At 75.5% G+C, this 115343-nt stretch carries 102 protein-coding genes, 1 pseudogene and 1 riboswitch (1 of these 104 running past the window's edge); of the genes and pseudogenes, 53 read left to right on the top strand and 50 right to left on the bottom strand.

The window, feature by feature from the left end; genetic code table 11:
* From Q0848_RS13830 to Q0848_RS13820, 3 genes are all read right to left on the bottom strand, one after another.
* Positions 1–860, bottom strand: the 5' portion of a protein-coding gene (locus Q0848_RS13830; RefSeq protein WP_299038520.1) for a hypothetical protein. It extends 856 nt beyond the left edge of the window; only the first 860 of its 1716 coding nucleotides appear in the window; it begins with the start codon at positions 858–860; its stop codon lies beyond the left edge, outside the window.
* Positions 861–1169: 309 nt separating this feature from the next.
* A complete protein-coding gene (locus Q0848_RS13825) occupies positions 1170–1934 on the bottom strand; it encodes a hypothetical protein (protein WP_299038518.1) in 765 nt (254 codons plus the stop codon).
* Positions 1921–2811 (bottom strand): HipA domain-containing protein, encoded by an 891-nt coding sequence (locus Q0848_RS13820; protein ID WP_299038516.1) that lies wholly within the window; start codon positions 2809–2811, stop codon positions 1921–1923. Before Q0848_RS13820 ends, Q0848_RS13825 begins: the two co-directional genes overlap by 14 nt.
* A 386-nt stretch (positions 2812–3197) precedes the next feature.
* Between Q0848_RS13820 and Q0848_RS13815 the strand changes: the two genes are divergently transcribed.
* On the top strand, positions 3198–4187 hold the full coding sequence (locus Q0848_RS13815; protein ID WP_299038514.1) for a hypothetical protein: 990 nt from the start codon (positions 3198–3200) through the stop codon (positions 4185–4187).
* 57 nt (positions 4188–4244) lie between these two features.
* Here Q0848_RS13815 and Q0848_RS13810 read toward each other — a convergent pair whose 3' ends face one another.
* From Q0848_RS13810 to Q0848_RS13790, 5 genes are all read right to left on the bottom strand, one after another.
* Positions 4245–4889, bottom strand: coding sequence for a hypothetical protein (locus Q0848_RS13810; RefSeq protein ID WP_299038512.1), 645 nt, complete (start codon positions 4887–4889; stop codon positions 4245–4247).
* Between the two features lie 244 nt (positions 4890–5133).
* The gene (locus tag Q0848_RS13805) at positions 5134–6147 is read right to left on the bottom strand and encodes a hypothetical protein (RefSeq protein ID WP_299038510.1); all 1014 of its coding nucleotides are present in this window, start codon (positions 6145–6147) and stop codon (positions 5134–5136) included.
* Positions 6148–6334: 187 nt separating this feature from the next.
* Positions 6335–6691, bottom strand: a complete 357-nt coding sequence (locus tag Q0848_RS13800; protein ID WP_299038509.1) for a DUF7002 family protein — start codon at positions 6689–6691, stop codon at positions 6335–6337.
* Between the two features lie 249 nt (positions 6692–6940).
* A complete protein-coding gene (locus tag Q0848_RS13795) occupies positions 6941–8182 on the bottom strand; it encodes a hypothetical protein (protein ID WP_299038507.1) in 1242 nt (413 codons plus the stop codon).
* Between the two features lie 189 nt (positions 8183–8371).
* Positions 8372–10114, bottom strand: coding sequence for a helix-turn-helix domain-containing protein (locus Q0848_RS13790; protein WP_299038505.1), 1743 nt, complete (start codon positions 10112–10114; stop codon positions 8372–8374).
* Positions 10115–10321: 207 nt separating this feature from the next.
* Between Q0848_RS13790 and Q0848_RS13785 the strand changes: the two genes are divergently transcribed.
* Genes Q0848_RS13785 through Q0848_RS13770 form a run of 4 tightly spaced genes read left to right on the top strand, consistent with a single transcriptional unit; the run spans position 10322 to position 14208 of the window.
* Positions 10322–11095, top strand: a complete 774-nt coding sequence (locus Q0848_RS13785; RefSeq protein ID WP_366146614.1) for an N-acyl homoserine lactonase family protein — start codon at positions 10322–10324, stop codon at positions 11093–11095.
* On the top strand, positions 11095–11514 hold the full coding sequence (locus tag Q0848_RS13780; protein ID WP_299038501.1) for a zinc ribbon domain-containing protein: 420 nt from the start codon (positions 11095–11097) through the stop codon (positions 11512–11514). The genes Q0848_RS13785 and Q0848_RS13780 overlap by 1 nt, the downstream gene beginning before the upstream one ends.
* Positions 11511–12707, top strand: coding sequence for an alcohol dehydrogenase catalytic domain-containing protein (locus Q0848_RS13775; protein ID WP_299038499.1), 1197 nt, complete (start codon positions 11511–11513; stop codon positions 12705–12707). Before Q0848_RS13780 ends, Q0848_RS13775 begins: the two co-directional genes overlap by 4 nt.
* Entirely contained in the window at positions 12694–14208 is a 1515-nt protein-coding gene (locus Q0848_RS13770; protein ID WP_366146606.1) for an NAD-dependent succinate-semialdehyde dehydrogenase, read from the top strand. The genes Q0848_RS13775 and Q0848_RS13770 overlap by 14 nt, the downstream gene beginning before the upstream one ends.
* Positions 14209–14556: 348 nt before the next feature.
* Here the strand turns inward: Q0848_RS13770 and Q0848_RS13765 are convergent, their stop codons facing one another.
* A complete protein-coding gene (locus tag Q0848_RS13765) occupies positions 14557–16338 on the bottom strand; it encodes a cytosine permease (RefSeq protein ID WP_299038496.1) in 1782 nt (593 codons plus the stop codon).
* 330 nt (positions 16339–16668) lie between these two features.
* On the opposite strand from Q0848_RS13765, the gene Q0848_RS13760 reads away from it, so the two are divergent.
* A complete protein-coding gene (locus Q0848_RS13760) occupies positions 16669–17211 on the top strand; it encodes a DUF4262 domain-containing protein (protein WP_299038495.1) in 543 nt (180 codons plus the stop codon).
* Positions 17186–17722, top strand: coding sequence for a Uma2 family endonuclease (locus Q0848_RS13755; protein WP_299038494.1), 537 nt, complete (start codon positions 17186–17188; stop codon positions 17720–17722). Before Q0848_RS13760 ends, Q0848_RS13755 begins: the two co-directional genes overlap by 26 nt.
* A 40-nt stretch (positions 17723–17762) precedes the next feature.
* Here the strand turns inward: Q0848_RS13755 and Q0848_RS13750 are convergent, their stop codons facing one another.
* On the bottom strand, positions 17763–18569 hold the full coding sequence (locus Q0848_RS13750; protein WP_299038492.1) for an SDR family oxidoreductase: 807 nt from the start codon (positions 18567–18569) through the stop codon (positions 17763–17765).
* Positions 18570–19359: 790 nt separating this feature from the next.
* On the opposite strand from Q0848_RS13750, the gene Q0848_RS13745 reads away from it, so the two are divergent.
* On the top strand, positions 19360–20280 hold the full coding sequence (locus Q0848_RS13745; RefSeq protein WP_299038490.1) for a hypothetical protein: 921 nt from the start codon (positions 19360–19362) through the stop codon (positions 20278–20280).
* Positions 20281–20359: 79 nt separating this feature from the next.
* Here Q0848_RS13745 and Q0848_RS13740 read toward each other — a convergent pair whose 3' ends face one another.
* The 5 genes from Q0848_RS13740 to Q0848_RS13720 form a co-directional block, all read right to left on the bottom strand.
* Positions 20360–21352 (bottom strand): ArsA family ATPase, encoded by a 993-nt coding sequence (locus Q0848_RS13740; protein ID WP_299038488.1) that lies wholly within the window; start codon positions 21350–21352, stop codon positions 20360–20362.
* 42 nt (positions 21353–21394) lie between these two features.
* The gene (locus Q0848_RS13735; RefSeq protein WP_299038486.1) at positions 21395–21673 is read right to left on the bottom strand and encodes a cory-CC-star protein; all 279 of its coding nucleotides are present in this window, start codon (positions 21671–21673) and stop codon (positions 21395–21397) included.
* Positions 21670–23379, bottom strand: a complete 1710-nt coding sequence (locus Q0848_RS13730; RefSeq protein ID WP_299038484.1) for a carbon starvation protein A — start codon at positions 23377–23379, stop codon at positions 21670–21672. Before Q0848_RS13730 ends, Q0848_RS13735 begins: the two co-directional genes overlap by 4 nt.
* 154 nt (positions 23380–23533) lie before the next feature.
* On the bottom strand, positions 23534–24541 hold the full coding sequence (locus tag Q0848_RS13725) for a hypothetical protein (RefSeq protein ID WP_299038482.1): 1008 nt from the start codon (positions 24539–24541) through the stop codon (positions 23534–23536).
* A gap of 306 nt (positions 24542–24847) precedes the next feature.
* Positions 24848–25714: a LuxR C-terminal-related transcriptional regulator gene (locus Q0848_RS13720; RefSeq protein WP_299038480.1), complete on the bottom strand. Its 867-nt coding sequence runs from the start codon at positions 25712–25714 to the stop codon at positions 24848–24850.
* Between the two features lie 483 nt (positions 25715–26197).
* Here Q0848_RS13720 and Q0848_RS13715 point away from each other — a divergent pair, with 483 nt between their 5' ends.
* Positions 26198–28258 carry a hypothetical protein gene (locus Q0848_RS13715; RefSeq protein ID WP_299038478.1) on the top strand — a complete coding sequence of 687 codons (2061 nt, stop codon included), beginning with the start codon at positions 26198–26200 and terminating at the stop codon, positions 28256–28258.
* A gap of 10 nt (positions 28259–28268) precedes the next feature.
* A complete protein-coding gene (locus tag Q0848_RS13710; protein WP_299038476.1) occupies positions 28269–28916 on the top strand; it encodes a hypothetical protein in 648 nt (215 codons plus the stop codon).
* A gap of 168 nt (positions 28917–29084) precedes the next feature.
* Here the strand turns inward: Q0848_RS13710 and Q0848_RS13705 are convergent, their stop codons facing one another.
* Entirely contained in the window at positions 29085–30008 is a 924-nt protein-coding gene (locus Q0848_RS13705) for a peptidoglycan-binding protein (protein WP_299038474.1), read from the bottom strand.
* Positions 30009–30459: 451 nt separating this feature from the next.
* Between Q0848_RS13705 and Q0848_RS13700 the strand changes: the two genes are divergently transcribed.
* The 5 genes from Q0848_RS13700 to Q0848_RS13680 all read left to right on the top strand — a co-directional run bounded on the left by Q0848_RS13700 (position 30460) and on the right by Q0848_RS13680 (position 33177).
* A complete protein-coding gene (locus Q0848_RS13700; RefSeq protein ID WP_299038471.1) occupies positions 30460–30822 on the top strand; it encodes a hypothetical protein in 363 nt (120 codons plus the stop codon).
* A gap of 504 nt (positions 30823–31326) precedes the next feature.
* The gene (locus Q0848_RS13695) at positions 31327–31515 is read left to right on the top strand and encodes a hypothetical protein (protein WP_299038470.1); all 189 of its coding nucleotides are present in this window, start codon (positions 31327–31329) and stop codon (positions 31513–31515) included.
* A gap of 140 nt (positions 31516–31655) precedes the next feature.
* Positions 31656–31985 carry a response regulator transcription factor gene (locus tag Q0848_RS13690; protein ID WP_299038469.1) on the top strand — a complete coding sequence of 110 codons (330 nt, stop codon included), beginning with the start codon at positions 31656–31658 and terminating at the stop codon, positions 31983–31985.
* A gap of 135 nt (positions 31986–32120) precedes the next feature.
* On the top strand, positions 32121–32474 hold the full coding sequence (locus Q0848_RS13685) for an L-rhamnose mutarotase (protein ID WP_299038468.1): 354 nt from the start codon (positions 32121–32123) through the stop codon (positions 32472–32474).
* A gap of 1 nt (position 32475) precedes the next feature.
* Positions 32476–33177 (top strand): FadR/GntR family transcriptional regulator, encoded by a 702-nt coding sequence (locus Q0848_RS13680; protein ID WP_299038467.1) that lies wholly within the window; start codon positions 32476–32478, stop codon positions 33175–33177.
* 60 nt (positions 33178–33237) lie between these two features.
* On the opposite strand, the gene Q0848_RS13675 is transcribed toward Q0848_RS13680, so the two are convergent.
* The 5 genes from Q0848_RS13675 to Q0848_RS13655 form a co-directional block, all read right to left on the bottom strand.
* Positions 33238–34587 (bottom strand): alpha-L-fucosidase, encoded by a 1350-nt coding sequence (locus tag Q0848_RS13675; protein WP_299038464.1) that lies wholly within the window; start codon positions 34585–34587, stop codon positions 33238–33240.
* A 13-nt stretch (positions 34588–34600) separates the two neighbouring features.
* On the bottom strand, positions 34601–35500 hold the full coding sequence (locus Q0848_RS13670) for an amidohydrolase (RefSeq protein WP_299038462.1): 900 nt from the start codon (positions 35498–35500) through the stop codon (positions 34601–34603).
* Positions 35497–36510 carry an aldo/keto reductase gene (locus Q0848_RS13665; RefSeq protein WP_299038460.1) on the bottom strand — a complete coding sequence of 338 codons (1014 nt, stop codon included), beginning with the start codon at positions 36508–36510 and terminating at the stop codon, positions 35497–35499. Before Q0848_RS13665 ends, Q0848_RS13670 begins: the two co-directional genes overlap by 4 nt.
* Before the next feature lies 1 nt (position 36511).
* Positions 36512–37315 carry a carbohydrate ABC transporter permease gene (locus Q0848_RS13660; RefSeq protein WP_299038458.1) on the bottom strand — a complete coding sequence of 268 codons (804 nt, stop codon included), beginning with the start codon at positions 37313–37315 and terminating at the stop codon, positions 36512–36514.
* A 94-nt stretch (positions 37316–37409) separates the two neighbouring features.
* Positions 37410–38231: a carbohydrate ABC transporter permease gene (locus tag Q0848_RS13655; RefSeq protein WP_299038456.1), complete on the bottom strand. Its 822-nt coding sequence runs from the start codon at positions 38229–38231 to the stop codon at positions 37410–37412.
* A gap of 10 nt (positions 38232–38241) precedes the next feature.
* On the opposite strand from Q0848_RS13655, the gene Q0848_RS13650 reads away from it, so the two are divergent.
* Positions 38242–38403 carry a hypothetical protein gene (locus tag Q0848_RS13650; protein WP_299038454.1) on the top strand — a complete coding sequence of 54 codons (162 nt, stop codon included), beginning with the start codon at positions 38242–38244 and terminating at the stop codon, positions 38401–38403.
* Positions 38404–38440: 37 nt separating this feature from the next.
* On the opposite strand, the gene Q0848_RS13645 is transcribed toward Q0848_RS13650, so the two are convergent.
* The 5 genes from Q0848_RS13645 to Q0848_RS13625 form a co-directional block, all read right to left on the bottom strand.
* Positions 38441–39709: a sugar ABC transporter substrate-binding protein gene (locus tag Q0848_RS13645; protein WP_299038452.1), complete on the bottom strand. Its 1269-nt coding sequence runs from the start codon at positions 39707–39709 to the stop codon at positions 38441–38443.
* Positions 39710–39785: 76 nt separating this feature from the next.
* Positions 39786–40556 (bottom strand): SDR family NAD(P)-dependent oxidoreductase, encoded by a 771-nt coding sequence (locus tag Q0848_RS13640; protein WP_299038450.1) that lies wholly within the window; start codon positions 40554–40556, stop codon positions 39786–39788.
* On the bottom strand, positions 40553–41893 hold the full coding sequence (locus Q0848_RS13635) for an enolase C-terminal domain-like protein (protein ID WP_299038449.1): 1341 nt from the start codon (positions 41891–41893) through the stop codon (positions 40553–40555). Before Q0848_RS13635 ends, Q0848_RS13640 begins: the two co-directional genes overlap by 4 nt.
* A complete protein-coding gene (locus Q0848_RS13630; RefSeq protein WP_366146605.1) occupies positions 41893–42741 on the bottom strand; it encodes a fumarylacetoacetate hydrolase family protein in 849 nt (282 codons plus the stop codon). The genes Q0848_RS13635 and Q0848_RS13630 overlap by 1 nt, the downstream gene beginning before the upstream one ends.
* A gap of 260 nt (positions 42742–43001) precedes the next feature.
* A complete protein-coding gene (locus tag Q0848_RS13625; RefSeq protein ID WP_299038445.1) occupies positions 43002–43622 on the bottom strand; it encodes a TetR/AcrR family transcriptional regulator in 621 nt (206 codons plus the stop codon).
* A gap of 554 nt (positions 43623–44176) precedes the next feature.
* On the opposite strand from Q0848_RS13625, the gene Q0848_RS13620 reads away from it, so the two are divergent.
* From Q0848_RS13620 to Q0848_RS13580, 9 genes are all read left to right on the top strand, one after another.
* Positions 44177–45808, top strand: a complete 1632-nt coding sequence (locus tag Q0848_RS13620) for a methyl-accepting chemotaxis protein (protein WP_299038443.1) — start codon at positions 44177–44179, stop codon at positions 45806–45808.
* Positions 45809–46024: 216 nt separating this feature from the next.
* The gene (locus tag Q0848_RS13615; protein WP_299038441.1) at positions 46025–46801 is read left to right on the top strand and encodes an SIS domain-containing protein; all 777 of its coding nucleotides are present in this window, start codon (positions 46025–46027) and stop codon (positions 46799–46801) included.
* Between the two features lie 93 nt (positions 46802–46894).
* Complete coding sequence (ngcE, locus tag Q0848_RS13610; RefSeq protein WP_299038439.1) at positions 46895–48331, top strand: N-acetylglucosamine/diacetylchitobiose ABC transporter substrate-binding protein; 1437 nt, start codon at positions 46895–46897, stop codon at positions 48329–48331.
* Positions 48331–49344, top strand: coding sequence for a carbohydrate ABC transporter permease (locus Q0848_RS13605; RefSeq protein WP_299038437.1), 1014 nt, complete (start codon positions 48331–48333; stop codon positions 49342–49344). Before ngcE ends, Q0848_RS13605 begins: the two co-directional genes overlap by 1 nt.
* Positions 49341–50246: a carbohydrate ABC transporter permease gene (locus Q0848_RS13600; protein WP_299038435.1), complete on the top strand. Its 906-nt coding sequence runs from the start codon at positions 49341–49343 to the stop codon at positions 50244–50246. The genes Q0848_RS13605 and Q0848_RS13600 overlap by 4 nt, the downstream gene beginning before the upstream one ends.
* Positions 50243–51007: a glucosamine-6-phosphate deaminase gene (locus tag Q0848_RS13595; protein ID WP_299038433.1), complete on the top strand. Its 765-nt coding sequence runs from the start codon at positions 50243–50245 to the stop codon at positions 51005–51007. Before Q0848_RS13600 ends, Q0848_RS13595 begins: the two co-directional genes overlap by 4 nt.
* Entirely contained in the window at positions 51004–52254 is a 1251-nt protein-coding gene (locus Q0848_RS13590; protein WP_299038431.1) for an N-acetylglucosamine-6-phosphate deacetylase, read from the top strand. Before Q0848_RS13595 ends, Q0848_RS13590 begins: the two co-directional genes overlap by 4 nt.
* Positions 52251–53303 carry an N-acetylglucosamine kinase gene (locus tag Q0848_RS13585; RefSeq protein ID WP_299038430.1) on the top strand — a complete coding sequence of 351 codons (1053 nt, stop codon included), beginning with the start codon at positions 52251–52253 and terminating at the stop codon, positions 53301–53303. Before Q0848_RS13590 ends, Q0848_RS13585 begins: the two co-directional genes overlap by 4 nt.
* A complete protein-coding gene (locus tag Q0848_RS13580) occupies positions 53300–54100 on the top strand; it encodes a DeoR/GlpR family DNA-binding transcription regulator (protein ID WP_299038428.1) in 801 nt (266 codons plus the stop codon). Before Q0848_RS13585 ends, Q0848_RS13580 begins: the two co-directional genes overlap by 4 nt.
* A 60-nt stretch (positions 54101–54160) precedes the next feature.
* On the opposite strand, the gene Q0848_RS13575 is transcribed toward Q0848_RS13580, so the two are convergent.
* From Q0848_RS13575 to Q0848_RS13555, 5 genes are all read right to left on the bottom strand, one after another.
* On the bottom strand, positions 54161–55327 hold the full coding sequence (locus tag Q0848_RS13575) for a MalY/PatB family protein (protein WP_299038426.1): 1167 nt from the start codon (positions 55325–55327) through the stop codon (positions 54161–54163).
* Between the two features lie 208 nt (positions 55328–55535).
* Positions 55536–56372, bottom strand: coding sequence for a bacteriorhodopsin (locus Q0848_RS13570; RefSeq protein ID WP_299038424.1), 837 nt, complete (start codon positions 56370–56372; stop codon positions 55536–55538).
* 207 nt (positions 56373–56579) lie between these two features.
* Complete coding sequence (locus Q0848_RS13565) at positions 56580–57773, bottom strand: hypothetical protein (RefSeq protein WP_299038422.1); 1194 nt, start codon at positions 57771–57773, stop codon at positions 56580–56582.
* Positions 57774–58353: 580 nt separating this feature from the next.
* Complete coding sequence (locus tag Q0848_RS13560; RefSeq protein ID WP_299038420.1) at positions 58354–60159, bottom strand: glycoside hydrolase family 15 protein; 1806 nt, start codon at positions 60157–60159, stop codon at positions 58354–58356.
* 133 nt (positions 60160–60292) lie between these two features.
* Entirely contained in the window at positions 60293–63019 is a 2727-nt protein-coding gene (locus Q0848_RS13555) for an endo-1,4-beta-xylanase (RefSeq protein WP_299038419.1), read from the bottom strand.
* 242 nt (positions 63020–63261) lie between these two features.
* Here Q0848_RS13555 and Q0848_RS13550 point away from each other — a divergent pair, with 242 nt between their 5' ends.
* From Q0848_RS13550 to Q0848_RS13530, 5 genes are all read left to right on the top strand, one after another.
* Positions 63262–64770, top strand: a complete 1509-nt coding sequence (locus tag Q0848_RS13550; protein ID WP_366146613.1) for an NAD(P)/FAD-dependent oxidoreductase — start codon at positions 63262–63264, stop codon at positions 64768–64770.
* Between the two features lie 63 nt (positions 64771–64833).
* Positions 64834–65691 (top strand): SDR family oxidoreductase, encoded by an 858-nt coding sequence (locus tag Q0848_RS13545; protein WP_299038415.1) that lies wholly within the window; start codon positions 64834–64836, stop codon positions 65689–65691.
* A 211-nt stretch (positions 65692–65902) separates the two neighbouring features.
* Complete coding sequence (locus Q0848_RS13540; RefSeq protein ID WP_299038413.1) at positions 65903–66469, top strand: M23 family metallopeptidase; 567 nt, start codon at positions 65903–65905, stop codon at positions 66467–66469.
* A 164-nt stretch (positions 66470–66633) separates the two neighbouring features.
* Positions 66634–67239, top strand: coding sequence for a DJ-1/PfpI family protein (locus Q0848_RS13535; protein WP_299038411.1), 606 nt, complete (start codon positions 66634–66636; stop codon positions 67237–67239).
* Positions 67240–67354: 115 nt separating this feature from the next.
* Positions 67355–67975 carry a LysE/ArgO family amino acid transporter gene (locus tag Q0848_RS13530; RefSeq protein WP_299038409.1) on the top strand — a complete coding sequence of 207 codons (621 nt, stop codon included), beginning with the start codon at positions 67355–67357 and terminating at the stop codon, positions 67973–67975.
* A 93-nt stretch (positions 67976–68068) separates the two neighbouring features.
* Here the strand turns inward: Q0848_RS13530 and Q0848_RS13525 are convergent, their stop codons facing one another.
* Positions 68069–68545: a hypothetical protein gene (locus Q0848_RS13525; protein WP_299038407.1), complete on the bottom strand. Its 477-nt coding sequence runs from the start codon at positions 68543–68545 to the stop codon at positions 68069–68071.
* Positions 68546–68621: 76 nt separating this feature from the next.
* On the opposite strand from Q0848_RS13525, the gene Q0848_RS13520 reads away from it, so the two are divergent.
* The 4 genes from Q0848_RS13520 to Q0848_RS13505 all read left to right on the top strand — a co-directional run bounded on the left by Q0848_RS13520 (position 68622) and on the right by Q0848_RS13505 (position 73798).
* Positions 68622–69017, top strand: a complete 396-nt coding sequence (locus Q0848_RS13520) for a VOC family protein (RefSeq protein WP_299038405.1) — start codon at positions 68622–68624, stop codon at positions 69015–69017.
* Between the two features lie 256 nt (positions 69018–69273).
* On the top strand, positions 69274–70326 hold the full coding sequence (locus Q0848_RS13515) for a spore photoproduct lyase family protein (RefSeq protein ID WP_366146612.1): 1053 nt from the start codon (positions 69274–69276) through the stop codon (positions 70324–70326).
* A 79-nt stretch (positions 70327–70405) separates the two neighbouring features.
* On the top strand, positions 70406–71989 hold the full coding sequence (locus tag Q0848_RS13510; RefSeq protein WP_299038401.1) for an LLM class flavin-dependent oxidoreductase: 1584 nt from the start codon (positions 70406–70408) through the stop codon (positions 71987–71989).
* Positions 71990–72406: 417 nt separating this feature from the next.
* Entirely contained in the window at positions 72407–73798 is a 1392-nt protein-coding gene (locus Q0848_RS13505; protein ID WP_299038400.1) for an MFS transporter, read from the top strand.
* 14 nt (positions 73799–73812) lie between these two features.
* On the opposite strand, the gene Q0848_RS13500 is transcribed toward Q0848_RS13505, so the two are convergent.
* The gene (locus Q0848_RS13500; RefSeq protein ID WP_299038398.1) at positions 73813–74406 is read right to left on the bottom strand and encodes a helix-turn-helix domain-containing protein; all 594 of its coding nucleotides are present in this window, start codon (positions 74404–74406) and stop codon (positions 73813–73815) included.
* Between the two features lie 109 nt (positions 74407–74515).
* Here Q0848_RS13500 and Q0848_RS13495 point away from each other — a divergent pair, with 109 nt between their 5' ends.
* The 4 genes from Q0848_RS13495 to Q0848_RS13480 are packed head-to-tail and all read left to right on the top strand — an operon-like array spanning position 74516 to position 78153.
* The gene (locus tag Q0848_RS13495; protein WP_299038396.1) at positions 74516–75544 is read left to right on the top strand and encodes an NAD(P)/FAD-dependent oxidoreductase; all 1029 of its coding nucleotides are present in this window, start codon (positions 74516–74518) and stop codon (positions 75542–75544) included.
* A complete protein-coding gene (locus Q0848_RS13490) occupies positions 75541–76239 on the top strand; it encodes a bifunctional 2-polyprenyl-6-hydroxyphenol methylase/3-demethylubiquinol 3-O-methyltransferase UbiG (protein WP_299038394.1) in 699 nt (232 codons plus the stop codon). Before Q0848_RS13495 ends, Q0848_RS13490 begins: the two co-directional genes overlap by 4 nt.
* Before the next feature lie 43 nt (positions 76240–76282).
* Positions 76283–77344, top strand: coding sequence for an ABC transporter ATP-binding protein (locus tag Q0848_RS13485; RefSeq protein WP_299038392.1), 1062 nt, complete (start codon positions 76283–76285; stop codon positions 77342–77344).
* Entirely contained in the window at positions 77341–78153 is an 813-nt protein-coding gene (locus Q0848_RS13480; protein ID WP_299038390.1) for an ABC transporter permease, read from the top strand. Before Q0848_RS13485 ends, Q0848_RS13480 begins: the two co-directional genes overlap by 4 nt.
* A gap of 31 nt (positions 78154–78184) precedes the next feature.
* Here the strand turns inward: Q0848_RS13480 and Q0848_RS13475 are convergent, their stop codons facing one another.
* Positions 78185–78439 carry a hypothetical protein gene (locus tag Q0848_RS13475; protein ID WP_299038388.1) on the bottom strand — a complete coding sequence of 85 codons (255 nt, stop codon included), beginning with the start codon at positions 78437–78439 and terminating at the stop codon, positions 78185–78187.
* A gap of 219 nt (positions 78440–78658) precedes the next feature.
* Between Q0848_RS13475 and Q0848_RS13470 the strand changes: the two genes are divergently transcribed.
* Together Q0848_RS13470 and Q0848_RS13465 are read left to right on the top strand one after the other, a co-directional pair.
* Positions 78659–79516: a PhzF family phenazine biosynthesis protein gene (locus Q0848_RS13470; protein WP_299038385.1), complete on the top strand. Its 858-nt coding sequence runs from the start codon at positions 78659–78661 to the stop codon at positions 79514–79516.
* A 63-nt stretch (positions 79517–79579) separates the two neighbouring features.
* Positions 79580–82018, top strand: coding sequence for a bifunctional diguanylate cyclase/phosphodiesterase (locus Q0848_RS13465; RefSeq protein WP_299038383.1), 2439 nt, complete (start codon positions 79580–79582; stop codon positions 82016–82018).
* On the opposite strand, the gene Q0848_RS13460 is transcribed toward Q0848_RS13465, so the two are convergent.
* From Q0848_RS13460 to Q0848_RS13430, 7 genes are all read right to left on the bottom strand, one after another.
* The gene (locus Q0848_RS13460) at positions 82000–82674 is read right to left on the bottom strand and encodes a response regulator (protein ID WP_299038382.1); all 675 of its coding nucleotides are present in this window, start codon (positions 82672–82674) and stop codon (positions 82000–82002) included. The genes Q0848_RS13465 and Q0848_RS13460 overlap by 19 nt on opposite strands.
* Positions 82671–85244, bottom strand: a complete 2574-nt coding sequence (locus Q0848_RS13455) for an ATP-binding protein (protein WP_299038381.1) — start codon at positions 85242–85244, stop codon at positions 82671–82673. Before Q0848_RS13455 ends, Q0848_RS13460 begins: the two co-directional genes overlap by 4 nt.
* 109 nt (positions 85245–85353) lie before the next feature.
* The gene (gene kdpC / locus Q0848_RS13450; protein ID WP_299038378.1) at positions 85354–85971 is read right to left on the bottom strand and encodes a potassium-transporting ATPase subunit KdpC; all 618 of its coding nucleotides are present in this window, start codon (positions 85969–85971) and stop codon (positions 85354–85356) included.
* A gap of 2 nt (positions 85972–85973) precedes the next feature.
* On the bottom strand, positions 85974–88112 hold the full coding sequence (kdpB, locus tag Q0848_RS13445) for a potassium-transporting ATPase subunit KdpB (RefSeq protein ID WP_299038376.1): 2139 nt from the start codon (positions 88110–88112) through the stop codon (positions 85974–85976).
* The gene (gene kdpA / locus Q0848_RS13440; protein ID WP_299038375.1) at positions 88109–89773 is read right to left on the bottom strand and encodes a potassium-transporting ATPase subunit KdpA; all 1665 of its coding nucleotides are present in this window, start codon (positions 89771–89773) and stop codon (positions 88109–88111) included. Before kdpA ends, kdpB begins: the two co-directional genes overlap by 4 nt.
* Positions 89770–89859 carry a K(+)-transporting ATPase subunit F gene (gene kdpF / locus Q0848_RS13435; RefSeq protein ID WP_299038373.1) on the bottom strand — a complete coding sequence of 30 codons (90 nt, stop codon included), beginning with the start codon at positions 89857–89859 and terminating at the stop codon, positions 89770–89772. Before kdpF ends, kdpA begins: the two co-directional genes overlap by 4 nt.
* A gap of 337 nt (positions 89860–90196) precedes the next feature.
* A complete protein-coding gene (locus Q0848_RS13430) occupies positions 90197–91978 on the bottom strand; it encodes an ABC transporter ATP-binding protein (protein WP_366146611.1) in 1782 nt (593 codons plus the stop codon).
* Positions 91979–92208: 230 nt separating this feature from the next.
* On the opposite strand from Q0848_RS13430, the gene Q0848_RS13425 reads away from it, so the two are divergent.
* The gene (locus Q0848_RS13425; RefSeq protein ID WP_299038369.1) at positions 92209–92679 is read left to right on the top strand and encodes a MarR family winged helix-turn-helix transcriptional regulator; all 471 of its coding nucleotides are present in this window, start codon (positions 92209–92211) and stop codon (positions 92677–92679) included.
* Here the strand turns inward: Q0848_RS13425 and Q0848_RS13420 are convergent.
* The gene (locus tag Q0848_RS13420) at positions 92643–93212 is read right to left on the bottom strand and encodes a dihydrofolate reductase family protein (protein ID WP_299038367.1); all 570 of its coding nucleotides are present in this window, start codon (positions 93210–93212) and stop codon (positions 92643–92645) included. The two genes, Q0848_RS13425 and Q0848_RS13420, sit on opposite strands and share 37 nt — an antisense overlap.
* A 186-nt stretch (positions 93213–93398) precedes the next feature.
* Here Q0848_RS13420 and Q0848_RS13415 point away from each other — a divergent pair, with 186 nt between their 5' ends.
* Positions 93399–95045 carry a family 20 glycosylhydrolase gene (locus tag Q0848_RS13415; protein WP_299038365.1) on the top strand — a complete coding sequence of 549 codons (1647 nt, stop codon included), beginning with the start codon at positions 93399–93401 and terminating at the stop codon, positions 95043–95045.
* Positions 95046–95167: 122 nt separating this feature from the next.
* Positions 95168–95560, top strand: a complete 393-nt coding sequence (locus Q0848_RS13410) for a PPOX class F420-dependent oxidoreductase (protein WP_299038364.1) — start codon at positions 95168–95170, stop codon at positions 95558–95560.
* Positions 95561–95601: 41 nt separating this feature from the next.
* Here Q0848_RS13410 and Q0848_RS13405 read toward each other — a convergent pair whose 3' ends face one another.
* The gene (locus Q0848_RS13405) at positions 95602–96639 is read right to left on the bottom strand and encodes a D-2-hydroxyacid dehydrogenase (RefSeq protein ID WP_366146610.1); all 1038 of its coding nucleotides are present in this window, start codon (positions 96637–96639) and stop codon (positions 95602–95604) included.
* A 121-nt stretch (positions 96640–96760) separates the two neighbouring features.
* Between Q0848_RS13405 and Q0848_RS13400 the strand changes: the two genes are divergently transcribed.
* From Q0848_RS13400 to Q0848_RS13390, 3 genes are all read left to right on the top strand, one after another.
* Positions 96761–99031, top strand: coding sequence for a bifunctional diguanylate cyclase/phosphodiesterase (locus Q0848_RS13400; protein ID WP_299038362.1), 2271 nt, complete (start codon positions 96761–96763; stop codon positions 99029–99031).
* A gap of 163 nt (positions 99032–99194) precedes the next feature.
* A complete protein-coding gene (locus Q0848_RS13395) occupies positions 99195–100214 on the top strand; it encodes an NAD(P)-dependent alcohol dehydrogenase (protein WP_366146609.1) in 1020 nt (339 codons plus the stop codon).
* On the top strand, positions 100211–101035 hold the full coding sequence (locus Q0848_RS13390) for an SDR family NAD(P)-dependent oxidoreductase (protein ID WP_299038358.1): 825 nt from the start codon (positions 100211–100213) through the stop codon (positions 101033–101035). The genes Q0848_RS13395 and Q0848_RS13390 overlap by 4 nt, the downstream gene beginning before the upstream one ends.
* 253 nt (positions 101036–101288) lie before the next feature.
* Here the strand turns inward: Q0848_RS13390 and Q0848_RS13385 are convergent, their stop codons facing one another.
* Positions 101289–102059: an SDR family NAD(P)-dependent oxidoreductase gene (locus Q0848_RS13385; protein ID WP_299038356.1), complete on the bottom strand. Its 771-nt coding sequence runs from the start codon at positions 102057–102059 to the stop codon at positions 101289–101291.
* Between the two features lie 112 nt (positions 102060–102171).
* Here Q0848_RS13385 and Q0848_RS13380 point away from each other — a divergent pair, with 112 nt between their 5' ends.
* Positions 102172–102813 carry a nucleoside/nucleotide kinase family protein gene (locus Q0848_RS13380; protein WP_299038355.1) on the top strand — a complete coding sequence of 214 codons (642 nt, stop codon included), beginning with the start codon at positions 102172–102174 and terminating at the stop codon, positions 102811–102813.
* A gap of 55 nt (positions 102814–102868) precedes the next feature.
* Here Q0848_RS13380 and Q0848_RS13375 read toward each other — a convergent pair whose 3' ends face one another.
* On the bottom strand, positions 102869–103387 hold the full coding sequence (locus Q0848_RS13375; RefSeq protein ID WP_299038353.1) for a MarR family winged helix-turn-helix transcriptional regulator: 519 nt from the start codon (positions 103385–103387) through the stop codon (positions 102869–102871).
* An 81-nt stretch (positions 103388–103468) separates the two neighbouring features.
* Between Q0848_RS13375 and Q0848_RS13370 the strand changes: the two genes are divergently transcribed.
* A complete protein-coding gene (locus tag Q0848_RS13370) occupies positions 103469–104515 on the top strand; it encodes an EamA family transporter (RefSeq protein ID WP_366146608.1) in 1047 nt (348 codons plus the stop codon).
* 558 nt (positions 104516–105073) lie between these two features.
* Here Q0848_RS13370 and Q0848_RS13365 read toward each other — a convergent pair.
* Entirely contained in the window at positions 105074–105748 is a 675-nt protein-coding gene (locus Q0848_RS13365; RefSeq protein WP_299038350.1) for a sigma-70 family RNA polymerase sigma factor, read from the bottom strand.
* Positions 105749–106036: 288 nt separating this feature from the next.
* Between Q0848_RS13365 and Q0848_RS13360 the strand changes: the two genes are divergently transcribed.
* Positions 106037–106756, top strand: a complete 720-nt coding sequence (locus Q0848_RS13360) for a CHRD domain-containing protein (protein ID WP_299038348.1) — start codon at positions 106037–106039, stop codon at positions 106754–106756.
* A gap of 144 nt (positions 106757–106900) precedes the next feature.
* Positions 106901–107015: riboswitch (SAM riboswitch) on the top strand.
* Between the two features lie 93 nt (positions 107016–107108).
* Positions 107109–108449, top strand: coding sequence for a bifunctional o-acetylhomoserine/o-acetylserine sulfhydrylase (locus Q0848_RS13355; protein WP_366146607.1), 1341 nt, complete (start codon positions 107109–107111; stop codon positions 108447–108449).
* 95 nt (positions 108450–108544) lie between these two features.
* Here the strand turns inward: Q0848_RS13355 and Q0848_RS13350 are convergent, their stop codons facing one another.
* Together Q0848_RS13350 and Q0848_RS13345 are read right to left on the bottom strand one after the other, a co-directional pair.
* Complete coding sequence (locus tag Q0848_RS13350; RefSeq protein ID WP_299038345.1) at positions 108545–109267, bottom strand: transglycosylase family protein; 723 nt, start codon at positions 109265–109267, stop codon at positions 108545–108547.
* Positions 109268–109839: 572 nt separating this feature from the next.
* The gene (locus Q0848_RS13345; protein ID WP_299038343.1) at positions 109840–110997 is read right to left on the bottom strand and encodes a ScyD/ScyE family protein; all 1158 of its coding nucleotides are present in this window, start codon (positions 110995–110997) and stop codon (positions 109840–109842) included.
* A 265-nt stretch (positions 110998–111262) separates the two neighbouring features.
* Here Q0848_RS13345 and Q0848_RS13340 point away from each other — a divergent pair, with 265 nt between their 5' ends.
* Positions 111263–112225: a hypothetical protein gene (locus Q0848_RS13340; protein WP_299038341.1), complete on the top strand. Its 963-nt coding sequence runs from the start codon at positions 111263–111265 to the stop codon at positions 112223–112225.
* Positions 112226–112450: 225 nt separating this feature from the next.
* Here the strand turns inward: Q0848_RS13340 and Q0848_RS13335 are convergent, their stop codons facing one another.
* Positions 112451–113329 (bottom strand): F510_1955 family glycosylhydrolase, encoded by an 879-nt coding sequence (locus Q0848_RS13335; protein ID WP_299038339.1) that lies wholly within the window; start codon positions 113327–113329, stop codon positions 112451–112453.
* Between the two features lie 94 nt (positions 113330–113423).
* On the bottom strand, positions 113424–113807 hold the full coding sequence (locus Q0848_RS13330) for a helix-turn-helix transcriptional regulator (RefSeq protein WP_299038338.1): 384 nt from the start codon (positions 113805–113807) through the stop codon (positions 113424–113426).
* Positions 113808–114307: 500 nt separating this feature from the next.
* On the opposite strand from Q0848_RS13330, the gene Q0848_RS13325 reads away from it, so the two are divergent.
* Together Q0848_RS13325 and Q0848_RS13320 are read left to right on the top strand one after the other, a co-directional pair.
* A complete protein-coding gene (locus tag Q0848_RS13325; RefSeq protein WP_299038337.1) occupies positions 114308–114682 on the top strand; it encodes an NADH-quinone oxidoreductase subunit A in 375 nt (124 codons plus the stop codon).
* Positions 114673–115343 (top strand): annotated as a pseudogene (locus Q0848_RS13320) (hypothetical protein); the annotation flags it as partial. The gene Q0848_RS13325 and the pseudogene Q0848_RS13320, both read left to right, overlap by 10 nt.

Here is a 115343-nt window from a genome sequence, read left to right as displayed (position 1 = left end):
CCCTTGAGGGACGACAGCAGGGCGTTGGCGTCGAAGACGATCGCCTCGGCGTTCGTCTCGAGGTACTGGCGACGGTCCTGCGCGTCCCGCCGGTCGAGCTGCCGGACGTGCTCGACGACGTTCTCGCGGTAGAGGCCGAGCTGCTTGCGCAGCGGCGCCTCGCTGCCCGCGATGCTGTCCCAGAGCGACTCTGGAACGGCGCCGACCTCCCTCGCCTGGGCGACGACGCCGTCGATGGACGCGACAAGGCCCAGTAGCTCGGCCCACTGCTCGCGGCGGATGGTGGTGAGCACCTGTGTCGCCAGGGCGATGTTGGTGCTGACGAGGCTGCTGATCTCGCTCAGCTTCATCTGAAGAGCGGCCATGGCCAACGCTGGACCAATGGCGGCTGCCGCCATTGCTGGGCTCGCCACCGCAGCGGGCACGAAGCGTGCCTGCTTGAGGCCCCCACGGGTGATCAGCGTTCCGAGTTTCGCGCCGTCCTTAGTGGCGAGTTTTGCGCCGGCGTCGATGGCGGCTCGCGTGGCGTCGTCGAGTCTGTACAGGCCCTGCGCGTTGGCTATCGCCGTCCCGACGTTGCCGCCCGCTGTCGCCGCGATGCCGGTGGAAGCAAGGGCCGTGGAGATCCTCGCCCGGTCGTCGGTCGGCACGAGCCCGAAGTCGACCAGGTCCAGGCCCGCCGGCACGTCACCGAAGACGACCGCGATGCCGGGGAGGATCTCCGCGAGGACCGTCGACGGCTCCGCCGCGTCGCCCTCGGCTGAAGGAGTCGGAGGGACGAACACCGTCGAGTCGTCGCCGCCGTCCGGACCGTGGCCCGCGGCATCGTCTCCGCTCGTCGGCGCTGAAGGCTCTTGCATGTGCTTCCTCCCCCGTGGAGAGGCGATCGCAGTCCGCCTCTGTCGCTGGACCTTAGAGCGCGGTGCTCGCGGGCGCCGCAATCTCGCCGCACATCGTCCGCGGCCACCCGTGCGCCGACAGTCTCGGAGAGGTCTTACCGCCTCCAGTCCATAGATTTATGACACTCGCCATAGATCCATGGACAGGAGGCATAGAGGCGCCGCCACGCGCGTGCTTCTCAGCGCGGCGCCCGCACGCGTCGGCAGACGGACGACCTCAGGTCGAGGGCTCCGCGGCGGGGCTGCTGCCTCGCGCTCGTCACGTAGTGCTCAGCCGTCGACGACGTCCCAGTCCGGTCCTGAGAACGGCGCCCATCCGGCCACCGCGCCACCGTCGACGCGGACGAGCAGTCGCAGACGTGACCCGACGTCGGGTCCGTTGACACGGACTACGCGCACCACCGGCTGAGCAAGACCGTGCACGTAGTCGAGCAGGACGTCGGGCACCCACCCCACCGGAGCGCTGTCTCGCGCGCTCACCAGCAGGGCCCTGGCGTTGTGCCTGTTCTCCGGCTGCGGCATCAGCGCCAGCTCGTCGCCCTCCTCCAGGGAGTCGAGGGCGGCGTCGCTGCCCGGCATGTGACGGATGCCATGAACGAGGAAGACGCACGACGAGCGTCCGTCGGCATCAGCTGACGGAACCGGGCTGAGCTCCACCGCATCACCCGCGCGGTGACCTCCCGAGCGGCTGAGCACAAGGAGCGGAGAGGCGTCCGGCCCCAGGTCGAGGGCGGCGAGGTAGTCCGCGCGGTCGGGGCGCCTCGGGTCCATCAGCCGCTCGGCGAAGAGAGGGAACAGCCCGCGGGAGACGTACCGGCGCACCTGCGGCATACCGACGAGAGGGCGGAAGCCCGGTGCTGCAACAGCTCGCCGGAGGTAGGCGAACGTGTACTCGACCCCATCGACGTCGGCGTGCGCCTCCAGGAAGCCGAGCGGCCGGTACATGCTGGTCGGGTCCTGTCGCGTCACGAGCAGACGTGTGACGTCGTGGGTGCTACCGCGGTTGGCCGTGGTGACGTGCTCAACCGTGCGCATCGAGCAACCTCCTCCGGTTCGCGGTCAACAGTGCATGGCTGAACGTACGAGCAGGGTCCGACATCGCCGGCGTGCCGTCGACCGCTGCGGCGAGATCATCCTCCGAGATGTCGCCCAGTCGGCCGACCCACTGCTCCGAGGCAGCAGCGCCGCACCGCTCCAGCGCCTGCCTCACCACGTCGAGAAGACGCGCCTTGCCGTCTCCCATCTTCGATGCCCTCGCGCGACGCACGTAGGACTCGACGCCCCGTCCGGTCAGGATCTCCAGGCGTTTGCCGTCGGTGAGCTGGAAGCCCATGGACGCACCATGGTCGTACGTCGGCGCCAGGACGAGCTCGCCGGACGGGCGGGCGAGGACGGCCCAGTTCTCCTCGTGCCTGTCCTGGTTGCTGATGAGGGCGTCGAGCAGCAGGTAGCCCGCGAAGACGTCTCCGGCGCTCGTGCCGCTCACCTCGTCGGGAGGCGCGACATCGTGCAGGACGGCCAGCACGGCGTCGAGGGTGTGTGCGGCATGACGGACTTCCTTCGGCGCTTCACGGTCCACGGACCCGCCCAGCAGCACGAGCCCCGCGTGCAACTCCCAGCCCTCGCGACGCCGCATCGCCGTGACGATGTCTCGCGAGACGGCGCCGCGCCGACCGTCGCGCGACGCCACCTCGGCATGAGCGGCAGGCACACCCAGCAGCCGGGCGACCGAGCAGGCGAGCGCCTCGGCCCAGTCCTCGCCCTCCTCGTGGCCGTTCTCGTGCACGCGGTTCGGCTTGAACAACCAGCGCTCGTCGGCCGCGTCTCTCAGCCAGGTGTTGCCGCTGCTGCCCATGGCTTCGAAGCCGGCCACCTCCCACGCCGAGACGTCCCGGACCGACGCGTGCGCCACGTAGCCGACGCTACGGGGTGCTGCCGACGCGGGTGGCTGTCGACCTCCGCGCGATCCTCTGGAGCGCGGGGGCGTGCAGCGTGGTGAGCCGCTTCTCGATGAGCCAGAAGGAGACGCGGCTGCTGAGCGTCCGGTACGGACTCCCCCGTCCATGCCGACGAGCGCGCGACGCGGCACGCTCTCGTGGATCGGCTTGGTGTCTCGGATCCCCGCCGTCCCATGCCCGGGATGGGTGGTCCCCGCCGCATCGGTGGTCGCCGGAGCCCCGTTGTCGGACGGCGCTGCTCCGCTGGATCTGTGCGCGAGGTGAACGGGTGGCGCGGCGGGGAGGACCACACGCAAGTGCCGGTAGGCGTCGGCCACCTCCTGCCACCCGCTCCGGTGACGTGCGTCGGCTCGGTGCGCTCGCCGCCCTCGTCGAGACGGACACCGGGCCGCTGGTGACTGCGTGCCAGCTCCCCGCCCCGACGCCGACCGTCAGCGTGCACCGCGACGACCAGCTGACCGGCGTGTGGCAGGCAGGCCTGGTCGTCGCGGCGGCGAACGGGACGACGACCGTGCTGACCTCGTCGATGCTCGTGGCCCCCGACGAGCGACGGCTGGACCGGGTCGCCACCGCAACACCTGGAACGCAGGCCCATGTGCTCCTGCGCTCTCGATACCTCGCGCTCGGGTCGGCGCCGCCGTCCTGGCGCGTCGTCATGTGGGAGGACCTGCTGGCTCTCCACGCCGGCAGCGCTCACGAGTGGGTCTCGGCCACGGCCCGCGCCTGGCTCGAGCACGCCAGGCGCGTCCCGCGGCTGAGCGCGGCGACGCGGTGGGGTGGCGTGCGGGACGGCGAGGACGTGGCGGCAGCGGCGACGGCCCGGATGTCCTGGGTCGCATCGGGCATCTGGACAGCAACCGGGCTGGATGTGGTGGTGCAGCCGTTCTACGGGCTCCGCGACGTCCTCTGCTTGGAGGCGCCGACAGCGCGCAACGGGTCGTCGGTCGTCCTGCAGGCCGGGGCCCGCTCGTCGGCGGGCCGCACGGGGGCAAGGGCCGCCGGGCCCGCCTCACCGGACGGTCTGCTCGTGCTCGTCGGCCTTCGCCAGGACGACGTCGCGGACGGAGAGACCTACGACTGGGCTCACCTCTGGGACCTGTGGCCGCTGCTGGCCGCCGCGCGGGACGACTGGGACGTCGAACCGGCCCGGCCCCGCGAGGACCGTCAGCGGCGGCGGGGGTGGGAACGGATGGTCACCGGGGGCGGGCCACCGCACCTCGGCAAGGGGCCCGGTGCCACGGAGGCTTCGGCTACTGCCTCTTTGGAGCGACCTTCGTCCTGGGCGTCGACCTGTCGCTCGACGACGTCGTCCGAGAACTCGCCGCGCTGATGCCCTACCTCGTGGACGCGGCCCAGCGCGTGTGAGCGCCCGAGGGCACTGTCTGGCTCAGGTGTCCTCCTCGCGCGAGGCGACTCGCGTCGCGCTCCAGATGGCGTGGTCGAGGTCGGTGGGCGGGACGACCAGTCGCTCGGCGACGGCGTGGACCAGGCGGTTGGCCTCGTCGGGGGTCGGGGTGCGGTCGAGCGCCTGCTCGACGAAGCGGACGACCATGCGGTCGGCCTTGACCTGCGGGCGGCCGAGCAGCATGCAGAAGTAGTTCCACGTCTGCTTCCCGAGGCCGTGCACGCTCGTGTACGCCTGGCGGTGCTGCTCGGCGTCGACGGTCTCGCTCGACGTGCCGCCCGCCGCGACGAGCTTGCGGGCGGCCTCGACGACGGCCTCGGCCTTCAGCCGGCCCGAGACCTGCTGCCTGTTCTGCAAGAGGTCGACCAGCGCCTGCGGGTCGAAACCGGCGAGCGTCCTGAGGTCGTCGACTCCTGGCGCGCCGTCGCGGTCGCGGTAGGCCTTCACGACGCTACGAACACCTGTGTCCTCGGCGCCGTACCGGGCGCTGATGCTGAAAACGGCGTCGAGGAGGGCCAGCTCCGACTGGCCCTTCCACCCGCCGGGCCACTCGGTCCACCCCTCCCGCGGCAGCGTCGCCTCGACGTGGGCGAGGAGGCGGTCGACGTCGGCGGTCTCGGTGGCCATGCCCGTGGGTCTACCACCCAGGACGCCGGCTCGTAGGGCTGTTGACGACGCCACGTCTTCACCGGGAGCACGGGCACGGGGTGCCTACCAGCTGGAGGACCCGGTGCCCGGGCGCGACAGTCGAGGTACGACCTGGACGCTTCTGGCAGCGCGGGTCGAACGAGATGGCTCGGCACGCCGACATCACCTCGGCCACGGAACGACCGCCCCGTGCCCACGTTGATGCGAGATGCACGCCCCAGAGTCAAAGACCCTCGCTGGCCTCGCTGCTCAAGTGCTCCTCTGCAATGCCGTAGAGGTTGTTGTCCCCATACATCCATGCGTCCGGGCCAGACAGTGGTCGAGAAGCAGTCTCGGTGGCTTGCTCGATGATGTGCTGCGCCAACTTGGTGGCGGACCAGCCGGGCACATCGGGCTCCGCGGCCCAGTGGAGGGGGCGCGTGGCGTCCTGACGCCACGTCACCACCGAACGGGCGGGGTCTTCGCCCATCCATGCGTTGACCTTCGCGACAACGTCTGGTCTGAGGAGTGTCTCCAACGAGAGCGAGAGGCGCGCTGCTGTCGGTACGAGCTTGTGCTCGACGATCACTTGCACCGAGCGCTGACGGCGCTTCCTCTTTGCAATCTCCACGCTGACCACGTCGCTGGTAACGGCGCTCGTCGGGCTCAAGATGCGATCCGTGAGGTCGTCGATGGGGAAGATGGTTTGAAAGGTTGCGCAGAGAGGGGCGCTCTCGCCCGGTGCGGAGAAGAGGGTCAGCTCGATGCACTCGATCGAAAGGCTGGGGCTCAGTTCGGCGAGCCACCTGACGGTTGTCATGACTTGGAGCGGGAATCGCTCGGCGATGAGCACCACCTTGGGCCTGGTGAGCAAGTCGTCGTCCCAGCCGCCTTCGACGTGGTCCTCGAGGTAGCCGAGGGCAAGTTCGGTGCTCACGGCCGCGCCGGACGTCTTCGACAGGTGGAGAGCGTGGGCTTCGGCCAGTGTCCCCTTGGTGAAGCCTGCCACGAGCGCCGCGTAAGTAAGCGCCTGGAGGTGCACCCGTTTATCCCCATCGCGCTTGAGCTCGACGACGACGAGTTGTCCCGACGCGTCGAGGGCGAGTATGTCAAGCCGTTCCGCGGCCATCTTCCCCGTCGAGGTGGCCCATGTTGAGTACTGCTGGCTCACGACTTTGACGTTTGCGCCGAGGATCTCTGGGTGGTCGACGACCCATCGCTCCAGATGCTGGACTTCGAACAAGCCCTGTTCAGCCATCGTCGTCCTCGTGTAAGGCGTGGATGCCGTGCTGTCGACCTGGGAGACCTGTGCTGCTGGAGTCATGCTCATCCCTTCGCGCATTCCGATGCGAGCATCATGCCGCTGGCGCCGCTTTCGCGTCTTGAGAACGCGCTCAACGGGCGTCACCCTGGTTGACCCGGCGCGAAACTACAGCCGTCTTAGGTCAGAGCGCCTGGACGTCCTCGACGAGATCGGCGATGTCCCGGACGGCGTAGGGGACGGTCAGCTCGACGACCGGCTCGCGCCGCGCGATGCGTCGGCGCTCCTGCCACGGGTAGTCGGCGAGCCGCCGGAAGGTGCCGGCGCCGCGTGTGACCACTGCGCCGGCGTGGACGGCGCCGCTGTTGAGCGGGCAGAGCTCGACCTCGCCGCCGTGGGCGGCGAGCAACCTCGCCGTGTCGATGACGAGCAGGTCGTGCTGGCGCCCGCGGTAGGCGGCGTGCAGCTTGTCGAGCCGCTCCTCGGTGAGCCAGAAGAAGACGCGGCTGTTGAGCGTCCGGTACCACTCGTCCTCGCCCATCCCGACGAGCGTGCGCCGCAGCACGGTCTCGTTGATCGGCTTGTTATCCCGGATCCACGCCGTCCCGTGCTCGGGGTGGGCTATCTGGACCGACTGCGGTCGCTTGCGGGCGAGCAGCTCGTCGCGCTGCGGCTGCCTGACGCCGTAGAGGTCGCACAGCGCCTGCGTCGACAGCAGGCCGTACTGCTGGATCGACGGCCACGAGTTCGCTCGGCCATGTGGAAGAGGCGGGGCCAGCGGTCGGCGATCTCATCGGCGAGCACGGACACACCGCTCCTGGAGCTCGGAGAGCACGGCCCGCTCCCGTGCGTTGACGGCTCCGTCGATCTCGGCCACCTGGGTCGCCGCATCGACGATGTCCTGCAGATTCCCGGGCTCGGCTTCGACGCGCGCCCACACCTCGGCGGCATCGACGTCGACGAGACGCGCGAGCGCCTCGTCCACTACTTGGTGCCTGGCCTCGACAATCTGCACCAGGTGCCGCATGAGCAGGGCCTCGTCGTCCGAGATCTTGCTGTCCGCCTTGACGACGAGCCACGCGATCCACAGCAGGAGCTGCGGGTGCCGGCTCTTCTCGGTCAAGCGCTCGGCGACCTCGATGACCCGCGCCTCGTTGCGGAAGACGCCTTGGGCGTGCCGTCCGGCGACGAGCGTCGTGTAGCGGTTAAGCACCGCCGCGAGAGGGACGCCGACGAGCGGAATGCCGATCTTGATGGCGTTCCGCTGGAGGAGGTACTTGCCGACGACAGGGAGCCCCTTGGCGGCTTGCAGGGTGGTCCCCGAGTAGAAGCGCTTGATGAGGGGCCGCACGACGGCAGGGACCGCCTTCGCCGCGCCGTCGCTGATCGCTCCACCGCCCTTGATGGTGAAGGCCACCCGGATGAGCTTCCACATGTCCTCGGGGTCGGACGTGTCGATCGGGACGCGGTAGAGGACCGCGACGTCGTGCGCCAGCCGGAGCTGCAGCTGGGTGGTGAACGTGACGTCGACCAACATGGTCGTGACGGCGGCCGGGACCGTCAGCGGCGAGGCCCCTCCCAGACTCCCGATGGTCGCGACGACCGCTGCCGAGTACGCCCCGGCAGAGAGTCCGCCCTCGAGCGCGGCGTACCGGGCCGCCATCTTGATCCGCTGGTCGACGACGGCGTCTGCAGGGACGCCCTTGTACCGCTCCTGGAAGTACTCCCAGTCGACCTTGTCGGTGTAGGAGCCCAGAGCCTGCGCGACGAGCTTGGTGAACCAGCCGCCGGACTTGATGTCGTCCGTGTCGAGGTTGGTGACGAACTGCCGGAGTCGGTCGCGCTCGCGCTCGACCTGCTCCCGGGCGAGCTCGTCATCGTCGACGTCGGACTCGAGCAGGTCCTCGGCGATGGGCGCCGCCGTCGGGCCGCCGTCGGTCGGTGAGCCCGGGCCCCCTGCAGTTGACGGGGGGCTGGTCGGGTTCCGACCAGTCGTCGTGGCGTCGTCGGCTGCTGTCGAACCTGACGGCATCTGCATCGCGTCCCCCCGGAGCACGGATCGACGGACGTCGCCCGCCTCTGCCCGGGACCTTACGGTCTGGTCAGTTCGGTGACGGCGCGTTGTCGCCAGTCGATGCGCACGTAGCTCGAGTGGCTGCTGGACGGCCTCGCCCCTTTAAGCGCGTCGACGCCTGGATCGCGCGTTGGCGGTGACGGGCGGCTACCGCTGCGGCCGCGCACCTCTCGACGACCTCAGCGCCTGCAGCCTCATCGCGGCGTGCACGTCGAGGCTCCGCGGGGGGACGTCCCAGCCCGTCCCGAGGAGGTCCCCGAGACGCTCGGCCCGCTGCCGCACCGTGTTGACGTGCACGAACAGCCGGGCCGCCGCGGCGGCCCGCGAGCCCTCCTCGAGGACGGCGGTGGCGGTCTCGACCAGCTGCGTTCCGTGCGCGGCGTCGTAGGCGAGCGCCGGCCCCAGCTCCTGCTCCACGAGCGCGTCCACCACCTGCTCGTTGTGGCCCCCGAGCAGGAGCCCGGCGATCCCCAGGCGTGCGCGGTCGACATGGCCTCGGCGCCAGCCCAGCACCTGGGCGGCGCGGGCGGCCTGCGCGGCTTCGGCGTGCGCGCGAGCCAGGGGCCCGGCGCCGCGTCCTTCAGCGGTGGCGCTGCCCACGAGGCCGCAGACGCCGGCTGCCTCCAGCGCCCCCGCGGCGCGCTCGCCCAGCGCGTCTGCGGGGGCTCGGTGGTGGGCGGCCTCCAGCAGGCACACGTGGCCGGCGTGGACGGTGACGAGCCCGCCGCCGGCGACCAGCGGTCGTAGGGCGGCCACGCTGCGCAGGCGCTCGGCGGCCGGCACGAGGACCACGAGCGAGGACGCCGGCGCGCGCAGGTCGACCCCGTGGGTGAGCGCCCGGGCCTCGGCCACCTCGCGGCGGGCCGCTCGGTCACCGGAGGGTCCGCCGTCGAGCGAGTCGTCCAGCAGGTCGTCGAGCAGGGTCGAGGCGGAGCGGTCCGCGGCCTCGGCCAGCTCGTGCTCGACCTGCAGCGCCAGTCCGACGGCCAGGGCGCCGCGCGCGAGCACGGCGTCCGCCCGTGCGCCGGTCGCCGGGGTGACCAGACAGCCCCGTCCTCCCTCGACGGCGTGCTCGCTGCCGACGTGCCGCTCGCTCTCCTGCTGCGGTGCCGCGCCCGACTCCGACCGCACCGCGCCCTCGGCGTCCAGCAGCGCCACCGGGACAGCCAGCTCGGCGGCCAGCTCCTCGAGGACGGCGCGGCAGCCTCCTCCGTCCTCGATCGCGGCCAGCAGGCGAGCATCCAGGGCCAGCAGCGCTGCGGCGTCGGCGGCCTCCCGCGCCCCGCGGGCAGCCGCGTCGCAGAACTCGTGGGCGGCGGTGCGCAGGTCGGCGATCTCGCCGGCGCGCCGCGTCTGCTCCAGGGCGACGGCAGCCTGCAGGGCCAGCAGCCGCAGCGCCGCCACGCCGGCGGGCGGCATGACCACCGGTGCGCGGTGCGCCACGAGGAGCGCCCCCACCAGGTGCCCGTCGACGCGCAGCGGCTCCCCGCTGATGGCGCGCACCCCCTCGTCGGCCACGACGGCGTCGATGTCGGTGAGGTGGTTGAGGTCGGCGTCGGCGAGGTAGTCGTCGGTGTGCACCGACGTGCCGCCGGCGGCCACCGCCCCGAGGATGCCGGTGCCCAGCGGCATCCGGATCTCGGCGTAGGCGCGGGTGCGCACGCCGTCGGTGACGTGGATCCAGGTCTCGCCCGCCTCGAGGTCGTTGAGGGACAGGTAGGCCATGTCCGCGCCGAGCAGGGCGCGGGTGCGGCGCACGAGGGCCTGCAGGATCAGGCCGCGGTCGCGCACGCTGGCGAGGTCGGTCGCCGAGTCGTGGACGGCGCGCAGCAGCGCCTCCGACGTCGGCACCCCGAAGCTGCCGGGCGGCGTCGTGGCGTCGTCCAGCACTCCTCCACCTCCGCCGGCGGGGTGTGCGCCGCCCACACCCGGGGCACCGCAGTGTGTCAGCGATCTCCATGGCCACGGCTGCTTCGTCGCCCGAAGGTGGGCGGGCGCCGCACCGCCGCGGCGTGCTCCGCGACGACGCGAGAGAAGAGGTCCGACGTGACCGGCAACGCCCCCGACATCAAGCTCCACGTGCTGTCCACCGGTGTGATGGAGACCGACCTGACCTGGCTGCTGCTCAAGGGCGGGCGCACCATCCGGGACCGCCACCACAAGGACGACCCCGTGGTCTGGGGCGACTGCCCCACCCACGCGGTGCTCATCGAGCACCCCGAGGGCCGGGTGCTGTGGGACACCGGGGTGCCGCGCGACTGGGAGCAGCGGTGGGCGCCCACGGGCTTCCACGACTTCTTCCCCGTCAAGGAGCCCGTGGACGGCCCCGGCTACCTCGACACCTCGCTGGCGTCGCTCGAGCTCGCCCCCGAGGACATCGACATCCTCGTGCTCAGCCACCTGCACTTCGACCACGCGGCCAACGCCCGCGACTTCGCCGGCGGCAAGACCCGGATCGTCGTCAACGACAAGGAGCTCGAGGGCGCCCGGAAGATCGACGGGTACAGCGCGGGCGCGCACATCGTCGGCGACTACGACGGCCTGCCCTTCGAGACCGTCAGCGGCGACGTCGACATCCTCCCCGGCATCTCCGTGATCGAGACCCCCGGCCACACCTGGGGGACGATGTCGCTGAAGGTCGACCTGCCCGAGGAGGGCACGAAGATCTTCACCTCCGACGCGGTCTACCTCAGCGACTCCTGGGGACCGCCCGCGGTCGGCGCCGCCATCGTCTGGGACAACCTGCAGTGGCTGGAGAGCGTCGAGAAGCTGCGCGACATCGCCGAGAAGACGGGCGCCGACGTCATCTTCGGCCACGACGCCGAGCAGGCGAAGACGCTCCGGTACGCCCCCGACGGGATGTACCGCTGATGGTGCTGCACGACTTCCTCTGCGGCACCGGCCACCGCTTCGAGGCCGGTGTTGCCTCCATGACCGCGCCGGACCCGGCGTGCCCCGCCTGCGGGTCGGCGGCGCGCCGCCGCCCGAGCCGGCTCAACATGGGCGGCCGGGCGTCCACCGGGGTGGCGCGCGAGCAGATGCCGCGCAGCTGGGAGGGCGTCGGGCGCGGCGACCGCGAGACGGTCGCGCACTGGCGCAAGCTCGCCGGCGACCGGGACCGCCTGGAGGAGAAGCACCCCGAGCTCGCGGGGGACCGGCGGCCGGTGCTGGCCCACGAGGGGGTCTTCGCGAGCCGGCCGCTGCGCGCCGGAGACGACCCCGCTGCGGTCGTCGCGTCGGTGAAGGCCGCCGAGGCCGCGTCGGCGTCGCCCGAGCGGGCGGCGTCGTGAAGATCCGCGGCGCGGTCCTCGGGCGCATCGGCGACGAGCGCCCCTACGCCACCTCGCGGCCGATCTCCGTCGTCGAGCTGGAGCTGGACGAGCCGGGGCCCACCGAGGTGCTCGTCCGGATCGAGGCGGCGGGCGTCTGCCACTCCGACCTGTCCGTCGTCGACGGCAACCGGGTGCGGCCGGTGCCGATGCTGCTCGGCCACGAGGCGGCGGGACGGGTGGAGCGCGTCGGCGCCGAGGTCGACGACCTCGCCGTCGGCCAGCGGGTCGTCATGGCCTTCCTGCCGCGTTGCGGGGAGTGCGCCGGCTGCCGGACCGACGGCCGCCTGCCCTGCACGCGGGGGTCGGCGTCCAACAACGCGGGCGAGCTGCTCGGCGGCGGACGCCGGCTGCACGCCGTCACCCCGCTCGGCGACGGCGATGACGCCGTCGGGGCCGGCGACGACGTCCACCACCACCTCGGCGTCTCCGGGTTCGCGACGCACGCCGTCGTCGACCGCCGCTCGCTGGTGCCCGTCGACGACGACGTCCCGCCGGAGGTCGCCGCCGTGCTCGGGTGCGCGGTGCTGACCGGCGGCGGGGCGGTGCTCAACGCCGGCAAGCCGGCGGACGGGGACACCGTCGTGGTCGTGGGGCTGGGCGGCGTGGGGATGGCGGCCCTCCTGACCGCCGTCTCCCTCGGCAAGGGGCCGGTCATCGGGGTGGACGCCGTCCCGGAGAAGCTGGCGCGCGCGCTCGAGCTCGGGGCCTCCCAGGCCTTCTCGCCGGCCGACGCGCTCGAGGCCGGGCTCAAGGCGCCGGTCGTCGTCGAGGCGGCCGGCAACGTGCGCGCCTTCGAGACGGCGGTCGCGCTGACCGGCGTCGGGGGCGTGACCGTGACGGTGGGCCTGCCGGCGCCGACCGCCGAGGCGACGATCCGACCGCTGGGCATCACCGCCGAGGCGCGCACGATCGTCGGCAGCTACCTCGGGTCGGCCGTCCCCGCGCGGGACATCCCGACGTACGCGCAGATGTGGCGCGAGGGGCGCCTTCCGGTCGAGGCGCTGATCTCGTCGCGGACGCGCCTGGAGGACATCAACCAGGCGATGGACGCCCTCGCCGACGGGCAGGCCATCCGGCAGGTGATCATCTTCGACGCGGACGGCAGCGAGCCGTCCGACCAGGCAGACGGGACGGACCATGACCACAGGTGAGACGGCGAGGGCCGAGCCGGTCCGGCCGGAACAGGCGACCCGGGAGGCCAGCCTGGTCGCGAGCGTGCCCACCGACCTCCTCATCGGTGGCCGGTGGGTGCCGGCATCCGCGGGAGAGCGCTTCGCCGTCGAGGACCCGGCCACGGGCGCCGTCCTCACCACCGTGGCCGACGCGAGCGTCGAGGACGGCGCCGCCGCGCTCGACGCGGCGGTCGCGGCCCAGGGGGCCTGGGGGAGGACGGCCCCTCGGGAGCGGGCCGAGCTGCTGCGGGCGGCGTTCGACGCCGTCGTCGCGCGCACCGAGGACCTCGCGCTGCTGATGACCCTGGAGATGGGCAAGCCGCTCGCCGAGGCGCGCGGGGAGGTGGCCTACGGGGCGGAGTTCCTGCGCTGGAGCTCCGAGCAGGCCGCCCACGTCGCCGGCCGCTACCTGCCGGCCCCGGACGGCAAGCAGCGCCTGCTCGTGGTGAAGAAGCCCGTCGGCCCGTGCCTGCTCATCACGCCCTGGAACTTCCCGCTGGCCATGGCCACCCGCAAGATCGCCCCGGCACTGGCGGCCGGGTGCACCGTGGTGCTCAAGCCTGCGGCGGAGACGCCGCTGACGGCCCTGCTCTTCGCCCAGATCCTGCTCGAGGCCGGCGTGCCCGAGGGGGTGGTCAACGTGGTGCCCTGCACCCGCGCGAGCGAGGTGACCGCCCCGCTCATCGCCGACCCCCGGCTGCGCAAGCTCTCCTTCACCGGCTCCACGCCGGTGGGCAAGCAGCTGCTCAAGCAGGCCGCGGACGGCGTGCTGCGCACCTCGATGGAGCTGGGCGGCAACGCGCCGTTCCTGGTCTTCGAGGACGCCGACCTCGACGCCGCCGTCGAGGGCGCCCTGCTGGCCAAGCTGCGCAACAGCGGCGAGGCGTGCACCTCGGCCAACCGCTTCTACGTGCACTCCTCGGTCGCGCAGGCGTTCACCGCGAGGCTGGCCGAGCGCGTGGGGGCCGTGACGGTCTCCCGCGGCACCGAGGACGGCGCGCAGGTCGGGCCGGTCATCAACGAGAAGGGCCGGACGAAGGTCGCCGACCTGGTCGACGACGCCGTGGCCCGCGGCGCCCGGGTCCTCACCGGGGGATCTCGGGTCGAGGGCCCGGGGTACTTCTTCGCCCCGACCGTGCTGGCCGACGTGCCCCTCGGCGCGCGTCTGCTCCAGGAGGAGATCTTCGGTCCCGTGGCACCGGTGGTCACCTTCGAGACCGAGGACGAGGCCGTGGCGCTGGCCAACGACACGCAGTTCGGGCTCGTGGCCTACGCCTACACGACCTCGACCCCGCGGGCGCTGCGCCTCACTGAGCGCCTGGAGACCGGGATGCTCGGGATCAACGCCGGCGTCATCTCGAACCCCGCGGCGCCCTTCGGTGGCGTCAAGCAGTCCGGGCTGGGCCGCGAGGGCGGTGAGGAGGGCATCGAGGAGTACCTCGAGACGCTGTACGCGGGCATCGCCGATCCCTGGGGCTGACCGCTCGCTGACGGGAGCGACGCCGCGGTGGCGCACGGCGGCGGCCGACCCCGCGGCTGAGCTCTGCGACGCGCAGGGCCTGCCGCGGTGGTCGTCGACACCTCCGCGGTCGTCGCCGTCCTGCGGGACGAGCCGGAGTCGGAGCGGTACCTGCAGGCGCTGGTCGACGCCGCGGTGGTCCCGGTGCCCGCTGCCCTTCCCGACGTCGCGGTACGCCTGGCGCGCGGCCGCGGAGTGCTGGGCGGTGAAGGGCTCGACGACGGCACCGGCGGCCGGTCGGCGCTCGCCGGCCCCTCCTCCGTGACGACGGGCGGTCGCTCGCGCCTGTGGCGCGGGCGCATCACGGCGTCACGTGGTCTGGGCGGCCCGACCCTCCGGGTCGTCGACGCCGCGCTCGGCGAGCACGCGCGTCGCGTGCGCCTTGTGGCGCCGCAGCGCCCAGTACGCCGTGACGAAGTAGACGACCGTGCCCACGGCGGCGACCCACCAGAAGGCCGTGCGGTTGGCCTCGTACGCGGCGGTGTCGGGGCTGGCGAAGAGCACGACGAGCCCCATGACGAAGATGACGGCCAGGTCCACCAGCCACACGACGCGCAGCACGCGGGTCAGCGGGCGCCGGTCGGTCGTGTCGACGTCGGTGGGCGACTCCTCGGCCTGCTCGGCGTGGAGCACCTCCACCCGCTCGGCGAAGAGGGCGTCGGCCGCCTCGCCGTCGGGGTAGCGCTGCGCCGCGCCCATCTTCTTGGCGAGCAGGACGTACAGCCCCATGCTGATCAGGAACGCGGGCACGAAGGCGAAGTACACGGGCATGAGGCCGGTCGCGACCGCCGTCGCCGCCAGCGCCAGGGTGACGCCCCACGCCAGCAGCGCGGCCTTGTTGTTCACGCCCTTGTAGCGGGCCCAGAACGGCGTCATCCCGAAGCGCTTGAGGAGGAAGTGCTCGGCGAAGAGGATGCCGCCGACCGGGACGATCGTGATGCCCGCGTACGTCACCAGGTTGAGGTAGCCGCGGTAGACGAAGGGGAAGACGCTCGCCACCAGGACGATCACGCCGATGGCCAGGGTCATCTTCTTGCGGGAGAAGCGGGGGAAGGCGCCCTGCCCGGCGAGGCCCGCCCGGTAGAGGTTCGCGTTCGCCGTCGTCCAGCCGCCGACGACGACGACCGCGAGACCGGCGTAGCCGAGCGCCTGGAAGGCGACCTGGCCGGGCTCGATGACGGTGATGCTGGTGCCGACGATCGCCGCGGCGGCCGCGCCCATGAAGCCGGCGGCGACCCAGGCCATGTAGTGGCCGAGGAACATGCCGGTCGCCGAGGTGTAGCCGTACGAGCTCTTCTTGGCGTAGCGCAGGAGCGACATGTCGACGAGGCCGGTGTGCGCGAAGGAGTTCGCCGCCCAGCTGTAGCCGATGATCCCGAGCAGGCTGATGCCTGCGGTGCCCTCGGGGGTCTGGCCGGTGAAGATCGAGCTCTCGCCGAGGGCGATGAAGTCGCCCCAGCTGCCGAGGACGGTCGAGCCGGTCACGTCCTGGGAGACGGCGGGGATGAGCGCCATGCCGCCCGTCGCGAACATGACGATCAGCCAGGGTCCGCAGGTGCTCGCGAACTCGGCGAGGGCGTTGAAGCCGAAGGCCGCGACGACAACCGCGACCGACCCGAGGACCACGGCGAGCACGATGAAGCTCAGGCTCGTCGGGTACGCCTCCTGCTGCGCCGGGAAGTCCAGGACGATGTTGAAGGCGGTGGCCGACACGGTGATCATCGCCGCCGAGATGATGGCGAAGACCAGCGCGTTGACGCCGTTGAAGAGCTTGGTCGTCAGGCCGCCGGCGACCCGGTCCAGGTAGGTGTAGACGCTCATCCGCGTCTGCACCGCGATCGGCGCCGTGAGGAATCGGAAGCTCAGGACCGCGAGCAGGTTGCCGATCGCCAGGCCGATGAGGACGTCGGTGAAGCTGGCGCCGAGGATGACGAACGTCGCCCCGAAGACGAACTCCGTCCCCGCGATGTTCTCCGCGGAGTAGAGGCCGGCGAAGTGCCCGGGGCCGTGCAGCTCGTGCTTCCCGGCCGGGAGCTGCTCGGCGTCCATGCCGCGCAGCCGCCGGTCGAGCTCGGTCGTCGTCTCGGTCATCGAGGGTCCTGCCCGCCGTCGGTCCTGGTCGCCGGGTGCTCGACGAAGCGGACGCACCGACGCGTCCCCCGGGCAACGACAGTCGTCCGCCGAAGTGGACCTGTCAACAGCAGTCGTCGGCGTGGCGCCCGGCGTCGTCCCCGACGTCGTGCGTCGGCACCGCCACCTCGCTACCCGGCACGGGTGGACCGTGTCCCCGCCGCGCCCACAGGCCGCCCGCAGCGGTGGGCGTCCACAGGTCCCGGCGGGAGCCGGTTCCGCCGCAGCGTCCGTCCCTAGCGTCTCGCCACCGGGACGACGAGCGGGTGGAGAGGGGCCAGGAGCGTGTGCGTGATCTGCGACGGCAGGACCCACGAGGAGGTCAGGGCGCAGCACCTGGCGCAGATCGAGGAGCACGGGTGGTCGCACCAGATGGTCGAGGGCGACATCACCGGGCCGCCCTTCGCGTACACGCTGGGCCTCACGCGCCAGGAGGGGCATCCGGAAGTGGTCGTCAGCGGTCTCCCGCCGGACGTGGCCTGCGGGGTGCTGCACGCGGTAGTCGAGCACGTGCAGGCCGGTCACCGGCTGACCGCCGGCACGGAGGTCGACCTCGGCCACGCCGTCGTGTGGCGAGTCGTGCGCGTACGGCACCCGCAGCGGCTCGTCGTCGCGCAGGAGATCTACGCCACGCCCGGCCACGCCGGGCTCGTGCCCGCCCTGCAGGTCGTCTGGCCCGACGACGTCGGCCGCTGGCCCTGGGAGGTGCCGTGGCGCGAGGCGCGGCGGGTGCAGGAGGTCTTCGGCACGCCCCGATGGCGGACGTGGAGACGGCGCCCGCTGGGCACGGCGTGCGTAGCCTCGGGCCATGACGCTGCCGGTGGTCCGGCGTGACCTCGCGCCCGAGCGGCCGATGGGCTGGGACGAGTACGTCTGCCTGGGAGACGACGTCCACGGCGAGTACATCGACGGCTGCTTGGTCGGGACGCCCCCCAGCCGCCAGCACCAGAACGCCGCACGGCGGCTGGCCAGGCTGCTCGAGCAGCACCTGCTCACCGGGCACGACGTCGTCACGGCGTGGGGGTGGAAGCCGGGAGCCGACGAGTACGGCCCGGACGTCATGGTCCACCCCCGCACCGACGAGCAGGTCCGCTTCACGGGCACGCCGCTGCTGTGCGTCGAGGTGCTCTCGACGAACCGCGGTGACGACCTGGTCCGCAAGGCCTCGAAGTACGCCAGGGCGGGCCTGCCGCAGTACTGGGTCCTCGACCCGCTCGAGCCGAGCCTGCGGATGTACGCGCTCGAGGACGGCGCGTACCGGCAGGTGGGCGTCGTCACGGGTCGTGGCGACACTCCCGGGTGGCCCGGCCTCGTCGTCGACCTGGACGTGCTGCTGGGGGACTGACGCACGGTCGCGCCAGGGGCCGTCCGACGCGGCGGGCTCGTCAGTCGCGCGGCTTGGTGAGCGCTCCCTGCATCGCCGCGTTCGCCGTCTCGGGCAGCACGGCCGCCGAAGCCGCCTGGGACTTGGCCGCCATCGACGCGGTCACCTCGTCCTTGCCGTCGAAGAGCGCGTCGAGGCCGGCCGCGGCGACCTTCGCCGGGTCGTCCTTCGGGCCCTTCCCCGCCCCCGTGCCCTCCATGCCGGCGCGCTCGAAGAACTCCGTGTCGGTCGGGCCGGGCATGAGGGCGGTGACCGTCACGCCCGTGCCCTTCAGCTCGTGGCGGATGGCCTCGGCGAAGGACAGGTCGAACGCCTTGGACGCCGCGTACGTGGCGTACCAGGGGCCGGGCTGCGTCGCCGCGCTGGAGGAGGTGATCAGCACGCGGCCCTCGCCGCGCGCGACCATCGCCGGCAGCAGGGCCTTCGCCAGGCGCACCACGGCCGTGATGTTGAGGTCGATGAGGGCGACGTCCCCCTCGATCGGCGTCTCGAGGAAGGGGCCGCCGTTCGCGACTCCGGCGTTGAGGGCCAGGACATCCACCGGACGACCGGTCGCCGCCACCGCGGCGACGAGGGCCCCGACGCCGGTGGCGGTGGTGAGGTCGGCGTGGAAGGACTCGACGACCACCGGGGCTGCGCCCTGCTCGGCGCGCAGCTGGTCCCGCGCGGCGTCGAGCTCGGCGTCCTCGGCGCACACCAGCACGTCGTGCCCGCGCTGGAGCAGCTGGCGGGCGAGCTCGAGGCCGATGCCGCTCGAGCCCCCGGTCACGACGGCGAAGGGGCGGCTGCTGGGCGTCTGCTCGGTCATCGACTGCTCCCGGTGTGCTCGCGTGTGCGCGTGGTCGCGCTGGCCTGGTCCTGACCGGTCTCGGTGGTCGAGGCTAGGTCGCGCCTCCCGGGACGGCACCCTGGCCGGGCTGACCTCCCCTGCGTGCGATGCCGGCCGTGTCGGCGCCTGCGCTGCGACGGGCTGACCTCGCCCGACCCGAGCGGGGGACGAGAACGTCTGGGGGCGGGAAGCGCGTGCCCACGGACGTCCAGCGGGTCGACGCCGCCCTCCGGCTGACTATCCGCTGTGGCCGCCGATCACCGCTCGTCTCGCCGGGCGAGCTGCTCGCAGGCAGGCTGCGCGTGCCGCTCCGATGACGGGCCGCGCAGGAGGGCCGCCCGACGCGCGGCTGCTGCGGCGTGGCGATGGACCTCGCCGAGGGGTCCGGACGACCTGCTCCTGACGACCGGGTGGCTGACCACCGCGCCACCGCGCCACCGCGCCACCGCACCATCACACCCAGTGCCGCTGCACGGCCCATCCCTCCGTCAGGTCCTGGACGGCGACTCGGACCGATCATCCAGTCGCCCGGCGCGGCCGCTGCCCTCTCGGGAGAGACCGCGCATGAGCTCGCTCCAGACCAGCCTGCGCACCGCCACCACCCGTCTCGCGGAGGCCGGCGCCGAGCCGACCTGCCGCAACACGACCTGACGCGCACACCGCCGCCTCGCCCTCTCGGCCCAGCCCGGCCACCCGCTCGCCGTACCCGGCGTGACCTGGCCGCAGCAGCCGTGATCAACCCCACCGGTCTCCACCCGATGGGCTGGGCATGGACACCGCCGTGATGCACCCCACCTACCTGCCCTTCAGCGAGGAGCAGGTGCTCGCCCGCTTCGCCGCGGTCGGTGGTGCCGGCGACCCCGCCGCCCGCCTCGACCACTACCGGGAGCAGCTGGCGGCTCAGGCCGCCGCGGAGGCCCTCAGCCGCATCCCCCGCCAGCAGTCGCTCGCGGCGGACTCGCCGATCGACCGCGACGAGCGCTTCTGGACGGCGACCGCGCTGATGACCCTCTTCGCGGGGACCGACCCGCTGCAGGACCTCTGCGCCGTGCTCGCCCGCGCCTACGGCGACGTCCCGCCGTTCCCCGGCTTCGCCTCGTGGGCCGACGCGCTCGGCCCGGACCCGCAGCTCTTCCTCGAGGCGTCCCTGCCGTCGCCCGCCAGCTACCAGCACCACCTGCGCCACGAGCTGCGTCGCCACGTGCTCACCTACCAGCAGTACCAGCAGGGCCGCGACACGACGAGGCTCGAGGGCGCGACCCCGGCCGCCGCCGTCATCGTCAGCCCGACCACCGGTGCCGCCGTCGTCGTCGAGGCGAAGGTGCTCTCCGACGTCGCCACGCACGTGACCTTCGACGTGGTCCGCAACCACCTGGCCCGCGTCATCGACGCCACCCTCGACGCGAACCCCGGCCTCGCCGAGCAGGCGCTGCGCGAGCGCCGCCCGGACCGCACGTGCGTGCTGCTGCTGACGCCGGAGGTCTTCCGCGACGACCCCACCTCCCGCCTCTACGGCCACCTCCACACCGCGTACACGACGCGCCCCGAGGTGCTGGCCCGGCACCTGGCCCACCGCCCCGGCCCCGTGGCGCGCGCGGCCGCCGGCCGTCTCGGCTGGCTCACCTGGGAGGACGTCGAGCGCGTGCGCCCCGGCAGCCTGCCCTGGCGCGCGGTGCCCGGAGGGCGGTGACCCCGAGCGCGGTGACCGAGGCCGCGGTGACGGCGGGCGCTCGTCGGCCCCGGCCTCGCTGAGGTCGGCCGCTCCGACCTCAGGGCGCGGTGCGCGCCACGAGGTCGGCGAACGCCACGAGCGCGTGCTCTCCCACGACGTCCTCCGCCAGCAGCGGCAGCTCGACGAGCGGCACGTCGGGCAGCGCCCTCCGCACGGTGGCCAGGTGCTCCTCCTCCTGGGCGTGCCGCCGGGCCAGGAGGTCTCCGGCGTCGGCGGGGGAGCGCTTGTTCACCACGAGCGCGCCGACGGAGACGCCGGTGCGCGCGAGCTGCTCGTGCAGCTCGACCGTCTCCAGCACGGGCAGCCGCTCGGCGGCGAGCACGATGGCGAAGGCGGTGCGCGCCTCGTCGGTGAGCAGGTCGCGCAGGTGCGCGAAGCGGGTGCGCCGGCGCAGCAGCACGCGGCGGATCTCGCTGTCGCGCTCGGCTCGCTGCTCGCGCCGGCCGCCCCCGCCGATCACGCTCGCGGCGGCGCCGTCGTCGTCGAGACCCCGGAGCGCGGCGCCGAAGCGGTCCGAGCGGCCCTGGCGGCGCAGCAGCCCCTCGGTCCAGGCGGACATCGTCTCGGGCAGGGACATGAGCCGGCTCGTGTGGCCCGACGGCGCGGTGTCGAGCACGACGAGGTCGTGCGCGGCGTCCTCGAGCACCTCGGCGAGGCGCTCGAGCACCGCCGCCTCGTGCGTGCCGGGGGCGTCGCGGGCGAGCGCGAGGTGCTTGTCCACCTCGCCGGACAGGTGCTCGGGCATGAGCCGGCGCATCGTGCGGCCCACCGCCCGCAGGTGCTCGTCGGTCGTGCGGCGCGGGTCGATCTCCAGCCCGTCGAGCCCGTCGGCCAGCCGCACGACGCCGTCCCCGACCGGGCGCTGCCACAGGTGGCCCAGGTTGTGGGCGGGGTCGGTGGAGACCACGAGCACGCGCCGGCCCGCGCGCGCCTGGGCGAGCGCCACGGCGGAGGCGACCGTCGTCTTGCCGACCCCGCCCTTGCCCCCGACGACGAGCACCTGCCGCGACGCGGCCAGCTCGATCAGCACGGTGCCCCCTGGACCCTCACGGCGACCCCGGGACGACCGGGCTCAGCAGCACGAGATCGAGTCCAGCGGCGAGCGCTCCATGTCCATGCGCCGGTGCCAGTCGTGGAAGCGGTCGTACATCACCGGCAGGAGCTCGACGGTGTAGTAGCTGACCGGGTTCGGCACGCCGAGGGCGTCGGCGAGGACGACCATCATGAACAGGTCGTCCTCGTCGCGCCGGGCCCGCGCGAACGTCCGGCGGTAGGGCGCCACGTAGAGCTCGCGCAGGCCCGCCGACAGCCGGGCCAGCGCGCCGGGGCGCTCGGGGAGGGGGCCGCTCACCGGTCGACGACGTCCTCCTCCACCGGCACCCGGCGGTCGTCGTCGTCGGTCTCCGGCGGGCCCGAGCGGGCCCTCGCCATCGCGATCGCGGCCTCGACCACCACCCACAGCGCGGCCACGATGATGACCGCGTCGAGGCCCAGCAGCAGCCAGCTGCCGCTGGCGTAGAAGGTCCCCAGCTGCACGACGGCCGCGAAGACCGACATCACCAGCACGAAGACCAGCGGCACGAGCACCGGCAGCACCGGGCGCCGCTTGCGCATGAGCATCACCGCGACGATCGAGAGCGTCAGCCCGGCGAGCAGCTGGTTCGTCGTGCCGAACAGCGGCCAGATGAGCATGCCGCCCGAGCCGTCGGCCCCGGCGCCGAAGGCCAGGCCCATGCCGACGACCAGCACGACGGCCGTGGCCAGGCCCTTGCCGACGCGCGCCCCGGCGAGCTGGGCGACCTCCTGCACGACGAAGCGCTGCAGGCGGACGCCGGTGTCCATCGTGGTCGCGGCGAACAGGACCGCCATCGTCGCGAGGATCGTCGCGGACAGCGACGGCGAGATGCCGAGGCCGGCGTTGACGATGCTGCTGCCGCCCTCGACGAAGGCCGTGACACCGCCCTGGCCGAACGCCGAGTAGACCGCCTCCCAGTTCGCGAGCATCTGGTAGCCGGCCGTGGTGGCGATGATCGCGCCGAGCGCGAGCAGGCCCTCGCCGACCGCGCCGAAGTAGCCGACGAAGCGGGCGTCGGTCTCCCGGTCCAGCTGCTTGGCGCTGGTGCCGGACGCCACGATGCCGTGGAAGCCGGAGATGGCGCCGCAGGCGATGGTGACGAACAGCAGCGGCACGAGGCTCGGCGTGCCCTCGGGGACGGCGGTGTTCACGGCGGGCGCGACGATCGTCGGCGAGGACAGGAGCACCGCGCCGTAGAGGATGCCGAGGCCGATGAACAGCTGCAGGCCGTTGATGTAGTCGCGCGGCTGCAGCAGCATCCACACCGGCAGCAGCGAGGCGACGCCGGCGTAGAGGAAGAGCACCAGCACCCAGAAGGCCGCGGCCGAGAGCCCGAGGATCGTCTCGGGGAGGACGACCGGCACCTGGTCGCCCACGAGGATGAGCGCGTACAGCGCCACCACGCCGACGACGGAGACGACCGCCAGGTTCATCTTCGCGCGGTAGATCAGCTGGCCGATGACCAGGGCGACGGCGATGGCGCCCCACACCGGGATGACCGAGGTGGGCGTGCTCACCAGCAGCCCGGAGATCACGACGGCGAAGGCCGCGTTGACCATGAGCAGCAGCAGGAAGATGACGACGAGGAAGAGGTTGCGCCCCCGGGCGCCGACGTAGCGGCCCGAGAGCGTCCCGATGGACTGGCCCTTGTTGCGGACCGAGGCCCACAGCGCCCCGAGGTCGTGCATCCCGGCGAAGAAGATCGTGCCGATCGTCACCCACAGGAACGCCGGCAGCCATCCCCAGATCACGGCGATGGCGGGCCCGACGATCGGTGCGGCGCCGGCCACCGAGGTGAAGTGGTGGCCCCACAGGACGTACTTGTTCGTCGGCACGTAGTCGACGCCGTCGGCGAGCTCGTGCGCCGGCGTGGGGATGCGGTCGTCCAGCCGGTAGATGCGGCTCGCCAGGTGCTTGGAGTAGAGGGCGTAGCCCGCGAGCACCATGACGATGCCGATGGCGGCGAGGAGCACTGAGTTCACGACTCTCCGATCTCGGGCGTCGTCGTCGACGACCGGTCCCCGCGGCGTGGGCGCCGGGCACGGTGGTGCGGGCACGGTAGCCCCGCGAGAGCCCCGGTCAGCGGTGTCGCTCCGTCCCGATCTGGTCACGACAGGCGCCATGGCGCCCGGGCGGTCAGGACGTCGGCCGCGCCTTGCCGGTCTCGGCGGTGCGCAGCCGGCGCGTGCAGTAGGCCTCGACGTCGGCGGTGGCCTTGGCGACGCGCTCGAGGCTGAAGACGGGCGGCTGGAGACCGCGGTCCAGGTGCTGGTGCAGGGAGGGCGGCACCTGCACCGAGGAGTCGGCGCGGCGGGCGACGAGGTAGGCCACGGACTCGGCCTCCCACTCCTCGACGTCGTGCGCGACGCGGCTGCGGTCGGGCCACCACAGCGGGTCCGGCGTCCCGAGGTGGCCGCACAGGACGTGCGCGACCTCGTGCACCAGCGCGACCAGGCGCGCCCGGGGGTCGAGGCCCTCGCGGAGGACGACGTCGTAGCGCAGGGGCACCTGCTCGGTGATCGTCTGCTGCCGGCCGCCGCGGGCGCGGCGCTCGCGGCGCAGGCTGCGGCCGGAGGCCGCGCGCGCCGAGCCCGCCTGCTGGGAGCCGAGCCGTCCGGTGGAGACCCGGACGCCGAGCCCGATGAGGTTGTCCTCGAGCCGGTCCAGGCGCGCCCGCACGTCGGCGTCGCTGCCGAAGGTGACGGCGAGCGGCTCGGTGATCTCGCGCGGCAGCGGCGGTGCGCCGTCCAGCGGCTCGGTGTCGGAGACGTCGTGGACGACCACCACCGGGCCGCGCGGCTGGAGGACCAGCAGCGGCTGGGCGTCGGCGCGCACGACCCGGCCGTGGGCCTCGCGCCAGCGGGCGGCCGTGAGGACGTGGGTCGACCCCGGCCTCTGGACGTGGACCAGGACGAGGTTGTACGGCCCGTACCGGCGGGAGGTGCCGACGAACCGCAGGAGGTCCAGGTACTGCGCGGAGGTCCGGTAGCGCTGCGCGCCGCGGACCAGGTCGTCGATCGACTGGCGCGCCTGCTCGGCGCCGGACGCCTCGGGGGCGTCGTCCTCGAGGTCCGGCTCCCGCGGGCCCTCGAGGTCGAGGTCGAAGGCCCCCTGGCCGACAAGGTCCGCCGCCCCGCTGCTCACCTCCGGATGCTGGCACGACTGCGCGTCCTCGGCGCGACGTCAGGCCGCGGCGGCGCATCCGGGCGCCCCGCGCCCCGGACGTGGCTGGGGACGAGGTCGGCGGCGCACGGGCCCGGGCGGCTGTGCGTCCGACCCGGTCGGACGGCCGGGCCGGAGCGGGAAGCGGGTGGTCGACGTGCGTGCGCAAGCCGTGGGCGGGTTTCGGCTGGCTCGATGAGGAGGTCGAGGGCCGGACCTGGCCGCAGCGCACCGCGCACCGGCGGGTGAGGTCGTCCAGCGGTCCACGGGCTCCCGCGGCGCGCCAGATCACCGGGCCGCCGGTCGTCGCGGTCCTGGGCCACCGAGGCGGAGGGCGCCGTCCTCGACCGGCCGGCTGAGGGCCTGGGTCCTCAGCCCGGGCAGGCAGAGCTCGTGCGCGCGGTTGACGGCCGTCAGACGGTCGTGGGCGTCCAGCTTGCGGTACAGGTGCTCGAGGTGCTTCCGGACGGTCGCCGTGCTGATCCCGAGCCGGCGCGCCATGACGTGGGCCGTGACGCCCGAGCTCAGGAGCACCAGGACCTCGCGCTCGCGCTCCGTCAGCAGGTGCGCCAGCGGGCTGCCGGCCACGAGCGATCGACGTTCGCGGTCCTCGACGACCGTCGCCACGTGCCGGTGGAGCGCCACCAGGGCCACCTGCAGCGCCTGGGCGATGCCCAGCTCGCGGTCGGTGAAGTCACTGCCGCTGCGTGCGACGGCGCAGCTGGGTCCGCCCTGCGCGGCCCGCACCAGCGGGACGCCGAGCATGTGCGGTGTGCCCATGGGCCCCAGCACCTCGCCGTAGGTGGCGGTCGCCCGCCACGCCTGCTGCGACAGGTGGTCGCTGACGCGCGAGGGACCGGGCCTGGAGTCGGCCGCCCAGTAGCTGGTGATCGGGTTGTCGTCGAGGGTGCGTCCCGCCTGCTGAGCCGGTTCGAGGTAGCGCGGCACCGCCGGGAGCAGCACCACGACGGCGCGGTGGGCACGGACGTCGATCTCGGTGAAGGCGCACACCTCGGCGGCGAGCAGGACCTGCAGCTGCTGCGCACCCCGCCGGGCCAGCTGCTCCAGGTCGTCGCTCTCGGACAGCCACGACGAGGCCTCGAGCACCGCGCGGCGGTCGCGGTCGGACAGGCAGGCGGCAGGTCCCCAAGCCATGACGCAGAGTGACAGTCGCTCGCTGGGGAGCACAAGAGCCGGGGGAGGAACCGCGCAGACCGATGCTCGCGGAGCCTCGTCCCGACGAGGCGACCCCGGTGCGCGTACGACAGGGCGTCCGTGACGTCGTCGTCGCAGCCGTCGTGCCCGGACAGGCCGCCCGTGCACGCCTGTGTTTCGTCGTCCCGCCGTCCGAGACCGTCTCCGCAGCGCGTCGACGTGATGCGACGTCGCGAGCTCTTCTGCTGGCCGGGCTCCACGACGATTCGATCATCGTGTCCTGGGAACCTCGCGGTCACCGGCCCACAGGTCCTCTGGGCGGGCGCTCGCCGCTGGAGGGCTGCGCGTCCATGACGCCCAGACGCCGTCCAGGCCTGTCATGGCGGAGCCGTCGTACGCACATGGGCGTATGTGCGACCGGCCCACCACCTCCTAGCGTCCTTGCCCAGTCGAGATGCGTTGACCGTTTCCCGAGGAGACGAGATGCCCCAGGTGCCGGTAGGCAGCCAGATGTACGTCGGTCGGGGTGTCAACACCGACACGGGCGCCGTCTTCGGCACCGCGGTCGCGTTCGACCCACCACAGCCCGTTGATGCCGGCGTCGGCCAGCAGGTCGTCTTCACGCTCGAGTCGGTCGCCAGCAGCCGCGAGCTGACCACCAAGCTGAGCGTCGCCACGTCCGCCAGCTTCAAGTCCTCCTGGGGCGTCTCGGCGGAGTTCAACCTCACCAGCTCGGTGACGGTCAACGACTACTTCACGTACGCCCTCATGCGCTGCCGGGTCGTCAACGCTCCTCAGGTCCTGCGCAACCCCGTACTCAAGCCCGAAGCACGTGAGCTGCTCATCCAGCGCGGCTGGGAGGAGTTCGCCGCCGCGTACGGGTGGGAGTACGTCGAGGGCTTCGTCCGAGGAGGCTCGTACTACGGACTCATCGAGGTGCAGACGAGCAGCAGGACCCAGCAGCAGGACGTCAAGGCGAAGCTGACGGGCTACTACGGGGTGTTCACCGCCTCGGCCGCTTTCGAGAGCGAGCTCAAGAGCATCGCGAGGACGAGCTCGGTGAACGTGTCGGTGACGCGCAGCGGTGGGTCCGGTGAGGTCGTGCGGTCCGACGTCGAGAGCATGTTGACGGAGGCGCAGCGCTTCCCTGAGACGGTCCTCGAGCACCCGGTGCCGGTCATGGCCCTGACGTCCGACTACCGGAGCACGGTGCCGCTGCCCCCGTTACCGGCGCCGAACTCCTTGGTCCGTCAGAACCAGCGCGACGTCCTCAACGACCTCGGACGTCACTACCTCAGGCTCCGTGACGCGAAGGCGAACCTCGAGTTCGTCCTCGCCCGTCCACTCAGCGACTTCGACGAGTACCGGTCGCTGGAGGGCGCTGACCGCGAGGCGACGCGACGCGACCTGACGAACGCTCTCCGGGACGTCGCGGTCGCCATCGACGAGGTGGTCGACCGCGGCACGAGGTGCGCCGTCGACCAGGGGCACTGCCAGGTGTTCTCCCCCGTCGTCGCCATGCCGGAGCTCCCGACCATCCAAGGAGAACTCGTGAACCTCAGGCAGCTGGAGGAGAAGGTGGCGTCCATGGAGGGGGCCCTGCGCGAGCAGGGCTTGCTCGGTGGCGCGCCGACAGTGCTGGACGGGCCACTGTCTGTCAGCGGTGACATCACCGCCGGTGCGGGCGCCGACGCGCGGCTCGTCAGCAGGCACGTCGCCGGCAAGGCGGCGGGCGCTGATGCCTCAGGCCCCCTCCACCTCAACTGGGACGGCGGGGACCCGGTGCACGTGGGAGGCGGCCAGCCGGCCGAGCTCGCCGTCCACGGTGACGTGAGGATGGACGCTGGCCGCTCCCTGACCTCGCCCGGCCGCCTGCACATCACCGGTGACGAGCACCTCTACCTCCTCAACCGGTCCGGCGTGAGCGTCAGCGCCGCCTGGGGCGGCAACGGAGAGCTCACTGTCGACGGACGGCTGGGGACCGCCGGGCGACACCCCACCCAGGGCATGCCCTCGGGGATCCACGGTGGGGTCCACACCTTCGACGTCGTCGCTGAGGGGGTCGTCGGCGTGGGCCCGCCGGGTGAGTTCAAGGCCTCGATGTGGTCGGACGGCGCGATCCGCGGTCGCGTCAAGCAGTTCGTGATCGACCATCCGTTGCGGCCGGCTGATGCCTCACTCGTGCACGCCGCGGTCGAGGGGCCCGAGAACGCGGTCTTCTACCGCGGCAGTGCTCGGACGGGCCCTGACGGGTGTGTCACGGTCCTCCTGCCGGACTACTTCGAGGCGCTCGTGCGGCGAGAGCGGCGCTCCGTCGTCGTCACCCCCGTCTTCACCGGGCCGGATGCCGCGGCGCCTCTCGCCGTCTCCCCGGTGGTGGACGGGCGCTTCGACGTCCGGACGGCCGACTGCTCGGCCCGTGCGCAGGGCTTCTACTGGGAGGTGCTGGCCGTCCGCGCCGACGTGGACCTCCTCGAGGTCGAACCGCCGAGGGAGCGTCCGGCCGGAGATGTCGGCGCGCCGTCCGCCCCCCCAGACCGGTGATGGCCGCACGGTGCCCACGACACGCGCGACCAAGGGGGAGCAGATGTCCTCGTCCATCCGGAAGGCGGCTTGGTGGAGCGTCGCCCCGGCCGCCGCCGCCGCGGTGCTCGGCGCTGCCGCCGTGCTTCTCTTCTCCCTGTGGATGACCGAGAGCGGCTGGTGGAGACCCGCTTCGCTGCTCCTGCTCGTCGGCGGGGCGGCCAGCCTGGTCGGGGCCTTCCTCGGGTTCCTCTTCGGCATCCCGCGGACCGTCATCGCCGCCCAGTCGGGCGCAGATGACGGCCGCGCGGTGGTGGGCATGTCCTACGCGTCGCTCGACAGGCTCTACGAGCGAGACGATGCCAGCAGGAACGGGCTCTCCGAGCGGGTCGGTCCCAACACCAACCTCGAGCAGGTCTCGGACTGGCTCACCAAGATCCTCTTGGGGGCCTCGCTCACCCAGCTCGGGCAGGCCCCCGCCTCCTTGGAGCGCCTCGCCAACGCCCTCGCGCCCGCGGTGGCGGCCTTCGCGCAGGCCGAGACCCGAGACGACGTGCGCACCTCGGTCACGGTGTTCATCGGCGCGCTGGTGGTGGCCGCCGCCATCCTGGGCTTCATCGCCGGCTGGTTGGTGGCTCGCGCATGGCTGCCGCTCCTCTTGCGCGCCGTGCGCACCTAGGACACGAGGACGAGTGGCCGGAGACCGGCCGCCAGGTCGGCCTGGCCCGCCAACCCCCGCCGGGCACGTCACGCGCCCGTCGTCGACGACGGGCGCGCCTTTCGGAGGAGCCAGTGCGTCAAGGGGCGGGGACACCCATTCTCACCGAGACGCCTTCGCCGGGAGACGTCATCTGTGCTGCAGTGCCGCCCACGTCAACTCACCGATCCGTCCGTCGACCTCCAGACCTCGCGCCGCCTGGAACGCGCGGACCGCGACCTCGGTGCGGAGCCCGAACCGCCCGTCCACCGCACCCGCGTAGAAGCCCAGCACTGCGAGATTCGTCTGGGCCTTCAGGACGCCGCCGTGGGCGTGGCCGCCGTCGAGTCCACGCGACAGCCCACTGGCTCGTCCCGAGTACGGGCCGAGCGGCACCAGATCCCCAAGCGCGGTCTCCGGCCTCGGCGGCTTGCGCAGCCGGTCTGCGACCCGGGCGACCGCTGACGCGGACCCGACGATCTCGAAGTGCATGCCGTCCGCCCGCCTGCGGTAGTCCTCCCCCCAGCGGACGACCCCGTCGAGCTGCTCCAGCATCGCCCGGATGCCCGCCACCTCCGTCGTCGACCAGGTGCCCCGACGCCCCAGCGGGTGCCGCGGCGCCGAGAGGTCGATCGCCGTGCCGGACGCGTGGTTGGAGAGCGAGCTCCCGAGCTTGATGGTGCGCTCGGCGTAGCCCCAGCACCCCGGCCACAGGAGGGGTTCGACGCTGTGGACGACCTCCGCGACGTGCACCAGGACCAGCGCCACGTCGCCCTTGCGGACCGTGATCTTCCCGCCCGGGATCGAGTACCGCCCGATCGCCGAGGGTTCCAAGGCCGGCCAGCCGTTCTGCGAGAGCGCCTTCCGACGGTCGGTGAGTACGCCGTGGCCTGAGCCGTCCCCGTCCTCCCGCTGGTCGTCCGCGTCCCGCTCGGCGTCGAGCTCGCGGACGAGGGCGTCCGTCGGCCCGGGCGGGGCGCCGTCGTCGGCCTGCGGGTCGTGGAGGAGAGGGTCGCCGTCGTCGACGACCATCGCGTCGTCGGCGTCCGTCGTGGGGTGCTCGAGCATGCTCATGGCGGCGCCTCTCTGGCAGTCGGTCGCACGGCCGCGGAGCCACGACGGCGCTTCTACGGCAGCGCCTGCCGCGCCGAAGTGCGCCTCCCGACCGTAGGCAGCGGTCAGCGCCCGCGGACATACGTCGATCCGCGTAGGCATCGGACAGCGCGTGGCGGCGGCTGGTCCCCAGCACGCCCGTCCTCGCGGTGCCGTGACCCCACCCGCCCGCCTGCCGCGGGTCCTCGCTCTCGGCGACGACGCCGGGCCCCGGGTGCCCGAGCGCGAAGACGCCCGCGCGACCGACGTCGTGGCTCTCGCCCCAGGCGCCGACGAAGTCCTCGCCCACGCCCACGCGCACGCGCGCGCCGCGGCGGCCCCGCACCTGTGGACGACCCCGGCGCGGCCCGGGCCGGCGCTCCTAGCGTCCAGTCGTGCCGGAGGGGCCGGCCACCATGCGGAGGAGGCGCTCATGGGCGGACGGGCGCGCGAGAGCTGGACCGACGTCGGCTGGGACGAGGAGGAGGTCGAGGGGCAGACCTGGCAGCAGCGGGCCGCGCACCAGAGCGCCATGAGCGTCGTCTGGCTGGGCGCCTCGTCCATCGCGGTCGGCCTGGTCGCCGGTCTCGGCTGGGTGCTCTCGCCCTGGTCGTGGGGCGTGGTGCTCGCCGTCGCGGGGCTCTCGGCGCTCCTGGGCGCGGCCTCGCTCGTGCACCTGGTGCGCCGGAGGGTGCGGCACGTCGTCGCCCTGGTCGTCGCGGCCCTCGCGGCCAGCTGGGGCGTCGGGACGCTCCTCCTCGTCGGCGAGCAGGTGGTCTACCTCCTGGCCGGGTGAGGCCGCGCGGCGACCAGGACGAGGCGACGTCGTCTGACGGCGGCCGTGCGCAGAACTGCGTATGTCCCCCGGAACCGGCGCGCCGCTTGACTGCTGGTGTCCGCCGACGCGGGACGCCCCGTCCGGCCCCGGCGGACCCGAGCGGGAGGGTCCATGGGCGACTGCGACTCGACGACGAGGGCGCCGGCCGGCGCGGGCCGAGCCACCCCGCCCGCGAGGACGCGAGGAGCCCCCGCGGGCACCGGGACGTCGTGCGCGCCGACCTCCCGTCCACCGGGGTCGTGCGCGCTCCGGGGTCCTGAGGTCCTCCTGGTCGGCGGTTGGGACGGCGCGCGGTTCGTCCACCGGCACCCGGACCTGCCCGGGCTGGCCGTCGAGAGCCCCCCGAGGGCCGCGCGGGGCGGTCTCGGACTCGCGGTGGAGTGGCCCGCTCGCCTACCCGGCCGCGTCGTCGTGGACGTCGGCGCTCTGCCGGGGGGGTGGACCCGGCTCAAGGTGGGCGGGGTGGTGGTCCCCGCCGAGGTGCGCCGCTGGGACCACCGCGGGGTCGTGCTGCGCTGGCTCGACGCGGAGGGCTCGTCCACGGCGGCGCCGCTCGCCGGCCGGGCAGGGCTCGCCGCGGCCGTCCTCGACGCCGTGGCCGGTGCGGCCTGGAGGACCTGGCTGCGCCGGCCCGCGGAGGGCGCGCGCTGAGGAGGGGGCTCGCCCCCGCCGTCAGCCGGCGCCCGGGCGGGAGGTGGCGGCTGACACCCGGGCGTTCTCGGGCGTAGCGTCCCGCGACCGACCTGCGGCGGGCGGGGGCTCGTGATGCTGACCAGCGAGGACCTGCGCGGGTGCTCGTGCGTCCGCACCTCACCGCGGCGGTCCGCGCCGCCCTCACCAGCGCGACGCCCTACGAGGTGATCCGCGTGGGTCGCGAGCCGGCGGTGCTCACCGTGACCGGTGAGGTGCTCCCCCCGCCCCGCGCCGGCCTGACGGTCCGCGAGTGGGAGGTGCTGGCCCTGCTCGCGACCGGGCTGACGAGCGCCCAGGCGGCTCGCCGGCTCGGCGTCAGCGCCCGCACCGTGGAGAAGCACATGCAGCACGTGCACGTGAAGCTCGGCGCCACCGGCCGCGTCGACGCGGTCGCGCGCGGGCGGGCGCTGAGGCAGCCGAGGTGGTGAGGGGCGTCCGGACGTCGACAGCGCTGGGCCCCTGCCGACCGCGTGCGCCTGAGGGTCGCGGGCGGAGAACGGGTGTCGAGACATCCGATGTATCATCGACGCCGCTGATGCCCGCGTCGACGAGAAGGAGCGCGCATGGTCCAGCGAGCCCTCCACACCCGCCTGCGGCCCGAGGCGCTCGAGGCCTACGACCGCCTCCACGCCGCCGTCCCGGAGGACCTGCTCGCAGCGCTCGCCGACGCCGGTGTCCGCGACTGGCGCATCTGGCGCAGCGGACGTGACGTCTTCCACCTCGTGGACGTCGAGGACTACCAGGCCATGCGCGAGCACCTGCGCGACCACCCGGCGAACGTCGCCTGGCAGGCCCTGGTGACGCCGCTGCAGTCCCTCGTCGACGACTACTCGGGCGACGACGACGGACTGCCTCCCGTCTGGAGCTTCGCCGAGCAGCAGCGGGCCGGCGGCGACGGCGCTGGGGGCGTGCGCTGAGATGGCCCTCACCGACGAGGCCATCGACAAGATCAAGCAGATGATCATCACAGGCCAGGTGCAGCCGGGGGAGCGTCTGCCTCGTGAGGCCGAGCTCGGGACGATGCTCGGGCTCTCGCGCAACTCGCTGCGCGAGGCGGTGCGGGCGCTGAGCCTCATCAACGTCCTGGACGTGCGCCAGGGCGACGGCACGTACGTCACGAGCCTGGCGCCCGGGCTGCTCTTCGAGGCCATGGCGTTCGTGGTCGACGTCCAGCACGACGCCTCGGTCGTCGACTTCCTGGAGGTGCGTCGGATCCTCGAGCCGGTGGCCACCGCCATGGCCACCCGTCGGATGTCCGACGAGGACCTCGAGGGGCTCGGCCGGCTCGTCGACGACCTGGGGGAGGCGCCCAGCGTCGAGGAGCTCGTCGAGGCCGACCGCGAGTTCCACCGGCGCATCGCTGCGGCCTCGGGCAACGACGTCCTCGCCGCCGTCATCGAGAGCCTCTCCGGCCGCACGCACCGGGCGCGGGTGTGGCGCGGGCTCACGCAGGAGTCGGCCGTCGCGAGGACGCTGGACGAGCACCGCGCCATCTGGCAGGCCATGCGCGCGCGGCAGGCCGACGTGGCCCAGGCGTGGGCGAGCGTCCACGTCGCGGGCGTCGAGCAGTGGGTGCGCCAGGTCCTCGTCGAGGGCGACTCGTCCTCGCCCGCACCCTGAGGTCCGGCGCGGGACGGCCGGGGCGCCCTCTCGGGCGCCCCGGCCGTCCCGCGCAAGGGGTCAGCGCAGCGGCAGCTCGACCACGGACGGGCCGGCGACCCGCGCCGGCGGGAGGGTGAGGTGCACCCCGCCGTCGTCCACCCGCGCGTCGAGCGGCGTCCCGTCGAGCGACCGGGCGTCCTCGGGTCGCACACGCTCGGCTGCGACGTCGAGGTGCACGGCGCCCTCCCCCTGCACCACGGCGCGCAGGGCGTCGCCGGCGTGCAGCCAGCGCACCCAGGGGTCGTCGCCGGGGCGGGCGAGGTCCGCCCCGACGCGGTCGGCCGCGTCGAGGACGCCGGGGTGGGCCTCCATCCAGTCCCCGAGCTGCTCCAGGGTCCGGCGCTGCAGCTCGGGGATGCGTCCCGCGGCGTCCGGGCCCACGTTGAGCAGGAAGTTGCCGCCACGGGAGACCACGTCGAGGAGGTGGCGGGTCGCCGCCGGCCCGTCCATGTAGTGGTCGGCGGTCTCCACCTGGTTGTAGCCGAAGGAGAAGCCGACGCCGCGGCAGTTCTCCCACATCTCGCTGCTCTCGTTGTCGCGGCCCTGCTGGTACTCGCTGGTGCGGAAGTCCCAGTGGGTCAGACCCCACCGGTCGTTGACGACGCCGTCGGGCACGGCGGCGTAGTACTCGTCCAGGACGTGGGCGAAGCTCAGCGGTCCGTCGGGCTTGCCGGCATCGGGCCACTCGATGTCGCCCCACAGGACGTCGGGCCGGTAGCGGGCGACCAGGTCGCGCACGTGCGCGTTGGCGTAGGCGGTGTACTCCTCGTCGACCGGGCGGAAGGCCGCCGAGAAGTCCTCGTCCTCGATCGGCGGGTGCGGGCTCGCATGCCAGTCCAGCCCACCGGAGTAGTAGACGCCGAAGCGCATCCCGGCGTCGCGCACCGCTCGCCCGATGTCGCCGACGAGGTCGCGACGAGGGCCACGGCGCACGGTGTTGCGATCGCCCGTGCCGGGCGCGTCCCACAGCGCGATGCCGTCGTGGTGCTTGGTCGTCGGGACGACGTAGCGCGCGCCCGCGCGGGCGAAGAGCGCCGCCCAGTCGGCGGGGTCGAACTCCTCGGCGCCCCAGCGGTCGAGGAAGTCGTCGTAGGGCGCGCCGCCCCAGACCTCGTCCTGGTGCCGGCGGGCCGGGCTGCCCTCGATGCGGATGGTGTTGAAGTACCACTCGGCGTAGGGGTTGTGCGCGAACCACGTGCGCCGCTCGATGGTGCCGAGCTCGCCGATGGGCTCGGCCCACGCCGGGACGGAGTAGGCACCCCAGTGGATGAAGACGCCGAAACGGGCCGTGCGGTACCAGTCCGGCGTCGCGCGCTCGAAGCGCTGGTAGAGCTCGGGACGCTGCGGTGCGTCGTGGAACATGGCCATGGGGTGGTCCTCCCTAGCGGTGGTCGTGCGGGTCCGTGCGCGCGCCGTCGGGGCGGGCGAGGGCGTAGGTGCGGCAGGCGCTCCCGCCGAGGACGGCCCGCTGCTCGTCACCGGTCAACCCGGCTACCCAGCCGCGCGTGCGCGCGACCACCTCGGCGTACGGGGCGGCGAGCGCGCTGACGGGCCAGTCCGTGCCGGCGACGAGCCGCTCTGGCCCGAAGGCGGCGAGCAGGTGGTCCACCGAGGGCTGCAGCGACCCCGGCTCGGCGTCCGCCGGCACCTGGGTGAGCAGGCCCGAGAGCTTGCCGACCACCTGCGGGCGGCGGGCGAGCTCGGCGACGTCCTCGGCCCAGCACGCCCAGGTCGGCGAGCCGACCGGTGGCTTGGCGCCGTGGTCGAGGAGCAGGCGCGCGTCGGGCACGGCGTCGGCGAGGGCGGCCGCGGAGGGCAGCTGGTCGGGGCGGACCAGCAGGTCGTAGGCGAGACCGGCGCGGGCCACCGCCGTCACCCCCCGGGCGACCGCTGGCCGCCGCAGCCACTCCCGCTCCTCCTCCTCGACCTGGTGGCGCACCCCGACCAGCAGCTCGCCGCCGGGCCCGGCGCGCAGCGCGTCGAGCCGTGCGCCCACGTCCTGCGAGAGCAGGTCGACCCAGCCGACGACGCCGGCCACCAGGCCACCCGACGACGAGGCCGCACCGAGCAGCGCGCGCGTCTCCTCCTCGGTGCCGACGGCCTGGACGACGACGGTCCGGCTCACGCCGGTGCCGGCCGTCGCGGAGCGCAGGTCGTCGACGTCGAAGCGCCGGTGCAGGAGCTCCAGGCCGTCGCCCTCCAGGAAGGGGTAGGTGCGCTCCCGTGGATCCCACAGGTGGTGGTGCGCGTCGAGCAGCTCGACGTCCTCGACCGCTGTCACCGGGAACCGGCGCCCGAAGGAGCGGGGACGGCGACGTCCTCGCGCAGGAGGCCCCGGGCGCGCAGGTCCCCCCACAGGTCGGCGGGCACGTCGACGTCGAGCAGGTCCGCGTCGGCGTGCACCTCCTGCGGGCTGCGCATGCCCAGGAGCGCCCCGCAGACCCCCTGCTGCGCGAGCGCGAACTGCAGGGCCGCAGCCGGGAGCGGGACGCCGTGCTCGGTGCAGGCGCTCGCCGTGCGGCGGGCGCGCTCCAGCACGGGCGCCGGGGCGGGCGCGTACTCGTACGTGGCGTCGTCGGCCGGCCAGTCGCGCGCCAGCAGTCCCGAGGCGAAGACGCCGCCGAGGAGCACCGAGGTGCCCGCCCGCGCCGCGGCCGGCAGCAGGTCGTCCGCCGCCGGCTGCTCCAGCAGCGTGCACCGCCCCGCGCACAGGACGACGTCGAGGTCGAAGCGCTCGACGAAGCGGGTCAGCATCGCCGACTGGTTCATGCCGGCCCCGACGGCCCGCACCACGCCCTGCTCGCGCAGCTCCAGGAGAGCGGGCAGCGCGCCCTCGACCGCCTCGCGCTCGAAGTCGTCGGGGTCGTGGACGAGCAGGACGTCGAGGCGGTCGGCGCCGAGGCGGACCAGGGTGTCCTCCACCGAGCGCAGGACGCCGTCGCGCGAGTAGTCGCGCCGGCGCCGGTGGTCGGCCGGGACGTCGAAGCCGTTGTCGAGGTCGCGCGCGTCGCCGGGGTCCTCCACTGGCTCTAGGACCCTCCCGACCTTGGAGGAGAGCAGGTGCTCCGCGCGCGGGCGACCCACCAGGGCCGCGCCGAGGCGCCGCTCGGCGAGGCCGAGCCCGTAGTGCGGCGCGACGTCGAAGGTGCGGACCCCGCGGTCCCACGCCGCGTCGACGGCCGCGGCCGCCTGCTCGTCGCTGACGGCCGCGTAGAGGTTGCCGAGGGCGGCGGCGCCGAAGCCGAGGACGGTGGTGCGCAGTCCGGTGCGGCCGACGGGTCGGGTGCGCACGTCACCGCCCCCCGAGCCCGGCCGTCGCGATGCCGCTCACCAGGTGCCGCCGCAGCACCAGGAGCAGGAGCACGGTCGGGACCATCGAGACGACCGAGGCCGCCATGACCAGGTTCCACTGGCTGCCCTGCTGGCTGAAGAACAGGCTCAGCCCCAGCGGCACGGTGCCCTTGTCCTCGATCGTGTTGGTGATGACGAGGGGCCACAGGAAGCTGTTCCAGTACTGGATGAAGGTGAAGACGGCCAGCACCGCGAGCGAGGGACGGGCCAGCGGCAGCATCACCGACCAGAAGGTGCGGAACTTCCCCGCGCCGTCGATGACGGCGGCGTCGGACAGCTCCTGCGGCACGGTCAGGAAGAACTGCCGCAGGAGGAACACCCCGAACGCGGTGAAGGCCCACGGGAAGATCAGCGCCCGGTAGGTGTCGACCCATCCGAACGTCTGCATCAGGGAGAACATCGGCACGACGAGGATCTCCTGCGGGATCATCAGCGTGACGAGGAAGACGCCGAACAGCGCGTCCCGCCCGCGCCAGCGCAACCGGGAGAAGGCGTACGCCGACAGGCTGGCGGTCACCAGCGTGATCAGCGTCCCGGCCGTGGCGACGAAGACGCCGTTGAGGATGAACCGCTGGAACGGCAGGTAGGTGAGGGCGTCGACGTAGTTGCTCCACCGCAGCTCGCTGCCCACGAGCGTCGGGGGCACGGAGAAGACCTCGCTCGCCGGCTTCAGCGACGTCGCCACGGTGTAGACGAGCGGGAGGAGGAAGAGGCCGGCCACCAGCCACAGCAGCACGGCGGACACCGCGTGACGGACGGTGCCGCGGGGCCTGCCGCGCTCGGGCCGGCCGTCGACCGGACCGGCGACGGGGAGCACCGTCGGGCGAGGGCTCGCCAGCTCAGACATCGTAGTTCACCCACTTCTTCTGGCCCGCGAACTGCACGGCGGTGACGAGGAGGATGAGCGCGAAGAGCACCCACGCGGCGGCGGCGGCGCTGCCGAGGGCGAAGGAGGCGAAGCCCTGGCGGTAGACGAAGAGGACGAGCGTCTCGGTCGCGACGCCGGGCCCGCCGCCGGTCAGCAGGTACGGCTGGGCGAAGACCTGGAAGGTCGTGATGAGCGTCATGGTGGACGCGAAGAACATCGACGGGGAGATCATGGGCAGCGTGATGTGCCGCAGGCGCGACCAGGCGGAGACGCCGTCCAGGCTCGCGGCCTCGTTGATGCTCGCGGGGATGCCGTCCAGGGCGGCCGAGAAGACGAGCATGTTGTAGCCGAACCCCTGCCACACGCTCATGAGGACGAGCGAGGCCATCGCCCACCGGGGGTCGCCCAGGAAGTTCGGGGCGTCGACGCCGGCCGACTGCGCGAGCCCGTCCAGAGCGCCGCCGGGGGTGTAGATCATCCGCCAGACGAGGACGTTGGCGACGATCGGCGTGACGACGGGGATGAAGAAGATCACCCTCAGCGCCTGCCGTCCGCGGCGCACCGAGGCCACCCACAGGGCGATCCCGAGCGAGACCAGGAGGTTCAGGGGCAGGTACAGCACCGTGAACAGGACGGTGTTGAGCACCACGCGGCGGAACTGCGGACTCGTCAGCAGGTCGACGTAGTTGCCGACGCCGCGCACCGAGCGCTCACCGATGATCGGCCACGAGTAGAAGCTCATGACGAGCGACATGCCGATCGGGACGGCGGTGAAGAGGGCGAGGCCGAGCATGCTCGGTGCCGTGAACCCCAGGGCGGGCACGAGGTCGTCACGCCGGCCCCGCGACGGCCTCGGGGCGGGTGTCGAGGCGGACGTGGACGCGGAGGGCGCCGGGGGTCTCGCCGTGCTGCTGACGCTCATGGGCGCCGCCTCCTCAGGAGCGGTGGTGGCCGTGGGGGGATGAGCGGGCGGGGACGACCGAGGGCCGCCCCCGCCGTCGGTCACCGGCCGCCGTACTGGGCCTGGATCTGCTCGAGCGCGTCGGGCGCCTCGCTGCTGCCGTTGAGGACCGGACCGACGAACTGGATGACCGCGGTGCCGACCTGGGCCCAGTCGTCCGTCACCCGCATGGGCTCGGCGCTCTCGGTCGCGGCTGCGAGCGCCTCCTGGGCGCCCGCCGGGGCGTTGTCGAACCAGGCCTGCTGCGCCGAGGTGCGCGACGGCAGCGCCCGCCCGTCGGAGGCCAGCTGGGTCAGGACCTCCGTGCTGGTCAGCGTCCGGATCGCCTCGAAGGCGGCCTCGGGCTCCGGGCAGGACGCGGAGACGCCGAAGCCCGAGCCCGCCGACAGCGTCCGAGGACCGGCCTCCCCGGCCGGCAGGGTCACGACGCCGACCTCGAAGTCGCTCTGGCTCTGGATGTTCAGCAGGTCCCAGGGGCCGTCGGGGACCATCGCGGTGGTCTGCGCGATGAAGGCGTTGTAGGGGGCCGTCGAGTCGACGCCCGCCACCTGGGGGGCGACCTGCTGCTCGTGGACGAGGTCGCCGTACCAGCTGACGCCGTCGACCAGGGCCGGGTCGGTCAGCTGCAGCGTCCCGTCCTCGGCGACGGGCTGGACGCCGGTGCGGGCGAGGACGGAGGAGAACATGACCAGGTCGGAGGGGAAGGCGGAGACGCCGTAGGCGCCGTCCGCGGAGAGCGCCTGCGCGGCGGACTCGAACTCCTCGACCCCCCAGCCGATCTGCGGCTCGGGCACGCCCGCCTCGGCGAAGCGCTCCTTGTTGTAGAGCATGACCATCGGGCCGTCGTCGTACGGCAGGGCGTACTGGCTGCCGTCGTCGCCCTGGAGACCGGCGAGCGAGGCGTCGGTGAAGTCCGACATGTCCTCGCCGGAGGACTCGATGAGGTCGTCGAGCGGGAGGAGGCCGGCCTGCAGGGCGCCGAGGCGCAGGCTCTGGACGCTGACGATGCAGGGTGCCGAGCCACCGCCGATCCGGGTGGCCATCTTGGTGAAGTACTCGTCGAAGGACGAGGTCTCCAGCTCCACCGTGAGCGAGGGGTCCGCCTCGTGCACGGCGTCGGCCGCGGCCTGCCAGGCATCGCGCTCGGCGGTGCCGCCCGACCACATCGCCCACGTCAGGGTCGTGTTGCCGTCGGAGTCCGTCGACCCTCCCGAGCCGCCCGACCCCCCTCCGCTGTCGCCCCCGCACCCGGCGGCGAGCGCCAGCCCCATGGCGGCGATGACGGCGACTGGTGCAGTGGTCTTCCTCATGGGTGTCTCCTCGTCGAGAACGGGTGCCCCGTGGTGCCGGGGCGGGCGGTGCGGTGGTGGCGGTGCCGCGGTGGGGTCAGGCCCGTCGGCCGGGCAGCCGGAGCCCCTGCATCCCGCCGTCGACGGCCAGGGCGGTCCCGGTCGTGGCCCCCGAGCGGGGGTCGGCGAGGGAGGCGACGGCGTGGGCGACCTCGTCCGCGGTGACGAGCCGTCCCGACGGCTGCCGCGCCTCGAGCGCGGCGCGCTCGCGGGCCGGGTCGTCGGCGGAGTCCAGGAGCCGCTGCACCCAGGGGGTGTCGGCCGTCCCGGGGTTGATCGCGCAGAAGCGGACCCCCTCGGCCAGGTGGTCGGCGGCCATCGCGAGGACGAGAGACTGCAGCGCGCCCTTGGTGGCCGAGTACAGGGCCCGTCGCGGCAGCCCGGCGGTGGCCGCGATCGAGCACGTCGTCACGACGACGGCGTGGTCCGAGCGCCGCAGGTGCGGCAGGGCGGCACGGGTGACCCGCACCGTCCCGACGACGTTGACGTCGAGCACCCGGTGCCACTCGTCGTCGTCGTTGTCCTCGACGGTGCCCTGGGCGCCGATGCCGGCGTTGTTCACGAGGACGTCGAGCCCGCCCAGGCGCTCGACCGCCTGCTCCACGGCGCGGCGGACGGCGGCGTCGTCGGCCAGGTCCGCCTGCACGGCGTCCGGGTCGCCGCCCGGGTCCACCCGGTCGAGGACGACGACGCGGGCGCCGTCGGCCCGCAGCCGTTCCACGACGGCGGCGCCGATCCCCGAGGCCCCGCCCGTGACGAGGGCGCGGGCGCCCGAGAGGCCGTGGCTCCCGTGCGTCGGTGCGCTCACGGCGCCACCCCGTCCAGCACGGCGTCGTCCGTCGGTGCACCTGCGCGCCAGACCGGCCCGTCGGGGAAGAGGTGGTCGGTGAGGGTCGCGGGGAGCATCTGCGCCGAGAAGCCCGGCGCCGAGGGCGCGCGGTAGCGCCCGTGCTCGACGACCACGGGATCCACGAAGTGCTCGTGGAGGTGGTCGACGTACTCGACGACGCGGTCGGTGGTGGTGCCGGAGACGGCGACGAGGTCGAACATCGAGAGGTGCTGCACCAGCTCGCACAGCCCGACACCCCCGGCGTGGGGGCACACCGGAACGTCGAACACCGCGGCCAGCAGGAGGATCGCCACGTTCTCGTTGACCCCGGCCACCCGGGCGGCGTCGATCTGCAGCACGTCGAGCGACCCGGCCTGCAGCATCTGCTTGAAGACGACCCGGTTCTGGACGTGCTCGCCGGTGGCGATCCTCACGGGCGCCACGGCCTCGCGGATCGTCGCGTGGCCGAGGACGTCGTCGGGGCTCGTGGGCTCCTCGACCCACCACGGGTCGAACGGCGCCAGGGCGCGGATCCAGGGGACGGCGTCCCCGACGTCCCACCGCTGGTTGGCGTCGACGGCGATGCGCACGTCCGGACCGACGGCCTCGCGGGCCAGGCGCATCCGCCGGACGTCGTCCTCCAGGCGGCTGCCGACCTTGAGCTTGATCTGGGTGAACCCCTCGGCGACGGCCTCCCGCGACAGGCGGACGAGCTTCTCGTCGGAGTAGCCGAGCCACCCGGGCGTCGTCGTGTAGGCCGGGTAGCCGGTGTCCAGCAGCGCCCGACGGCGCTCGGCCCGGCCGGGCTCGGCCCGCCGCAGGACCTCCAGCGCCCGGGCCTCGGTGAGGGCGTCGGTCAGGTAGCGGAAGTCGACGAGGGAGACCAGCTCCTCGGGGCTCATCGAGGACAGCAGCTCCCACAGCGGCAGGCCCGCGCGCTTGGCGCGCAGGTCCCACAGCGCGTTGACGACCGCGGAGACCGCCATGTGCATGACGCCCTTCTCCGGTCCCAGCCAGCGGAGCTGGGAGTCGTCGGCGAACCGGCGCCAGGTGGCGCCCATGTCCGACAGCAGGGCCTCCACGTCCCAGCCCACCACGTGGCCGGCGAGGGCGCGGATCGCCGCGACCTGCACGTCGTTGCCCCGCCCGATGGTGAAGGCGAACCCGTGGCCCTCGTGCCCGTCTCCGACGTCCGTGCCGATGACGAGGTAGGCGGCGGAGTAGTCGGGGTCCGGGTTCATGGCGTCCGACCCGTCGAGGTGGCGGGAGGTCGGGAAGCGGACGTCGTAGGTCTCGAACCGCGTGACGACGGCCATCACGCGGCCCCGAGCACCTGGCGCTGGCGGCCGAGCCCGGTGATCTCGCACTCGACCACCTGGCCGGCGCGCAGGAAGGGCTTCGGGTCCGGCTGGCCGAGGGCGACGCCGGCCGGGGTCCCCGTGTTGATGACGTCGCCCGGCTCCAGGACCATGAAGTGGCTGATGTAGCGGACGAGCTCCCCGACGCCGAAGACCATGTCCGCGGTGCTGCCGTCCTGGCGGAGGTCTCCGTCGACCCACAGCCGCACGTCGAGCGCCTGCGGGTCGGGCACCTCGTCCGCGGTCACGAGCCAGGGGCCGAGCGGGTTGAAGGTCTCGCAGCTCTTGCCCTTGTCCCACTGCCCGCCGCGCTCCAGCTGGTACTCGCGCTCGGACACGTCGTGGGAGACGGCGTACCCGAGGACGGCGTCCAGGCCCGCCGCGGCGTCCGGGAGGTAGCGCGCTGTGCGTCCGATGACGACGGCGAGCTCGACCTCGTAGTCCGTCTTCACGCTGCCACGAGGGATGAGCACCTCGTCATGGGGACCGACGACGGTCCGGCTGCTCTTGAGGAAGAGGACGGGCTCCGCCGGCAGCTGCGCCCCCGTCTCCGCCGCGTGGTCGGAGTAGTTGAGCCCGACGCAGACGACCGTGCCCGGGCGCGGCGTCGGCGGGCCGGTGCGCCGACCCGTAGGGTCGATCGTCGGCAAGCCACCCGATGAAAGGGCGCTCTCGATCGCCGACAGGGATGAGGAAGTCAGCGGTGCCGCACCGTCCACCACCGCGCTCAGGTCTGCCATCAAGCCGTCCGGCCTCGCGGCCGCCCACTGCTCCGCGCCGGGGTCGCCAAGTCGTACCAGCTTCATCGCTGCTCCAGACATCCGATGTCCACGCCGAGGACGGTGGCATAGGTGGGATGTCTCGGTCAACCCTTCGGGAGCGAGAGGTGGCCGACGAAGACGGCAGGGCTCAGCGCGCGCGGCCTTGGAGGTCCACGCGGGGCGCGGCGGGGGAGGGGTGCGCAAGCGGGGGGCGCGCACGCTGAGCCCTCCGGTCGACGGTCCTCCTCGACCGGACGGCCCGTCCGGACAGCCCGTCCGGACGGCCCGTCCGGTCGGAGCGCCGGTCAGCCGTGCGGGCGCAGGCCCTGCAGGAGCACGTCGACGTACCGGGCGGACGGCGCGAGGCGCCCCGGGCCGCACGAGACGGCGCGCGCGAGCCCGTACAGGAGCCGGCGCACGTCGTCGGGCGCGACGTCGTCGCGGACGTCGCCGGCGGTCCGGGCGCGGTCGAGCACCTGGCCGACGGCCGACTCGAGGCGCTCGGTGAGCGCCCGGGTGTCGACGCAGGCAGGCTCCTGCGCGGCGAGCACGGCTCCCAGCGCGGCGTCGGTCAGCTGCAGGCGCAGGCCGGTGCGCAGGACCGCCTCGAGCCCAGCGGAGCACTCGTCCGCCGCGGCTGTCTCGGCGGCCGCGACGAGCGCCTCGAGCCCGTCGGCGGCCAGCGCCTCCAGCAGCACCTGGCGGGTGGGGAAGTGCCGGTAGACCGTGCCGACGCCCACGCCGGCGGTGCGGGCGAGGACGTTCATCGCCAGGTCGCCGTCGGGAGCCGCCAGCTGCGCGGCGGCCGCTTCAAGCACCTGGGCGCGGTTGCGGGCGGCGTCGGCGCGCAGGCGCGCGGGTCGGGCGAGGGGCGCAGCGGACGGCGCCTCCGCCGGGGCTGACGATGCGGAGCGGTCGTCCGGCACGCGCCGACGCTAGCAGCGGGCGCGGAGACGAGCGGAGCGGTCGTCCGCCCAGGAGGCGGCCCGATGACGGTCAGCGGTCGAGCCGCGCCGTGGCCGGCGAGGGCAGCGGAGCGGTCGTCCGGAGACGAAGGTCGCCTGCCCGCCTGCCCGCCTGCCCGCCCGCCCGCCCGCCCGCCCGCCCGCCCGCCCGCCGGACGGACGGACGGCGCGGACGCGGAGGTGGCGCACCGGCAGCCGCAGGCCGCTGCAGCCGACGGGCGTCGACCCGGCCGGCTGCCGGTCGCTGACGACCAGCGTCGTCACGCCGCCGGGGGCGACCGGCGCTCGAGGCCGACGGCCTCCTCCGCGAGGCGTGCGGGCGCGCACGGACGTCGCGGCGCGGCGGGCGCAGCGCCTCGCCCGCTCGGGTCTCCCGCGGACGTCGGGCCCCGGGTCCGCTCATCTCGGAGGGCTCGTCGGCCGATGCGCGGGGGAGGACCCGACGCGGTCGCCGAGAGGCGACCGCGCCGACACCGGTTACCCCGACACCCCCGACACCCCAGGAGGAGCGCGCCATGGCCCGCGACGACCGCACCGGCACCACCACCGACGCACCCCGGACGGGCGTGCTCGGGCGCAGCGGTCTGCGGGGGCGCCTGATGGCCGCCTTCCTCGGGGTCACCGCCGTGACCGTCGCCGTCGGTGCGGTGGGCGTCGGCAGCACGGCGCTGGTGAGCGAGCGGGCGGACGACGTCTACCGGCTCGGCGCCGTCCCCCTCGACGCGCTGCGCGGCGTGGAGGCCGGCTACTGGCAGCTGCAGGCGGGCCAGGCCCGCATCGGCCTGCCGACCCTGGCGGAGGACCAGCGGGCGGCGGTCCAGGCCCAGAACGCGGAGTTGGCCGCTCAGCTCGCCGAGGAGCTGGAGACCGCCGCGGCCCTCGAGCTGTCCTCGCCGGCGCGCTCCGAGCTGGCGACGTTCACCGACGTGTACGGGCAGATGTCCGTCATCGGTGAGGAGGTCGTGACGGCGACCGTGGCCGGTGACCAGGACGCCGTCGTCGCCGCCGTCACGCAGCTGCAGCAGCTCGAGGTCCAGGCCCAGGAGGCGATCGCCGCGGCCACCCAGCTGGAGGGCCAGGAGGCCGAGCGGCTGGCCGCGGAGGCCGAGGAGGCGTTCCGCGGGGCGCGCCTGGTGACCGTGGTGCTCGTGGTGCTCGGTGCGCTGCTCTCCTTGGGGCTCGCCCTGGTCACCGCCCGGGGGGTCGCGCGGCCGGTGCAGGAGATCGGCGCGGTGCTCGAGCGCGTGGCGCGGGGCGACCTGACCGCGCGCGCCGGGGTCCGCGGTCCCCGCGAGCTGGTCGACATGGGTGCGGCCCTCAACCGCAGCCTGGAGGCCACGCGGGAGACCATGCGCGTCGTCAGCAGCTCCTCGACGGCGCTGGCGTCCGCCTCCCGCGACCTCACCGCGACGACCACCACCATCACCACGGGCCTCGACGAGGCCAACGGCCGGGCGGGAGCCGTCTCCGCGGCGGCGACGGAGGTCACCTCCGGCGTCCAGGGCGCCGCGGCGGGCTCGGAGCAGATGGCCGTGTCGATCCAGGAGATCGCCCACAGCGCCGCCGAGGCCGCCCGCGTGGCCCAGGAGGCCGTGGCGATCGCGGGGGAGACCACGCAGACCGTCGCCCAGCTCGGTGCGTCCTCGCAGGAGGTCGGCGCCGTCGTGCGCCTCATCACGAGCATCGCCGAGCAGACCAACCTGCTCGCGCTCAACGCGACGATCGAGGCGGCCCGCGCCGGTGCGGCGGGCAAGGGCTTCGCCGTCGTGGCCAGCGAGGTCAAGGAGCTGGCGCAGGAGACCGCCCGCGCCACCGAGGACATCGCCGGGCGCGTGCGGGCCATCCAGGACGACACGCGTGGCGCCGCAGCGGCCATCGACCGCATCACCGGCGTCGTCGGCCAGATCAACGACTACCAGATGACCATCGCCTCGGCCGTGGAGGAGCAGAGCGCCACGACGGCCGAGATGGGCCGCAGCGTGAGCGGCGCCGCCGCCTCGTCCCGGGAGATCGCGGACAGCGCGTCCGGCGTCGCCGACGCGACCGGGCGCTGCGCCGGCGGCCTCGCCGAGGCCCGGCGCTCGGCGGAGCAGCTGCACCGCCTCAGCGGTGACCTCGAGGCGGCCGTCCGGCGCTTCACCGTCTGACCGGCGGCGGCCGGCGCGCCGCAGCCCACCGCCCGCACCCCGGCGCGGGGCGACCTCTCCTCGGTCGGCCCGCGCCGGCGGCACGCCACCTGCCGGATGTCCGCCGTACCCCTGTTGTGAGCGAGGCATCTGCCCTACTGTCCCCTCCTGAGCGAACCGCTCAGATTCGCTCAGGGAGCGTCGTGCGGCGCCCCCTCCCGCGACGAGAGGACACCCGTGCCGTCCGAGACCCCCGCCCGATCCAGCGCCCGCGACCTCGAGGACGAGGTCGTCGGACGCCTGCGCAGGCTGACCGAGCTGGCCGCCGACGGCGGCCTCGACGAGGCGATCGCGCTCGTGGCCGACTGCGTGGCGTCGGGCGGGGTCGTGCACGCCTTCGGCACGGGCCACTCCGAGGCCTTCGCCATGGAGGTCGCGGGCCGTGCGGGCGGGCTCATGCCCACCAACCGCGTCGCCCTGCGCGACGCCGTCCTCCTCGGCGACCACGAGATCGACGAGCTGTACGGCCGCCCGCCGCTCGAGCGCGACCCGGCCATCGCCGAGGACCTGTTCGCCACGATCCCGCGCCAGGACGGCGACCTCTTCGTCATCGCCTCCAACTCCGGCGTCAACGGCTCGGTCGTCGGCGTCGCGCTGCTCGCCAAGCAGCACGGGCACCGCGTCGTCGCGGTGACGAGCCTGGCGCACACGGCCGCCGTCGAGCCCAAGCACCCCAGCGGCAAGCGCCTCTCGGAGGTCGCCGACGTGGTGCTGGACAACCTCGCGCCCTACGGCGACGCCACGCTCACGTCGGTCGGCGACATCGCCGTCGGTGCCGTGTCGTCGCTCACCTCCGCCTACCTCGCGCAGCTGCTGACCGTCGGCGCGGCCGAGCTGCTGGCCGCGCGCGGCCAGGAGGCCCCGCTGTACGTCTCCGCCAACATCCCCGGCGGCGACGACCACAACCACGAGCTCGAGGCCCGCTACGGAGACCGCATCCGCCGCGGGGCCTGAGCAGCACCCGCCCCAGCGCCCGGACGCAGCGTCGCGCCCCGGGCGCCCCACCGGCCGAGCACCCTCGCGCACGACTCCCGGACAAGGACACCCATGAGCCCCCTCGAGAGCAGTCGGACCCCCCTGCAGCGCCGCTCCTTCCTCAAGGCCATCACCGCCGGCGCCGTCGTCACCCCCTTCGGCCTGTCCCTGGCCTCGTGCGCCGCCGGGGGCAGCGGCGGCGGCGAGGCCGGTGGGGGTGGCGGCGCCGCCACCGGCGAGGTCAGCGACACCAACCCCTTCGGCGTCGCGGCGGGCTCGACCGTCGAGGCCGTCGTCTTCGACGGCGGGTACGGCACGGACTACGCCTCCTTCGCGGCGGACCTGGTGGAGCAGAACCAGGACGGCGTCACGGTGGAGGTCACCGGCTCGACGCAGATCGCGCAGCAGATGCAGCCGCGCTTCGTCGGCGGCAACCCCCCGGACCTGCTCGACAACAACGGCGCCAACGCCATCGGCCTGTCGACCATCGCGGCCCAGCTCGAGGACCTCAGCGACGTGGTGGCGGCGCCCAACCTCGAGGGCACGACGATCGAGGACACGCTGTACCCCAACGTGCTCGGCGTCGGCATGTACGACGGCAAGCTCGCCGCCATCAACTACGTGCTGACCGTCTACGCGCTCTGGTACTCCCAGTCGCTGTTCGACGCCAACGGGTGGACGCCGCCGACCACCTGGGACGAGGCGCTGGCGCTCGGCGCGGCCGCGCAGGAGCAGGGCCTGTACCTGTTCACCTGGGGCCAGGAGGCGGCCTCCTACTACCTGACGATGGCGCTCGACTCCGCCATCAAGGAGGGCGGCGACGAGGTCCGGCTGCAGATGGCCAACCTGCAGCCCGACGCCTGGAGCGGCCAGGCCATCACCGACGTGCTCGCCGCGATGGAGCAGGTCGTCGCCAGCGGCTACATGCGCCCCGGCGGTGCCGGGACGCAGTTCACGGCCGCGCAGGCGCAGTGGAGCCAGGCGCAGGAGGCGCTGCTGTACCCGTCCGGCTCGTGGATCGAGAACGAGATGGCGGAGGCGACGGCGGAGGGCTTCGTGATGACCGGGGCCCCGACGCCGACGGTCTCCGCGGACGCGGCGATGCCGTACGCCGCCATCAACAACACGCCCAACGAGCCCTTCGTCGTCCCGAGCCAGGGCGCCAACCCGGCCGGCGGCAAGGAGGTGCTGCGCGCGATGCTCTCCCCGGAGACGGCGACGGAGTTCGCGCGCACCAAGCTGGCCTCGACGATCGTCGCGGGCACCATCCCCGAGGACGCCTTCGGCTCCTCGGCCCTGGCGTCCCAGGTCGCGATGCTGGACGCCGCCGGCACGGACACCTTCAACTACAACTTCGTGCAGACGTACGGCATGACCGCGGACGTCAACGTGCTCTGGAACAGCTTCCTGTCCGGGGCCTCGGACGCGGCGGCGCTGGCCGAGGGCATGCAGGCCATGTTCGACCGCATCCGCGAGGACGACGCGGTCGTCAAGGTCGAGGTGAGCTGATGACCCAGACCGGCCCGATGACCGCCGCCGTCCCCGCCGCCGGGACGCCGCAGCAGGGCGCCCCGCCACCTGCCCGGCGGCGGCGTCGGGCCGGTCTGGACCGGATCAGCCTCATGGTCGTGTTCCTCGGCGTCCCCTTCGCCTTCTACGTGCTCATGGTGCTGTACCCCTTCACCCAGGCCACGTACTACTCGCTGACGGCCTGGACCGGCTTCAGCCCCGAGCAGCCCTTCGTCGGCCTGGGGAACTACGCCCGGCTCGCGGGCGACCCGACCTTCCTGTCGGCGCTCGGCAACAGCCTGACGCTGCTCCTCGTGGTGCCCCTGGTGACGCTGACGGCCAGCTTCGCCCTCGCCGTGCTCATCACCTTCGGGGGCAGGTCGGCGGGCGGGGTCCGGGGGCTGCGCGGCTCGGGCTTCTACCGCGTCGTCTCGTTCTTCCCGTACGTGGTGCCGGCGATCGTCATCGGCATCATCTGGAGCCAGGTCTACAACCCCGCCAACGGCCTGCTGAACGGGACGCTGACGGCGGTCGGCCTCGACCGCTTCACCGACTTCCCGTGGCTGGGCGACGTGGACACGGCGATGGCGGCGACGGTCGTCGTCATCATCTGGTCCTTCGTCGGCTTCTACATGGTGCTGTTCGTCGCGGCGATCCAGAGCATCGACACCGAGCTCTTCGAGGCCGCGCGCCTGGACGGCGCCGGCCGCTTCCGCTCCGCGGTGCACGTGGCGCTGCCCGGCATCGCCGGCAGCGTCCGGACCGCCTACGTCTACATGGGCATCCTCGCGCTCGACGCCTTCGTCTACATGCAGGCGCTCAACCCGAGCGGGGGCCCCGAGGGCTCGACGCTCGTGGTCACGCAGGAGATCTACTCGACCGCGTTCTCGCAGGGGCAGTTCGGCGTCGCCTGCGCGATGGGCGTCGTGCTGGCCGCGGTGACGCTGGCCTTCGTGGGCGCGGTGTTCGCGGTGGCGCGGCTGCTCGGCGTCCGCGGCGGGGCGCGGGCGTGACCGCCGTCAGCGCCCCCGGCGCGCGTCGCGCGGACCCGGCCCGTCGCGGCCCCGGCCGCCGGACCTCGGACGGCCGCCGGGAGGGAGCCGTCAGCGCGACGTCGCAGGCCGTCCTCGTCCTGTGGACGGTCCTGGTGGTCGCCCCGCTGCTGTGGACGGTGATGTCGTCGTTCAAGACGACGCGGGAGATCTTCGCCTCGCCGTTCTCGCTCCCGACCTCCCTGCAGTGGGAGAACTACGTCAACGCGTGGACCCTGGCCGGGATCGGGACGTACTTCGTCAACTCCGTCCTCGTCGTGACGGGGGCGCTCGCGCTCACGATGGCGCTGGGGGCGATGTCGGCCTACGTGCTGGCGCGCTTCCCGTTCCCCGGCCGCGCCGCCGTGCGCACGCTCGTCGTCGCCGGGCTGACCTTCCCGATCTTCCTCGCCGTCGTGCCGCTGTTCTTCATCCTCCAGCAGGCGGGGCTGCTCAACACCCTCCCGGGTCTCGTCGCCGCCTACACGGCGTACGCCTACCCCTTCACGGTGTTCTTCCTCATGAGCTTCTTCGAGGACCTGCCCGGCGAGGTCGCGGAGGCCGCGGCGCTGGACGGCGCCAGCGAGTGGCGGACCTTCTTCCAGATCATGCTGCCGATGGCGCGGCCGGGCCTGGCCGCGGTCGCGATCCTCAACTTCGTCGGGCTCTGGAACCAGTTCCTGCTGCCGGTGGTGCTCAACTCGAACCCCGACAACTACGTGCTGACCCAGGGCATGGCGTCCTTCGCCTCGCAGGCGGGCTACTCGGTGGACTTCGGCGCCCTGTTCGCCGGCGCCGTCACGACGATCGTGCCGGTCCTCGTGGTCTACCTCGTCTTCCAGCGCCGGCTGCAGGGCTCCGTCGTGCAGGGGAGCGTGAAGTGAGGCTCGAGGTCGAGGTGCTCGACACCGAGGAGGAGGTCGGGCGCCGGGCCGCCCAGCTGGTCGCCGACGAGCTGGCGGCGGGGCGGCTGGGCGCCTTCGGGGTCGCCACGGGGTCCTCGCCGGCGCAGGTCTACGCGAGCCTCGCCGCGGGGCGCCTGCCCGGGTGGGACGGCGTGGAGGTCTTCGCGCTCGACGAGTACGTGGGCCTGCCGCCGGGCCACCCGCAGTCGTACGCGGCGGTCATCGACCGCGAGGTGCGGGCGCCGCTCGGCCTGGACCCCGGGCGCGTGCACGTGCCCGACGGCGCCGCGGAGGACCTGACCGGCGCGTGCGACGCCTACGAGCGGGCGCTGGAGGAGCGCGGCGGCGTCGACGTGCAGCTGCTCGGCATCGGGGCCACCGGCCACATCGGCTTCAACGAGCCCGGGTCGCCGTTCGACTCCCGCACCCGCGTCGTGGACCTGACGGAGCGGACCGTCGCGGACAACGCGCGCTTCTTCGCCAGCGCCGACGACGTGCCGCGGCGCGCGGTCACCCAGGGCATCGGCACCATCGCCCGGGCCCGCCGGCACGTGCTCATCGCGCTCGGCGCCGCCAAGGCGGCCGTCGTGCGGGCGGCGCTGGAGGGGGAGGTCTCCGAGGAGTGCCCCGCCTCGGCGCTGCGGACCTTCGAGGACGTCCTCGTGCTGCTCGACCCCGGCGCGGCCTCGCAGCTGACCCGGCGGCCGGCGTCGCGCCGCAGCCCGGCGGGCGCCCGGTGACCGGGGGCGCGAGCGGCGGGGCGAGCGGTGCCGCGGGCGGTGCGGGCACCGTCGTCGGCGACGTCGTCGAGGACCTGGTGGTCCACTCCGCGACGCTCGTCGAGGCCGCGGGCGCGCAGCCGGGCACGTGGGTCGCGGTCCGCGGCGGCGAGGTCGTCGCCCGCGGGGTCGGTGGCGGCTGGCGCGAGCACGCCGGCGGCAGCGGCACCGAGGTGCTGGACGCCGACGGGGCGCTGCTGACGGCGGGCATGGTGGACCTGCACGGCCACGGCGGCGGCGGCGCGGCCCACGAGGAGGGCCCCGGCGCGGTCCTGGCCGCCGCGGCCGCCCACCGCGAGCACGGCACCACGCGCAGCGTCGTCAGCTTCGTCTCCGACGCCGTCGACGTCCTCGCGGAGCGGCTGGCGGGCGTGGCGGACCTCGTCGAGGAGCACCCGCACGTCCTGGGCAGCCACCTCGAGGGGCCCTTCCTCGCCCTCGAGCGCAAGGGCGCCCACAGCCCCGGTGCGCTCGTCGACCCGACCCCGGCCGCGGTGGCGCACCTGCTCGACGCCGCACGGGGCACGCTGCGGCAGGTGACGCTCGACCCCCGCCGCGACGGCGCGGTCGAGGCCGCCCGGGCGTTCGCGGCGGCCGGGGTCGTCGTCGCCGTCGGGCACACCGAGGCGACGCACGACGAGGCCGCGGCCGCCTTCGACGCCGGCGCGCGGCTGCTCACGCACGCCTTCAACGCCATGCCGGGCCTGCACCACCGGGCCCCGGGCCCGGTGGCGGCCGCCTGCGGCGACGAGCGCGTGGTGCTGGAGCTCGTCCTCGACGGGGAGCACGTGCACCCGGCCGCGGCCGCGGTCCTGCTGCGCGCGGCAGCGGGCCGCGTCGCCCTGGTGACCGACGCCATGGCCGCCGCCGCCGGCGGCGAGGACGGCCGCTACCGCCTCGGCGGGCTCGACGTCGTCGTCAGCGGCGGGCGCGCCGTCGTCGAGGGCACCGACACGCTCGCCGGCTCGACGCTCACGCTCGACCGGGCGCTGCGCACCGGCGTCGCGGCCGGCCTGCCGCTGCCCGTGCTCGTCGACGCCGCCACCGCCGTCCCCGCCGGCGTGCTGGGGCTCCGCGGACGCCTGGGCGCGCTCGAGCCGGGGCGGGTCGCCGACCTCGTGCTGCTCGACGACGACCTCGTCGTCCGCTCTGTGCGCCCGTCCCGGCGCCGGGTCGTGCCGCCGGGCGCCCCGGCCGGCCGGCGGTGAGGCGCCCGCTCCTGCTGGCGGTCGACGCCGGCGGCACGAGCACGCGCGCCGTCGTCGCCGACGCCGGCGGCACGTGCCTGGGGTACGCCGCCGGCTCGGCGGGCAACCCCACCTCCGCCGGGCCGGAGGCCGCGCTCGCCGCCGTCACCGGCAGCGCGGCGACCGCCCTCGCCCGTGCCGGGCGCGGGCCCGAGGAGGTCGGCGCGGTCCTCGTGGCGATGGCGGGCGACCGCCGGCTCCTGCCGCGCGCCGACCTGGCGCGCGGCCTGGGGTACGCGGGGGAGCCCGCGCAGCTGCGCACGGGGCCGGACATCCTGGCCATGTACTACTCGGGCGCCGTCGAGCCCACCGGGGCGGCCGTCGTCGCGGGCACGGGCTCGGTCGCGGCGCAGGTGCGCGACGGGGAGGTGGCCCGGGCCGTCGGCGGCTGCGGCTGGCTGGTGGGCGACGGCGGGTCCGGCTTCGCCCTCGGGCACGCCGTCGTGCGCGCGGTCGTCGCCGAGCTCGAGGGGACCGGCCCGGCGACGGCGCTGACCGACCTGCTGCTGGGGTCCCTGGGGCTGGCGACCGGACCGGACCGCGGCGGTGCGGTCCAGGAGGGCCGCCCGCGCGTCCTGCAGCAGCTGATGGACCTCTGCTACGCCGAGCGGCCGGTGGCCCTCGCCCGCCACGCGCCCCTGGCCCTCGCCGCGCCCGAGGACCCGGTGGCGCGCCACGTCGTGGCCCGCGCGCAGGAGGACCTCGCGCGCCTCGTCGTCGCCGTCCGCGACGGCGCCCCGGACGCGCCGCTCGTCCTGGGGGGCAGCGTGCTGCACCACGGCCTGCTGGCGCCGGGGCGCTCCCCGGCGCCCGCGCTGGCGAGCGCCCTGGCCGGGGCCGACGTCCGCCCCGCCCGCGACGGCGCGGTGGGCGCGGCGGTGGCCGCCCTGGCCGCCCTCGGCGCTCCGGGCACCCGCGTGCCCCCCGAGGTCGTCGAGCGCCTGCGCGAGACGGTGGCCGAGCAGCGGGCCGCGGCGGACGCCGGGAGGGGCGGGGAGGCGCCGGCGTGAAGCAGCAGCGGCTCGCCCGGATCCTCGACATGGTGGCCCAGGACGGCCACGTCACCCTCGCGCAGGTGCGCGCGGAGCTCGGCACGTCCGTCGCCACGGCCCGGCGCGACCTGGACGCGCTCGCGCAGCAGCGGCTCGTCGTCCGCACCCACGGCGGCGCCTCGGCCCTCGCCAGCAGCGGCTACGAGCGCCCGCTCGCCGACAAGGCCGCGGTGCACGCCGAGGCGAAGGGCGCCATCGCCCGCGCCACGTGCGACCTCATCGCCGTCGGCGACGTCGTCGGCGTCAACGGGGGGACGACGACCACCGAGGTCGCCCGCGAGCTCGCCCGCGCCGACCACCTCGCGCCGGCGGACGGCACCCGCGGCTTCACCCTCGTCACCAACGCGCTCAACATCGCCTTCGAGCTGGCGGTGCGCCCCCACGCGACGGTCGTGATGTCCGGGGGCACGGTGCGCCCGCGCTCGTTCGAGCTCAGCGGCCCGGCCGCCCGCACCTCGCTGCAGGAGGTGGTCCTCGACGTCGCGGTGCTGGGCGTCGACGGCGTCGACGCCCGGTTCGGGGCCACGACGGCGGACGCCGGCGAGGCCGACATCGGGCGGACGCTGGCGGACGCGGCCCGTCGCGTGGTCGTCGTCGCCGACTCCTCCAAGCACGGGCGGACGGGGCCGCAGCGGCTGCTCGACCTGGACCGGGTGGACGTGCTCGTCACCGAGCGCGCCCCCGGCGCGCCGCTCGCCCGCGCCCTGGCCGAGGCGGGCGTGCGGCTCGTCCTGGCCCCGCCGGCGCCGGGCTGACCGCCCGTCCGCCCGCCCGCCCGTCCGCACCGGGGCGGGACCGGTCGGCGCCGGGCCCGGTCACCGGCGGCGCAGGGCCTCGCCCATCTGCCGGACGGCGCGCTCCAGCAGCGGGCGCGGCATGGCGGTGGTGAGGCGGACGAAGCCCTCGGCCGCCCGGCCGCAGGCGGCGCCGTCGGTGAGGGCGACGCCGGCGCGCTCGCGGAAGAAGGCCGCCGGCGTGGGCTCGAGCTCCAGCGCCCGGCAGTCCAGCAGCGCCAGGTAGGTGCCCTCCGGCGGGACGTGCTCGACGCCCGGGAGGTGCTCGGCGACCAGGTCGACCAGCAGCGCTCGGGTGCCCGCGAGGTGGGCGAGGACCTCCTCCAGCCACGGGCCGCCCTCGTCGTAGGCCGCGGTGCTCGCCACGACCCCGAGCGTCGACGCCCCGTGCTCGAGGAAGGAGCCGACCTCCGCCCAGTGCCGGGCGTCGGCGTCGCTCGACAGCAGCAGCTGGGCGCACTTCAGCCCGGGCAGCCCCCACGCCTTCGACGCGGACGTCGCCGTGACGGTGTGCCGCGCCGCGGCGTCGGAGGTCGAGGCGTACGGGACGTGCTGGTGCCCGGGGAAGACCAGCGGGGCGTGGATCTCGTCGGAGAAGACGCGGGCCCCGTGGCGCTCGACGACCTCGGTGATCTCCGCCATCTCCGCGCGCTCCAGCACGCGCCCGACCGGGTTGTGCGGGTTGCACAGCACGAGCAGGCCGGCGCCGGCGGCGAGCACCGCGTCGAGGGCGTCCAGGTCGTAGACCCAGCGGTCGCCGTCTCGGGCCATCGGCAGCTCGACCTGCTCGCGGCCCATCGCGCGCGGCACGGTGAGGAAGGGCATGTACGCCGGCGTGGGGACGACGACGGCCGACCCGGGCCGGGAGAAGTGCTCGACCGCCGCCTGCAGGCCGGCGATGACGTCGCCGAGCGGGCGCACCCGCTCGGGCGCGACGTCCCAGCCGTAGCGCTCGGACGTCCACCGCGCGCACGCCGCCGACATCGCCTCCGACAGCGCGCCGGGCAGGTAGCCGAGCACCTGCGCGTCGACGGCCTCGTGCAGCGCCCGGGTCACCGCCGGGGCGGTGCCGTAGTCGGTCTCGGCGACGAACGCGCCGATCGCGTCGGGGAACAGCGACCACTTCAGGCCGCCCCGTGCGCGCAGCTCCTCGAGCGTGAGGTCGTCGATGCGGGCGGGGCTCGTCACGGGGCCTCCCGGTCGGTTCGTCGTGGAGCCGGCCCGAAGGGCGCGAGGGCCTCCCCCGGCGGGCGGCCCCCACCGGTTCTAGCAGCCGAGACCGACGAAGGGCGCGGTCCCCGTGCGGGGACCACGCCCTTCGTCGGTCTCGAGCGGTGCCGCCGGTCGTCGGTCCTGCGGACCGGCCCGGTGGACGAGCTGGGTCAGACGCGCGGGGTCAGACGCGCCCGGGGGCGTCGACGTCGGTGACGCCGCCGCGGGGGATGGTGCTGATCGAGTCGCGGGCGGCGCCGAAGCCCTCCAGCTTGCTGACGCGCACGGCGATGGCGCTGAGGAGCACGCCGTAGACGACCTTGGACGTCACGTCGGCGACGGTGTAGGTGATCTGCCGGGCGACGACGCCGTCGGCGGAGTCCCAGATGGCCGGCATGAGGTAGGCGCCGGGGTAGAGCATCCAGGAGATGGCCAGGAGCCAGAAGACGGCCTTGACCATGGGGCGGACCTCGGCGGGCATCCGCTCGACGTTGCCGTAGACGGTGCGCCAGACCAGCACGAGGATGACGGCGAAGAAGACGGTGCTGACGGCGCCCCACACCCAGAAGGGCGCCGAGCGGTCGACCTCGTAGTACTGGCCGACGTAGCCGGTGTAGACCATCGCCAGCCCGGCCGCGACGAAGAGCACGACGCCGCGGCGGAAGGCGACGCCCGTGACGCCGAGGACGATGAGCATCTGCACGAGCAGCACCGGGACGTCGATCGACCAGTTCATGTAGCGGTACCCGTTGCCGAACAGCTCGTCGCCCACCACGAAGGCCGTGCCGTCCCAGACGAAGCTGCGCTGCCACTGCAGGGAGATCACGAGCAGCTCGAGGAAGGCCGACACCATGACCACCGCCGACAGCGCCGAGGACAGGCGGTAGCGCGGCAGCGAGCTGCTGCTGGTGACGAGGAAGTACACGAGCCCCGCCGCCATGGCGGCGTACCCGAACGTGAAGACGTGGTCGACGATGGAGTACTGGAAGTAGTTGTACGAGAACTCGTTCTCGACGTTCACGGCGGGCTCCGTCCGGCGGGGCGGTCAGTGGCAGCACCGCTGCGGCCGCGAGGACGGCACCGGTGCCCCCAGCGTGGGAGGTCATGACGCACCGTGCATACCGGGCGGTCTCCCGGCGCCGAGTCGTGACCAGGGCTTCACCGCTCCGTGACCGGCGCGTGATCTGACGGGCGCCACGGGCGCTGCCGGGAGGGGCCGGCGCCCGCCTCAGCGGGTCTGGGTGTTCGGCAGGTGCCGACCGATGTAGCCGACGTAGACGCAGCCCGTGCGTCGCGTGTCGTCCAGGTAGTGCAGGCGCGGGCTCGTCTGCCCCAGGCTCAGCAGCTTCATGTGGGCCCACATCGGGGTGCGGCCCGCGGCGTCCACCTCGGGCGGCACGGGCAGGACGCGGGGCGCCCGCAGGCGCGGGTCGTGCTGGACGGTCGCGCTCTCGCAGCGCGCGTGCCGGCCCGCCGGCCACGAGCACAGGCCGTCGGGCGTGCGCTCCAGGTAGCCCTGCACGTCGGAGTCCAGGGTGCCCGCGGCCTTGGCGGCGGCGTAGTCGCGCAGGGCGAGCAGCGCCTCCCACGTGCGCTGCACGTGCAGCCCGGTGTGCACGACGTCGTCGAGCTCGAGCGCGCGGCCCGGGTCGCCGGTGAAGACGACGCGCTCGAGCTGCGTCCGGTAAAGGCGCTCCAGCAGCTCCGCCATCGACCCCGGGACGGCCTCGACCTGGTCGACGGGGGCGGCGGACCACACGTCGAGCTCGACGCCGCTGCGCTGGACCCGGCGCTGGAGGTCTCGCAGCTGCCGCTCGGCGTCCAGGCGGGCCTGCTCGGCGAGGGCGCGCTCGAGCTGCTCCTCCTGGTGCGACCGCTCGGCCTCCTCCAGGCGCGACTGCGCGGTCGCGAGGTCGCGGCCGAGGTCCTCGAGCAGGGCGGTCGCCGCGACGGTGTCCTGGTCGGGCGCGGCGCCCGGGAGCTGGGACGAGCGGTCCACCACGGCGCGCAGCAGCGTGACCGCCTGCTGGGTGAGGATCTCCGAGCCGGTGAGGTCGCGCAGGAGGGCGCCGAAGCTCCGCCGGAGCTCGGGGTCGCGGCGCTGCTCCCGGCTGCCCGGCGTCCCGAACGGGCGCGGGGCCGGCTCGGGCTCGGGCTCGGGCTCGGCGAGCGCCGGCGCGGGGTCGGGGCGTCGGGGCGAGGGCACCTGCGCGAGCGCGTCAGCCGCGGCGTCGGGGCGCTCCTCGGAGGGCTGCGGGGCCGGTGTCGCGGGAGGCAGCGCGTCCACCGCCGGGAGCGTGACCGCCGCCTCCCCGGTGGGCACCGCCCACTCCGCCGCTCCGTGCGCCACCAGCAGCGGGGAGAAGGTGCACCCCCGGGGATGGAGCGCAGACGTCGGGGCGAGGCGGGCAGGGTGGGTCATGTCGGGCGCATCGGCACGTCGCGCCGCTGACCTGAGCGGGTGACGCCCCGGACCCCCGGCGCGCCGCTCCTCAGGAGGCGCGCCGGTGCGTGCACGGACGGCGCGGAGCCCCGCCCGTGCACGCACCCCGCTCGACGGCCCTCGCTTGAGGGCCGTCGCTCGTCGGCCCGGGCCCGACTGCTCCGGCGCTGCGCCGCAGACGTCGCCCTGCGGGCCGACCGGGGCCGGCGGCGGCTGGACGACCCCGTCGTCCTCCTGCACGGTGAGGACGCCGACGGCGTCCCCGTGGCGGCCTCCACGGGCACGGACGCCGTGACGGTGCACGTCGTCGCGGCCGCTGCGCCCGGCTCGGTGCTCCCCGTCAGCGGCACCTCGAGGGGCAGGCACGTCTGGCGGGGGCGACGACGAGCTCCTCGGCCGCGCGGTCGGCGCCGCCGGGGCCGCCGCAGAGGGACTCCAGCCGCACGGAGACGGGCACGGCGCTGGGCGCTGACAGCCAGCACCGGGACGTCGGCGCCGCCGGGGCCGTCTCCTCGTCGACGACACCGCCGACGGCACCCTGCGCCACCACCCCGCGGGCTCAGCGCCCCCGGTGCCGGTCGAGGGCCGCGTCGAGGTTGACGGCGGCGGAGATCAGCGCGAGGTGGGTGAACGCCTGGGGGAAGTTGCCGAGCGCCTCGCCGGAGGGCCCGATCTCCTCGGCGTAGAGGCCGAGGTGGTTGGAGTAGGTGAGCATCTTCTCGAAGACCAGCCGCGCCTCCTTGAGCCGCCCGGCGCGGGTGAGGGCCTCGACGTACCAGAACGAGCAGAGGTTGAAGGTGCCCTCGTCGCCGTCGAGGCCGTCGTGCCCGTTGATGGCGTACCGGGAGACGAGCGAGTCGGCGACCAGGTCCTCGCCGATGCGGTCGAGCGTGGACAGGAACCGCGGGTCGGTGGGCCCGGCGAACTTCACGAGCGGCATCACCAGGAGCGAGGCGTCGAGGAGGCCGCTGCCCGGGTGCATGGCGTAGGCCCCCAGGTCGGGGTCCCAGCAGTCCTCCTGGACGAAGCGGTGCGCCTTGTTGGCGATCTTGCGCCACTTCTCGGTGGGGGCCGGCAGCCCGCGGTCGCGGGCCACGCGCAGGGCCCGGTCGTAGGCCACCCACGTCATCAGCGCCGAGTACGTGAAGCGCTGGCGGGGGCCGCGCACCTCCCAGACGCCCTCGTCGGGCTCCTGCCAGTGGTCCGCGAGCCAGTCGAGGCGCTTGCCGAGGGTCGTCCAGAGGTCGTAGCTGATCGGCACCTCGCGGTTGTAGAGGTAGACCGAGTCCATGACCTCGCCGTAGACGTCCAGCTGGCGCTGGCCGACGGCGGAGTTGCCGATGCGGACGGGGCGCGAGCCGCGGTAGCCCTCGAAGTGCTCGAGCACGGTCTCGGGCAGGTCCTCGCTGCCGTCGACCCCGTACATGATCATGACGTCGCGCTCGACGGAGGCCTCCTCGCACCGCTTCTGGATCCACTCCATGAAGGCGGCGGCCTCGTCGAGGAACCCCAGGCGCATGAGCCCGTAGACGGTGAAGGCGGCGTCGCGCAGCCACGCGTAGCGGTAGTCCCAGTTGCGCGCGCCGCCCAGCTGCTCGGGCAGGGACGTCGTCGGAGCCGCCACCAGCGCGCCGGTGGGGTGGTAGACGAGCAGCTTCAGGGTCAGCGCCGAGCGCTGCACCATCTCGCGCCAGCGGCCGGTGTAGCGCGACCCGGAGACCCAGCGCTGCCAGTACTCGCTGGTGCGGGTGAACAGGTCGTCGGTCTCGCCGATGACGAGCGGGCGGACGACCCCGCGCCACTCGAGGACGACGTCGACCTGCTCGCCCTCCTCGACGACGAACGTCGCCTCGACGCCCTTCCCGTCGTCGGTGACCCGCAGCGGGGCGGACGTGCGCAGGACGCACTCGCCGGCGGAGGAGGTGAACGCGGCGCCGACGCCGTCGACGAGCCGGACCTCGTGGGCCACGCGGCCGTAGTCGAAGGCCGGGCGGCAGACCAGCTCGAAGCTCGTGCTGCCGCGCACCGAGGAGGCCTGGCGGACGATGAGGTCGCGCCCGGCGGCGACGTCGCTGGTCTCGGGGACCATGAAGTCGACGACCTCGCCGACGGAGTCACGCGTCAGGTAGCGCGTCAGCAGGATGTTCGTGTCTGGCATGTAGAGCTGCTTCGGGCGCGTGCTCGCGCGGGCGGCGAGGCGGAAGAACCCCCCGCGGTCGGCGTCCAGCAGCGAGGCGAACAGGGACGGCGCGTCGAACCGCGACGGGCAGTACCAGTCGATCGTGCCGTTCGTCCCGACCAGGGCGACCGTCCGCAGGTCGCCGATGATCCCGTGCTCCTCGATGGGGAGGTACCGCTCGTCCACGGCCGCAGCATGGACCAGGCGGGCCCCGCGGCGGGGCAGGCCACTCCGGTCTGCCCCGTCCAGGACGAGGCGGGGCCCCGCAGCCGCCTCCCGGCGTGCTGCGGGGCCCCGTCGCGGGTCGCGCTCGGCGGCGTCAGCCCCGGACGTCGACCACCACGTCGGTGGTGGTCGAGAGCTCGGTGCCCCACTCGTCCTGCATGGTCAGCGTGCAGGTCAGCTCGACCTCGCCCGCGGCGGCGGCGGTGCCGCGCAGCACGAGCGCCGTCCCGTCGCCGGCGCCGTAGTCGCGGCGGGCGACGCGCTCGGCCGTGCCGGCCGCGGGCGCCAGGGTCGCGGCCCCGGCGCCGTCCTCGCCGGCGTTCGTCTGCGCGCACGACTGGGCGTAGCTCTCGCCCTCGAGCCTCCCGGCGCCGGCGTTGACCAGCGCGCCGGGGACCGTGACGGTCGATCCGACGCGCGCCCGGACGACGTCGCGCCGCAGCTCGGACCGCAGCTGCGCCTGCGTCGCCGGGGCGGTGACGACGACGTCGAAGGTGGTCGGCGCCGTCGTGCTGCCCGCGCTGTCGGTGGCCGTGCAGGTGACCTGCGTGGTGCCGACCGGGAAGAGCGAGCCCGGGGCGGGCGCGCACGTGGGCGTCACGACGCCGTCGCGGGTGTCGCGGGCCTCGGGCAGGGCGTAGTCCACGGGCGTGCCGTCGGGGTCGGTCGCCACGACCTCCACCCGCTCGGTGCCGGCGAAGCGCGGCGGCAGGAAGTCCGCCGGCCGCGGCGGCAGCTGCGACGGGTCGACGATCCCCCAGTACGCGGGCGTCACCTGCAGGTCGTCGTCGAAGGGCAGCGGCTGCTCCCAAGGACGGGGGTTCGGCCAGGTGCGCAGCCAGGTCCGCGCGTTGCTGATGCCCCAGAACGTCACCGACTCGAGCGAGTCGCTGTGGGTGCGCAGCATGGCGAACAGGTCGCGGTAGTAGTAGCCGATCTCGGCGGCCGCCGCGTCGAGGTCGTCCGTCGCCGCGATGTACGTGCCGCTGCTGCCGACGTCCGCGCCGCGGTTCTCGGTGGAGGAGTTGACGTCCAGCTCCGTGACCGCCTGCAGCAGCGTCGGGTCCAGCTCGGTGACGGCGTCCATGGACTCGTCGAGCCACTCCACGGGCCGGGCGAAGTCCACGTGCGCCTGGTGCCCGACGCCGTCGATCGGCACGCCGCGCTCCTGGAGGGCGCTGATGAGCGAGAGGTAGTCCTCGCGCTTGGACGGCATCTCGGTGTTGTAGTCGTTGATGAACAGCTCGACGCCGGGGAAGTGCTGGTCGGCCAGGCGGAACGCCTCGTCCACGAAGCCCTCGCCGAGCACCTGGAACCAGCGGCTGTCGCGCATGTCGTGCGGGTTGCCGTTCGGCCCGTCGGCGATGACCTCGTTGACGACGTCCATGGCCCAGATCGGGCTGTCGCCGTCGGGGTAGCGGGCGTCGACGTGCTCGGCGATCGCCCGGACGTGGGCCTCCATGCGCGAGCGCAGCAGCGCCTGGTCCTCCGGGCTGGACGTCAGCGGGCGGTCGCCGTCCAGGAAGAACCACGCGGGCGTCTGGGAGTGCCAGACCAGCACGTGGCCGTAGACCTCGACGTCGTTCTCGTCGGCGAAGTCGAGCAGGCGGTCGAGGTCCTCGAAGGTGAACTGGCCCTCGACGGGCTGGATCTCGGCCGGCTTGCCGTCGTTCTCCGGCGTGATGGCGTCGTAGTGGCGGCGGATGAGCTCCGCGGAGCGGCCGACGGTCTCGCGCTGGTCGACGGCGACGCCGACGTGCTCGACGCCGTCCGCGCCGAGCACGTCCGCCAGGCCCGGGACGTCCTGGACCGGGGTCTCGGTGGCGCCCAGCACGGCGACGTCGTCGAGCAGGAAGTCGACGCCCGCGGCGCCCTCGACGTAGAGCGTCGCGCGGTCGACCGGCGTGCCGAGGGTGTACGTGCCCCGCAGCTGCGTCCACGCGTCGGCGGTGACGACGCCGCTGGCGCCGGCCACGTCGTCGTAGCCCGTCGTCGTGCCGCGGTCGCGCTGGATCGAGGCGTTGAGCGCCGTGGGCGCCTCGCCGGGGGCCAGCCGCACCCACAGCGAGACCTCGACGGTCTGGCCGACGGCCAGCGCGCTCGTGACGTCCAGCGTCGGGCCCTGCCAGCTCTGCTCGCGCTTCGTCGCGAGCAGGCTCGTCGCGCCCTCGTGGGCGTCGTCGGTCGTCAGCGCGACCCGGGCGGCGCCGCGCGGGCCCCAGCCCTGCAGGCCGCTCTCGAAGTCGGTGCGCAGGTCGCTGCGGGAGCTCTCGGCGGGCGGTGCGGCCTCGCCGACGACCCGGACGTCGTCGAGGTAGTACGCCTGGGTCGGGTCGGGGCTCTCGAGGTGCAGCTCGAGCTGGCTGCTCGCCGTGCCGTGCTCGTAGGAGCCGCCGACCCGCGTCCAGCCGCTGTCGGTGACGGCCACCTGGTGGGCGATCGAGTCGAAGGCCGCGGCGCCGCCCTGCGGCGTGCGCGCCACGCTCAGCGAGACGGCGTCCTCGCCCGACCCCTCGGCGAGCCGGACCCAGGCCTCGACCTCGTACGTCCCGGGGGGCATGAGGTCCAGGCCGTCGAGGGCGGGGCCGTGCCACGCCGCCGTCCTGCCGGTCGTGAGGAGGCTGTGCTCGCCCGTCCGCGCCTGCGCCGTGCTGACGGCGACCTCGGCGGTGCCGCGGCCGAACCAGTCGGCCGGGCCGTCCTCGAAGCTCGTCTCGTGGACCAGGGCCGGCTCGGCGCCGGCGGCGGGCGCGAGCACCACGCCCATCGGTGCGAGCACGCCGAGGGCGAGGGCCCCGGCTCCCAGACGTCGTCGTCCCATGGAGGTTCCTCCTGTGCCGCAGCGTCGGCGCTGCGAATATGTGGCTGACCTGTCGGAAAGTTTCGACCGTCGCGACGAGGGAAGCACGGGGACGAACAGGGCGTCAACACCCGTCTCGCCGCGGCCGCGGCGACGGCGAGACCCACCGGCGCGCGCCGCAGCGGTGACGGGCGCAGGGTGGGCCGGTGGTCGGAGCGGGCAGCAGCAGCGGTGCGGCGGGCGGGGCCGGGGCGCCCGAGGACGTGGACGTGGACGTCCTCGTCGTCGGCGCGGGGCTGTCCGGGGTCGGCATGGCCAGCCGGCTGCGGCGCGAGCTGCCGGGCCGCTCGGTCGCCGTCCTCGAGGCTCGCGAGGCGATCGGCGGGACGTGGGACCTGTTCCGCTACCCCGGCGTCCGCTCCGACTCCGACATGGCCACGCTCGGCTACGCCTTCCGGCCCTGGACGGGCACGACGGCGCTGGCGAGCGGGGACGCGATCCGCGACTACGTCCGGGAGACGGCGCGCGCCGAGGGCGTGGACCGCCTCGTCCGGCACGGCCATCGCGTCGTGGCGGCGGACTGGTCGAGCGAGGCGGCCCGGTGGACCGTCGACGTCGAGGTGCTCCCCGGCGAGCGCCGCGCGGGGCGCAGCGCCCGGATGACGTGCGCGCTGCTGCTGGTCTGCACCGGCTACTACCGCTACGACCGCGGCTTCACCCCCGACCTGCCCGGCGCCGAGCAGTTCGGCGGGGAGCTCGTGCACCCGCAGCTGTGGCCGGAGGACCTCGACCTGACCGGGAAGCGCGTCGTCGTCGTCGGCAGCGGCGCCACGGCGATCACCCTCGTGCCCGAGCTGGCCCGCACCGCCGAGCACGTCGTCATGCTCCAGCGGTCGCCGAGCTACGTGGTGTCGCTGTCCTCGCAGGACGCGCTCGCCCGCCGCCTGCAGGGGCTCCCGGTGCCCACGCGCGTCGCGGCGTCGCTCGTGCGGGCCAAGAACGTGCTCTCGTCCTCGGCCTTCTACCAGCTCAGCCGCCGGTTCCCGGGGGCGACCAGGCGCCTCGTCCGCCGCGGCGTCGAGCGCCAGGTGCCGGCCGGCTTCGACGTCGACCGCCACTTCTCCCCGCGGTACGACCCGTGGGACCAGCGGGTGGCCTTCACCCGCAGCGGCGACCTGTTCGCCGCGCTGCGCGCCGGGACGGCGTCGATGGTCACCGACCGCATCGAGACCCTCACGGCGACCGGGGTGCGGACCGCCTCCGGCGAGCACCTGGACGCCGACGTCGTCGTCACCGCGACGGGGCTGGAGCTGCTGCTCGCGGGCGGGATGCGCGTGGCGGTCGACGGCGAGCAGGTGGACCTCGCCCGGACCGTCTCGTACAAGGGCGCGATGCTCTCCGGCGTCCCGAACCTCGTCCTGGGGCTGGGCTACACGAACGCGTCCTGGACGCTGAAGATCGACCTCGTCGCCCGCTTCGTCGTCAGGCTGGCGCGCCACCTCGACGCCGTCGGCGCCGACGCCGCGACCCCCGTGCGCCCCGACGTGCCGGACGACGAGCTCGCCCCGCTCATCGACCTGCAGTCCGGGTACGTGCTGCGCAGCGTCCACCTGCTGCCGCGCCAGGGTCCCCGCGCGCCGTGGCGCCTGCACCAGGACTACCTGCGCGACCTCCTCCTGCTGCGTCGCGGGCCCGTCGACGACGGCGGGCTGCGCTTCTCCCGGCGCCGCACCGCACGGGCCGAGGCCGTTCCCGCACGCCCGGAGGGCTGACCCGGCGAGGATGCCCGCAGCCGGCGTCGACGCCGGCACCGCCGTCCGACACGAGGAGAACCCGTGCGCCCGTACACCTTCCCCGGCGGCACCGCCGTCGTGACCGGCGCCGCGGGCGGCATCGGCGAGGCGCTCGCCCGCGCGCTGGCCGCGCGCGGCAGCTCCCTGGCGCTGCTCGACCGGGACGCCGACCGGCTCGAGTCCGTGGCCGCGGCCGTCCGCGCCGAGCACCCCGGCCTGGGGGTGCGCACCTACGTCGTCGACCTGGCCGACCGGGAGGCGACGGCCGCTGCGCTGGAGGCCGTGCGGGCGGACCACCCGCGCGTGACGCTCGTCGTCAGCAACGCCGGGGTGGCCCTGGGCGGGCTGTTCCGCCAGCTGACCTTCGAGGAGTTCTGGTGGGTCGTGGAGGTCAACCTCCGCGCCACCGTGCAGGTGGTCTCGGCGCTGCTGCCCGCGCTGCGCGCGTCGCCGGGCTCCCACCTGGTGACGGTCTCGAGCATCTTCGGCGTCGTCGCCCCTCCCGGCCAGAGCGCCTACGCCACGAGCAAGTTCGGGGTGCGCGGCTTCACCGAGGCCCTGCGCGCCGAGCTGCGGGGCGACGGCGTCGGCGTGACCTGCGTGATGCCCGGCGGCGTGCGGACGCGCATCGCGCAGGACGCCCGCGCCGCCGCAGGGCTGTCCGCCGAGGACGTGGCGGCCGGGCGCGACGCCTTCCAGCGCATGCTGCGGATGGAGCCCGCCGAGGTGGCCGAGCAGGTGCTGCGCGCCGTCGAGCAGCGGCGCCCCCGGCTGCTCGTCGGCTGGACGGCGCGCCTGCCCGCGCTGCTCGAGCGGGCGCTCCCGGGGGCCTCGACCCGGCTGCTGGGGGTGCTCGCCCGGTCGTCCGGCCCCGGTCGCCGGCTGATGCGTTCCCGGTGATCGGCGACGAGACGTCCCATTCGGGCGACCTGTGTGTGATGATCCGCGCCGTCACTCGTCGTGATGTTTCCGCAACCCGTCCGTGACCGCGCCGAGATCAGGTGCTCAAGGGGTGGTGGCGGAGGGCCGATGACGGGTGGAGAGCAGCGAGGCGCGCCGACGCACCGGACGGCGCGCGACCTCACCCGACCGGAGCACCGAGGAGCACCCGTTGAGCGCAGCCACCACCCGCACCGCCCGCCGCCCGCGCCGCGGCCTGAGCCGACTGGCCGCGGTCGCGGCCGGCCTCGTCGTCGCCATGGCGGTGTCCCTCACCCCTGCGCAGGCGGAGACCGGCGCCATGGTGGTCCCGACGAGCGGGCGCGTCACCGGGGTCGTCGGCGCCTACTGCACCTCCGGCAGGGCCCACGGCGGCATCGACATCGCCGCCCCGACCGGCACCCCGGTGCGGGCCGCCGACAGCGGTGTCGTGAGCATCGCGGGCCGGCGCGCCGACTCCGCCAGCTACGGCATCTTCATCCGGATCCACCACGGCACCCGCTACCGCACGATCTACGCCCACCTGAGCAAGCTCGCCGTGAAGCCGGGGCAGACGGTCAAGGAGGGCCAGGTCATCGGCTACGTCGGCAACACCGGCCGCTCCTACGGCGCGCACCTGCACTTCGAGGTCCGCCTCGACAACGTCCGCCAGAGCGGCATCAACACCAGCTTCCGCTGCCGCACGAACGTCACGGCGGGCAACCGCATCCAGTGGGGCTTCCCCTACCTCGCGCGCTGAGGCGACGCGCACCGGCGCGGGGTCGGCGGGTGCTGGGCGGGTGGGCCCCTGACCTGCGGTGACGTCGCGTGACGGGGACCTCTGCAGGTCGCCCGGCGCAGCCGGGGCGGAGGGGGAGGGCCGGTGCTGCCGCGCGGGGCGCCGTCCTGGCAGGCTCGGCTGCCGTGGAGACCCCCGGCGCGGCGCGGACCCTCGGCATCCTGCTCTTCGACGGCGTCGAGGAGCTCGACGCCGTCGGCCCGTGGGAGGTGCTGGCGTGGTGGACCCAGCGGCACCCCGAGGACGGGTGGCGCGCAGTGCTCCTCTCGCGCGACGGCGCCCCCGTGACCGCGGCGAAGCAGATGGTGCTGGGCGCGCACGTCTCCCGCGAGGACTGCCCGCCGCTGGAGGTCCTGCTGCACCCGGGCGGCCGGGGCACGCGCACCCTCGCCGTCGACGAGGACCACCTCGCCTGGGTCCGCGCGCAGCGGGCGGTCGTCCCCCTGATGACGAGCGTGTGCACCGGCTCCCTCGTCTACGCGGCGGCGGGGCTGCTGGGCGGACGACCTGCGACGACCCACTGGGGCGCCGTGGACGAGCTGCGGGCGCTCGACCCGACCGTCGACGTGCGCCCCGACGACCGCTTCGTGGACGACGGCGACGTCATCACCTCCGCGGGCGTCTCCGCGGGCATCGACATGGCGCTGCACCTCGTCGCGCGACTGGCCGGGGTGGAGCGGGCCCGGGAGGTCCGCCGCGGCATCCAGTACGACCCGCAGCCGCCGGTCTGAGCGGGGGCGCGGGGCTGCGAGGCCCGGCACGGCGCCGGCGCAGCGCGGGGGCGCCCCGGCCTGCGCGTCCGGGGGCGTGCCCACCCGGTCCGGGCCGGCCCTAGCGTCCCGTGGTGTGGACCTCCTCGCCGCGCTGTCCGGTCTCGGCCTGGGCCTCTCGCTCATCGTGGCCATCGGCTCCCAGAACGCCTTCGTCCTGCGCCAGGGCCTGCGCGGCGAGCACGTCGGCGCCGTCGTGGCGGTCTGCACCGCCTCCGACGCGGTGCTCATCGCGGCCGGCGTCGCGGGCGTGGGGGCGCTCGTCCAGCAGGCGCCGGAGCTGCTCGTCGCCGTCCGCGTCGGCGGGGCGGCGTTCCTCCTCGGGTACGCGGTGGTGGCCGCGCGTCGGGCGCTGCGCCCGGGCGGGGACGCGCTGGAGGAGTCCGCGGCCCCGGCGCGCGGGTCCCGCCGCGGCGCGCTCGTCACCGCGCTCGCGCTGACGTGGCTCAACCCGCACGTCTACCTCGACACGGTGGTGCTGCTCGGGTCGGTCGCCGCGGGACAGGGGGAGGCGCGGTGGGCGTTCGGCGCGGGGGCCGTGGCCGCGAGCGTCCTGTGGTTCAGCGCCCTGGGCTTCGGCGCCCGCCTGCTGCGGCCGCTGTTCGCCCGCCCCGGTGCCTGGCGGGTGCTCGACGGCGCCATCGCCGTGGTGATGGCGCTCCTCGCGGCCTCGCTGCTGGCGGGGCTCGCGGGCTGACGCCGGCCGGGCGGTCACGGCGGCAGGGCGTCCTCGGACGTCGGGCGTCCGGAGGTCGGGCGTCCGGAGGTCGGGCGTCCGCAGGGCGGGGCCTCAGCTCAGGCGTCGCCAGGTCAGCCGCACCGCGGGGACGTCGCCGGAGGCGGTCCGCCGCACGCGCTCCGACGTCATCGCGGACCCGTCCTCGGACGGGCGCACGGTGGTCGCGCCGTCGCCGTCGCGGAAGGTCCAGACCCCGTGGGGGTCGACGGCGGCGGTGCCCGCCCGGACGCCGCCCTCGTCGTCGTGGGCGCGGGTGGGGAAGGCGCCGCGCGCGGCGTCGAAGGGCTCCACCACCTCGAGCGCGAGGCGGCGCCGGCCGCCCACCTCGACGTCGAGCTCGTGCACGACGGTCGGCCCCAGCCACCGGTAGGTGCCCCGGCCCGCCACGTCCGCGACGACGCCCTCGCCGTCCTCGCCCAGGACCTCGCCGCGCACGACCCAGGTGCCGACGAGCGGCGCGGGCGTGGGCGGCGCGCTGAGCAGCGGGTCCTCGGTCGCCTGCGCCTCGCGGGGTGCGTCGTCGCTCATGCCGGCCTCCGTCGTCGGTGCCTCGCCGTGCCGTCCGCCGGGCGCGGACGGCGCCCGGGAGCGCCATCATGCCCGGATGACCAGCCGCTTCGCCGTCCTCGCGATCGACGCCGTCGAGCCCCGCCCCGTCGCCGAGTTCTGGTGCGCCGTCCTCGGGTGGGAGGTGGTCGACGCGGACGAGACGATCGTGAGCATCGGCGCCGCCGACGGCTCCGGGCCGACGATCGACGTCCTGCGCGTGCCCGAGGCGAAGACGACGAAGAACCGCCTGCACCTGGACCTGCGCGCCGACGGCACGAGCACCGCGGCGGAGCTCGCGCGCCTGGAGGCCCTCGGCGCGCGGCGCGTCGACGTCGGCCAGGACGAGGACGTCTCCTGGGTCGTCCTCGCGGATCCCGAGGGCAACGAGCTCTGCCTGCTGTCGCGCACCGTGCAGGACGTCGAGCGCGAGGCCGCCGCCGGCGAGGGCTGAGCGGACCGGGTCCTCGCCGGGCGACCTGCGAACGTGCTCGGCGGGGCCGGCTGCCGGGCGCTGACCTGCGACGACTCGCCGTGACCGGGACTCCTGCAGGTCGGCTGGCGCGCATGCGCCGGCCCGGCGCGGCGGCTGCCGCGCGGAAGGCGAGCAGTTCGCCCGGTGTTGCCCCGGTGTGACGACGACGGCGCTCGGCAGCCCCCCGGCGGGGGACGTCCAGGGGTCCGCGACGAGCCGCGCCCCGCGGCGCTGGGTGCCGAAGCGGGTGCTGGTGACGCGCTCGGCGGCGGAGCTGCCGCACGGGCGGCGCATCCTCCAGCGGGTCGAGGCCGCCGGCGTCGAGGACATCCAGCTCCTGCCGGGCGACCGGCTGCCGCCGCTGCGCGGCGAGGACGAGCGGGCCACCTACGCCCTGGCCAAGCAGACGCTCGCGGTCGTCGTCGCCCCGCCGAGCAAGCGGCGGCCCCAGCCGATCCCGCCCAGCGCGGACTGGCGCGTCGACCTGGCGGAGGGCTGCCCCGCGCACTGCCAGTACTGCTACCTGGCGGGCTCGCTCGGGGGCCCGCCCATCACCCGGGTCTACGCCAACCTCGAGGAGGTCCTCGACGGCGTCGCGCCGCTGGTCGGCGCCGGCACCGTGACGAGCGTGAGCGACGGCCGCCGCGCCGAGGGCACGACCTTCGAGACCTCCTGCTACACCGACCCGCTCGCCCTCGAGCACGTGACCGGCTCGCTCTCCCGGGCGATCTCGCACGTGGGGACCACGGACTTCGGCGGCCCGGTGCAGATGCGGTTCACCACCAAGTTCGACGACGTCGAGCCCCTGCTCGACCTCCCGCACCACGGCCGCACGCGGGTGCGCCTGTCGGTCAACGCGCTCGGCGTCCAGCGCTTCGAGGGCGGGACGGCGCGCATGCCCGAGCGCGTCGGCGCGCTGCGCCGGCTGGCGCTCGCCGGCTACCCCGTGGGGCTGACGGTCGCGCCGATCATGCCCGTGGAGGGCTGGCGCGAGCAGTACGGCGCCCTGCTCGACGACGTCGCCGCGGCCACGCGGGACGTCCCGGGCCTCGACCTGACCACCGAGCTGATCACGCACCGGTTCACGCCGAGGAGCAAGGAGGTGCTCCAGGGCTGGTACCCACGCTCCGCCCTGGAGATGGACGAGGACGCCCGGCGGCAGAAGCGGGGCAGGTACGGCGCCGTCAAGCACGTCTACCCGGCGCCGCTCATGGCGGAGATGCGGACGTGGTTCGAGCGGGCCCTGGCCGAGCGGCTGCCCGCCGCCCGGCTGCTGTACTGGACCTGAGAGCCGCTGCCCCGCACGAGGTCGGGGCGGCGCGGGCGAGCGCCGGTCCGGCCCGGACCGGCAGGACGGGAGACGACTGGTGACCGACCACGGCCACGACCTGCTCTTCGGGGCCTTCCTCACCCCCTCGGCGGCGGACCCGGGGCGCGTGGTGGAGCTCGCCCGCCTCTGCGAGGCCGTGGGCCTCGACCTGGCCACGTTCCAGGACCACCCGTACCAGCCCGGCTTCCTCGACACCTGGACGCTGCTGTCCTGGGTCGCCGCGAGCACGACGCGGCTGCGGGTCGCGCCGAACGTCGTCAACCTGCCGCTGCGGCCGCCGGCCGTGCTCGCGCGCTCGGTGGCGAGCCTGGACCTGCTGAGCGGCGGGCGCGTCGAGCTGGGGCTCGGCGCCGGCGCCTTCTGGGACGCCATCGAGGCCATGGGGGCCCGCCGGCTCACGCCGCGGGAGGCGGTCCTCGGGCTCGAGGAGGCCATCGCGGTGCTGCGGCAGACCTGGGACGCGTCCGCACGGGGCGGCGTGCGCCTCGAGGGCGACGTGCACCGCGTCGTCGGGGCGAAGCGCGGCCCGGCGCCGGCGCACGACGTCGGGATCTGGGTCGGCGCGTACGGGCCCCGCATGCTCGAGCTCACCGGGCGCCTCGCCGACGGCTGGCTGCCCTCCACGGGCTACCTCCAGCCGGGCGACCTCGAGCGCGGGAACGCCGCCGTGGACGAGGCCGCGCTGGCCGCGGGCCGCGCGCCCGGTGACGTGCGCCGCCTGCTCAACCTGAGCGGGCGCTTCACCCGCCGCTCCACCGGTCCGCTGCAGGGGCCGGCCGAGCAGTGGGTCGAGGAGCTCGCCGATCTCGCGCTGTCGGAAGGGCTCAGCGGCTTCCTCCTCGGCAGCGACGACCCCGACGACCTGCGACGGTTCGCCGCCGAGGTCGCGCCCGGGGTGCGCGAGGTCGTCGACGCCGAGCGCGGGGCGCGGGCCGGCGGCGACGTCACCTCGGCCTCGCCCGTGGTCGACGAGGTCCTCGTCCCGCGGGTCGCCGCCGGGACGTCGTCCGCGGCCCCGGGTCTGCCCGTGGTCCCCACGCCGGACGACGGCGTGCGCCGCAGCCGCGAGCGGGTGTGGGACGAGTCGGCCCGCCCGACCGGCCCCGCGCCCGAGCCGGGCCGCACCTACACCGAGGACGAGGCGACCCAGGGCGGCCACCTCATCAGCGTCCACGACCACCTGCGCTCCGAGCTCGCGCAGCTGCACGACCTCGTGGAGCAGGTGGGGGCGGGAGCCACGAGCCCGGGTCAGGCGCGCAGCCACATCGCGACCATGACGCTGCGGCAGAACGCCTGGACGCTCGGGACCTACTGCGAGAGCTACTGCCGCGTCGTGACGACGCACCACACCATCGAGGACCGCAGCATGTTCCCCCACCTGCGCAGCGGCGACCCGCGGCTCGGCCCGGTGGTGGACCGGCTCGAGGAGGAGCACCACGCGATCCACGACGTGCTCGAGCGCGTGGACCGCGCGCTCGTCGCGTCCGTCGCCGCGCCGGGACCCGCCGGCGTCGAGGAGGTGCGGGCCGCGGTGGACCTGCTCAGCGACGTCCTGCTGAGCCACCTGTCCTACGAGGAGCGCGAGCTCGTCGAGCCGCTCGCGCGGCTGGGGTTCGTCTGATCGCGCCCGAGCTGGGGCCACCGGTCGCGGTGGAGCCGTGCGAGCCCGGGCCTGCGCCTCGGCGAGATGGAGGTCCGGGTCACCGAGGGCGCTGTCCGGTGACCGGAACCTCCATCTCGGGCGAGACGGCGACGCGACCGGCGTCGACTGCCTCGTGCTGACGGATGCCGCTGCGCGGACGGCGCGAGGACGTCGCGCTCTACGGGCTCCCCCACGCAGGAGTGGCGGGCCTGAGGCGCCGCGCGCCGCGGACCACCCGCCGTCGGGCCTGAGCTCCGGGCAGACCGAGGTCGCGGAGTCGACGCAGGGGCCGAGCGCGGGACGCCGGAACCCCCTTGCCACCGCGGGCCCCGCCGCGGTCGACTCGTGCCGTGCGCGGCGCTCGCGCGCGGACGTCGACGCCACCAGGAGGACGCCGTGAGCACCGCCCGGCGCGGGCTGCCCCGCGCGCTGCTCCCCCTGGGCGCGCCCGGCTACCGGTGGCTCGCCGGGGCCCTGGTGGGGTCGCTGGCCGCCGCGGGGCTGTGGACGCTGGCGGTCGTCTGGCAGGTGATCGCGCTCGGCGGCGGACCCGCCGCCGTCTCGCTGGTCAGCGCCGGCTTCGCGGTCGGGATGCTCGCCACCGCCCTGCTCGGCGGGGTCCTCGCCGACCGCGTGCCGCAGCGGCGCATCCTGCTCGCCGTCGCCGCGGCCGAGCTCGTCGCCATGTCCGCCGCCGCCGCGCTGTCCCTCACCGGGAGCCTGGAGGTGTGGCACCTCGCGGGGCTGTCGGCGCTGATCGGCGTCGGGCAGGGCCTGTACTACCCGGCGTACTCGGCGCTGCTGCCCTCGCTCCTGCCCGCCGACCAGCTGCTGCAGGCCAACGGGATCGAGGGCTTCCTGCGCCCGCTCCTCGTCAACGCGGCCGGCCCGGCGGCGGCGGGGGCCCTCGTGGCCGCAGCCTCCCCGGGCGCGGCGCTGCTCGCCGCCGCGGTGTCGGCCGCCGGGGCGCTGGTGTGCGTCGTCGGCCTGCCCCGCACCCCGCTCCGCCGGGACCTCGCCGCCGAGGCGGCCGCCCACGGGCGCTCCCCGCTGCGGGCCGCGCTGGCCGACGTCGCCGAGGGCTTCGCCTACATGCGGCGCACGCCGTGGCTGCTGTGGACGCTCCTGTTCGCGTCGGTGATGGTGCTGCTCGTCATCGGTCCGCTCGAGGTGCTCACGCCGTTCGCGATCCGCGACCGCGCCGGCGGCGGCCCCCAGGACCACGCGCTGGTGCTCGCCGCCTTCGGCGTCGGCGGTGCGGTGGCCTCGCTCGTCGTCGCCTCGCGGCCGATGCCCCGGCGCTACCTCACGGTGATGATCCTGCTCTGGGGGGCCGGGTGCCTGCCGCTCGCGCTCTTCGGCGTCGCGACGGCGGTGTGGGTCATGGTGGTCGCGGGCGCGGTGGTCGGGGCGACGTTCCAGGCGGCCACCGTCATCTGGGGGACGCTGCTGCAGCGGCGCGTCCCGCCGTCGCTGCTCGGGCGGGTCTCGAGCCTCGACTTCTTCGTCTCGCTCGCGTTCATGCCCGTCTCCATGGCCCTGGCCGGCCCGGCCAGCGCGGCGCTGGGCCTCGAGCCGGTGTTCCTCGTCGCCGGGGCCGCGCCGGTGCTCCTCGCCGTCGTCGCGCTCGCGGCCGGTCGGCTGCCCGCCGACGAGCTGGCGCACCCCCTGGACGGCGCCCCCGACCCCGCGGGCGCCGTCGTCGCCGGCAGCGGCGGCGCCGCGGACCCGGTGCCACCGGGAGCGGCCGGCCCGGCTCCCGCGGCGCCGAGGGGTCCTCGGGACTGACCGGGGCGCCGCCCTCAGCGAGCGGTCTTCGCCGCCGGCCGCGCCCGCAGGTGCGCGCGCTGGCCCTGCGGGCCCATGAGCGCGAGCAGCTCGCAGACGTCGTCGCCGGTGTTGGCCATGGCGTGCGGCGTGCGGGTGTCGAACTCCGCGGCCTCGCCGGGGGCGAGGACCATGTCGTGCGGCCCCAGCCGCAGGCGCAGGCGGCCGTCCAGGACGTACAGCCACTCGTAGCCCTCGTGGGTGCGCTGCTCGGCGCCCGCGCCGTAGCCGAGCGGGAGCAGCAGCTTCATCGCCTGGATGCCGCCGGGCCGGCGCGTCAGCGGCACCATCGTCATCCCGCCGCGCGTGACCGGCCGGGCGCGCACCCGCGGGTCGCCCGTCTCGGGCGCGTCGACCAGCTCGTCGAGCGGCACCTGGTGCGCGCGGGCCAGCGGCAGCAGCAGCTCGAGCGTGGGGCGCCGCTGCCCGGACTCCAGGCGCGACAGCGTGCTCACCGAGATGCCGGTCTCCGCCGCGAGGTCGGCCAGCGTCCGGTCGTGCTGCACCCGCAGCGCGCGCAGCCGCGGGCCGACCGCGTCCAGGACGGGGGACAGGTCGTCGTCGCTCACCCGGCCAGTTTGCCGTTCCGGCAACGTTCCTTGCCACGGGGGAGCGTCCGGCGCACTCTCCTCGGGAGGCGGCCAGCCGGGTGGCCGCACGGACGGGCGAGGAGCAGATGTGAGCACGGAGGAGAGGGAGGTCGCCGAGGGCGAGCTCCTGCAGGAGCAGTACGACGTCGTCGTGGTCGGCGGCGGCGCAGCAGGTCTCGCCGGGGCGCTGACGACGGCGCGGGCGCTGCGCAGCACGCTCGTCGTCGACGCCGGACAGCCGCGCAACGCCCCGGCCGACGGCGTGCACAACTACCTCGGGCGCGAGGGGACGCCGCCCCGCGAGCTGGTGGCGATCGGGCGCGCCGAGGTCGAGGCCTACGGCGGGACCGTGCTCACCGGGACGGCCCGCACCGCCGAGCGCCTCGGTGACGGCGGGCCGGGCGCCGCGCGCTTCCGGGTCGGCCTGGACGACGGCCGGTCGGTGCTGGCGCGGCGGCTGCTCGTGACGACGGGCGCGGTCGACGTGCTGCCCGACGTCCCGGGGCTGGCCGAGCGCTGGGGGAGGGACCTGCTCCACTGCCCCTTCTGCCACGGGCGCGAGGTCGCCGACCGCGTGGTGGGCGTGCTGTCGACGAGCGCCTTCGGCGTCGAGCAGGCCCTCATGTGGCGCGGCTGGAGCGAGCGGGTGGTGCTGCTGCAGCACACCGGCCCGGCGCCGTCGCCGGAGCAGGCGGAGCGGATGGCGGCTCGGGGCGTCGAGGTGGTCGAGGGGGAGGTCGTCGGCCTCGAGGTCGACGACGACCGGGTGGAGGCGGTGCGCCTCGCGGACGGGCGCGTCGTCGCGGTGCAGGCGCTGGTGACGACGTCGCGGGCCGTCGCCCGCAGCGGGGTGCTGGCCGGCCTGGGCGTCGAGCCCGCCGAGCTCGTGATGAACGGGATGTCGCTGGGGGAGCACGTGCCGGCCGAATCCACCGGGGCGACCTCGGTGCCGGGCGTCTGGGTCGCGGGGAACGTGAGCGCGCCGATGGCCCCGGTGCTGGCCGCGGCGGCCGCCGGCATGACGGCCGGCTCGATGATCACCAAGGACCTCGTCGACGACGACACCACCGCCGCGGTCCGCGTGGCCCGCGCCGCGCGCGTGGCGGCGCCGGCATGAGCGCTCCCCAGCACGGCCACGGCCACGGGCACGACTCCCGGGCGGCCGCCCCCGGAGACGCGGGCCGGGCGGCCCTCGAGGACGCCTCGCTCAGCACGCAGGAGCGGTGGGAGGGCTTCTACGCCGACCGCGGCCGCATCTGGAGCGGGCGCCCCAACGCCCTGCTGGTGGAGGTGGTGTCGGGGCTGGCGCCGGGGCGGGCGCTCGACCTCGGCTGCGGCGAGGGCGGGGACTCGCTCTGGCTGGCCGCGCAGGGGTGGGCGACCACGGCGGTCGACGTCGCCCCGACGGCGCTGGCCCGCACCCGCGAGGCGGCGGCCGCGGCCGGGCTGGAGGTGACCACCGAGCAGCACGACCTCGAGCAGTCGCTGCCGGCGGGCCCGTTCGACCTCGTCAGCGCCTTCTTCCTCCAGTCGCCCGTCGACTGGGACCGGCCGGCGGTGCTGCGCCGGGCGGCGGGGCTGCTGGCCCCGGGCGGGGTGCTCGTGCTGGTCGACCACGGCTCCGCGCCGTCGTGGAGCTGGCACGCGGGGCACGAGTTCCCGACGGCGGCGCAGGTGCACGCCGGGCTGGCCCTGCCGGAGGAGGAGTTCGAGGCGCTGCGCGTCGACGCGCCCGCCCGCGAGGCGCTCGGCCCGCAGGGGCAGGTCGGGGAGGTCACCGACCTCGTCGTCGTCGTCCGGCGCCGCGCCTGAGGTCGCCGCTGCGGGGCGGGGGCGGGCGGGCGAGGATGCCGGGGTGACCTCCGCCCCGCCCGCCCACCGCGCGGACCCCGGCGCGGCGCCCGGCGGTGCCGCCGAGCCCGCCGTCGAGGTCGTCGACCTCGTCAAGCGCTACCCGAGGAGCCCGCGCAACGCCGTCGACGGCATCAGCTTCGCCGTCCGCCCCGGGGAGGTGCTCGGTCTCCTCGGCCCCAACGGCGCGGGCAAGACGACGACGGTCGGGGTGCTGACGACCCGGGTCCGCGCCAGCAGCGGCAGCGCCCGCGTCGGCGGCGTCGACGTGCGCCGCGACCCCTCCGAGGCCCGCCGCCGCCTCGCCGTCGTCCCGCAGCGGCCGAACCTCGACCGGGTGCTGACGGCGCGCCAGAACCTCGTCTTCTCCGCCGGGTACCACGGCGTCCGGCGCGCCGAGCGGCACCGGCGGGCCGACGAGCTGCTCGAGCGCTTCGGCCTCGGCGACCGCGGCGGGGACAAGGTCGACAAGTACTCCGGGGGCCAGGCGCAGCGCCTGATGATCGCCCGCGCCCTCATGCACGACCCGCAGGTGCTGTTCCTGGACGAGCCGAGCACCGGCCTGGACCCGCAGGCGCGCCTGTTCGTCTGGGAGCGCGTCGCCGAGCTCAGCGCGGCGGGCACCACGGTGGTCCTCACGACGCACGACATGGACGAGGCCGAGGAGGTCTGCGACCGCGTGGGCGTCGTCGACCACGGGGAGCTGCTCGCCCTCGACACCCCGGCGGCGCTCGTCGCCGAGCACAGCAGCGGCGGCAGCATCGAGGTCGTCGTCACCCCACCCGACGGCGCCCGCCGGCCCCGGGGGTCGGAGGAGGCCGATGACGTCGGGACGGCGGTCGCGGAGGCGACGGCGCGCGTGCGCGGCGTCACGGCCGTCGACCGGCTGCCCGGGCCGGCCCCGACGAGCCGGCTGCGGCTGTCGGTCGACGGCGACCCGGCCGCGCACCTCGCGCCCGTCGCCGAGGCCGTCAGCGCCACCGGCGCCCTCATCACCGACGTGCGGCTCGGGCGGCCCGACCTCGAGGACGTCTTCCTCGCCCTCACCGGCAGGGAGCTCCGATGAGCGGCGACCGCAGCACGCGAGGGGCCGGCACGGCCTCGACGAGCACGCTGACGCCGGCGCTGATGATCCTGTGGCGGGACCTCTTCGTCACATGGCGGGAGATGCCGGCGTTCCTCGCGCAGGTCCTCCTGCAGCCGGTCTTCCTGCTGTTCGTCTTCGGGCAGGTGCTCGGCTCGCTCGGCTTCCTGCAGGAGGGCTACGCCGAGCTGCTCTTCCCCGGCATCGTGGCCCTGACGGCGTTCCTCACCGCGCTGCAGACGACGGCGCTGCCGCTGGTCATCGACTTCTCCTTCAGCAAGGAGATCGAGGACAGGCTGCTCGCGCCGACGCCGACCACCGCCGTCGCGCTGGAGAAGATGGCGTTCTCGACGCTGCGGGCCCTCGTCGCGTCGGCGGCCATGTTCCCGCTCGGCGTCTGGATCCTCGGCGGCATCCCCTGGGAGGCCGGGGCTCTCGGCTGGGTCGTGCTGTTCGTCGTCCTCGGCGCCCTGACCGGTGCCGCTGGCGGCCTCACGCTCGGGACGCTCGTGCCGCCGAGCAAGATCAACATCGTCTTCGCCCTCGTCCTGACGCCCCTGCTGTTCACCGGCGCGGCGCAGTACCCGTGGGCCTCGCTCGAGGTCCTGCCGTGGTTCCAGGTGGTCACGGCGCTCAACCCCCTGACCTACGTCTCCGAGGGCCTGCGCGGCTCGCTCCTGCCCGCCACCCCGCACGTCCCGGCGTGGGTGTGCGTCCTCGCGCTGCTGGGCTTCCTCGCCCTGCTCACCGCCACCGGCATCCGCGGCTTCCTGCGGCGCGCGCTCGACTGACGGCGCGCGCTCGACCGACGGGGAGCCCGGCTCAGCCGCGCGGGCGCTCCACCCAGGGCCGGCCGCGGCGCTCGGCCGTGGTGCGCAGGTGCTCGAGCACGAGCCGGGGCCCCGGCGGCCAGGCGCGGGCCGGGCTCGGGTCGACGACGACGCCGCCGCGCGCCAGGGCGAGGCGGATGCTGCGGACGCACGCCGCGAGGCCGGGCCCGGAGGCCTCCTCGGGGAGGTCCACCCGCACCAGCACGGGGGTGCTCGTCGCCCCCGACGGGTGGTTCGAGGTGCTCATGGTTCCTCCGGTCGTCGGTCGGCTCGTGCGGCGGGCGTGCCGCACCACCCCACCGCGGGCGCACCCCGGGCGTCATCAGCCCGCGGTCGGGCCCGCTCGTCCTCCCTGAGGAGGACCCCCGGGGCGGACCACCTGCGGCCGGACGACCTGCGGCGCGGCCCGGCCACCGGGGGCGTGCTCCCCGCGGAACCGCGTGCACAAGCCTGACAGGCTGCCCCGGTGCTCCCCTTCTCGCAGGTCGACGTGTTCACCGACGAGCCCGGCGCCGGGCCGGGGCTCGGCAACCCCGTCGCCGTCGTCCACGACGCCGAGGGCCTGTCCGAGGCGCGCATGCAGTCCTTCGCGCGCTGGACGAACCTCTCGGAGACCACCTTCCTGCTGCCGCCGCAGGACGCCTCCGCCGACTACCGGCTGCGGATCTTCACCCCCTCGCGAGAGCTCCCCTTCGCGGGGCACCCGACGCTGGGGTCGGCGCGGGCGTGGCTCGAGGCGGGCGGGACGCCCCGGGGCGAGCACCTCGTGCAGGAGTGCGGCGCCGGGCTGGTGCGCGTGCGCCGCGACCCCGCGGTCGTCGGCCGCCTCGCCTTCGCCGCGCCGCCGCTCGTGCGCAGCGGGCCGGTGGACGCGGAGCTGCTCGCCCGGCTGCGCCGCGGCCTGCACCTGGCCGAGGACGACGTCGTCGACGCCGCGTGGACCGACAACGGCCCCGGCTGGGTCTCCCTGCTGCTGCGCGACGCCGCAGCCGTGCTGGCGCTCGCGCCCGACCTCGCCGAGCTCGAGGGGCTCGACCTCGGCGTCGTCGGGCCGCACCCGCCGGGCGCCGAGGCGGCGTTCGAGGTCCGTGCCTTCGCCGTCGGCGCGGGCGTGGACGAGGACCCGGTGACGGGCAGCCTCAACGCCGGCCTCGCGCAGTGGCTCCTGGCGGCCGGGCACGCGAGGGCCCCGTACGTCGCCGCGCAGGGCACCGCGCTGGGACGCCGCGGCCGGGTGCACGTCGAGGCCGAGGGCGAGGACGTCTGGGTGGGCGGCGGCACGCTCGTCGGCGTGACCGGGCGGGTGGCGCTCTCGCCCGCGTGACCCGGTCGGGTGCACCGGTGGTCGCGCGCTCAAGGACCCGGGGGCGCGCGCCGAGGGCATGACGTGAGCCCTCGCCCTCCCGAGCGCCCGCTGTCGCCGGTGCGACGGCGGGGCGCTCCCGCCGCGCCCGAGCGCCGCCGCTCCCCGCGCTGCCGCCGCGCCGCGGTCGCCGCTGCCGTGCTCGGCCTGGTGCTGGTCGTCGTCCTCGGCGTGCTCCCCGGGGGGCGGACGGCGTCGGCGCTCGTCTACTCCGTCCTGGCGGTCGCCGGGGTGGCCCTCGTCGTGGTCGGCGGCCTGCGCACGAGCAGGGGCCGGCTCCCGTGGCTGCTGATGGCGGCCGGAGCCGGGATCCTCGTCGGTGGCCAGCTCGCCCTCATGTGGCTCGCGGAGGACTACGACCCGACCCGCAGCCCGCAGGTGTGGCTCGAGGGCCTGCGGACGCACACCGGGGCCTTCGCGGTGGGGCTGGTCGCCTACCCGCTGCTGTACGCCGGCCAGATGGTGCTGCTGCGCCAGCGCGTGGAGCGGGTGCTCCCCAGCGCGTGGCTCGACGGCGTCGTCGTGACCGCGGCCGTGGCGGCGGCCAGCTCGGCGTTCGTGGTGCCGCGCGTCGTCGACGCCCTGGACCTGGACGTCGCCGGAGCCCTCACGCTGACGGCGCGTCCCCTGCTCGGCCTGATCATGGCGTCCCTCGCCGTGGCCAACTGGGCCCTGTCCGGCTGGCGGTCCGACCGCCGCCTGCCGCTCGTGCTCGCGGCGTTCACGACGCTGTGCGCGAGCGACGTCGCCGGTGCGCTGCACGTGACCGGCGTGCTGAGCAGCGCCGTGGTCGGCCCCGCCGTCGACGTCGGCAGGCTCGCGGCGCTGCTCCTGCTCGCCACCGCCGCCGCCGCGCCGGCGGGCCCGCGCACGGCCGCCCGCGTGGAGACCTTCGGGCTCGTCATGACCCCCGTCGTCGTGCTCGTCGGCGGGGTGGGGCTGCTCGCGCTGGACGAGGTCCACCCGGTCCCGGACGCCGCCGTGCACCTCGTCCTCGTCTCGCTGCTGCTCGTCGGCCTCAAGCTGCTCCTCGTCATCCGCGAGGTCCTGGTCCTCGCGGACAGCCGGCGCCAGGCCCTGACCGACGACCTCACCGGGCTCGCCAACCGCCGCGCGTTCCACCGGGCGCTCGGCTCGGCCACGGGCGGGGACGGCTCCGCAGCCCTGCTGCTGCTCGACCTGGACCGCTTCAAGGAGGTCAACGACAGCCACGGCCACGCGGTCGGCGACGCGCTGCTGCGCGGCACCGCCCGCCGCGCGGGCGAGCACCTGCCCCCGACCGCGCTGCTCGCCCGCCTCGGCGGGGACGAGTTCGCCGTCCTGCTGCCCGGCGCGGGGCTGGAGGAGGCGACGGCGGTGGCGCGCGCCGTCGTGGACGCCACGGCCGAGCCCGCCGTCGTGGACGGGCGCCCGCTGCGGGCCGTCGTCAGCGTCGGCGTCGCCACCACGCCGGACGCCGCCGGCCGCCACGTCGACGCCGAGGAGCTCCTGCGCCGCGCCGACGCCGCGATGTTCCTCGCCAAGCGCACCGGCTCGGACGGGCGGGGGGCTGACGGGAGGGGGGCGACGGGCGTCTACGACGAGGCGGTCGACGCCGAGCGCCGGGACCGCCGGCAGCTCCTGGGGGAGCTGCGCGCGACGCTCGACGGCGCCCCGGGCGCCGGCGGGCTCCTCGTCCACTACCAGCCCCAGGTGGCCGCGGAGACGGGCGCGGTGGTCGGGGCGGAGGCGCTCGTGCGCTGGCAGCACCCGAGCCGCGGCCTGCTGGCACCGGGAGCCTTCCTCGACCTGGTGGAGGAGCACGGGCTCATGGCCGAGGTGACGACCCTGGTGCTGCGGAGGGCCGTCGAGGACGCCGTCCGCTGGCGCGAGCGCGGCCACTCCCTGCGCGTGTCGGTCAACGTCTCGACCAGCTGCCTCGTCAACCCCGACCTGCTGCCCCTGGTCGACGCGGTCCTCGCGGAGAGCGGCCTGGACCCCGCGGACCTCGTCCTGGAGATCACCGAGACGACGCTGATGGAGGACCCGGAGCTGGCCGTCCGGACCGCCGGGTGCCTCACGGCCCGCGGCGTCGGGCTGAGCATCGACGACTACGGCACGGGCTACGCCTCCATGGCCTACCTCGACGACCTCCCGGCCACCGAGCTCAAGCTCGACCGCAGCTTCACCGTGCGCCTGCTCGAGGAGGGGCGGACGGCCGCCATCGTCCGCACGACGGTGGACCTCGCGCACCGCCTCGGCATGCGGCTGGTGGCCGAGGGCGTCGAGGACGAGGCGACGCTCCGGGCGCTGCACGAGCTCGGCTGCGACGAGACGCAGGGCTACCTGCACAGCCGGCCCCTCGGGGTCGAGGCGTTCACCCGCTGGCTGGACGAGCGCGCCGCGGCGCCCGCGGTGCCGCGCCCCCGGGCCGGAGCGTCGACCGGCGCGGCGACCGGTCCGGCTCAGACCTCCAGCCGGTAGCCGACGCCCGGCTCCGTCAGCAGGTGGCGGGGTCGGGCGGGGTCGGGCTCGAGCTTGCGGCGCAGCTGGGCGACGTAGACGCGCAGGTAGTGCCCGTCCCCCCGCAGGTGGGGGCCGCGGAGCTCGGCGAGCAGCACCTGCTGGGGCACGACGCGCCCCGGGGCGCGGGCGAGCATCTCGAGCAGGTGCCACTCGGTCGGCGTCAGCCGCACGGGCTCGCCGTCCACGAGCACCAGCCGGCGGGAGAGGTCGACGTCGAAGGCGGCCGTCCGCACGACCGGCTCGGCGACCTCCGAGGGGCCGCGCCGGACGGCGGCGCGCAGCCGCGCCAGCAGCACGTCCATGCCGAACGGCTTCGTCACGACGTCGTCGGCGCCGGCGTCGAGGGCCTCGACGGCGTCGTCGCCGGTGGCGCGGGCGGTCAGCACGAGCACGGGGACGGCCGACCACCCGCGCACCGCGGCGAGCACCTCGAGCCCGTCCATGTCCGGCAGGCCGAGGTCGAGCACGACGACGTCGGGGTGCGCGGAGGCCACCGCCGCGAGGCCCTCGGCGCCGGTCGCGGCCGTCGTCACCTCGTAGCCCGAGGCGCGCAGGGTGATGGCGAGCGCCCGCGCGAGCGCGCGGTCGTCCTCGACGACGACGGCGCGCGTCACGCCGCGCCCCCGGCGCCCGCGGTGGTGGCCGGGGTGGTGGCCGGGGTCGTGGCGGGTGTGGTGCCCGCCGGGGTGCCGTCGTCGGCCGGCAGGGGCAGGCGCATCGAGACGGTGAGGCCGCCGCCGGGCGTGCCCTCGGCCTCGAGCACGCCGTCGTGGGCCTCCACGAAGCCGCGGGCCACCGCGAGCCCCAGGCCGCTGCCGCCGTGGCTGCGGCTGTCGTCGAGGCGCCGGAAGGCGGTGAAGACCGCGTCGAGCTCCTCCTCGGGGACCCCGGGGCCGCGGTCGACGACGCGCACGACGAGGTCGCCGCCGGCGCGGCCGGCGCTCACGACGACCGGCGTCGTCGGCGGCGCGTGCCGCACGGCGTTCTCCAGGACGTTGCCGAGCGCCCGCCCGAGCAGGCCGGCGTCGACGTCGAGCAGGGGCAGGTCCTCGGGGACGTCGAGGTGGACGCGCCCCTCCGGCAGCCCGGCCGCGGCGCGGGGCACGAGCTCGTCCAGCGCCGTCGGGCGGCGCCGCAGGGCGAGGGCGCCGGCGTCGAGGCGGCTCATGTCCAGCAGGTCGTCCACGAGCTGCTGGAGGCGGTCGGCGGAGGTCTCGACGTCGGCGAGCAGCGCGGCCTCGTCCTCGGGGCCGAGCTCGACGTCCTCCAGGCGCAGGGCGCTCACGCCGGCCTTGACGCCCGCCAGCGGGGTGCGCAGGTCGTGGGAGACCGCGGCGAGCAGCGCGGTGCGCACGCGCGTCAGCTCGCGCTCGCGGCGGGTCTGGCGGGCGCTGGCGCGCAGCCGGTCGCGCTCCACCACCGTGCCGACCTGGACGGCGACGGCGGTCACGACGCGCAGGTCCTCCGAGCGCAGGACGGGCCCCGAGAGGGCCAGCACGAGGTCGTCGTCGACGGGCACGGTCGTCGTGGCCGCCGCGGGCGTGCACGGCGGGTCGGTGCCGGCGCAGGCCACCAGGGAGCAGGGGGCGCCCTCGGGACCGCGCGCCAGGACCGCCGCCGCGCGCTGCCCGAAGAGCTCGCGGACCCGCTCCAGCAGCGCGGGCAGCGCGTCCTGCCCGCGCAGCACCGAGCCCGCCAGCGCGGACAGGACGTCGGCCTCCGCGCGCGCCCGCACCGCCTGGGTGGTGCGGCGCGCCGCGACGTCCACGACGGCGGACACGGCGATCGCCACGGCCACGAGCACGGCGATGGCCAGGGCGTTCTGGGGCCGGGCGATGGTGAGGGTGTACAGCGGCGGGGTGAACAGCACGTTGGCCAGCACCCCGCCCAGCAGGGCGGCGAGGACGGCGGGCCCGAGCCCGCCGACGATGGCGACGCCGACGGTCAGGGCCAGGAAGAGCAGCAGGTCGATGGCCAGGTCGAGGCTGCCGCGCGCCAGGTGCAGCCCGCCGGCGAGGACGAGCGGGCCGAGGGCCGCGAGCGCCCACCCCCAGGCCCGGCGCCGCGGGGCGAGCAGGGCGCGGCGGCCGTGGGCCGTGCGCGCCCGGCCGGCCTGGGCGTGCGTGACGATCTGGACGTCGATGTCGCCGCTGTCGCGGACGACGGCGGCCCCGACGCCGGGGGAGAGGGCCGCCGCCACGCGCCCGCGCCGGCTCGCGCCGATGACCACCTGCGTGGCGTTGACCCCGCGGGCGAAGTCGAGGACGGCGGCCGCGACGTCGTCGCCGACGACGGCGTGCCACGTGCCGCCGAGGGACTCCACGAGCTGCCGCTGCACGGCCAGGGAGTCCGGCGCGGCCCCCGTGAGCCCGTCCTGCGCCGAGACGTGCAGGGCGACGAGCTCCCCGCCCGTGCCGCGGCCGGCGATGCGCGCGCCGCGCCGCACGAGGGCCTCGCCCTCCGGGCCGCCGGTGAGGGCGACGACGACGCGCTCGCGCGCGGCCCACGGCGCCGCGATGCCCTGGTCGGCGCGGTAGCGCACGAGCGCGGCGTCGACCCGGTCGGCGACCCACAGCAGCGCGAGCTCGCGCAGGGCCGTGAGGTTGCCGACGCGGAAGTACTGGCTGAGCGCCGCGTCGACCCGCTCGGCGGCGTAGACGTCCCCGTGCGCCATCCGGCGGCGCAGGGCCTGCGGGCTCATGTCGACGAGCTCGACCTGGTCGGCCGCGCGCACGACCGAGTCGGGCACCGTCTCCTGCTGGCGCACACCGGTGATCGTCGCCACGACGTCGGCGAGGGACTCCAGGTGCTGGATGTTCACCGTCGTCACGACGTCGACCCCGGCGTCGAGCAGGGTCTCGACGTCCTGCCACCGCTTGGCGTGGCGCGAGCCCGGCGCGTTGGTGTGGGCCAGCTCGTCGACGAGGGCGACCCGCGGCGAGCGGGCGAGGACGGCGTCGAGGTCCATCTCCTCCAGCCGGGCGCCGCGGTGCTCGACCTCCCGGCGCGGCACCACCTCGAGGTCCCCGACCATCGCGGCCGTCCGGGCGCGGCCGTGCGTCTCGACGAGCGCCACGACGACGTCGTCCCCGCGGTCGCGCCGCCGGCGGCCCTCGTCGAGCATCCGGTAGGTCTTGCCGACACCCGGTGCGGCGCCGAGGTGCACGCGCAGCGCGCCCCTCACGGCCGTCTCCGCGGCCCGGCGGTCTCCACGGGGGCATCGTGCCCCGCCGCGACCGCGGGCCGTGCCGCGGCCCGGCCGCTCACCGCACGACCGCCCACTGGCCGGTTCCTCACCGCACGACCGCCGGGTCGGCGGCCTCCTCCACGGCGACGTTGAGGGCGAGGACCTCGACGGCCGGCTGGCCGACGACGCCCAGCCAGCGCCCCGTCGTGGCGTCGTCCACCATCGCGCGCACCTCGTCCTCGGGCAGGCCGCGCTCGCGGGCGACGCGCGGCACCTGCAGGGCGGCGTAGGCGGGGGAGACGTGCGGGTCCAGGCCCGAGCCCGAGGCGGTCAGGGCGTCGGCGGGCACGAGGGCCGGGTCGACGCCCTCGCGCTCGGCGACCCGCGCGCGCCGCTCCTCCACGAGCGCGAGCAGCTCCGGGCTGCTCGGGCCGAGGTTGGAGGCGCCGGAGGACAGGGGGTCGTAGCCGTCGCCGGCCGCCGACGGGCGCGGGTGGAACCACGCGTCGCCCTCGGGGCCCTCGGGCACGGACTGGCCGAGCAGGGCCGAGCCGACGACCCGCCCGTCGACGCGGACGGGCGAGCCGTCGGCGCGCTCGGGCACCAGGCGGCCGACGAGCAGGACGGCGCCCGGGTAGGCGACGCCGAGCAGCAGGGTCATGACGAGGAGCAGGCGCAGGCAGGCGCCGGCGAGGCGCAGGGGCGCGGTGGCGCGTGCGGGCATGGTCAGCCGATCCCGGGGAGGAGGGAGAGGAGCAGGTCGAGGGCCTTGATGCCGACGAACGGCGCCACGACGCCGCCCAGCCCGAAGACGAGCAGGTTGCGGCGCAGGAGCGAGGACGCGTCGGAGGGCCGGTAGCGCACGCCCCGCAGGGCGAGCGGGATGAGCGCCACGATGACGAGCGCGTTGAACACGACGGCGGAGAGGATCGCCGACTCGGGACTCGCCAGCCGCATCACGTCCAGCGCGTCCAGGCCCGGGAACAGCCCGGAGAACATCGCCGGGAGGATGGCGAAGTACTTGGCGACGTCGTTGGCCAGGCTGAAGGTCGTCAGCGCGCCGCGGGTGATGAGCAGCTGCTTGCCGATGGCCACGACCTCGATGAGCTTCGTGGGGTCGGAGTCTAGGTCGACCATGTTCCCGGCCTCCTTGGCGGCCGAGGTGCCCGAGCCCATCGCCATCCCGACGTCGGCCTGCGCCAGCGCCGGGGCGTCGTTGGTCCCGTCGCCGGTCATGGCCACCAGCCGGCCCGCGCGCTGCTCGGCCGCGATGCGGGCGAGCTTGTCCTCCGGCGTCGCCTCCGCGACGACGTCGTCCACGCCCGCCTCGCGGGCGATCGCGGCGGCCGTCACGGCGTTGTCGCCGGTCACCATGACCGTGCGGATGCCCATGCGGCGCAGCTCGGCGAAGCGCTCGGCCATGCCCTCCTTGACGACGTCCTGCAGCTGCACGACGCCGAGGACCCGCGCGGGGGCGCCGTCGACCTGCTCGGCCACGACGAGCGGCGTGCCGCCGCTGCGGGCGACCTCGTCCACGGTCGCCCCGACCGCGGGGTCGGCCTCGCCGCCCTCGGAGCGCACCCACGCCAGCACGGCCGACGCCGCGCCCTTGCGCAGGCGCCGTGCGGTGCCGCCTCCCGGGCCGGGCCCGACGTCGACCCCGCTCATCCGGGTCTGCGCGGTGAACGGGATGTCGACGAGGTCGCGCCCGTCCGGCTCCGGCGCACCGGCCCCGTTCTCGGGGGCGCCGTCGACGAGCGTGACGACGGAGCGGCCCTCGGGCGTCTCGTCGGCCAGGCTGGACAGGCGCGCCGCGGCGGCCAGCTCGTCCGCGCCGACGCCGGGGGCCGGCAGCAGCGCGGTCGCGCGGCGGGCGCCGTAGGTGATGGTGCCCGTCTTGTCCAGCAGCAGGACGTCGACGTCGCCGGCGGCCTCGACGGCGCGGCCGGACATCGCCAGCACGTTGCGCTGCACGAGCCGGTCCATCCCGGCGATGCCGATGGCCGAGAGCAGCGCGCCGATCGTCGTCGGGATGAGGCACACGAGCAGCGCCACGAGGACGAGCAGCTGCTGGGGCTGGCCGGAGTAGGCCGCGAAGGGCTGCAGCGTCGTCACGGCCAGGAGGAAGACGAGCGTGAGGGCGGCGAGCAGCAGGTCCAGGGCCCGCTCGTTCGGCGTCTTGGCCCGCGAGGAGCCCTCGACCAGGGAGATCATCCGGTCGAGGAAGGACGCCCCCGGCTCGGCGGTGATGCGCACGACGAGGCGGTCCGACAGCACGGTCGTGCCGCCCGTCACCGACGAGCGGTCGCCGCCGGACTCGCGGATGACCGGCGCCGACTCGCCCGTGATGGCGGACTCGTCGACGGAGGCGACGCCCTCGACGACGTCGCCGTCGCCGGGCACCACCTGGCCGGCCTCCACGACGACGAGGTCGCCGGCGCGCAGCTCGGCCGCGGCCACCTCCTCCTCGGCGCCCTCCGGACCGCCGGGGCGCAGGCGGCGGGCGGTCGTCGTCGCGCGGGTGCGGCGCAGGCTCTCGGCCTGGGCCCGCCCGCGCCCCTCGGCGACGGCCTCGGCGAGGCCGGCGAAGACCACGGTCGCCCACAGCCACCCGGCGACGAGCACGGAGAAGACGGACGGGTCGGCCGCGGCGAGCACGGTGGTGGCCACGGAGCCGACCCAGACGACCATCATCACGGGGGTGCGGACCTGGTGCCGCGGGTCGAGGCGGCGCAGGGCCGCGGGCAGGGCGGCGACGAGCTGGCGCGGGCTGAAGGCGCCGGCGGCGACGCGGCCGTCGGACGGGCTCCCCCCGCCGTCTCCGGCCGGGGCCGGGCGCTCGAGGACCGGGGCGGGCGTGCTCACGAGAGGGCCTCCGCGAGGGGTGCCAGCGCGAGGGCCGGCACGAAGGTGAGACCGGCCACGACCACGACGACGACCGCGAGCAGCGCGCCGAAGACGGGGGACCGGGTGGACAGGGTGCCGGCGCCCGCGGGCACGGCGCTCTGGCGCGCCAGGGAGCCGGCGAGGGCCAGGACGAGCACGAGGGGCACGAAGCGGCCCAGCAGCATCACGACGCCCAGGGCGGTGTTCTGGTACGTCGTGGCCGCGCCGAAGCCGGCGAACGCCGAGCCGTTGTTGTTGGCGGCCGAGGCGTAGGCGTAGAGGACCTCGCTGAGCCCGTGGGGCCCGGCGTCCTGCACCGAGGCGTCGACGAGCGCGGGCACCCCGGCGGTGACCGCCGCCCCGACGAGCAGCAGGGCGGGCATCGCCAGGACGTTGAGGGCGACGAGCACCATCTGCTGCGGGCCGATCTTCTTGCCCAGCAGCTCGGGCGTCCGCCCGACCATCAGGCCGGCGAGGAAGACCGCGAGCACGGTGAGCACGAGCATCCCGTACAGGCCGGAGCCGACGCCGCCGGGCGTGACCTCGCCGAGCATCATGCTCAGCATCAGCACGCCCCCGCCGGCGGCGGTGTAGGAGTCGTGGAAGCTGTTGACGGCGCCCGTCGACGTCGCCGTCGTCGAGGCGGCGAACAGGGCCGACAGCGCCTCGCCGAAGCGGGTCTCCTTGCCCTCGACCGAGGCCCCTGCGGCCTGCGGCACGAGCCCGGCGCCGGTCGTCTCGGCCCACGTGACGGCCGTGACGGCGAGCAGCCACAGGCCGCCCATGACGGCGAGGAGCAGGCGGCCCTGGCGGCGGTCCCCGACGAGGCGGCCCAGCGCGGCCGGCATCGAGAAGGGGACGACGAGCAGCAGGAAGACCTGCAGGAGGCTCACCCAGGCGCTCGGCCCCTCGAAGGGGTGCGCGGAGTTGGCGTTGTAGAAGCCGCCGCCGTTGGTGCCCAGCTCCTTGATGGCCTCCTGCGAGGCGACGGGGCCGCCGACGAGCGTCTGCGTCCCGCCGGTCAGCGTGGTCACGGTCGTGGGGGCGGAGAGGTTCTGCACGACGCCCCCGAGCAGCATGACCACGGCGGCGACGAGGGAGAGCGGCAGCAGGACGCGCACGACCACGCGCACGAGGTCGGCCCAGAAGCTGCCGAGGCGGTCGGTGCGCGAGCGGGTGAAGCCGCGCACCAGCGCGATCGCGACGCAGACGCCGACGGCGGCGGACAGGAAGTTCTGCACCGCCAGCCCGGCCGCCTGCACGAGGTGGCCCATGGCGCTCTCGCCGCTGTAGGACTGCCAGTTCGTGTTCGTCACGAAGGAGACGGCGGTGTTCCAGGCCGTGGCGGGCTCGACGCCCGGGAGACCCACGGACAGCGGCAGCGCGGCCTGCAGGCGCTGCAGCGCGAAGAGGGCCAGCACCGAGACGGCGGAGAAGACGAGCACCGAGCGCGCGTAGACGGCCCAGCGCATGTCGGCGTCCGGGTCGACCCCGGCGAGGCGGTAGACCACCCGCTCCGCGCCCAGGTGGCGGGTGCTGGAGACGCTGCGCGCGATCCAGGCGCCGAGGGGGCCCTGCGCGGCGAGCAGCGCGGCGACGAGGAGGGCGACCTGCAGCGCGCCGGCGACGCCGTCGCTCACGAGCGGTCGGCCCGCAGCAGGGCCGCGAGCAGGTAGACGGCGAGCGCAGCCACCACCGCGAGGGCCATCGCCGAGGCGGCGCTCACGAGCGGTCCCGCCCCTGAGCTCGAGAGCCCATGAGCTCGAGGGCGCGGACGAGCAGGAGCAGGGCGGCGAAGCCGCCGAGCGTCAGGAGCACGTAGGCCGTGTCGGCCACGGAGCACCTCCGGGGGAGACGGGCGCGAGCCCGGCCGGCGCGCTCGCGCCGACGGGCCGACCCTGCTCCCGCGCGGGTGCCCGGCCCCGCGGTCCTGACGCCGCCCTGACGCCTTCCCCGCCGCTCCGGACGGTCCCCGGGCGGGCTCGTCCCCGGTCGGCCCCGGCGGCGGGCGACCGGAGGGGGGCGGTGCCGTGGCGCCCGTGCCGTGCGCCGGGGGCACCGCCTCAGACGGGCAGCACCTCGGGCGCGTCCTGGGCGGCCTCGAGCAGCCGGGCGTAGTGGCCGCCGGCGGCCAGCAGCTGCGCGGGCGGGCCCTGCTCGACGACGCGCCCGCCGTCGAGCACGGCGACGACGTCCGCGCCGCGGATCGTCGAGAGCCGGTGCGCCACCGTGATCGTCGTGCGACCGCGGCTGGCCTCGTCGAGCGCGGCCTGGACGGCGCGCTCGGTGCGGGTGTCCAGGGCGCTCGTCGCCTCGTCGAGGACGAGGACGCGCGGGTCGCGCAGCAGGGTGCGCGCGATGGCCAGGCGCTGGCGCTCGCCGCCGGAGAAGCGGTGGCCGCGCGCGCCCACGAGGGTGTCGTAGCCGTCCGGGAGGCCGGCGAGGAGGTCGTGCACCTGGGCGCGCCGGGCGGCGTCCTCGACCTCGGCGTCGGTCGCGTCGGGCCGCGCCTGCCGGAGGTTCTCGCGCACGCTGGTGTGCAGCAGGTACGTCTCCTGCGACACGACGCCGACCACCTGCGACAGCGTCGCCAGCCGCAGGTCGCGGACGTCGACGCCGTCGAGCAGCACGCGGCCCGCCGTCGGGTCCTGCAGGCGGGGCACCAGCGAGGCGAGCGTCGACTTGCCCGAGCCGGTGGCGCCCACGAGCGCGAGCGAGCCGCCCGCCGGCACCACGAGGTCGACGCCGGACAGGGCCGGCGAGGCGCCCGGGCCGCCGTCGGGGGCGGGGTAGGTGAACGAGACGCCCTCCAGGCGCACCTCGCCGCGCACGCGCGCCGGGTCGAGCGCGACGGGGCGCGCGGGGTCGTCGACCTCGACGGGCAGGTCGAGGTACTCGAAGATCCGGCTGAACAGGGCCATCGAGGAGGTGATCTGCACGCCGGCGTCGAGCAGCCCCAGCAGGGGGCGGAACAGCGCGCCCTGCAGCCCGGTGAAGGCCACGAGCGTGCCGATCGTCATGCCGCCGGAGGTGACGGGGAACCCGGCGGCGAGGTAGACGGCGGCCGGGACCGCGGCGAAGACCACCGACATCGTGGCCCAGCGCCAGCGGCCGGCGAGCTGGCTGCGCACCTCGAGGCCGACGAGGTCGGTCGAGGTCTCGCGGAAGCGCGCGCTCTGGGCGGGCCCCGTGCCGAGGGTGCGGCCCAGCAGGGCGCCGCTGACGGACAGCCCCTCCTCGACCTGCGTCTGCAGGTCCGCGAGGCGGCGCTGGCGGGCGGCGGTGACGGAGCGGCGCATCACGGCGACCTGGCGCGTCAGCCACACCGACGGCGGGACGACGACGAGCGAGAGCAGCGACAGCCGCCACGAGAGCACGCCCATGGCCACCGCGGTGCCCACGACCGTCGTCGCGTTGGCGGCCAGCGAGGTGGCCGTCGACGTGACGACGGACTGCATGCCGCCGATGTCGTTGGTGAGCCGCGACTGCACCTCCCCGCCGCGGGTGCGGGTGAAGAAGCCGACGGGCTGGCGCTGCAGGTGGCTGAAGACGCCGGTGCGCAGCTCGTGCATCACGGCCTGGCCGACCGTGGTGGACAGCCACGTCTGCCCGACGCCGAGCACGGCGGTGACGACGGCGACGCCGACCATCCCGGCCACGGCCCAGCCCAGCAGCGGCAGGTCCTGCTGCGGCAGCGCGTCGTCGATGACGAGGCGCACGAGGAAGGGGGTGGCCAGCGCGACGGCCGACGAGGCGACGATGAGCACGACGACGGCGGCCAGCGCGGCGCGGTGGGCCGCGAACAGCCCGGCGACGCGGCGCAGCGAGACGGGCGAGCGCTCCAGCTGCGCGCGGTCTGCGGGGTCGACGCGCCGGCCGCTGCCGCCGCCCCTGCCCCCGCTGCGCGACGGGCGGGGCGAGGGGACGCCGTCGTCGGCGCCGAGGACGGAGGAGCCGCGCGGACGGGGGGAGGGGACCGACGTGGTGACCACGTCCTCTCAGGCGGGGGCGGGGCGAGAAGCGGAGGCTACCTCACGATGAGGTGAGCACCCCGGGAGCGCCTAGCATTCCCGCCGTGACCGACGACGCCCCGCTGCCGGAGCTGCTGATGGGCGCCGCGCGCTCGCTGCGCCGCCGCTGGGGCGCCGTGCTCGAGCCGCACGGCCTGACGCCGCACCAGGCGCGGGCGCTGCGGTCGGTGTCCGCGTCGGACGGGCTGCGGGTCTCCGACCTGGCCGCGGCGCTGCGGATCGCGCCGCGCTCGGCCACCGAGGTGGCCGACGGCCTCGAGCGGGCGGACCTCGTCGTCCGCGCCGCCGACCCGGCCGACCGGCGGGCCGTCGTCCTGCGCGCCACCGAGCAGGGGCGCGAGCTGGCCGCCCGGGTGGAGCGGGCGCGCGCGCAGGACGCCGAGGCGCTCTTCGCGCGGCTCGACGAGGACGACCGCGCCGAGCTGGCGCGGCTGCTGCGCCTCGTCGCGGACGAGGGCGGGCCCGGGTGCGAGGGGCCTCAGTCGTCCTCGTCCTCGCGCGGCAGCACGGCGTAGGTCGTCTGCACCATGCCGCCGCCGAGGACCTCGGTGCGCACGTGCTTGAGGTCGACGTCGCGGGGCAGCGGGCCGAAGAGGGTCTCGCCCGTGCCGATGAGGACGGGGACGCGCGAGAGGGTCATCTCGCGCACGACGCCCGCGGCCAGGCAGGCCTGCACGGCGCGGCCGCCGTCGACGTAGACGCGGCGACGCCCGTCGCGGGCCAGGGCGGCGAGGGCGTCCTCGAGGTCGCCGTGCACGGTGACGCGCGCGTCCTCGCCCGGGGTCATCGACGTGCTGAGCACGTGGACGGGCCGGTCCTGGTAGGGCCAGCGGTCGAAGCCGGCGATGACGTCGTACGTGCCGCGCCCCATGAGCACGGCGTCCACGCTGGCCACGAAGTCGCGGAAGCCCGCGTCCCCCGCCGCCTCGCCGCGGTCCGTGAGCCACTCCAGGTCGCCGTCGAGGCGGGCGATGAACCCGTCCACCGACAGACCGATGAAGACGCACCCCTCGACCGCCGTGCCCGCTGCCTCCGCCTGCGACGTCATGCCCGCACTCTGCCGCGGCGCACCGACGACGTCCCGGCGGCGCGCGGGGGCGGGCGGTGCGGCTGCCGGGCTGCGGCCCTGTCCAGGTCCCTCTCCCGTCGCTACGCTGGCCACAACGGACGAACAGGACGACTCGCCGTCCGTGCGTCCCCGACCCGTCTCGACGAGGAGACCTGGAGGTCCCCCATGCGCGCACCCACCACCCGAGCCGGCCGGGGCGCGCTCGCCGCCCTCCTGCTGGCCGGCCTCGCGGCACCCGCCGCCGCGGCACCGGCGACCGGCGCGACGGCGTCCTCGCGCCCGCCGTCCGGTGCCGTCGGGTCGCTGTCGGACGTCATCCCCCTGCCGGCCTCCGTGGAGCCGAGCGGCCGACCCGTCGTGCTGGGCCCGGGCACCGTGGTGCGCGTGCAGAGCGGCTCGGACGCCGCCGCCGCGGCCGCGGAGGAGCTGGTCGAGCTGCTCGGCCCGGCCACGGGGTACCGCCTCCCGGTGGTCCCGACGGACGGCGCCGGCACCGGGGCGAGGCCGCTGGCGGGCATCAGCCTGCTCGTCGACGAGGAGGACCCCGCCCTCGGCGACGAGGGCTACGTGCTCGAGGCGTCGGGCCGCTCGGTGGTCCTGCGCGCCGGCACCCGGGAGGGGCTGCTCCACGCGGTGCAGACGCTGCGCCAGCTCCTGCCCGCCGCCGTCGAGGCCGACGAGGTGCAGCCCGGCCCGTGGCTGGTGCCGGGCGGGCGGATCGAGGACAGCCCGCGCTTCGCCTACCGCGGCGCGATGCTCGACGTCGCGCGCCACTTCATGACGGTCGAGGAGGTGAAGACGTACGTCGACTCGCTCGCCGCCTACAAGATCAACCACCTCCACCTGCACCTGAGCGACGACCAGGGCTGGCGCATCGAGATCAAGAGCTGGCCGCGGCTGACGGAGCTCGGGAGCACCACCGAGGTCGGTGGTGGCCCCGGCGGCTTCTACACCCAGGAGGACTACGCCGAGATCGTCGCCCACGCCTCCGCGCGCGGCGTGGTCGTCGTGCCGGAGATCGACATGCCCGGCCACACGAACGCGGCGCTGCACTCCTACCCCGAGCTGAACTGCGACGGCGTCGCGCCGCCGCCGTACACCGGCATCGAGGTCGGCTTCTCCACGCTCTGCGTGGAGGAGGAGGTGACGTACGAGTTCGTCGGGGACGTCCTGCGCGAGCTGGCGGCCCTGACGCCGGGGCAGTACCTGCACGTCGGCGGCGACGAGGCGCACGTGACCACCGAGGAGCAGTACGCGCAGTTCATGTGCAGGGTGCTGCCGCTGGTCGAGGCGACCGGCAAGACCGCCGTCGGCTGGCAGGAGTACCTCCCCCTCGCACCGGGCCCGGCGGAGGGCGGCCCGCTCGCCGTCGGCCAGTACTGGATCCCGGGCACGCCCGAGGAGGGGATGGTCGAGTCCCTCGCCCGCGGCAACCGCGTGATCATGTCGCCGGCCGACCACGCCTACCTCGACATGAAGTACACGGCGGACTTCCCGCTCGGCCTGGCCTGGGCCGGCCTGACGGGGGTCGAGGACTCCTTCGCCTGGGACCCGGCCACGTACGCCCCGGGCATCGGCGAGGACGTGGTCCTGGGTGTCGAGGCGCCGATCTGGACCGAGACGCTGGAGGACCTCGACGACGTCGAGACGATGGCCTTCCCGCGGATGCCGGGCATCGCCGAGATCGGGTGGTCCCCGCAGGAGACCCACGACTGGGCCACCTACCGCGAGCGGCTCGCCCTCCAGGGGCCGCGCTGGGAGCTGCGCGGGGTGGACTACTTCCGCTCGCCGGAGGTGCCCTGGCAGGAGTGAGGAGTCGACCCGCCGCGCCGCGGTGACCCGGCAGCCGCCGGGGCGCCGCGGCGCGCGGGCGCCCGGCCCGGGAGAGGGTGGCTCGGGGCGACCGCCGCCCGCACCCGACGGAGGAGCCCCCCGTGAAGCTGCCCCAGGACCTGCTCGACCTGCTGCGCCGCCCCAGCCCCTGCTACGTGACCACCCTGATGCCCGACGGCTCCCCGCAGACGACGCAGACGTGGGTGGACACCGACGGCGAGCACGTCCTGGTCAACACCGTCGTGGGCTACCAGAAGACGCGCAACGTCGAGCGGGACCCGCGCGTGAGCGTGGCCGTGGCCGACCCCGAGAACCCCTACCGCTACGTGGCCGTGCGGGGGCGCGTGGTGCGGACGACGACCGAGGGCGCGGCCGAGCACATCGAGGCGCTGTCGCACAAGTACACGGGCGGTCCCTACGCCTGGTACGGCGGCCGAGACCAGCAGCGCGTGGTGCTCGTCGTCGAGGCCGACCGCGTGCACGGCATGGGCTGACCCGCCGGTCCCGCCGTGCGCGGTCGGCCCGCGCGCCGGCCTCAGTAGAACTCGACGACGTCCACCCGGTTGCGCAGCTCGCGCCCGTCGAGCAGCCGGGTCGCGTTGTCGGCGAACAGCTCCGCGATGCGGTGGTCCAGCGTCGGGCCGCCGGCGGCCGTGTGCGGGCTGACCAGGACGTCGGGGCGGTCCCACAGCGGGCTCGCCGGCTCCAGCGGCTCGCGCGCGACGACGTCGAGCGCGGCGAAGCCGACGCGCCCGTCGTCGAGCGCGGCCACCAGGGCCTCCTCGTCGACGACGGTGCCGCGGCCCACGTTGACGAAGGTCGTGCCGGGCCGCATCGCCGCGAAGACCTCGGCGCTCAGCAGGCCCTTCGTCGCCGGCGTGCCCGGCAGGGTCACGACCACGGCGTCCGCGCGGCCGGCCGCCTCGGCCAGGCGGTCGGTCGGCACGACCTCGTCGACGCCGTCGACGGGGCGCCCGTGGCGGCTCGTGCCGAGGACGGTGGCCCCGAGCGCGGAGAGCACGCGGGCGACCTCCCGGCCGATCCCGCCCAGGCCCACGACGAGCACGGTCTGCTCGTGCAGCTGGCCCATGAACCACTTGTCCGCCCACGTGCGCGAGGCCGAGTCCGCCTGCAGCCTCGGCAGGCGCTTGGCGCCGGCCAGCAGCCCCAGGAGCGCGAACTCGGCCAGCGGCGCGCCGTGCACCCCCGCCGAGGTGGTGAAGGCGACGCGGCCGAGCTCCTCCTCCGAGAGCCGGGCGGCGCGCACGGACTGCCCGCCCCCGGCCGCCATCGTGTGCACCCAGCGCAGGCCGGGGTTCGCGCGGACGGCGCGCGCCAGGGCGGCCGGGTCGTCGTCGGGCACCCCCAGCAGGGCGTCGGCGCCGTCGAGCAGCTCCTCGAAGGCGCGCTGCTGCTCCTCGCCGCGGCGGAAGTCCGGGTCGCCGCCCTGGTCACCGGGGTAGCGCACCGGCGCCAGCAGCTCCGGGCCGACGACGAGGTCCACGCGCGGCTCGCGCTCGCGGACGATCTCGCGGCTGCGCTCGTCGAACGGCGTGGCGACGGCCACGCGCAGGCGCTGGGTCACGGGGGTCCTCCGGGGGGCGGGTGGGGTGCCGAGCGGGACCCGCCCTGTCTAGCAGGGGCGCCGCGGGTGGGCCGTCCGCGTGGTCGGCGAGCCCAGCAGGCCCCCTCCGGTGCGGGAGGGCGCCGCGCCGGCCGACGAGCAGGGCATGGACCTCGAGGCGCTGCGGCGCCCGCGCCTCGCGTGGGCAGCGCTCGGCGTCCTCCTGCTGGTGGCCCTCGCCACCGCACTCCTGCCCGCGCTGCGCCCGGTGACCGCCCACGTCGTGCCGTGGGCGTCCGTCGTCGGCGTCCTCGTCGGCGTCGCGCTGCACCGCCCCGCGGGGTGGTGGGGCTGGCTGCTCATGGCGGCGATGCTCGCGACGTGGTCGGCCAACCACGTCCTGGAGGTCGTCGGCCTCGAGGGACCCGCCCACGTGCTGCTGCTGTCGGGGCAGGTGCTGGCCGCGGTCGTGCTCCTCCTGGTGGCCCACCGCTCCGGCGGCCCGCGCCGGCGCGTGGACGTCCTCGAGCTCTTCGTCGTCTGCGCGGTGCTGGGGCTGGTGGCGGCCCAGACCGCCGTCCTGCTGGCGTCGAGCTCGTCCTCCTCGCGCCTGGGGCTCGTCGCGACCGTCGACGTGGTCCTGCTCGCCTTCGTGCTGCGCTCGGCGGTCGTCCGGCGCCGCAGCAGCGCGGCGTGGTGGCTGGCCGTCGCCGCGGCGACGGCCCTGGCGTTCTACGACATCTCGACGGTCGGCCGGCTCTTCGGGGACTCCTACGGCGCCGCGTCCACGCCCGCCGTCGTGCTCGGCTTCGGCCTGTTCGGGGTCGCGGCCCTGCACCCGAGCATGCGCATCGCCTTCGAGCCCCGTGAGCTCGCCGAGGGCCGGCCGCGCTCCACGGACGTGCTCGGACTGCTGCCCCTGGTGGTCGTCCCCGTCGGGCTGCGCCTCGTCGACCTGGCCGTCGGCGGGGCGAGCCTGCCCGGGTGGACCCACCTCGTCGTCGGGACGAGCACGGCGCTGGCCGGCGTCCTGCGCTCGTGGTCGGCGCTGCGCGGCGCCGAGCACCTCGCCGAGCACGACCCGCTCACCGACCTGCCCAACCGCCGCGGCCTGGCGCGCGTCCACGACGACCAGGCGGAGGGCGGCTGGGCGCTGCTGCTCGTCGACCTCGACGACTTCAAGGACGTCAACGACGCCCACGGACACGACGTCGGCGACCGGCTGCTGCTCGGCGTGCGCGACCGCCTCCGCGCGGCGGTGGGCGAGGACGGCGTCGTGGCGCGCTTCGGCGGCGACGAGTTCGCCGTCCTGGTGCACCCCGGCCTCGAGGACGACGTCGCCGAGCGCGTCGTCGTCTCCCTGCGGACGCCGATGGAGGTGGGCGACCTGGTGCTGCGCACGAGCGCGAGCGTCGGCGTGGCCGCCCCCGCACCGGGGACCCCGCTGTCGGAGCAGCTCACGCGCGCCGACGTCGCCCTCTACGCCGCCAAGGGCGCCGGGCGCGACACCGCGCGCTCCTACCGGCCCGAGCAGCGCGACGAGGTGATGCACCGCTTCACCCTCACCAGCCAGGTGCGCCTGCTCCTCGCCGGCCGCTCGCCGTCGGTCGGGCGGCTGGAGATGCACTACCAGCCGCTGGTCGAGCTGGCGACGGGCGAGGTGGTCGGCGCCGAGGCCCTCGTGCGCTGGCGCCACCCCGAGCACGGGCTCCTGGCCCCCGACGCCTTCCTCGGCCACGTGACGGCCAGCGGCCTCGACGCGGACCTGGACGGCGCCGTCCTCGCCGAGGTCCTCGAGCAGCTGGGCCGCTGGCGCGACCAGCGCCGCCGGGTGCTGCCCGTGAGCGTCAACCTCAGCCGCTCGAGCCTCCTGGACCCGGGGCTGCCCGAGCGCGTGCGCGAGGCGCTCGCGCGCGCCGGAGTGCCGGGCTCCCAGCTCCACGTCGAGATCCTCGAGCACGAGCCGCTCCCCGAGGACGACCAGCTGCTGGAGGTGCTGCACGACCTCCGCGGCCTCGGCGTCGGCATCCACCTCGACGACTACGGCCGCGGCTACACCTCGCTGGACTACCTGCAGCGCTTCCCCGTGCAGGTGCTCAAGATCGACCGGTCGGTCGTCACCGGGGCGAGTCCGGGCAGGAGCCGGCTCGTCGCGGGCATCGTGGCGATGTCGCGCACGCTCCGCCTCGACCTGCTCGCCGAGGGCGTCGAGACCGAGGAGCAGCGGCGGCATCTGCTGGCGCAGGGGGTCCGGCTGGGCCAGGGCTGGCTCTTCTCCCGCGCCCTCCCGGCGACCGAGTACGCCGAGCAGGTGCTCGGCCCGCGCCCCGACCTGCCGCCGGTGGCGGACGTGCCGGCTCCCCGGCTGCCGCTCCGCCTGGGCGCCGACCTGCCGTCCTGACCCGCGCTCCAGCGGCTCCGCGGGCAGCCGCTGGGTGCCGGCGGTGCCCGGGCGCGGCAGACTCCCCCGCGGGCGGGGCGCCGGTGCGCCGCCCGCGACGAGGAGGCGATCGACGGTGACCAGCACGACGACGAGCAGCACCACGGGCGAGGTGCCCCGCACGATGCGGGCGAGCGTGATGACGGGGGTGCGCGCCGTCGAGGTGCAGGAGCGCCCGGTCCCGGTGCCCGCCGACGACGAGGTGCTGGTGCGCGTCGGGTCGGTCGGCGTCTGCGGGTCCGACGTCCACTACTACACCGAGGGCCACATCGGCGACATGGTCGTCACGGGCCCGCTGGTCCTCGGCCACGAGGCGGGGGGCACCGTCGTCGCCGTCGGCCGCGACGTCCCCGAGGCGCGGATCGGGCAGCGGGTGGCCGTGGAGCCGCAGAAGCCGTGCCGGCGCTGCCGCCAGTGCCACGCGGGCCGGATGAACCTGTGCCCCAACATGATCTTCTACGCGACGCCGCCGGTGGACGGCGCCTTCTGCGAGTACGTCACGGCGCCCGCCGACTTCGCCCACCCGATCCCGGACTCCCTGTCCGACGCGGCGGCCGGTCTGCTGGAGCCCCTCTCGGTCGGCATCTGGTCGGCGCACAAGGCCGCCATCGGCCCCGGGGACCGCGTGCTCGTCGCCGGCGCCGGCCCCATCGGCGCGATGGTCGCCATGGCCGCGAAGGCGCGCGGGGCCACGGAGGTCGTCGTGACCGACCTCGTGGAGTCCCGCCGCGAGCGGATCCTCGGCTTCGGCGCCACCCGCGCCCTCGACCCGCGCGAGGCCTCCGCCGAGCTCGACGCGCTCGAGGCCGACGCCTTCATCGACTGCACGGGCGCCACGCCCGCGGTCCAGGCCGGCATCCGCTCCGTGCGGGGCGGCGGCGCCGTCGTCCTCGTGGGGCTCGGGGCCGAGCACGTCGAGCTGCCCGTGCAGCTCATCGCCACCCGCGAGATCAACCTCACCGGCGTGTTCCGGTACGTCGACACCTGGCCCCGGGCCATCGAGCTGGCCCGCACCGGCCGGGTCGACCTCGACGGCATGGTCACGGCCCGCTACGACCTCGACTCCGTCGCCGAGGCGCTCGAGTCCGACGGGGACCCGCTGAGCATGAAGGCCGTCGTGGACGTCGCCGGGGGCCCCCGATGAGCGCCGGGGACGGCACGGGGGAGGGCGGCCGCCGGAGCAGCGGTGTGCTCGACCGCTTCTCGCTCGAGGGGCGCGTGGCCCTCGTCACCGGTGGCTACCGCGGCCTCGGCCGCGCCTTCGCCCAGGCCCTGGCCGAGGCCGGTGCGGACGTCGCCGTCGCCGCCCGCGACGAGGCCCGCAGCGTCGAGGCGGCCGCCGAGATCGCCGCGTCCACGGGCCGGCGCACCCTCGGCCTGCGGATGGACGTCACCGACCGGGCCGAGGTGCAGGCGGGCGTGGACCGCGTCGTCGCCGAGCTGGGCGGGCTGCAGGTGCTGGTCAACAACGCCGGCACGTGCATCCACGAGCCGGCGCTCGAGGTGAGCGACGACCACTTCCAGGACGTGCTGCAGACCAACGTCCGCGGCGTCTGGCTGCCGTCGCAGGTCGCGGCGCCGCACCTGGCCGAGCAGGGCCCGGACGGCGTCCGCGGGTCCGTCGTCAACATCGGCTCGATCAGCGCGATGATCGTCAACCGCCCGCAGATGCAGGCCGTCTACAACGCGAGCAAGGCTGCCGTGCACCAGCTCACGAAGTCCCTGGCCGCCGAGTGGGCCCCGCTCGGCATCCGCGTCAACGCGCTCGCCCCGGGGTACGTCAAGACGGAGATGGCGCCCGTCGACGAGCCGCGGTTCCGGCGGATGTGGATCGAGGACGCGCCCATGCAGCGCTACTCCACGCCCGAGGAGGTCGCCGCCAGCGTCGTCTACCTCGCGAGCGACGCGTCGTCCTTCTGCACCGGCACCGTGCTCGTCGCCGACGGCGGGTACACGGTCCACTGACCCGTGCCCCGCACTCCGTCGCCATGACGCCGGGTGGAGGGGCCCTTCCCCGCACTCTGTCGGCATGACGCCGTGTGGAGGGGCCCCTTTCTCGCACTGTGTCGGCATGACGCCGGGTGGAGGGGCCCCTTTCTCGCACTGTGTCGGCATGACGCCGGGTGGAGGGCATCTCCGCGCACTCTGTCGGCATGACGCCGTCGGGAAGGGCCGGTCGGCGGCGAGGTGCCGACGGAGTGCGGGGCGAGGGGGCCGATCAGAGGGCGGTGTAGCCGCCGTCGACGGTGACGCACTGGCCGACGACGTAGCGCGAGCGGGGCGAGGCGAGGTGCGCGACGGCGTGCGCCACGTCCTCGGGCGCGCCGACGTCGCCGGCGGGGATGCGCGAGCGCCAGGCCGCGGCGGTCTCGGGGTCGCCCTCGAGGACGCCGCGGGTCTGGTCGGTCGCGATGTAGCCGGGGGAGACGGCGTTCACGCGGACGCCCAGCGGTGCCCACTCCACGGCGAGGGAGCGCACGAGACCCTCGACACCGGCCTTGCTGGCGTTGTAGGCGCTCTGGCGCTGCGGGACGTTCACCACGCGCGCCGACATCGAGGCGATGGCGACGACGGTGCCGCCCGACCCCGCGGCGACGCGCGCGCGGGCGAAGGCCTGGCACACGAGGAACGTGCCGGTGAGGTTCACCCGCAGCACCCGGTCCCACTGCTCCGGCGTCGTCTCCAGGGCGTCGGAGACCAGCGCCGTGCCGGCCGCGTGCACGAGCACCGACGGCGGCGCGAGCCGCTGCGCCACCTCCTCCAGCGCCGCGGCGACCGAGGCGGCGTCCGTGACGTCGGCCCGGACGGCGACGGCGCGGACCCCGTGCTCGGCGGCGAGGCGCGAGGCGCTCGCGCCGGTCTCCCCCAGCACGTCCAGGAGCGCGACGTCCGCGCCGCGGGCCGCCAGCTCCGCGGCGCACGCGTAGCCGATGCCGCGCGCGCCCCCCGTCACGACGGCCGTGCTGCCTGCGTGCTCCCGCTCCACCATGCGCGCATCCTGCTCCGCCGCGGGGCTCGTGGCGCACGGGGCGCGTCCGGGCGCGACCTCGCCGGGGGGCGGTCCGGTCGCCGCGGCGGCCGCCCGTGGCACCCTGCGCGCCATGCGCACCGAGGAGCTGGTCGACCGGGCGGTGTCGCTGCTGGAGCGGGGGGACAGGGTGCTGCTCGGCGTCGCGGGCGCGCCCGCCGCGGGCAAGACGACTCTCGCGCGCGCGGTGGCCGACGGCGTCGACGCGGCGCTGCGCGAGGCCGGTGGCCCGCCCGTCGCCGTGCAGGTGCCGATGGACGGGTTCCACCTCGCCGACGTGCAGCTCGAGCGCCTGGGGCTGGCGGACCGCAAGGGCGTGCCCGCCAGCTTCGACGCCGGCGGCTACGTCGCGCTGCTGCGCCGCCTGCGCGCCGCCGACGAGGACGTCGTCTACGCCCCGTCCTTCGAGCGCGACCTCGAGCAGGCGCTCGCCGGCGCGGTCGCGGTGCCTCGGGAGGCGCGCCTCGTCGTCACGGAGGGCAACTACCTGCTGCTCGACGAGGCGCCGTGGGACGCCGTCCGCGGCCTGCTCGACGAGGTGTGGTTCGTCGAGGCCGACGAGGACCGGCGCAGCGCCCGGCTGCTCGCCCGGCACGTCGAGTTCGGCAAGACGCCCGAGCGGGCCCGGGCCTGGATGGCCGCCGTCGACGAGCCCGACGCCGCGCTGGCCGCGCGGGGCCGGGGCCTGGCAGACCTGGTCGTCACCGCCGGCTGACCTGCGCCGTCCCCGACACCAGGGGGACTGGGACCGCGGGGACTGGGGCTGGGGGTCAGGTCGCGCCGGTCCGGTCGGGGTCGGGGGCGGCCTCGTGCGCCGTGAGCAGCGCGCGCAGGAGGTCGGCGAGCTGCGCCCGCTGGTCGTCGTCGAGCGGCCCGAGCAGGTCGCGCCCCGTGGCGAGGTGGTCGGGCAGGACGCCTTCGACCGCCGCGCGGCCCGCCTCCGTGAGCGAGACGAGCACCGTCCGGGTGTCGACGTCGCCGCGTCGCCGGCGCACGAGGCCCCGGGCCTCCAGCCGGTCCAGGCGCTGGGTGACCGCCCCGCTGGTGACCATGGAGCTCGCGGCGAGGCGGCCCGGCGTCAGCTCGTGCGGGGGGTCGCTGCGGCGCAGCGTCGCGAGGACGTCGAAGGACGCCGCGTCGAGGTCGTGCGCGGCGAAGGTCGCCCGCTGTCGCGCCTCCACCACCTGGGTCAGCCGCGAGAGGCGCCCCAGCACGGCCATCGGGGCGGTGTCGAGGTCGGGGCGCTGCCGCGACCACTGGGCGAGCACCTCGTCGACGTGGTCGGCCACACGGGCAACCTAGCCGACCTCTTAGCGGTGAGGTACCCTCCTTCAGTGCTAAGAGGACTCGAGCTCAGGGGACGCGCCGGGCTGACGGCGGCGACCGCGGTCGCCCCGGCGCTGTGGGGGACGACCTACCTCGTGACGACGCAGGCGCTGCCGCCGGACCGCCCCCTCCTGTCGGCCCTCCTGCGCGCGCTCCCCGCGGGCGTGCTGCTCCTGCTGGTGGCGCGCGTCCTGCCCCGGGGCGCCTGGTGGTGGCGCGCCGGCGTCCTGGGGCTGCTGAACATCGGGGGGTTCTTCGCGCTGCTTTTCGTCGCCGCCTACCGGCTGCCCGGCGGCGTCGCGGCGGTCGTGGGCGCGCTCTCCCCGCTCGTCGTCGCCCTGCTCGCCCCCCGCCTGGTCGGGGAGCGCGCCGCGCCGGTGACCCTGGCGGCCGGCGTGCTCGGCGTCGCGGGCGTGGCCCTGCTCGTCCTGCGCTCCGACGCGGCCCTGGACCCGGTCGGGCTGCTGGCCGCCGCCGGCGGCGCCGTGGCGATGTCGCTGGGCGTCCTGCTGACCAAGCGCTGGGGGCGGCCGGTGCCCCTGCTGGCCTTCACCGGCTGGCAGCTCGTGGCCGGCGGCCTGCTCCTCGCGCCGCTGGTCCTGCTCGTGGAGGGGGCGCCGCCCGCGCTGCCTCCGGCGAGCGTCGCGGGCTACGCCTACCTGGCCCTGGCGGGCACGGCGCTCGCGTACGCCCTGTGGTTCCGGGGCGTCGCCGCGCTGCCGGTCACCCGCGTCGCCGTGCTGGGGCTGGTCAGCCCGCTCGTGGCCACGGCCGCCGGGTGGCTGGTGCTCGGGGAGTCGCTGGGCCCGCTGCAGCTGGTCGGCGCCCTCGTCGTCGTCGCCGCGCTGCTGCTGGCGCAGGTGCGACGTCGCGGCCGCGCCGACCCGCCGGCACCGGTCGGCGGGTCGGCTCAGACCACGGGCAGGTCCGCGGACAGGACGACGTCGTCGGCGGCGTCCAGCACGACGAGCCGGTCGACGTCCTCGCGCAGCAGGGCGGCGTTGAGCCGGCACTCGACGGGCTGCTCGCTGCCGAGGAACGAGCCGGAGCCGACCTCGGCGCCGTCCTCGCCGAGCAGGGCCACGCGGTAGGAGCGGCCCGCGGGCAGTCCGGCGACGTCGAGCACCGTCTCGGTGCCCCACGTGTGGGCGACGACGGCGACGTCCGCCTCGACCCCCGGCGGCTCGCCCACGACGGCGACCTGCTCGACGGCGCCGAGCGTCCCGGGCGGCCCGCTGGGCGGTCGCTCGCCCAGCGCGGCCAGCCCCGCACCCGCGCCGACGCCCAGGACGACGAGCGCGGCGGCGGCCGCGCCGAGCAGCCACGGCGGTCGGCGGTCGCGCTGAGGGGCGGGGACGGCGCGCCGCCTCGCGGCGAGGGCGTCGGTGCCGGGCCCGCGGACGTCGAGGTCCTCCCGGCGCGGGGCGGGGGCGTCGTCCCAGCCCGACCCGCGGGGCGGCAGGGCGCCCAGCACGAGGCGGAGCTCGTCGAGCTCCCGGGCCGCCGACGGGTCCTGCGCCAGCAGCCGCTCCAGCTCGGCGCGCTCGGCGGCGTCCAGGTCGTCGCTCACCGCGCCGCCGAGCAGCTCGGCCCGGCGGTCCTCGCCGCCGTCCCAGTCCCCGTCCCAGGTCTCGTGGCTCCGGTCCTGCTCAGCCATGGTCTCCACCTCCTCCGCCGTCCTCGTCGATCACCGCGCGCAGCGCGCGCAGCCCGTAGTACATCCGCGTCCGCAGCGTGGCTCTCGGCACGCCCGTCCGCTCCGAGAGCTCCTCGTACGTGCCGCCCAGCAGGTGCACGTGCACGACCACCTCGCGGTGCTCGGGCCCGAGCCGCGCCAGCGCCTCGACGACGACGAGCCGGTCCAGGCTCGCGCCGTGGGCGTCGCCCGCCGCGGGGCGGTCGCGCTCCTCGGCCACGTCCACCGGGCGCGGCCGCCGAGCGCCGGCGCGGTGCGCGTCGACCACCACGTTGCGCGCGATGGCGAACAGCCACGTGCGCACCGACCCGCGCTCGCTCCCGTACCGGTCGCCGGCGCGCCAGGCGCGGACGAAGACCTCCTGCAGCGCGTCCTCCGCCGCCCCGCGGTCACCCAAGCTGTTGACCGCGAAGGCGAAGATCGGCCCCGCGTGCTCCTCGTACGCCTCGTCGACGTCGAAGCCGTCGCCTCCCAGCGCGTCCGGCCCCGCTCGCTGCTGCCGCCCGTCGCCTCCGGACGTCGTCCGGTCCGGCGGGGGCGCGGCGCGGAGGTCGGTGCGGTCGCGGCTGCGCGCGGACCACCGGACCACCTCGCCCGTCCCTCCTGCCGCGACCTGCTGCACGACCACCGGATCTCCCTGCCGGCACGTCACCGCGAGGAGGTCCCGCGGACGCTACCCGTCTGCCAGGGGTTACGGCTGCGACGTCCCCGGCGTTCACCTGCCGGCGCGGGGCCGTGCAGACGACGACGACGTCGACCACGTCGCCCGGGGGCGCTGCGGACGTGGAGCCGTCGTGCGTGCCCGTTGAGGGACGCCGGGTCGAGATCGCCGTGAACGCCGGCCGCCCCGGGGTCGTACCCCCTGTCGACCCGCGGCGCCCGGACGGGCCGCACCCCCGAGCAGGGAGACACCCCCATGCGCACCACGACCCGAGCACGACGCCTGGCCACGACGACGGCCGTCCTCGCGGGGAGCGGCCTGCTGGCCGCCGCCGGCGCGCTGCCGGCGTCCGCGGCGCAGGTGGACGAGCCCGACTCGTTCACCAGCGCCTACACCGTCGAGCTCTCGCCCGACATGGTCGTCAACGCCGAGAACGAGCCCGTGGAGGGCCAGCCCGGCGGCAGCGGGACCATGCAGCTGCACGTCAACAGCGACGAGGAGGTCGTCTGCTTCGACATCACGACGCGCGGGGTGACGCCGCCGTACGAGAGCGCCGCGGCCACCGCCACGCACGTCCACGAGGCGCCGCGGGGCGAGGCCGGCCCGCCGCGCCTGGCCTTCCCCAACCCGGAGGGTGACGGCGACGTCCGGACCAGCTCGGGCTGCCTGCAGGTCCCGATGACGACCGGCATCGAGGGCGAGGACGGCCAGGACACGGGCGCGGACTTCTCCCTCGCCGACCTCGAGGCCGACCCGGCCGCGTTCTTCGGCGACACGCACACGTCCGACTACGTCGCGGGCGCCGTCCGCGGCCAGCTCGTGCAGGTGCCGGTCGGCGGGGCCGACACGGGCGCCGGGGGCCTCGTCGACGAGGGCGCGCCGACCGGTGCGCTCGTCGCCGGTGCGGGCCTCGTGGCCGCGGGTGCCGCCGGCGTCGTGCTGCTGCGCCGCCGCTCGGAGTCCGCGCAGGACTGACCCACCGCTCTCAGGACGGGGCGCGCCGCCCGAGGGGTGGCGCGCCCCGTCCTGCGTCGGGGGCCCCGCACTCGCGGGCTCACCCGTCCCGGTCGGTGAGACGGGAGTCCCGGTGCGCGGACCAGCCGTCCTACGCTCGTCCCAGGTCATGAGCGCCAGCGCGAAGCCCCGGCTCGCTGGCCGGCAACCCTCCTCCTGCGGCGGGGTGCCCCGGGTGATGACCCGGCCGCCACCCGTCCGGGCGCGGCAAGCGCGGGCTCGTGCGAGCCCCGAGCCTCCGGAGACCTCCGTGTCCTCGTCGACCCCTCCGTCCGAGAACCCCACCCCCTCGACCTCGCTCGACGACGAGCCGGTGACCCACGGCGTCGCGGACGACGCGCCCGCGGGCTGGTCGTTCGAGACCCGGCAGATCCACGCCGGCGCGGCGCCGGACCCGAGCACGGGCTCGCGGGCCCTGCCGATCCACCAGACGACGTCGTTCGCGTTCCGCGACACCCAGCAGGCTGCCGACCTCTTCGCGCTGTCCGAGCTGGGCAACATCTACACGCGCATCACGAACCCGACGACGGACGCCGTCGAGCGCCGCATCGCCGACCTCGACGGCGGCGTCGGCGCCCTGCTCGTCGCCTCCGGTCAGTCGGCGGAGACGCTCGCGATCCTCAACGTCGCCGAGGCCGGTGACCACGTCGTCGCCAGCCCGAGCCTGTACGGCGGCACGGTCAACCTGCTGCGCTACACGCTCCCGAAGCTCGGCGTCACGACGACGTTCGTCGAGGACCCCGACGACCTCGACTCCTGGCGCGCCGCGGTGCGGCCGAGCACGAAGGTGTTCTACGGCGAGGCCATCCCCAACCCCAAGGGCGACGTGCTCGACGTCGAGGGCGTGGCCGGGGTCGCGCACGAGGTCGGGGTGCCGCTCGTCGTCGACGCGACCGTCGCGACGCCGTACCTGATGCGCCCGCTGGAGTGGGGCGCCGACGTCGTCGTCCACTCGGCCACGAAGTACCTCGGCGGCCACGGGACGGCGATCGGCGGCGTCGTCGTCGACGGCGGGACCTTCGACTACGCCGCGCACCCCGAGCGCTTCCCCGGCTTCAACACGCCCGACGAGAGCTACCACGGCCTCGTCTACGCGCGGGACCTCGGGGTGGGGAGCGCGCTGGGCGCCAACCTCGCCTACATCCTCAAGATGCGCGTGCAGCTGCTGCGCGACCTCGGGCCGGCGATCTCGCCGTTCAACGCCTTCCTGCTCGGCCAGGGCATCGAGACGCTCAGCCTGCGCGTGGAGCGCCACGTCGCCAACGCGCAGGCGGTCGCGGAGTGGCTGGAGGCGCGCGAGGAGGTCGAGCGAGTCCAGTACGCGGGACTGCCGTCCAGCCCCTGGCACGCCCGGCAGCAGAAGTACGCGCCCCGCGGCGCCGGCGGGGTGCTGTCCTTCGAGATCGCCGGGGGGATCGAGGCGGGCAAGCGCTTCGTCGAGGGCCTGGTGCTGCACAGCCACGTGGCGAACATCGGCGACGTGCGCAGCCTCGTCATCCACCCGGCGTCGACCACGCACAGCCAGCTGGCGCCGGAGGACCAGGAGAAGGCCGGCGTGACACCGGGGCTCGTGCGCCTGTCCGTGGGGCTGGAGCACCTCGACGACATCGTCGCGGACCTCGAGCGCGGGTTCGCCGCCGCGAAGGGCGCCTGAGCCCCCTCCGAGGTGGGCGCCCCGGACGCACGAGGGCGGGACGGGCGTGCGCCCGTCCCGCCCTCGGCGGTGCTGCGGTCGTGCCGTGCTGCGCCTCAGGGGAGGCGCAGCACCTGCCCGATGGAGATGGAGTTCGGGTTGGAGAGGCGGTCGCGGTTGGCGTCGTAGATCGCGCGCCACGTGGTGCCGTTGGCGGCCGCGATGCTCGAGAGCGTGTCGCCGCTGCGGACCGTGTAGCTGCCGCCCGAGGGGGCCGGCGTCGTGCCGCCACCGCCACTGCCGCCGGTCAGGCGCAGGACCTGGCCGACGCGGATGGAGTTGGGGTTGGAGAGGCGGTCGCGGTTGGCCTCGAAGAGCCGCTGCCACGTCGTCCCGTTGGCGGCCGCGATGGAGCCCAGCGTGTCGCCGCTGCGGACCGTGTAGGTCGAGCCCGAGGGCGCCGGGTCGGACGGCGGCGGCGGGGTCACCGAGCCGCCGGGGGGCGTCGGCGTGCCGCGCTTCTCGGCCTCGCCGTAGCCCAGGCGGGCGGTGCAGGCGGGCCAGGCGCCCCAGCCCTGGACGTCCAGGACCTTCTCGGCGATGGCGATCTGCTCCTCGCGCGTGGCCAGGTCGGCCCGCGAGGCGTACTGCTGGCCGCCGAAGCCGACCCAGGTCGGCTGGTAGAACTGCACGCCGCCGTAGTAGCCGTTGCCCGTGTTGATGCTCCAGTCGCCGCTGCTCTCGCACTGGGCGAGGCGGTCCCACGTGGCGTCGGTCGCGGCCGACGCCGTCGAGGCCGTGGTGAGGCCGACGAGCGGCGCGGCGACCAGGGCGGCCACGGCGCCGAGCCCGACGGGGCGGCCGAGGCGCCGACGGGAGCGGGGCGTCGTCGAGGTCGAGGTCTGTCGCGTGGAACGGATGATGAGGCCCTCTCGCGCGTGCGCCGACCGACTTCGGGCTCCGCCCTGCGCAGGGTGTGGGGGACGGCCGCTGGGCGGAGCTGGCGCGGCGGCCGGGCTGGTCCTTCGCGCCGCCGTCGGCAGCGCGCGTCCTGTCGACGCACCGGGGTGCGCTGTGGCGCCTGGGGCTGGTGGGGCCCCTGGTACCCAGGACGGGCGCGACGCTAGGTGATGTCACGGACTGATGACAACCCGGGGCGGCGCGGCGCGCTTGCGCTGGCCGGATCCGAGACGTGCTGCCGGGCAACGACTGTGGAATGACACGGCTGTAGTTCCGGTGCGGCAGCGTCGATCACGCGCTGTCGCTCACCGGCGGGCGGCGGCGATGTCGGTGACGAGGGGTGACGGGTGCTGACCCCCGCGTCCGAGCCCGGTCCCGGCGTCTCGCGCACCTCGGCCCCCGGACCGGCGCGCTGGGCGCCGGTCCGGGGGCCGGGGGTCGGTCAGCCGCCTCAGAGGTCGAGCCGGACCACCTGCCCGGCGGGCCCGAGGGCCTGCGTCGTCACGTACAGGTGGTCGCCGGCCACCTCGACGGCGGCGGGGAGCTCGACCTCCAGCACGGTCCGCGCTGCGGTCGCCCCCGGGTCCATCGCCACGACGCGGCCGCCGAAGAGCTCGGTCGCGTAGACGGTGCCGTCGTCGTCGACGGCCACCCCGCTCGCCGCGAGCAGCCCGCCGATCACCGTCTCCACCTCGCCGGTGCCCGGGTCGACCCGCACGACCGAGCCGCGGGCGCCGAGGCTGGGGTCCTCGGGGCCGCCGGGCAGCAGGCTGACGTAGAGCCCGCCGTCGGGGCCGACCTCGACATCGGTCGGGACGGCCTCGAACCAGAAGGTCTCGCCGACCGCGCAGGCGGGGAGGCCGAACTGCTCGGCCGCCCCCGGGGAGACGACGGCCGGCTGCGCCGGGAGGACGGCGAGCGTGCTGACGCGCCCCCGGGCGTCCACGGACAGCAGCGCGTTGCCACCGGCGTCCGCGACGACGGTCCGTCCCGCCCGGGCGTCCGCCGTCGCGTACGGGTGGGAGTAGACCTCGCCCGGGTAGGTGGCGGGGAAGTCCGGGGGGAGCTGGTCGAGGCAGTCCTGCGCGAGGTCGCGCAGCCCGTAGGTGGTGCCCCCGTCGGGGTTGGCGGCGCGCTCGTGCTCGCCGAGGTCGGCGACGACCTCCGTGCGCCCGCGGTGGTCCACCCGCTCGAGGAGGGCCACGGCGTCGGGGCCCTGGCCCAGCGAGTGCGTGTAGAGGACGCCGCCGGCCGACGCGGTGACGCCGGCCACCTCCGCGCCGGGCAGCGCGGCGAGGTCGGTGCGCGCGCCCCGGCGGTCGACGCGGGTGAGCGCGCCGGCGAACGACTGGGCGACGACGACGTCGCCCCGCGGGGTGACGTCGAGGGAGAGCGGGCCGACCAGGCCCTCGGCGACGACGGTCGTCGAGGGGCCGTCGTCAGCGGTCGCGGCGGGTGCGCCGGCGAGCACGAGCGCGGCGGTGGCGACGGCGGCGAGAGCGCCGCCGGCGGGAGAGCGGCGCCGCGGCGAGGCCGGCGGCGAGGAGCTGGCGCAGCGGGTGGAGCTGGTGGTCGTGGCGACGCGCCGCGACCACACCGGTTCGTCCATGGCGGACCCCCTCGGGCGGTCCCCGCCCCGACCCTCGGTGCGGGGTCGTGGGGGCTCCGGCGCCCCCACGAGGGGGGTCTACTCCCCGGAGGACTGACCGCGCCACCCGTTCGGGGGAAGACGTCCGGGCGTCCGGTGCTGCCGCGCCCGGGAGTGCCGCGGGAAGCGCGGCTCGACCGGCGAGGGGCCGGGCCGCTCCGGCGCCGGGACGCGGGCGGGACGGCGCCGGGTTGCCGCCCGGCCGGTACGCGACCACCGTGAGGTCATGAGCGCACTCACGCGGGGCCTGGTCGCCGGGGCCGTCGGAACGACCGCCCTGAACGCCGTCACGTACGTCGACATGCTCGTGCGGGGGCGCACCGGCAGCGACGCCCCCGCGCAGACCGCGGAGGCGCTCGTCGAGCGCCTCGGCGGGTCCGTGGGAGGCTCGGGGGAGGAGTACGAGGGCCGTCGTACGGCGCTCGGCCAGCTCTCCGGCTACGCCACCGGGCTGGGCGTCGGCGTCCTCACGAGCTTCGCGCACCGCAGCGGCTACAAGATCCCCGGCTTCCTCGGCGGCGCCGCCACCGGCGCGGTCGCCATGGTCGCGACCGACGTGCCGCAGGCGGCGCTCGGCGTCAGCGACCCGCGCGACTGGACGTCCGGCGACTGGTACGTCGACGTCGTCCCGCACCTCGCCTACGGGCTCGCGACCCACGCCACCGTGGCGGCCCTGTCGCCCCAGGCCGGCGACCAGGTCAAGACCCCCGCCTCGAGCGGCCTCGTGGCCCGCTCCCTCCTCCTCGGGCTGGCGGCGGGCGGGCGCAGCACGCTCGGCATCGCCGGGCCCGTCCTCACCGACGCCCGGCCCGACGGCCCGGGCGTGCTCGCCCGGGTCGGCGCCCTGGGCGCGTTCGTGGGCGAGTCGGTCATGGACAAGCAGCCCGCGACGCCCAGCCGCCTCGAGGCGGGCCCGCTCGGCGGTCGCGTCGCCGCCGGTGGCGCCGCCGGTGCCGCCCTCGCCCACCGCGACGGCAGCAGCCCCACCGCTCCCTCGATCGCCGGCGCCCTGGGCGCGCTCGCCGGCTCCCACGCGGGCCTCGCCTGGCGCACGTGGGCGGCGTCGAAGGGCTCGCCGTTCACCGCCGACTGGCAGGCCGCGCTCGTCGAGGACGGCGTCTCGGTCGCGCTCGCGCTCGTCGCCTGCCTGCCCGGCCGTCGCGGTCAGCGCACGGCCGTCATCGGCTGACCACACCGCCTGACCTGCACCGCCCGGAGGGCGGCACCCCGCTCGGGTGCCGCCCTCCGGCGCGTCGAGGGCGTCCAGGGGCGACGTCCGTGCGGAGGCGTCAGGAGGGCACCTCGTCGACGACCTGCTCGGTCCGAGGCGGTCCGGACGGCGATCTGCCGGCACCACGCCTCGTGCGGGGCGTCGGGACGACGAGCTGTCGACGACGTGCGTCGTGCGGGGCGGTCACCGCGGCGCGAAGGTCGCCCCGCCGTCGGTGGAGACGAGCAGCTCGTCGGTGACCGCGAGCACCTGCAGGCTCCCGTCCTCCGCGCGCACGGCGGAGACGGCCTGCGGCGGCTCGCCGAGGCTGCCGCGCTGCTCCCACGTGGCGCCGGTGTCCTCGCTGACGACGACGTCGCCGGCCGTGGTGACGCCGACGAGGGTGGCGTCGTCGGCCACCGCGGCCAGCAGCAGGAGCGGGGCGTCGCGAAGCGTCGTCCACGTCGCCCCCGCGTCGACCGACAGCGCCGGGCCCTGGGGGCTGGTCGCCACCACGGTCTCGGCCTGCCCGGACGCCGCGAGGGCGAACGGCTCGACGGGCGCCTCGACCGTCGTCCAGGTGACCTCGTCCGATGTCGCCCGCAGGGTCCCGTCGAAGCCGATGACGCCGCCCGCGTGCGCCGCCATCGCGTGGAAGTCGGACGCGCCCTCGCGCGAGCGCGGCGTCCAGGTGAGCCCGCCGTCGGTGGACTCGATCAGGCCCACGGGGTTCGGCAGGTCCGTCCCGGGCCCCGGGTGGCCGGAGGCGTAGAAGTGGTCGGGCCCGGCGACGGCGAAGCCCATGAGGTCGACGCCGGGCCCGACGCTCGTCCACGAGCCGTCGTCGTCGCGGAACAGCCCGTCGTGGGTGGCCAGGACCACCGCGCCGTCGGCGGGGTTCGTGCCCACCCCGTGCACGTGGGCGCTCGGCAGCGCTGCCTCGGTGGTGGGGGGCGGCTCGGTCGTCGCCGGCTGCTCGAGGGCCGCTCTGGTCTGGGCGGCGTCCTGCGTCGTCGCTCCGCAGCCGGCCAGCCCGAGCGTGAGGGCGGCGGCGACGGCGAGGGGCAGCGGGTGCGTGGTCATCGAGATCTCCTGTGCTCGCCCCGGGCGGGCGCTGCGAGGCGGAGGGCGAGGTCTGCGTCGTGGGGCAGCTCGGACGGGCCGGCGGGGCCGTCGGTCACACGTCGCCCCCGTCGGCCTCCGGGGCCCGGGCGAGGTCGACGAGGCGGGTCAGGCAGTGCTCGCGCAGCGGCTCGGGGAAGCCCGCGGCCAGGCGGTAGAAGACGACGCGGCCCTGCTTGCGGGCGGTCACGAGGCCCGCGGTGCGCAGGATCCGCAGCGCGTACCCGACCGAGTCCTCGCTCGCGGACAGGGCCAGAGCCAGGTCGCCCACGCACAGCTCCTCGACGGCGTCGAGCGCGTAGAGCACCCGGGCGCGCGTGGGGTCGGCCAGGAGGCCCAGCACCGCGGCGAGCCGTTCCGCGTCCTCGCGGTCGGGGACGCGCGCCCTCGCGTGCTCGACGCGCTCGGCGTCCACCGGGTGCGGGTGGGACGTCGCCACCGGGACCTCCTGGTCGCTGGCCGGACATCCGTGCGGGTGTCCGGACGTAGTCTTCGGTCGCCGAGGGTATCCGTCGGGCGTCGACCCGGTCGGGGTGCCTCGGTCCGGGGCGCAGTCAGGAACGAGCAGCCAGGGGGTGGGTGCGGTGCCGGAGTGGTCCTGGGGCTGGAGCGGTCTGCTCGCCCTCCCCGTGCGCGTGCGCCCCCGAGACCCCGTCGTCCTGCGAGACCCGGTCACCGGCCGTCGTCCGCCCGTCGAGCCCCCTCACGCCGTCCCTGCTGGGTCGGTCCCGTGCCTCTTCGGCCAGGGACGAGGCGCAGGCCCGCGCCGACGGGGAGGACGAAGTCCTCGCGCCTGCGCGTCGTCGCAGGTCAGCGGGGTGGCGGGGCGCGGCCTGAGGACTTCGTCCTCCCCGTCTGCAGCCGTCGGCGTCGGCGGCCTCGGGCTGCCCCACCTCTGGCGCGGCTCCGAGCCGTCGCTCGACCCGCGGGAGGTACGCCGTGCCTGACCTCGCCGACGGCTGGGCCTCGGGCTGGAGCGGCCTGCTCGCCGTCCTCGTGCTCGCCGCCGTCAGCCTCGCCGGCGCGCACTGGGCGCACCGCATGACGTCGGTCGCGCCGGGCGTCATCACGTCCTGGCCGTGGCTCTCGGGCTGGGACCCGAGCGAGCACGCGCTCTCGCGCTTCCACGCCCGGTGGTACCCGGCGACGGTCGTCTTCCTGGCCTTCGACGTCGAGATGCTCTTCATGTACCCGTGGGTGCTGGTCGTCGCCGACGTCGGGCTCTCGGCCGTCGTCGAGATGTTCGTCTTCCTCGGGGTGCTGCTGCTCGCGGTGCTCTGGGCCTCCCGCGAGGGGGCCTTCGAGTGGCAGTGAGCGACTGGCTGGCGCGGCGCGCGGTCCGCGGCGCCGCGGTGCTGGTCGTCGAGCTGCCCGGCGCCTGGCGCGCGCGCGTCGCCGTGGAGCAGGCGTTCGCCGCGCGCGGGTGGCGGACGGCGACCAGCCCCGCCGACGCCGATGCGCTCGTCGTCTGCGGCGCGGCCGGCGAGCGGTGGAAGCCGGTGCTCGAGCGCACCTGGGAGCAGGTGCCGGGGCCGCGGGCGCGGGCGGTCGTCAGCGTCGGGGACGACCCGGTGGGGGCGCTCGACGACGTCGCTCGCCGCCTGCTCGACGACGACGCCCAGCGCGCCGAGGCCGCCGCCCGGCCGCCGGTGCCGCAGGACGTCGAGGAGGGCGACGACATGCACCCCGCCGGTCTTGGGCTCGCGGGCGGCGAGGACGACCTGCGCGACGGCCTCGAGATGGACGTCCTGTCCGTGCCCCTCGGCCCGGTGCTGCCGGACTGGCCCGCGGGCCTGGTGCTGCGGACGACGCTGTCCGGCGACGTCGTCGTGCGCGCCGAGGTCGAGGTGCTTCCCGCGGCCGAGGACGCCCTCGGCGCAGACGCCGCCGGGCGCGCTGACGCCGCCGGGCGCGCTGACGCCGCCGGGCGCGCTGACGCCGCCGGGCGCGCTGACGCCGCCGGGCGCGCTGACGC

It is taken from the genome of uncultured Pseudokineococcus sp. (genome assembly GCF_947495735.1).
Taxonomy (GTDB): Bacteria; Actinomycetota; Actinomycetes; order Actinomycetales; family Quadrisphaeraceae; genus Pseudokineococcus.
This window is presented reverse-complemented; position numbering and strand designations above follow the sequence as displayed.

Excerpts from the sequence above, each read along its gene's own strand:
- Q0848_RS13825 (WP_299038518.1), bottom strand. The coding sequence starts at position 1,934 with ATGCGCACGGTTGAGCACGTCACCACGGCCAACCGCGGTAGCACCCAC.
- Q0848_RS13810 (WP_299038512.1), bottom strand. The coding sequence starts at position 4,889 with ATGGCCACCGAGACCGCCGACGTCGACCGCCTCCTCGCCCACGTCGAG.
- Q0848_RS13805 (WP_299038510.1), bottom strand. The coding sequence starts at position 6,147 with ATGGCTGAACAGGGCTTGTTCGAAGTCCAGCATCTGGAGCGATGGGTC.
- Q0848_RS13800 (WP_299038509.1), bottom strand. The coding sequence starts at position 6,691 with ATGGGCGAGGACGAGTGGTACCGGACGCTCAACAGCCGCGTCTTCTTC.
- Q0848_RS13795 (WP_299038507.1), bottom strand. The coding sequence starts at position 8,182 with ATGCCGTCAGGTTCGACAGCAGCCGACGACGCCACGACGACTGGTCGG.
- Q0848_RS13785 (WP_366146614.1), top strand. The coding sequence starts at position 10,322 with ATGGAGACCGACCTGACCTGGCTGCTGCTCAAGGGCGGGCGCACCATC.
- Q0848_RS13780 (WP_299038501.1), top strand. The coding sequence starts at position 11,095 with ATGGTGCTGCACGACTTCCTCTGCGGCACCGGCCACCGCTTCGAGGCC.
- Q0848_RS13770 (WP_366146606.1), top strand. The coding sequence starts at position 12,694 with ATGACCACAGGTGAGACGGCGAGGGCCGAGCCGGTCCGGCCGGAACAG.
- Q0848_RS13765 (WP_299038496.1), bottom strand. The coding sequence starts at position 16,338 with ATGACCGAGACGACGACCGAGCTCGACCGGCGGCTGCGCGGCATGGAC.
- Q0848_RS13755 (WP_299038494.1), top strand. The coding sequence starts at position 17,186 with ATGACGCTGCCGGTGGTCCGGCGTGACCTCGCGCCCGAGCGGCCGATG.
- Q0848_RS13750 (WP_299038492.1), bottom strand. The coding sequence starts at position 18,569 with ATGACCGAGCAGACGCCCAGCAGCCGCCCCTTCGCCGTCGTGACCGGG.
- Q0848_RS13745 (WP_299038490.1), top strand. The coding sequence starts at position 19,360 with ATGGACACCGCCGTGATGCACCCCACCTACCTGCCCTTCAGCGAGGAG.
- Q0848_RS13720 (WP_299038480.1), bottom strand. The coding sequence starts at position 25,714 with ATGGCTTGGGGACCTGCCGCCTGCCTGTCCGACCGCGACCGCCGCGCG.
- Q0848_RS13715 (WP_299038478.1), top strand. The coding sequence starts at position 26,198 with ATGCCCCAGGTGCCGGTAGGCAGCCAGATGTACGTCGGTCGGGGTGTC.
- Q0848_RS13705 (WP_299038474.1), bottom strand. The coding sequence starts at position 30,008 with ATGAGCATGCTCGAGCACCCCACGACGGACGCCGACGACGCGATGGTC.
- Q0848_RS13700 (WP_299038471.1), top strand. The coding sequence starts at position 30,460 with ATGGGCGGACGGGCGCGCGAGAGCTGGACCGACGTCGGCTGGGACGAG.
- Q0848_RS13685 (WP_299038468.1), top strand. The coding sequence starts at position 32,121 with ATGGTCCAGCGAGCCCTCCACACCCGCCTGCGGCCCGAGGCGCTCGAG.
- Q0848_RS13680 (WP_299038467.1), top strand. The coding sequence starts at position 32,476 with ATGGCCCTCACCGACGAGGCCATCGACAAGATCAAGCAGATGATCATC.
- Q0848_RS13675 (WP_299038464.1), bottom strand. The coding sequence starts at position 34,587 with ATGGCCATGTTCCACGACGCACCGCAGCGTCCCGAGCTCTACCAGCGC.
- Q0848_RS13655 (WP_299038456.1), bottom strand. The coding sequence starts at position 38,231 with ATGCTCGGCCTCGCCCTCTTCACCGCCGTCCCGATCGGCATGTCGCTC.
- Q0848_RS13645 (WP_299038452.1), bottom strand. The coding sequence starts at position 39,709 with ATGAGGAAGACCACTGCACCAGTCGCCGTCATCGCCGCCATGGGGCTG.
- Q0848_RS13635 (WP_299038449.1), bottom strand. The coding sequence starts at position 41,893 with ATGGCCGTCGTCACGCGGTTCGAGACCTACGACGTCCGCTTCCCGACC.
- Q0848_RS13630 (WP_366146605.1), bottom strand. The coding sequence starts at position 42,741 with ATGAAGCTGGTACGACTTGGCGACCCCGGCGCGGAGCAGTGGGCGGCC.
- Q0848_RS13620 (WP_299038443.1), top strand. The coding sequence starts at position 44,177 with ATGGCCCGCGACGACCGCACCGGCACCACCACCGACGCACCCCGGACG.
- ngcE (WP_299038439.1), top strand. The coding sequence starts at position 46,895 with ATGAGCCCCCTCGAGAGCAGTCGGACCCCCCTGCAGCGCCGCTCCTTC.
- Q0848_RS13605 (WP_299038437.1), top strand. The coding sequence starts at position 48,331 with ATGACCCAGACCGGCCCGATGACCGCCGCCGTCCCCGCCGCCGGGACG.
- Q0848_RS13565 (WP_299038422.1), bottom strand. The coding sequence starts at position 57,773 with ATGACCCACCCTGCCCGCCTCGCCCCGACGTCTGCGCTCCATCCCCGG.
- Q0848_RS13555 (WP_299038419.1), bottom strand. The coding sequence starts at position 63,019 with ATGGGACGACGACGTCTGGGAGCCGGGGCCCTCGCCCTCGGCGTGCTC.
- Q0848_RS13525 (WP_299038407.1), bottom strand. The coding sequence starts at position 68,545 with ATGAGCGACGACGCACCCCGCGAGGCGCAGGCGACCGAGGACCCGCTG.
- Q0848_RS13520 (WP_299038405.1), top strand. The coding sequence starts at position 68,622 with ATGACCAGCCGCTTCGCCGTCCTCGCGATCGACGCCGTCGAGCCCCGC.
- Q0848_RS13490 (WP_299038394.1), top strand. The coding sequence starts at position 75,541 with ATGAGCGCTCCCCAGCACGGCCACGGCCACGGGCACGACTCCCGGGCG.
- Q0848_RS13480 (WP_299038390.1), top strand. The coding sequence starts at position 77,341 with ATGAGCGGCGACCGCAGCACGCGAGGGGCCGGCACGGCCTCGACGAGC.
- Q0848_RS13475 (WP_299038388.1), bottom strand. The coding sequence starts at position 78,439 with ATGAGCACCTCGAACCACCCGTCGGGGGCGACGAGCACCCCCGTGCTG.
- kdpC (WP_299038378.1), bottom strand. The coding sequence starts at position 85,971 with ATGCCCGCACGCGCCACCGCGCCCCTGCGCCTCGCCGGCGCCTGCCTG.
- Q0848_RS13420 (WP_299038367.1), bottom strand. The coding sequence starts at position 93,212 with ATGACGTCGCAGGCGGAGGCAGCGGGCACGGCGGTCGAGGGGTGCGTC.
- Q0848_RS13415 (WP_299038365.1), top strand. The coding sequence starts at position 93,399 with ATGCGCGCACCCACCACCCGAGCCGGCCGGGGCGCGCTCGCCGCCCTC.
- Q0848_RS13395 (WP_366146609.1), top strand. The coding sequence starts at position 99,195 with ATGCGGGCGAGCGTGATGACGGGGGTGCGCGCCGTCGAGGTGCAGGAG.
- Q0848_RS13390 (WP_299038358.1), top strand. The coding sequence starts at position 100,211 with ATGAGCGCCGGGGACGGCACGGGGGAGGGCGGCCGCCGGAGCAGCGGT.
- Q0848_RS13385 (WP_299038356.1), bottom strand. The coding sequence starts at position 102,059 with ATGGTGGAGCGGGAGCACGCAGGCAGCACGGCCGTCGTGACGGGGGGC.
- Q0848_RS13380 (WP_299038355.1), top strand. The coding sequence starts at position 102,172 with ATGCGCACCGAGGAGCTGGTCGACCGGGCGGTGTCGCTGCTGGAGCGG.
- Q0848_RS13360 (WP_299038348.1), top strand. The coding sequence starts at position 106,037 with ATGCGCACCACGACCCGAGCACGACGCCTGGCCACGACGACGGCCGTC.
- Q0848_RS13345 (WP_299038343.1), bottom strand. The coding sequence starts at position 110,997 with ATGGACGAACCGGTGTGGTCGCGGCGCGTCGCCACGACCACCAGCTCC.
- Q0848_RS13340 (WP_299038341.1), top strand. The coding sequence starts at position 111,263 with ATGAGCGCACTCACGCGGGGCCTGGTCGCCGGGGCCGTCGGAACGACC.
- Q0848_RS13335 (WP_299038339.1), bottom strand. The coding sequence starts at position 113,329 with ATGACCACGCACCCGCTGCCCCTCGCCGTCGCCGCCGCCCTCACGCTC.